The sequence below is a fragment of the Nostoc sp. DSM 114160 genome (genome assembly GCF_053470305.1).
Genome location: NZ_JBPFGO010000001.1, coordinates 2,853,716 through 2,969,058, shown reverse-complemented (window position 1 = coordinate 2,969,058; position 115,343 = coordinate 2,853,716). Strand labels below are relative to the sequence as shown.

General features: G+C 40.4%; 91 protein-coding genes, 2 tRNA genes and 6 pseudogenes (2 of these 99 running past the window's edge). 69 read left to right on the top strand and 30 right to left on the bottom strand.

What is annotated here, in order from left to right; all coding sequences use genetic code 11:
- From devC to NSTCB13_RS13165, 8 genes are all read left to right on the top strand, one after another.
- On the top strand, positions 1-1,054 hold the 3' portion of the coding sequence (devC, locus tag NSTCB13_RS13200; protein ID WP_445628155.1) for an ABC transporter permease DevC. It extends 125 nt beyond the left edge of the window; 1,054 of the gene's 1,179 nt are visible here — the last part of the coding sequence; the start codon falls outside the window, past its left edge; it ends in the stop codon at positions 1,052-1,054.
- A gap of 204 nt (positions 1,055-1,258) precedes the next feature.
- Positions 1,259-2,263, top strand: coding sequence for an NAD-dependent epimerase/dehydratase family protein (locus tag NSTCB13_RS13195; protein WP_448272641.1), 1,005 nt, complete (start codon positions 1,259-1,261; stop codon positions 2,261-2,263).
- Between the two features lie 245 nt (positions 2,264-2,508).
- Positions 2,509-3,492 carry a glycosyltransferase family 2 protein gene (locus NSTCB13_RS13190; RefSeq protein WP_448272640.1) on the top strand — a complete coding sequence of 328 codons (984 nt, stop codon included), beginning with the start codon at positions 2,509-2,511 and terminating at the stop codon, positions 3,490-3,492.
- A gap of 78 nt (positions 3,493-3,570) precedes the next feature.
- Complete coding sequence (locus NSTCB13_RS13185; protein WP_445628157.1) at positions 3,571-4,038, top strand: DUF2141 domain-containing protein; 468 nt, start codon at positions 3,571-3,573, stop codon at positions 4,036-4,038.
- A gap of 158 nt (positions 4,039-4,196) precedes the next feature.
- Positions 4,197-5,456 carry a glycosyltransferase gene (locus tag NSTCB13_RS13180; protein WP_448272639.1) on the top strand — a complete coding sequence of 420 codons (1,260 nt, stop codon included), beginning with the start codon at positions 4,197-4,199 and terminating at the stop codon, positions 5,454-5,456.
- Positions 5,457-5,965: 509 nt separating this feature from the next.
- Positions 5,966-7,249 carry a glycosyltransferase gene (locus tag NSTCB13_RS13175; protein WP_448272638.1) on the top strand — a complete coding sequence of 428 codons (1,284 nt, stop codon included), beginning with the start codon at positions 5,966-5,968 and terminating at the stop codon, positions 7,247-7,249.
- A 151-nt stretch (positions 7,250-7,400) separates the two neighbouring features.
- Complete coding sequence (locus tag NSTCB13_RS13170; protein WP_445628160.1) at positions 7,401-7,625, top strand: hypothetical protein; 225 nt, start codon at positions 7,401-7,403, stop codon at positions 7,623-7,625.
- A 171-nt stretch (positions 7,626-7,796) separates the two neighbouring features.
- A complete protein-coding gene (locus tag NSTCB13_RS13165; protein WP_445628161.1) occupies positions 7,797-8,429 on the top strand; it encodes a hypothetical protein in 633 nt (210 codons plus the stop codon).
- Between the two features lie 227 nt (positions 8,430-8,656).
- Here NSTCB13_RS13165 and NSTCB13_RS13160 read toward each other — a convergent pair whose 3' ends face one another.
- The 3 genes from NSTCB13_RS13160 to NSTCB13_RS13150 form a co-directional block, all read right to left on the bottom strand.
- Positions 8,657-9,172, bottom strand: coding sequence for a DUF2085 domain-containing protein (locus tag NSTCB13_RS13160; protein ID WP_448265118.1), 516 nt, complete (start codon positions 9,170-9,172; stop codon positions 8,657-8,659).
- A gap of 34 nt (positions 9,173-9,206) precedes the next feature.
- Complete coding sequence (gene argZ / locus NSTCB13_RS13155) at positions 9,207-11,318, bottom strand: bifunctional arginine dihydrolase/ornithine cyclodeaminase (RefSeq protein WP_448272637.1); 2,112 nt, start codon at positions 11,316-11,318, stop codon at positions 9,207-9,209.
- 772 nt (positions 11,319-12,090) lie between these two features.
- Positions 12,091-13,698 (bottom strand): DUF1565 domain-containing protein, encoded by a 1,608-nt coding sequence (locus NSTCB13_RS13150; protein ID WP_448272636.1) that lies wholly within the window; start codon positions 13,696-13,698, stop codon positions 12,091-12,093.
- Between the two features lie 165 nt (positions 13,699-13,863).
- Between NSTCB13_RS13150 and NSTCB13_RS13145 the strand changes: the two genes are divergently transcribed.
- Positions 13,864-16,368, top strand: coding sequence for a hypothetical protein (locus NSTCB13_RS13145; protein WP_448272635.1), 2,505 nt, complete (start codon positions 13,864-13,866; stop codon positions 16,366-16,368).
- 155 nt (positions 16,369-16,523) lie between these two features.
- On the opposite strand, the gene NSTCB13_RS13140 is transcribed toward NSTCB13_RS13145, so the two are convergent.
- From NSTCB13_RS13140 to NSTCB13_RS13125, 4 genes are all read right to left on the bottom strand, one after another.
- On the bottom strand, positions 16,524-18,905 hold the full coding sequence (locus tag NSTCB13_RS13140) for a phosphoketolase family protein (RefSeq protein ID WP_448272634.1): 2,382 nt from the start codon (positions 18,903-18,905) through the stop codon (positions 16,524-16,526).
- Between the two features lie 322 nt (positions 18,906-19,227).
- Entirely contained in the window at positions 19,228-19,365 is a 138-nt protein-coding gene (locus NSTCB13_RS13135; protein ID WP_448265111.1) for a hypothetical protein, read from the bottom strand.
- A 119-nt stretch (positions 19,366-19,484) separates the two neighbouring features.
- Positions 19,485-20,072: a ribosome maturation factor RimM gene (rimM, locus tag NSTCB13_RS13130; RefSeq protein ID WP_448272633.1), complete on the bottom strand. Its 588-nt coding sequence runs from the start codon at positions 20,070-20,072 to the stop codon at positions 19,485-19,487.
- Positions 20,073-20,155: 83 nt separating this feature from the next.
- Positions 20,156-21,439 (bottom strand): valine--pyruvate transaminase, encoded by a 1,284-nt coding sequence (locus NSTCB13_RS13125; RefSeq protein WP_448272632.1) that lies wholly within the window; start codon positions 21,437-21,439, stop codon positions 20,156-20,158.
- A gap of 367 nt (positions 21,440-21,806) precedes the next feature.
- Between NSTCB13_RS13125 and NSTCB13_RS13120 the strand changes: the two genes are divergently transcribed.
- The 5 genes from NSTCB13_RS13120 (at position 21,807) to NSTCB13_RS13100 (ending at position 27,932) form a co-directional block, all read left to right on the top strand.
- Complete coding sequence (locus tag NSTCB13_RS13120; protein WP_322670380.1) at positions 21,807-22,916, top strand: S-(hydroxymethyl)glutathione dehydrogenase/class III alcohol dehydrogenase; 1,110 nt, start codon at positions 21,807-21,809, stop codon at positions 22,914-22,916.
- A gap of 429 nt (positions 22,917-23,345) precedes the next feature.
- Positions 23,346-24,959, top strand: a complete 1,614-nt coding sequence (locus NSTCB13_RS13115; protein WP_445628170.1) for an NAD(P)H-quinone oxidoreductase subunit 4 — start codon at positions 23,346-23,348, stop codon at positions 24,957-24,959.
- A gap of 307 nt (positions 24,960-25,266) precedes the next feature.
- Entirely contained in the window at positions 25,267-25,872 is a 606-nt protein-coding gene (locus NSTCB13_RS13110) for a Uma2 family endonuclease (RefSeq protein ID WP_448272631.1), read from the top strand.
- 791 nt (positions 25,873-26,663) lie between these two features.
- Positions 26,664-27,257 (top strand): DUF4360 domain-containing protein, encoded by a 594-nt coding sequence (locus NSTCB13_RS13105; RefSeq protein ID WP_448272630.1) that lies wholly within the window; start codon positions 26,664-26,666, stop codon positions 27,255-27,257.
- Positions 27,258-27,368: 111 nt separating this feature from the next.
- Entirely contained in the window at positions 27,369-27,932 is a 564-nt protein-coding gene (locus tag NSTCB13_RS13100) for a hypothetical protein (RefSeq protein ID WP_448272629.1), read from the top strand.
- A 45-nt stretch (positions 27,933-27,977) separates the two neighbouring features.
- Here the strand turns inward: NSTCB13_RS13100 and NSTCB13_RS13095 are convergent, their stop codons facing one another.
- Positions 27,978-30,896 carry a COR domain-containing protein gene (locus tag NSTCB13_RS13095; RefSeq protein ID WP_448272628.1) on the bottom strand — a complete coding sequence of 973 codons (2,919 nt, stop codon included), beginning with the start codon at positions 30,894-30,896 and terminating at the stop codon, positions 27,978-27,980.
- Positions 30,897-31,009: 113 nt separating this feature from the next.
- Between NSTCB13_RS13095 and NSTCB13_RS13090 the strand changes: the two genes are divergently transcribed.
- A complete protein-coding gene (locus NSTCB13_RS13090; RefSeq protein WP_448272627.1) occupies positions 31,010-31,195 on the top strand; it encodes a hypothetical protein in 186 nt (61 codons plus the stop codon).
- An 88-nt stretch (positions 31,196-31,283) separates the two neighbouring features.
- Positions 31,284-31,538, top strand: a complete 255-nt coding sequence (locus tag NSTCB13_RS13085) for a hypothetical protein (protein WP_448272626.1) — start codon at positions 31,284-31,286, stop codon at positions 31,536-31,538.
- A gap of 7 nt (positions 31,539-31,545) precedes the next feature.
- Here the strand turns inward: NSTCB13_RS13085 and NSTCB13_RS13080 are convergent, their stop codons facing one another.
- The 4 genes from NSTCB13_RS13080 to NSTCB13_RS13065 all read right to left on the bottom strand — a co-directional run bounded on the left by NSTCB13_RS13080 (position 31,546) and on the right by NSTCB13_RS13065 (position 35,371).
- The gene (locus NSTCB13_RS13080) at positions 31,546-32,190 is read right to left on the bottom strand and encodes a Uma2 family endonuclease (protein ID WP_448272625.1); all 645 of its coding nucleotides are present in this window, start codon (positions 32,188-32,190) and stop codon (positions 31,546-31,548) included.
- Between the two features lie 219 nt (positions 32,191-32,409).
- On the bottom strand, positions 32,410-33,027 hold the full coding sequence (locus tag NSTCB13_RS13075; RefSeq protein WP_448272624.1) for a Uma2 family endonuclease: 618 nt from the start codon (positions 33,025-33,027) through the stop codon (positions 32,410-32,412).
- Positions 33,028-33,108: 81 nt separating this feature from the next.
- Positions 33,109-33,924, bottom strand: coding sequence for a type 1 glutamine amidotransferase (locus tag NSTCB13_RS13070; RefSeq protein WP_448273194.1), 816 nt, complete (start codon positions 33,922-33,924; stop codon positions 33,109-33,111).
- Between the two features lie 109 nt (positions 33,925-34,033).
- A complete protein-coding gene (locus tag NSTCB13_RS13065) occupies positions 34,034-35,371 on the bottom strand; it encodes a MurT ligase domain-containing protein (protein ID WP_448272623.1) in 1,338 nt (445 codons plus the stop codon).
- Positions 35,372-35,726: 355 nt separating this feature from the next.
- On the opposite strand from NSTCB13_RS13065, the gene NSTCB13_RS13060 reads away from it, so the two are divergent.
- From NSTCB13_RS13060 to NSTCB13_RS13045, 4 genes are all read left to right on the top strand, one after another.
- Entirely contained in the window at positions 35,727-36,314 is a 588-nt protein-coding gene (locus tag NSTCB13_RS13060) for a thylakoid membrane photosystem I accumulation factor (RefSeq protein WP_448265101.1), read from the top strand.
- A 177-nt stretch (positions 36,315-36,491) separates the two neighbouring features.
- On the top strand, positions 36,492-37,100 hold the full coding sequence (locus tag NSTCB13_RS13055; protein WP_445628178.1) for a hypothetical protein: 609 nt from the start codon (positions 36,492-36,494) through the stop codon (positions 37,098-37,100).
- Positions 37,101-37,198: 98 nt separating this feature from the next.
- A complete protein-coding gene (locus NSTCB13_RS13050) occupies positions 37,199-37,408 on the top strand; it encodes a type II toxin-antitoxin system HicA family toxin (protein WP_448273192.1) in 210 nt (69 codons plus the stop codon).
- Positions 37,409-37,419: 11 nt separating this feature from the next.
- Entirely contained in the window at positions 37,420-37,644 is a 225-nt protein-coding gene (locus NSTCB13_RS13045) for a type II toxin-antitoxin system HicB family antitoxin (RefSeq protein WP_448272622.1), read from the top strand.
- 139 nt (positions 37,645-37,783) lie between these two features.
- Here the strand turns inward: NSTCB13_RS13045 and murD are convergent.
- A pseudogene (murD, locus tag NSTCB13_RS13040) lies at positions 37,784-39,278 on the bottom strand (UDP-N-acetylmuramoyl-L-alanine--D-glutamate ligase).
- A gap of 84 nt (positions 39,279-39,362) precedes the next feature.
- Positions 39,363-41,513: a glycine--tRNA ligase subunit beta gene (gene glyS / locus NSTCB13_RS13035; protein WP_448272621.1), complete on the bottom strand. Its 2,151-nt coding sequence runs from the start codon at positions 41,511-41,513 to the stop codon at positions 39,363-39,365.
- Positions 41,514-42,230: 717 nt separating this feature from the next.
- On the opposite strand from glyS, the gene NSTCB13_RS13030 reads away from it, so the two are divergent.
- The 7 genes and pseudogenes from NSTCB13_RS13030 (at position 42,231) to NSTCB13_RS13000 (ending at position 52,640) form a co-directional block, all read left to right on the top strand.
- Positions 42,231-42,500: a hypothetical protein gene (locus tag NSTCB13_RS13030; protein ID WP_448272620.1), complete on the top strand. Its 270-nt coding sequence runs from the start codon at positions 42,231-42,233 to the stop codon at positions 42,498-42,500.
- Between the two features lie 166 nt (positions 42,501-42,666).
- The gene (locus NSTCB13_RS13025; protein WP_448272619.1) at positions 42,667-42,837 is read left to right on the top strand and encodes a PEP-CTERM sorting domain-containing protein; all 171 of its coding nucleotides are present in this window, start codon (positions 42,667-42,669) and stop codon (positions 42,835-42,837) included.
- A 743-nt stretch (positions 42,838-43,580) separates the two neighbouring features.
- Complete coding sequence (locus NSTCB13_RS13020) at positions 43,581-44,870, top strand: glycosyltransferase family 4 protein (protein ID WP_445628183.1); 1,290 nt, start codon at positions 43,581-43,583, stop codon at positions 44,868-44,870.
- Between the two features lie 479 nt (positions 44,871-45,349).
- Positions 45,350-45,469 (top strand): annotated as a pseudogene (locus tag NSTCB13_RS13015) (hypothetical protein); the annotation flags it as partial.
- 379 nt (positions 45,470-45,848) lie between these two features.
- Entirely contained in the window at positions 45,849-47,495 is a 1,647-nt protein-coding gene (locus NSTCB13_RS13010) for an efflux RND transporter periplasmic adaptor subunit (protein WP_448272618.1), read from the top strand.
- Positions 47,496-47,691: 196 nt separating this feature from the next.
- A pseudogene (locus NSTCB13_RS13005) lies at positions 47,692-50,884 on the top strand (efflux RND transporter permease subunit).
- Positions 50,885-51,257: 373 nt separating this feature from the next.
- Positions 51,258-52,640 (top strand): carotenoid oxygenase family protein, encoded by a 1,383-nt coding sequence (locus NSTCB13_RS13000; protein ID WP_445628186.1) that lies wholly within the window; start codon positions 51,258-51,260, stop codon positions 52,638-52,640.
- Positions 52,641-52,988: 348 nt separating this feature from the next.
- On the opposite strand, the gene NSTCB13_RS12995 is transcribed toward NSTCB13_RS13000, so the two are convergent.
- Both NSTCB13_RS12995 and NSTCB13_RS12990 read right to left on the bottom strand, forming a co-directional pair.
- Positions 52,989-53,693: a CAP domain-containing protein gene (locus tag NSTCB13_RS12995; protein WP_445628187.1), complete on the bottom strand. Its 705-nt coding sequence runs from the start codon at positions 53,691-53,693 to the stop codon at positions 52,989-52,991.
- A gap of 264 nt (positions 53,694-53,957) precedes the next feature.
- Positions 53,958-55,085, bottom strand: coding sequence for an acyltransferase family protein (locus tag NSTCB13_RS12990; protein ID WP_448272617.1), 1,128 nt, complete (start codon positions 55,083-55,085; stop codon positions 53,958-53,960).
- Between the two features lie 120 nt (positions 55,086-55,205).
- Between NSTCB13_RS12990 and NSTCB13_RS12985 the strand changes: the two genes are divergently transcribed.
- The 4 genes from NSTCB13_RS12985 to NSTCB13_RS12970 all read left to right on the top strand — a co-directional run bounded on the left by NSTCB13_RS12985 (position 55,206) and on the right by NSTCB13_RS12970 (position 61,823).
- The gene (locus tag NSTCB13_RS12985) at positions 55,206-55,376 is read left to right on the top strand and encodes a hypothetical protein (protein ID WP_448265090.1); all 171 of its coding nucleotides are present in this window, start codon (positions 55,206-55,208) and stop codon (positions 55,374-55,376) included.
- Positions 55,377-55,594: 218 nt separating this feature from the next.
- Positions 55,595-56,671: a DUF4347 domain-containing protein gene (locus tag NSTCB13_RS12980; RefSeq protein ID WP_448272616.1), complete on the top strand. Its 1,077-nt coding sequence runs from the start codon at positions 55,595-55,597 to the stop codon at positions 56,669-56,671.
- A gap of 277 nt (positions 56,672-56,948) precedes the next feature.
- Positions 56,949-61,067: a Calx-beta domain-containing protein gene (locus NSTCB13_RS12975; RefSeq protein WP_448272615.1), complete on the top strand. Its 4,119-nt coding sequence runs from the start codon at positions 56,949-56,951 to the stop codon at positions 61,065-61,067.
- A gap of 294 nt (positions 61,068-61,361) precedes the next feature.
- Complete coding sequence (locus NSTCB13_RS12970; RefSeq protein WP_448265088.1) at positions 61,362-61,823, top strand: helix-turn-helix domain-containing protein; 462 nt, start codon at positions 61,362-61,364, stop codon at positions 61,821-61,823.
- A gap of 172 nt (positions 61,824-61,995) precedes the next feature.
- Here NSTCB13_RS12970 and gatA read toward each other — a convergent pair.
- Positions 61,996-63,457, bottom strand: a pseudogene (gene gatA, locus NSTCB13_RS12965) (Asp-tRNA(Asn)/Glu-tRNA(Gln) amidotransferase subunit GatA).
- 503 nt (positions 63,458-63,960) lie between these two features.
- On the opposite strand from gatA, the gene NSTCB13_RS12960 reads away from it, so the two are divergent.
- Both NSTCB13_RS12960 and NSTCB13_RS12955 read left to right on the top strand, forming a co-directional pair.
- On the top strand, positions 63,961-65,313 hold the full coding sequence (locus tag NSTCB13_RS12960) for a helix-hairpin-helix domain-containing protein (protein WP_448272614.1): 1,353 nt from the start codon (positions 63,961-63,963) through the stop codon (positions 65,311-65,313).
- A gap of 202 nt (positions 65,314-65,515) precedes the next feature.
- On the top strand, positions 65,516-66,112 hold the full coding sequence (locus tag NSTCB13_RS12955) for a hypothetical protein (RefSeq protein WP_445628193.1): 597 nt from the start codon (positions 65,516-65,518) through the stop codon (positions 66,110-66,112).
- A 115-nt stretch (positions 66,113-66,227) separates the two neighbouring features.
- On the opposite strand, the gene NSTCB13_RS12950 is transcribed toward NSTCB13_RS12955, so the two are convergent.
- From NSTCB13_RS12950 to NSTCB13_RS12930, 5 genes and pseudogenes are all read right to left on the bottom strand, one after another.
- Positions 66,228-66,830 carry a cytochrome c oxidase subunit 3 gene (locus NSTCB13_RS12950; RefSeq protein ID WP_322681946.1) on the bottom strand — a complete coding sequence of 201 codons (603 nt, stop codon included), beginning with the start codon at positions 66,828-66,830 and terminating at the stop codon, positions 66,228-66,230.
- 95 nt (positions 66,831-66,925) lie between these two features.
- Positions 66,926-68,588: pseudogene (gene ctaD / locus NSTCB13_RS12945) on the bottom strand (cytochrome c oxidase subunit I).
- A gap of 13 nt (positions 68,589-68,601) precedes the next feature.
- A complete protein-coding gene (locus NSTCB13_RS12940; protein ID WP_445632212.1) occupies positions 68,602-69,516 on the bottom strand; it encodes a cytochrome c oxidase subunit II in 915 nt (304 codons plus the stop codon).
- A 118-nt stretch (positions 69,517-69,634) separates the two neighbouring features.
- Complete coding sequence (locus NSTCB13_RS12935) at positions 69,635-70,252, bottom strand: DUF2231 domain-containing protein (protein WP_445628196.1); 618 nt, start codon at positions 70,250-70,252, stop codon at positions 69,635-69,637.
- Positions 70,249-70,749, bottom strand: coding sequence for a DUF2231 domain-containing protein (locus NSTCB13_RS12930; RefSeq protein ID WP_322681949.1), 501 nt, complete (start codon positions 70,747-70,749; stop codon positions 70,249-70,251). Before NSTCB13_RS12930 ends, NSTCB13_RS12935 begins: the two co-directional genes overlap by 4 nt.
- Positions 70,750-71,567: 818 nt before the next feature.
- Between NSTCB13_RS12930 and NSTCB13_RS12925 the strand changes: the two genes are divergently transcribed.
- The 5 genes from NSTCB13_RS12925 to NSTCB13_RS12905 all read left to right on the top strand — a co-directional run bounded on the left by NSTCB13_RS12925 (position 71,568) and on the right by NSTCB13_RS12905 (position 77,173).
- A complete protein-coding gene (locus NSTCB13_RS12925) occupies positions 71,568-72,539 on the top strand; it encodes a metal ABC transporter substrate-binding protein (protein ID WP_448272613.1) in 972 nt (323 codons plus the stop codon).
- Positions 72,540-72,689: 150 nt separating this feature from the next.
- Positions 72,690-73,469 carry a metal ABC transporter ATP-binding protein gene (locus NSTCB13_RS12920; protein WP_445628198.1) on the top strand — a complete coding sequence of 260 codons (780 nt, stop codon included), beginning with the start codon at positions 72,690-72,692 and terminating at the stop codon, positions 73,467-73,469.
- Positions 73,470-73,514: 45 nt separating this feature from the next.
- Positions 73,515-74,378, top strand: a complete 864-nt coding sequence (locus tag NSTCB13_RS12915; protein WP_448265083.1) for a metal ABC transporter permease — start codon at positions 73,515-73,517, stop codon at positions 74,376-74,378.
- A gap of 64 nt (positions 74,379-74,442) precedes the next feature.
- The gene (locus tag NSTCB13_RS12910) at positions 74,443-75,015 is read left to right on the top strand and encodes a chemotaxis protein CheB (protein WP_322681953.1); all 573 of its coding nucleotides are present in this window, start codon (positions 74,443-74,445) and stop codon (positions 75,013-75,015) included.
- A 4-nt stretch (positions 75,016-75,019) separates the two neighbouring features.
- Complete coding sequence (locus NSTCB13_RS12905; protein ID WP_445628201.1) at positions 75,020-77,173, top strand: hybrid sensor histidine kinase/response regulator; 2,154 nt, start codon at positions 75,020-75,022, stop codon at positions 77,171-77,173.
- A gap of 106 nt (positions 77,174-77,279) precedes the next feature.
- On the opposite strand, the gene NSTCB13_RS12900 is transcribed toward NSTCB13_RS12905, so the two are convergent.
- Positions 77,280-77,651, bottom strand: a complete 372-nt coding sequence (locus NSTCB13_RS12900; protein WP_322666773.1) for a DUF2237 family protein — start codon at positions 77,649-77,651, stop codon at positions 77,280-77,282.
- A gap of 1,180 nt (positions 77,652-78,831) precedes the next feature.
- On the opposite strand from NSTCB13_RS12900, the gene psbA reads away from it, so the two are divergent.
- The 3 genes and pseudogenes from psbA to NSTCB13_RS12885 all read left to right on the top strand — a co-directional run bounded on the left by psbA (position 78,832) and on the right by NSTCB13_RS12885 (position 84,427).
- Entirely contained in the window at positions 78,832-79,914 is a 1,083-nt protein-coding gene (gene psbA / locus NSTCB13_RS12895; protein WP_448272612.1) for a photosystem II q(b) protein, read from the top strand.
- Positions 79,915-80,590: 676 nt separating this feature from the next.
- Positions 80,591-82,920, top strand: a pseudogene (locus NSTCB13_RS12890) (PAS domain S-box protein).
- A 7-nt stretch (positions 82,921-82,927) separates the two neighbouring features.
- A complete protein-coding gene (locus NSTCB13_RS12885) occupies positions 82,928-84,427 on the top strand; it encodes an ATP-binding protein (RefSeq protein ID WP_445628204.1) in 1,500 nt (499 codons plus the stop codon).
- Between the two features lie 15 nt (positions 84,428-84,442).
- On the opposite strand, the gene trhO is transcribed toward NSTCB13_RS12885, so the two are convergent.
- Positions 84,443-85,357 (bottom strand): oxygen-dependent tRNA uridine(34) hydroxylase TrhO, encoded by a 915-nt coding sequence (gene trhO, locus NSTCB13_RS12880; RefSeq protein WP_448272611.1) that lies wholly within the window; start codon positions 85,355-85,357, stop codon positions 84,443-84,445.
- A 68-nt stretch (positions 85,358-85,425) separates the two neighbouring features.
- On the opposite strand from trhO, the gene NSTCB13_RS12875 reads away from it, so the two are divergent.
- The 3 genes from NSTCB13_RS12875 (at position 85,426) to NSTCB13_RS12865 (ending at position 87,796) form a co-directional block, all read left to right on the top strand.
- Positions 85,426-85,498, top strand: a tRNA-Ala gene (locus tag NSTCB13_RS12875).
- A 277-nt stretch (positions 85,499-85,775) separates the two neighbouring features.
- Entirely contained in the window at positions 85,776-86,222 is a 447-nt protein-coding gene (locus NSTCB13_RS12870) for a DUF2127 domain-containing protein (RefSeq protein WP_448272610.1), read from the top strand.
- Positions 86,223-86,389: 167 nt separating this feature from the next.
- A complete protein-coding gene (locus tag NSTCB13_RS12865; RefSeq protein ID WP_448272609.1) occupies positions 86,390-87,796 on the top strand; it encodes a lysophospholipid acyltransferase family protein in 1,407 nt (468 codons plus the stop codon).
- Between the two features lie 286 nt (positions 87,797-88,082).
- Here the strand turns inward: NSTCB13_RS12865 and NSTCB13_RS12860 are convergent.
- Positions 88,083-88,168: transfer RNA gene (locus NSTCB13_RS12860), tRNA-Val, on the bottom strand.
- Between the two features lie 200 nt (positions 88,169-88,368).
- Here NSTCB13_RS12860 and NSTCB13_RS12855 point away from each other — a divergent pair.
- Both NSTCB13_RS12855 and NSTCB13_RS12850 read left to right on the top strand, forming a co-directional pair.
- Entirely contained in the window at positions 88,369-89,115 is a 747-nt protein-coding gene (locus NSTCB13_RS12855; protein WP_448272608.1) for a tyrosine-type recombinase/integrase, read from the top strand.
- Positions 89,116-89,324: 209 nt separating this feature from the next.
- A complete protein-coding gene (locus NSTCB13_RS12850) occupies positions 89,325-89,513 on the top strand; it encodes a hypothetical protein (RefSeq protein WP_448272607.1) in 189 nt (62 codons plus the stop codon).
- Between the two features lie 358 nt (positions 89,514-89,871).
- On the opposite strand, the gene NSTCB13_RS12845 is transcribed toward NSTCB13_RS12850, so the two are convergent.
- The 5 genes from NSTCB13_RS12845 to NSTCB13_RS12825 all read right to left on the bottom strand — a co-directional run bounded on the left by NSTCB13_RS12845 (position 89,872) and on the right by NSTCB13_RS12825 (position 95,726).
- Entirely contained in the window at positions 89,872-90,456 is a 585-nt protein-coding gene (locus NSTCB13_RS12845; protein WP_448272606.1) for a hypothetical protein, read from the bottom strand.
- A 799-nt stretch (positions 90,457-91,255) separates the two neighbouring features.
- Positions 91,256-91,402, bottom strand: a complete 147-nt coding sequence (locus NSTCB13_RS12840; protein WP_448272605.1) for a hypothetical protein — start codon at positions 91,400-91,402, stop codon at positions 91,256-91,258.
- Between the two features lie 861 nt (positions 91,403-92,263).
- A protein-coding gene (locus NSTCB13_RS12835; RefSeq protein WP_448270155.1) for an ISAzo13 family transposase occupies positions 92,264-93,486 on the bottom strand; the annotation gives its coding sequence in 2 pieces (ribosomal slippage) (positions 92,264-93,006 and positions 93,006-93,486; 1,224 coding nt in all).
- 168 nt (positions 93,487-93,654) lie between these two features.
- The gene (locus tag NSTCB13_RS12830) at positions 93,655-95,217 is read right to left on the bottom strand and encodes a hypothetical protein (RefSeq protein WP_448272604.1); all 1,563 of its coding nucleotides are present in this window, start codon (positions 95,215-95,217) and stop codon (positions 93,655-93,657) included.
- Positions 95,218-95,357: 140 nt separating this feature from the next.
- Entirely contained in the window at positions 95,358-95,726 is a 369-nt protein-coding gene (locus tag NSTCB13_RS12825; RefSeq protein ID WP_448272603.1) for a hypothetical protein, read from the bottom strand.
- A gap of 383 nt (positions 95,727-96,109) precedes the next feature.
- On the opposite strand from NSTCB13_RS12825, the gene NSTCB13_RS12820 reads away from it, so the two are divergent.
- From NSTCB13_RS12820 to NSTCB13_RS12710, 23 genes are all read left to right on the top strand, one after another.
- Positions 96,110-96,448: a hypothetical protein gene (locus NSTCB13_RS12820; RefSeq protein WP_448272602.1), complete on the top strand. Its 339-nt coding sequence runs from the start codon at positions 96,110-96,112 to the stop codon at positions 96,446-96,448.
- Positions 96,449-97,062: 614 nt separating this feature from the next.
- Positions 97,063-97,341: a hypothetical protein gene (locus tag NSTCB13_RS12815; protein WP_448272601.1), complete on the top strand. Its 279-nt coding sequence runs from the start codon at positions 97,063-97,065 to the stop codon at positions 97,339-97,341.
- 53 nt (positions 97,342-97,394) lie between these two features.
- Complete coding sequence (locus tag NSTCB13_RS12810) at positions 97,395-97,559, top strand: hypothetical protein (protein WP_448272600.1); 165 nt, start codon at positions 97,395-97,397, stop codon at positions 97,557-97,559.
- Positions 97,560-97,709: 150 nt separating this feature from the next.
- Complete coding sequence (locus NSTCB13_RS12805) at positions 97,710-98,816, top strand: hypothetical protein (RefSeq protein WP_448272599.1); 1,107 nt, start codon at positions 97,710-97,712, stop codon at positions 98,814-98,816.
- 322 nt (positions 98,817-99,138) lie between these two features.
- On the top strand, positions 99,139-99,531 hold the full coding sequence (locus NSTCB13_RS12800) for a hypothetical protein (protein WP_448272598.1): 393 nt from the start codon (positions 99,139-99,141) through the stop codon (positions 99,529-99,531).
- Between the two features lie 35 nt (positions 99,532-99,566).
- Positions 99,567-99,938 carry a hypothetical protein gene (locus tag NSTCB13_RS12795; protein WP_448272597.1) on the top strand — a complete coding sequence of 124 codons (372 nt, stop codon included), beginning with the start codon at positions 99,567-99,569 and terminating at the stop codon, positions 99,936-99,938.
- A 59-nt stretch (positions 99,939-99,997) separates the two neighbouring features.
- Complete coding sequence (locus NSTCB13_RS12790; protein ID WP_448272596.1) at positions 99,998-100,495, top strand: hypothetical protein; 498 nt, start codon at positions 99,998-100,000, stop codon at positions 100,493-100,495.
- 182 nt (positions 100,496-100,677) lie between these two features.
- Complete coding sequence (locus NSTCB13_RS12785; RefSeq protein WP_448272595.1) at positions 100,678-101,757, top strand: phage terminase large subunit family protein; 1,080 nt, start codon at positions 100,678-100,680, stop codon at positions 101,755-101,757.
- A gap of 7 nt (positions 101,758-101,764) precedes the next feature.
- Positions 101,765-103,258: a hypothetical protein gene (locus tag NSTCB13_RS12780; RefSeq protein WP_448272594.1), complete on the top strand. Its 1,494-nt coding sequence runs from the start codon at positions 101,765-101,767 to the stop codon at positions 103,256-103,258.
- Positions 103,259-103,402: 144 nt separating this feature from the next.
- Positions 103,403-103,975: a hypothetical protein gene (locus NSTCB13_RS12775; RefSeq protein ID WP_448272593.1), complete on the top strand. Its 573-nt coding sequence runs from the start codon at positions 103,403-103,405 to the stop codon at positions 103,973-103,975.
- Between the two features lie 27 nt (positions 103,976-104,002).
- On the top strand, positions 104,003-104,962 hold the full coding sequence (locus NSTCB13_RS12770; protein WP_448272592.1) for a phage major capsid protein: 960 nt from the start codon (positions 104,003-104,005) through the stop codon (positions 104,960-104,962).
- Between the two features lie 5 nt (positions 104,963-104,967).
- Positions 104,968-105,324: a hypothetical protein gene (locus NSTCB13_RS12765; RefSeq protein ID WP_448272591.1), complete on the top strand. Its 357-nt coding sequence runs from the start codon at positions 104,968-104,970 to the stop codon at positions 105,322-105,324.
- Between the two features lie 5 nt (positions 105,325-105,329).
- Entirely contained in the window at positions 105,330-105,644 is a 315-nt protein-coding gene (locus tag NSTCB13_RS12760; protein WP_448272590.1) for an HK97 gp10 family phage protein, read from the top strand.
- 606 nt (positions 105,645-106,250) lie between these two features.
- On the top strand, positions 106,251-106,865 hold the full coding sequence (locus tag NSTCB13_RS12755) for a hypothetical protein (RefSeq protein WP_448272589.1): 615 nt from the start codon (positions 106,251-106,253) through the stop codon (positions 106,863-106,865).
- Position 106,866: 1 nt separating this feature from the next.
- Complete coding sequence (locus NSTCB13_RS12750) at positions 106,867-108,336, top strand: hypothetical protein (protein WP_448272588.1); 1,470 nt, start codon at positions 106,867-106,869, stop codon at positions 108,334-108,336.
- Positions 108,337-108,402: 66 nt separating this feature from the next.
- Positions 108,403-108,861: a hypothetical protein gene (locus NSTCB13_RS12745; RefSeq protein ID WP_448272587.1), complete on the top strand. Its 459-nt coding sequence runs from the start codon at positions 108,403-108,405 to the stop codon at positions 108,859-108,861.
- 16 nt (positions 108,862-108,877) lie between these two features.
- Positions 108,878-109,285: a hypothetical protein gene (locus tag NSTCB13_RS12740; protein ID WP_448272586.1), complete on the top strand. Its 408-nt coding sequence runs from the start codon at positions 108,878-108,880 to the stop codon at positions 109,283-109,285.
- Between the two features lie 235 nt (positions 109,286-109,520).
- A complete protein-coding gene (locus NSTCB13_RS12735; RefSeq protein ID WP_448272585.1) occupies positions 109,521-111,590 on the top strand; it encodes a hypothetical protein in 2,070 nt (689 codons plus the stop codon).
- Between the two features lie 44 nt (positions 111,591-111,634).
- A complete protein-coding gene (locus tag NSTCB13_RS12730) occupies positions 111,635-112,417 on the top strand; it encodes a hypothetical protein (RefSeq protein WP_448272584.1) in 783 nt (260 codons plus the stop codon).
- A gap of 1 nt (position 112,418) precedes the next feature.
- Positions 112,419-112,907 carry a LysM peptidoglycan-binding domain-containing protein gene (locus NSTCB13_RS12725; RefSeq protein WP_448272583.1) on the top strand — a complete coding sequence of 163 codons (489 nt, stop codon included), beginning with the start codon at positions 112,419-112,421 and terminating at the stop codon, positions 112,905-112,907.
- 3 nt (positions 112,908-112,910) lie between these two features.
- Positions 112,911-113,915 (top strand): hypothetical protein, encoded by a 1,005-nt coding sequence (locus NSTCB13_RS12720; RefSeq protein WP_448272582.1) that lies wholly within the window; start codon positions 112,911-112,913, stop codon positions 113,913-113,915.
- A 217-nt stretch (positions 113,916-114,132) separates the two neighbouring features.
- Positions 114,133-114,864: a hypothetical protein gene (locus NSTCB13_RS12715; protein ID WP_448272581.1), complete on the top strand. Its 732-nt coding sequence runs from the start codon at positions 114,133-114,135 to the stop codon at positions 114,862-114,864.
- Positions 114,818-115,343, top strand: the 5' portion of a protein-coding gene (locus NSTCB13_RS12710) for a M23 family metallopeptidase (protein WP_448272580.1). The gene runs 296 nt beyond the window's last position; only the first 526 of its 822 coding nucleotides appear in the window; the start codon lies at positions 114,818-114,820; its stop codon lies off the right edge, out of view. The genes NSTCB13_RS12715 and NSTCB13_RS12710 overlap by 47 nt, the downstream gene beginning before the upstream one ends.

Here is a 115,343-nt window from a genome sequence, read left to right as displayed (position 1 = left end):
CTTATATTCCAGTGCAACCGCAGTCCATCAGAATCTCAAGGGAGATTTATTTTTAGTTAGTTCGCAATATAAATCTTTGACCTCAAATCAAAGCTTTTCGCGGACTCGTTTATATCAATCTCTGGGATTTGATGGCGTAGAGTCAGTTAGTCCCATGTATTTGCAATTTGCCAAACTGAAAAATCCGGCTACTAGTGAAAAATATTCAATATATGTTATTGGTTTCGATCCAGGTAGACCTGTGATGAATCTTCCAGAAGTTGAGAAAAATTTAGATAAACTCAAAATTCCCGATGTTGTGCTTTTTGACCGAGGTTCTCGCCCAGAGTTTGGCCCAATAGCTGAAAAATTTAATGCGGGAGAGACTGCACAGACAATTGAAATATTTCCCTTCAATTCATTAATTGGTTATCGAGTGAGAATTGGTGGCTTATTCACATTAGGGCCTTCGTTTGGGGTAGATGGAAATTTACTTGTTAGTGACTCAACTTTTTTGCGGATAAATCCTAATACTCGTCCGGCAGATATGATAGATATCGGTTTGATTTCACTAAAACCTGGTGCTAATGCCGAAAAAGTCCTGAAAAATTTACAGGCAAATTTGCCTAGTGATGTCCAAGTTTTTACCCGCCAAGGCTTCATTGATTTTGAAAAAAACTATTGGGCTGTTAGAACACCTATTGGTTTTATTCTTAATTTGATGTTGACAATGGCTGCGGTTGTTGGTGTGGTTATTGTTTATCAAATTCTTTACAGCAATATTGCTACCCAATTTGTTGCTTACGCCACTTTAAAAGCCATAGGTTATGCCAATAGCTATTTATTAAATGTGGTATTTCAGCAAGCTTTAATTTTGGCAATCTTAGGTTATATCCCAGGATTTCTTACTTCTGTATTGTTGTATAGTTTTGCAGCAGAAGCAACTAAACTACCAATAGTTATGACCACTAATAATGCAGTAATTGTCTTAACTTCAACAGTCTTAATGTGTATAACATCAGGAGCGCTTGCTATCAATAAACTTCGCTCCGCAGATCCGGGAGAGATTTTCTAGCTACTTGGTAGCAAAATAATTAAATTATTTTGCCACGATCTAAACTGATAGCTAAGTATTAGTGCAGCCTCTCCACAGAAAAATTCTTCTTATACCAAGTTTAGATTTTAGATGAAAAGTATTTACCAAGATTTAAATTTGGTATTACTTAAAGTCTTTTATCTAACAAATCAAATTCACCTATTTAACAATAATTTCGATTTTATGAACCTCAAAGACAAAACTCTCCTAATTACTGGGATTAATGAATTTGTCGGTTTGCGTACAGCCGAGTTAGCCATAGCGCAAGGGATGAAGGTTCGTGGACTACAAAGTTCTACAGAACAGAACAAACAATTACAGAATTTAGGTGTAGAGGTAATTATTGGTAGTATCACCGATTCTACTATTGCTCAAAAGGCTTGTCAGGGAGTAGATATCGTTTTACATACAGAGCAAATTGCTGAAGAAGCTGGTGCAATTAAGCATTTTCGTGATGTGAATGTTGGCGGTACTGTCAATATGGCTAAAGCTGCTAAACAAGCTGGTGTCAAAACATTTGTGCATTTATCTAGTGTGATGGTTTACGGTTTTAACTATCCTGATGGTGTTACAGAATCCGGCCCACTCTCTGGCGAAAATAATCCCTACTGTCAAACGAAAATCGAAGCCGAAACAGCACTTCTAGAACTGAATAATCCGTCAGATTTTGGCATCATCATTATTCGAGCCGGAGATGTTTATGGCCCTGGAAGTATTCCCTGGATAGTCAGACCAATTCTGATGATGCGCCAAAAATTATTTGCTTGCGCTAATGATGCTAAAGGAGTAATCAATCATGTATATATAGATAATCTGATTGATGGCATCTTTCTCGCGATAGAAAAAGAAATCTACGGTGAAATATTTAATATCACTGATGGACAAGAAACTTCCTGGAAAGAGTATTTTATGCGTTTAGCAGCAATGGAAGATTTGCAAGCACCTCTTTCATTATCAAAAGATGAAATCAAATTATTTCTAAAGCTACGCGTTCAAGGGCAAAAACTTTTTCGGAAAAAAGTTGATATCTTACCAGAATCCATAGATTTTATGACTCGTCCCTATGCTTGTTCCATTGCCAAAGCCCAAAATCTGTTAAATTACAAACCAGTAGTTGACCTAGAATTAGGAATGCAGCAAACACATGAATGGCTGCAAAAAACAGATATTCAAAGCTTGGTGAAATAGTTCACATATTTTTGAAAATTCAGGAGTCAGGAGCCATAATGGGCTAAACGCCCCGCTATCGCTAACAGAATGATTGCAAAATGAAGAAGCTAGAAGACTCTTGATTTACTTGAAATGATTTAGCTTGGTATTAAAGTATTCTAAATTCTGACTCCTGAATTCTGACTTCTGAATTCTTGTATTGCATCTACCTAACTACGATTAAGCAGAAAATAATCCACAGATTTTCCGAATACTTGTTTTCTATGAGTAGCAATCAGCCACGATTGAGCATCGGATTACCTGTATACAATGGTGAAAAATTTCTCAAAGAAGCCATAGATTCACTTTTGGCTCAGACCTTTGAAGATTTTGAACTTATTATTTCAGATAACGCATCGACAGATAAAACTGAGGAAATTTGTAGAGCTTATGCCGAGCAAGACCAACGTATTTGTTACTACCGCAATGACACGAATATCGGTTGTGCTGGTAACTTTAATCGCGTCTTGAAACTGTCTTCGGGTGAGTATTTTAAATGGGCAGCTCATGACGATCTACATTCTCCAGATTTTATCAAGAAGTGTGTCGAGGTGCTTGACCAAGATCCTACGATAATCTTGTGTCACTCCCAGGCATATTTCATTGATGAACAGGGGAATTTTATCCAAAATTACGATATCAAAGTCAAGGCCGATGCACTAAAACCGCAGGAGCGTTTTCACGAATTGCTGACCAAGCATTTATGCAATCAATGTTACGGGGTAATTCGCGCTAGTGCTTTGAAAAAGATACCGCCTATGGGTGGTTACGGTAATGCAGATGGAATTCTTTTGTTAAGACTTGGTATTCTTGGTAGGTTTTATGAAATCCCTGAATACCTGTTTTTCTTCAGAAGTCATCCGCAACAATCAATGAGTATGTTCTTTCCCCATTATTTGTTGTTAACAAATACAAATCAAAAATCATTCTTGAGTATGCTCCCGGATTTTTATGGGTATACAGTGTGGTTTGATTCAGCAAAGAAAGGACAAATTTTATTCCCACATTGGAGAATAATCTGGGAGTACATACTCTCTATATGGCGTAGTCCCCTGAGTTTGAATGAGCGGCTATGTTGTCATAGAAGTTTACAACAGCAGTTAAAAGGGACAGAATATCTTTTACTGAAAGATTTGCTAAGTGTGGTGCAAGTACTTTGGAAAGATTGGAAAACAGCATTCATTAAAGAAGAGCAAGTCATTCTTTGAAAGAATCAGTTCACAAATCAAAGCTGACTAACGCGGCTTTCTATCAGCCCCAAAATCACTTATCCTAATTACAAAATTATGCTGAAACGATCTCAACTATCTCATGTTTTGCTTGCTACTTTAGTGAGCATCAGCTTTGCTAAAACAGTGAACGCAGAGCCAACTGCAACACTTAATGTTGTAGTAAATGGAATACATCACCAAAAAGGTGAGATTTGCTTTCGAGTTTATGCAAGTGAAAAAGGATTTCCAATGAGTAGTGCTAGTGAAGCTCAAAGTGGCTGCGCTAAGATTACTGGCAGTTCTGTAACAAAAAAATTCTCCGGTTTGAAACCTGGAACTTATGCTGTCGCTGTGGTTGACGATCAAAATGGCGATCGCAAACTAAATAAAGACTTTTTCGGTATTCCCAAAGAAGGTTTTGGGATTTCCAAAAATCCAACTGTGTCCATACAAACAGGTACACCAAAGTTCCGTGATGCCAGTTTTGTTGTCAACAAAAATACAACAGTGACCATCATCATGAAATATTCACTGGATTCGTAAAGGGAATGGGGAGTGGGGAAGAAGCAGGGGAGCAGGGGGAGAATAAAAATTACCTCTTTCTCCTCTGCTCCCCGCTCCCTGCCCCTTGTCCTCTTTCCAATGCCCAATCCCCAATCCCCAATTTCCAATCCATTATTCTGTCGGAGATTAAAAATTTAATGGAAGATTTGGCAATATTTCTGTCTAAGTCTTTGATGGGTTGGCTGGTTATTCAGGTGTGTTTTACGCTTGTCTTTATATGGTATCTGCGCTCGTCTAAAAAAAACTTATTGCCAGACGATCAGCTACCCAAAACAGCAGTAATTCTTTGCTTACGCGGAGCCGATCCGTTTTTGCCTAGATGTTTGCGATCGCTCCTAAATCAAAACTATCCACAGTATGATTTAAAATTAATCGTTGATAGTCACGAAGATCCTGCTTGGAAAATTGCTAGTGAAACCATCACTGAGCAAGAAGCAACCAACGTTCAAATCAGCCCTTTGAGAATAGTACGCAACAGTTGTAGTCTCAAATGCAGTTCTTTAATCCAAGCTGTCCGAGAGTTGGACGACTCTTACAAGGTGGTTGCTTTAGTCGATGCTGATACTATAGTTCATCTGAATTGGCTTAGAGAATTAGTCAGTCCTCTAGGGGATGCGAAAGTAGGCGCAACAACCGGTAATCGGTGGTACGTACCAACAGGCAGATATTGGGGTTCTTTAGTGCGGTACGTCGGCAATGTCTCTACAGTAGTGCAAATGTTTATCTTCCAGATTCCTTGGGGTGGAACTTTGGCTGTGAAAACAGAAGTGCTTCGTCAAACAGAACTGCTAGATAAGTGGGGACAAGCTTTAGGCGAAGATTTTATGATGCATGACATCCTGAAAAAACATGGTTTTCAGGTAAAGTTTGTGCCTTCGCTGCTAATAGTCAATCGTGAAGAGACTGATTTATTCAATTTAATAGACTATCTCAAGCGCCTTATCCTTTTTTCTCGACTGTATCATCCTCGTTGGTTGGCTCTTGTAAGTGAAGCTGTTTCTAGCATTTTGTTTCCGACTCTACTAAGCGTCTTAGTTCTAGAGTCGTTGTTAGAGGCAAAATGGGAAGCTGCGGCTCTGTTGTTAGTCTGCTATGGAGTTTACACTGTCGGATTACTCTTGATAATGCTGGTGTTGGAATTAGAGATACAGCGAGTAGTTCGCTCTAACGATCAAGCGATCGCCAAATTATCAGCTACTACAATTATCAAAATGTTGATTGGGATTCCGTTGACACAGTGGGTTTATGGGTTAGCGATGCTATCATCCCTGTGGACATCAACAGTCACCTGGCGCGGTGTCAGCTATCGAGTTCAAGGGCCTTGGAATGTCCGCTTGGTGGAATATCGCCCTTATCAATGGTTGGATCAACCGATTAATAGCAAGGTTTCTCTTTGAATTAAATCGCTAAATATCAACTAGGGCATGAAAGTTATTACACTAAACATTCCCTAGTCTTCAAATTGTATTATCTTATATTTAGTAGAACTATATTAGCTATAACCCTTGTAAAAATATACGTTTTTACTTGTTGATTACCAAAACGTATTGACATTTTTGGCAAGGGTTTAGACAAATATATTAAGGGGAATTTTGACTTAGCAGTTTGGATGTTTTGATATAGCAGGAGACAGAAGGCAGTTCTTGCTGGAGGTAAAAGTATACTTTTCCTAGCATTCACGCTTGTCATTATGTCCTAAGCTATGTGATTACGGCTATAGTTTAAATCCAGATTGACAAACATCCACTTCAAAATCGAAAATTTCAGCTATTTAACAATGCGTAAATCCTTAGTCTAACTGTATTGACGGGAATTTCTGAGCTAAAGAATCAGGATGTTCATGAAACATTTGCTGCGTAAATCCTAAGTTAAAAACCAGCAATTTTGTGAAATATTCCCCTTTATTATGACTAAGCAAAAACTTCGCATTGCACTGTTTACAGGGTTGTATGCTCCTTTCTTAACTGGTGTTTCCGTTGCAGTACACCAACGAGTTCGTTGGTTGCTAGAGCAGGGACATGAGGTTTTTCTAATCCATCCGCAAATCAACGATCGCTACCCCAAAAATGTTGGCGATCGCCCCATGCCAGGTTTAGAAGAAATTCAATCTTTCCCCAATTTTTCTGCTTACGCATTTCCCACAGAACCACTGGTATTTTACAAGTCTCTTCCTCAACCGTTGAACTATCGGCATTGGAGCGATACCAAGTTGCTGGAAAAATTCCAGCCCGATATTATCGTGGTTGAAGAAGCAGCCCAAATGAGAGGTTTATACTCATTTTTCTTACAAGGTTATGGTCGCCCAATCGGCACTCAATACGCAAAACGAACAGGCACGCCAATAATATCACTGTTCCATACAGATATTGTTGCGTATATCAAATATTACTTTGGAGACAGATTCTTCAATTTGGTTCGTCCCATCGTTCCCATTTTAGTCAAGCAATTTAGTGAGTCTTATGACTTCAATTACTTCTCTTCTAAAGAACAACTGACTAAATACGAAGAACTGAAATGCCAACGCGCTGAATACGTCGCTTATCAAGGTATCGATTGCGAAAAATTTCACCCGCGAAACATTTGTTACGATCCAATTCCCAATGATAACCGACCAACTCTGTTGTTTGTTGGACGCATTACACCGGAAAAGAATGTCAACCAATTGCTTGATATCTTTCCAGTCATAGCTGCGAAAATTCCTGATGTCCATCTGGTAATTGTTGGTAGTGGCCCGCTAGATGAAGAGATCCGCGAGCGTGCTAAAAAGTTTGGATCGGGTGTTACTGTATGGGGTGAGTCTCACGGTACAGAACTTCTAGGTTGGTTTGCTAGAGCAGATGTTTTTGTCAATCCCTCCGTCACCGAGAACTTCTGCACGACAAATAACGAAGCGCTAGCGTCTGGAACTCCTCTGGTTGCTGTTGTTGCACCGTCAACCTCAGAACAGGTATTTCCTGGTCGTAACGGCTTCCTTGCCCAACCTAACAACCCTACAGACTTCGCCCAAAAGGTAATTGCAATTCTAGAAAATCCCGGTTTGAAAGCAGATATGACTAGACACGCTCGCCCTTCCATACTTGACTTTGATTGGTCAGCGTGTATGCAGAAATTTGAACACAAACTTTACCAAATCGTTGAAGGAGCGCAGAAGGTGGAGGTAGGTACGACTAATGTAAGACTACAGCGATAAAAAATATGGCGATCGCTAGTATTTACAGTATTAGCGATCGCTAATTAGTGACTTTGAGTTTGACTAAACCTGTTAGTTGATGGGTGCGTAGGCATAGCGCGTCGTAGACATCGCATTAAAATGAAACCAGAGTTTAATAGCTGGGATAATAATGGAAGTTTTTCAAATTACGACAATTGTTGATGCATCAGGGCATTTGCATCTTGATATCCCAACACCGCTAGCGCCTGGGGAGGTGAATGTCGTGGTTGTTCTGAATCCAGTTGCATCAAATAGCACACAAAAATCTGATTATGATTTTTCCGATCTTGCGGGTAAATTAGCCTGGGAGGGAGATGCATTAGCGATGCAAAGGGTGTTACGAGATGAGTGGTAATCGCTATTTGTTGGATACAAATGCGATCGTTTATTCTGAGCAGTACAATTTTTGTTAAAAATTCTGTAAAATTATCATAAATTTTCAGTGAAATTACTGCTATAACTTTTAACAAATATGTTACTTGCCGTATTATCTTGATGTCAGACTACGGTTAAAAAAGTAATTTTTATGACATACGCACAAAAGTTACCAGTGTCTCTGCTTGGAGCAGCTTTAATTGCCTTGGGCACAGGGCAAATAGCACAAGCAGTATTATTAGTTGAATCAGAGTCAGCAGTGGTAAATCTTGATGCTCAAGAAGTAACATTCACTGTAAATTTTAATAGAGTGCCAGATTTTTTCACAGTTGATGAATTTGATAGACAAGCCGATTCTTTTCAATACTATATCGATCCGAGTGGGGAATTGCCTATTTTTAGACCGCCCTCTGCCTATAGTAACCTTTCCTCAATTATTCGCGGAGAAGAAATTCACGTTGCAGGTGACGTTCGGATACGTGATGTATTCTCAGTTGGTCCATCGGAACCGAATTCAGGAGGTTGGGGTAACATCCGTGGTTCAGTACCATACAGCCTTGATGGCACTGTGCTGAAATTTTCAGCACCTCTGCAATTTATTGGTGATTCAGACGGTTTGTTTAGCTATCGGTTAGAGTTGTACGAGTTTGGCAGTTGGAATGGTCTTACAAACGAAAATAAGTCTACTATTGCTAGTGTTCCCGAACCTAATTTTGCATTAGGTGCATTAGCTTTTGCAGCCTTAAGTGTAGGTTTACGGCAAAAACGTAACGTAAAGATATAGCAGGGGACAGGAGACAGGGAACAGGGAACAGGATCGAAAGTCGCTTGGTGTCTGGGTTTTATATTAGGTTTATGTCCTAAACGACTTGGCGACAGCTATAAGTCAGCCCCCAGTCCCCCCCCTGTAAATCAATACGCTTGGTTAAGGCTTGATCCCCCTAACTCATTAAAAAAGGAGGGAACTATACTAATAATGTTCAGAGACGTTGTAATACAACGTCTCTACAATTAACGGAAGCTAGTTTTAGCACCATGCCACCCATGTAAGATCGGCATAGTAAACAATCCCCACGCCAAACCTGTAATTAACCCAAAAGGCGTAACCAAATAGTTATTAAAATTCCACAAACCAAAAATCTGTGCTGCCAATTCCAAAGGATAAGCCATCATCAGCACACTGGCTAACGCCACACCACTCCAGCCATATTGATTTAACCAGTAAAATCCTTTACCACCAGTCATCCCATACAGCAGGCGAGTAATCAGCAAACCCGTGACAGTGCCATAGCAGCGCATACACACAGCCATAATAAATGGTGGTGCTAAATCTAACCCCATATCTGGTTGCGGACAGACATGATTACCCATGAAATAAATGATGTCCGCAATTCCAGGAAGCAAAGACACTCCAGACGCAGCCAAAAAGGGAGCGATAGGCGGGCCAAAAACCATCCCTACCAACAAGAAATCAGCAATCAAACTGACCCAATTAACCTGCAATTCACTGAAAGCTACTCTTGTCATTTCCTTTTGTCTGCGCCTTTGCGTCTACCTTTTCTTAACGTACCTTATTTACATAAGGACTTGTTAACTTATCCAACTGCTGAATCAACAGACTGAGGAACAAACCTACATCTGTCACCACACCCACTGATTCTACAGAACCGCGATCGCTTAACTTAGTCACTACAGCTGGATTAATATCGACACATACCATTTTCACCCCTGCCGGAGTCATATTACCCACGCCAATGGAGTGCAGCATCGATGACAGCATCAAAATCATCTCTGCACCTTCTAGGTGTTTGGCATATTGCTCCTGTGCTTGAATCAAATCCATTACGGTATCAGGCAAAGGCCCGTCATCCCGAATGGAACCCGCAAGTACAAAAGGTACATGATTGTGAACGCACTCATACATGACGCCACTTTTAATTGCTCCCGCCTCCACAGCTTTGGGAATGCTGCCATAACGACGGATACTATTAATTACCTTGAGGTGATGGCGATGTCCTCCATGCACGGCGACACCCCGCTTCATATCTACACCCAAGGAAGTGCCCATGATGTTTTGCTCGATGTCGTGAACTGCGATCGCATTACCACCCAGCAGTGCTTGTACATATCCTTCCCGAATCAGTTGCGCCAGGTGTTCGCCGCCACCAGTGTGAATTACCACAGGGCCAGCCGTGACAACTACTTTACCACCAGCATCGCGGATTTTACGCAATTCCCAAGCCACTTGCTCAACGACTAATTCCACGCGCCGTTCGCTAGAAACCCCCGCCGACATAAAGCTGAATTCTTGGGTGCTGCGGAGTTCCCGCGATTCAGTTTTGCGGATGGTGCGGATACCTAAAACATCTACAATTACCTGTTCGCCAACTTTTAAATCGCGGAGTATTTTACACCGAGCTACAAAGCCATTGGCAGTTTGGGTAATGGCGATCGCGCCATCCATGCGTTGATTTTCTACCTTCACCCACTGACCATTAATTCGCACTTCGGTGGGATAAATTGTACTGACGTAAAAATCATCAGGCGCAACGCCATCTTGAATTACTGGCTCCAGTTTGGCATCTCGCTCATCATGGGGTAAATCTACAGCACCCAAATCAATCAATCGGGAGATGATTTCTTCCATCACTTCATGGGATGGTGCTGATACTCTCACCTCGGCGGCTGAAGTACTTTGCCGTTGTTCTCCCAAGTTGAAATTCAGGACTTTGAAACTTCCGCCGGCATCTATAATCAAATCCAAAGCGCGGTTAATTAAGCCAGCATCTAACAAATGTCCTTCCATGCGAATGACGCGGCTTTCTACCGAGACATTGGCATGAAGTTCATCTCTAACTGGTTCTGTCACCCGCAAAGTTAAGCACTTAGCCGCACCACCGGCTTTGAGAAATTCCGTAAGTGGTGTTTCCAGCACTTGGAAACCTGCATCCTGAAGGCGGGTTTTCAAAGCATCACTCGTCTTGTTCATGATGACGATGCTATCTACATTCACCGCATTACAAGCGAAGTTGACTGCATCAGCTTCTTCAATTGCGATGCGCTTTTCTGGTGCAACTCGCATTTCAATTAAGCGGTTGGAGTAAGAATCAAAAGCGCCGGGATAGTATAGCAAATAGCCATTTGTTAAAGGACAAAAACAGGTATCTAGGTGATAGAAACGTTCGTCTATTAATCGTAGGGATAGCACCTCAATATCCAGCCATTTAGCTAGATAAGGGTGAGAATCTAATTCCGAGCGGAAACCGTATCCCGCCCATAACCAGCGTCCTTCCCGATCTAGCAGTGCGTCTCCTGCTCCCTCAAAGGGCAAATCTTTGGGAAGTTCATTGACTGTATAACCATTTGCCTCAAACCATTGTTTGAAGAAAGGCTCCTCTCCCTGACGTTCTTTGTGCAAAAAGCGACTGAGGACGACATTATCGCCCAGAACCAAGCCAGCATTGGCGGTAAAAACCAAATCAGGCCAGCCCTTTTCAGGTGGTACTAAATCGACAATGGCGTGTTCTTTGAGGATTTGATGTAGTCCCTGCCACTGTTCCACGGCGCGATCGCGCGATGACTTGTGAATATTCCCTTCCATCCAAGGATTAATCACATAGTCCACGTCGTAGTGGTCAGGAGGGCACATTAAAAAGCGAATCCGAGAAGTCATAAAAATCTTACAAGCGTTTTATATGCTACAAGCTTACTTTGAATACAGACTTTTGTTTTTTTACAGGTAAAATCTGCTACTAAAGCATCTATCTTTTGATAGTTGAAGACTTGACCAAGCCTTCGCTCTCAATTCTATTACTGGAACATGGTAATAATACCAATTCAAAATTCAAAATTAACGTGAGTTCGACAGACCTCTCCCGGACAGCCTCCCTCTCCTAAAAGCCGAACGCGAGTGTGTCTTTGTAAGGAGAGGGAGGAGTAACGAGTAAGGAGGGTTTTTGCTCCCCTCTCCTGGTAGGAGAGGGGCTGGGGGAGAGGTCAAAATAGCACTCGTCGAACTCACGTAAAATTAAGAAACCCTGATTTAATTTAGGTTTCCAGCAAAGTGAGGCCACTGGGGGTGTATTAGAGGGCGAAGCAACTAGATCAAATTCATCGGCATTAGCAGCAAAATCTTTATCAAATGCTCTCAAATCCACAGTCTATAGTATGCTAATAACAAGCAACTAACCATTACGTTCGGCAAGTATAGTCAAGCGAACGTTTATTTTCCCAGCGTTCGCTTTTAACTTTTCACCAACACCCGTGGCTTGAATAGCACGCTTGTTAAGCTGAAGGGTAGGAGGGGTGTGCAGAGGGCATGGAGAAGAGACAAGGTAGACGAAGAAGAGGGGGGAGACAAGGGAGAGAGTTGTTCAATAATTCCCCCTTGTCCCCTTGTCCCCTTGTCTCCTCTGCTCCCCTGCTCCCCCGCTCCCCTGCCTCCCTCAAGCAGTCACTATATAAGACGAATCGATCGCTGCTACACGCCCTGCATCTACCAAAGCTTGATACACTATCGCTGCTACCTCACCGCGTGTAGCATCGCGGGTAGGATTGAGTTGTTTCAGGTTTGGGTAATTGACGATAATTTTCTTGTCTATAGCTTTTACTACCTCATCCTTGGCATATTCAGGAATCTTGGCTTGGTCATCGAAAACTTTGATAGTTGCCGTACCATCATTAGATAACCCCAATCCATTCACCAGAGAGACAATCACTTGCACGCGCTGGATATTTTTGTTGGGACTAAAGGTATTGTCGGGAAAACCAGAGAGAAATAAACCCTGATATGCCTGCTGAATTACCTTGGATGCCCAGAAGTCTGCTGGTACATCTTTGAATTTGATCGCTGCACGGCTTGGTGGTGGGTTGAAAGCTTTTACTACTATTGCCGCGAATTGTGCCCGTGTCATTGTCGCATCGGGTTTAAATGTGCGATCGGGAAAACCATTAACTATCCCCAATTTGACTAATTCCCGAATAAACCCACCTGCCCAATGATTCGCAATATCGGTTAATTCAATAGTAGGTGTTGAGGTTGGGGTTGGCGTTGGCGTTGGCGTTGGTGTTGGTGTTGGTGTTGGTGTTGGCGTGGGTGTTGGTGTCGGTGTTGGCGTGGGTGTTGGTGTTGGTGTCGGTGTTGGTGTTGGCGTTGGTGTCGGTGTCGGTGTCGGTGTTGGAACCGAACTATCTGCAAACTCTATGTTTCCGGCGACTTTAGACGCATCTATTTTATTTCCTAGAGAAATCAGCTTGTTGGAACTGACATTTTGCAAATCAAATTTACCGTTATTGCGTAGAGTATTTCCCCCCGGATTATTGATACTGCCGATATCCGGTAGAGCAGTTCCAATTACTGTGATCCCATCATCAGTATTATTTTCACAGACATTATTACGTAATACCGGGCGCGCACTACCAGAGATGACAATCCCAGAACGGTTTTCATAAATTCTGTTATCTCGAAGGATGGGTGATGCAGTATCACTAATGGCAATGCCAAAACCTGTTTTGAAGTAAGTATTATTTTCAATTTGACCTTTAGAATTTTTAGCGATCGCAATTCCATTAGCTGCATTCTCACTGAACACATTACCTAGAACAACTGGGTTCGCATCGCCTGTAGCAAATACTCCCTCTCGCTTATTGTTGATGAAGGTGCTATTAGCAACAGTAGGGGCAGTTGATTCAATCCAAACACCACTACCACGGCTAGCCAAATTTGTTACAGTTACTCCTCGGAGTTCCGCCTTATCCAGCAGCACAAATGTGACATTCTGCCCAGCAAAAGTACGGCTCAGATAGGTACCACTTCCTTCAATCAAAATGCCATTGCCTTTATTGGTTTCATTACCCACAACTGTTACGCCAGATGGAACCGTTAGCGGAAATACTTCACCGCTAGCAGCGTTGTAATTACCATTTGCTAGTTGAATCTTGGTATCAACAGTAGATACCTTAAGGGCTTGCGTAATAGTTTTGAAGGGGGCTTGTTGGCTACCTGGGTTGGTATTGCTACCTGATACTGGATTTACGTAAAAAGTTTGAGCCATATTTATACTTTAATAAAATACATAGCTATCCTAGCGCTAACCATGAAAATGAGTAGCGATCGATGCATTAAGTAACTGAAATTACTTCACAGTACAAACTTAAAAAATTATGCAAACACTTCTGGTGTTACAATACGTTCGATCTGAGTGACAAACAAGTCATAAATGAAATTTCAAAGACTCCACAAAGTTATCTTACAAAGTCACCAAAGACCCCAAGAAATATCCAACTTGACACCTCAAAACTTTCGTATCCAGAGTAAAGAGACATCAAAGAAGCCTCTCACCCAAGAACAAATAGATAATCAAGCCTTCCAAATTCAAAAAATGGAGGCTACAAAATTAGAGATCCAGGCAAAACATGGCACGATAACACCAGAAAGACAGGAACGCTTGGGTGTATTGCAAGCCAAGATGAATGACTTCTGGGTGCAGAGAAAAGAAAGTAGCAAGGGTCTGCCTAACCTGTTAGACATCCCTGATTTATTTACAAGGCGTGAAACACGTTTAGCACAACAAATTCAGCCACAACTTACAATTGGGCAACCTGGAGATAAGTATGAGCAGGAAGCAAATAGGGTAGCCACAGATGTCGTTAGCCAAATGCATCAACCGCAGACTAAAGATATTCCCATTCAGACGGCTTCTAAACTAAAGCATCAGGTTGGTGTAAGCGATAAGAGAACAGCTTCAAGTGAATCGGGTAATGTAGTGAATACAGGAAATGGGATACAGGGTAAGGTAACTCAGACAGATGGAGATGTTATCCAGCTTTTAGGCGTTCAAGATATCATTAAAAAGTTTGAACAGATAGCACAAGAAAATAAAGTTTCAACTGACTCACAACCGTGGCTAAGCGATCGGAGAAAACCAGCAACAGATCGGATAGCGAATAAGTCTATCAAAGCAGAGGAAGAGGCGCAACAGTTAGAATCCGAGTCTGGATCGAGCATTGATACAGATTCACAAGCCTCAGATTTTCGACCTCAGGAATCAAAGGAAGAGGTGAAATCAGAAGATAAAATACCAAGTACCTCCTCTGAATCAAAAACAATCTTATTTGATATCAATCAAGAGGTTGATAAAAATTTAAATAAAATAGCAGACTATCTTTTTTCTGAATATAAAGAAGAAAAAGAAGAGAATCCAGATAATTTCAAATTCAAACAAGATTTTCAAGTTGAGTACGACGATATAATGCAATTATCACGAAAAGCATTAACTGATTTACTGTCAATTAAAATCCAAGATGGACTCACAAAAATTACTCCTTTAAGCGATGAAAAAATCATAAAAATCGTAGAAGAAATTAAGTTAAAAAGAAAAGCTGAACAGTTAAGAAAAGACAAGGAAGAATTAATAAAAAGTATTAAATTCAAGACCAAAACACAATTTATAGTTTCTAACTATAAAACTCCTACTTCTTCCGCTCATAAAAAGCAACTAAGTCTAGAACAACATCTAAAAGAAACTCAAGATATTCTTAATGATGAAAGAAAAATTACAGAAGCACGAGAAAAATTACCTGATTTGCTGGTAAACCCTCGTTCGGTTGATGTCTCTCTCTTGAGTGATGAAGAGGTTCGAGGTCTCCTGCAAAAGTTTCTATCGCAGCATCTCAAGAAGTCAACGAACACAAACACACCAAAAAGCAAAGTAGAAGAGCAAACTAAACCAGAGATACCAGAAAGCAAAGTAGAAGAGCAAACTAAACCAAAGACAACCGGGAAGGAACGCTGGAATAAACTGAAGAAGATAGTAAGAACAGATTCATCTTTACCTCAGATAAAAGGTAAATCTAAAAGTTTAACTTTTGAGCATAACCGCGACAAAGCCAGAGAAAATTATTGGTTAGAGGCATGGGATGCACTGCATCGACCTGCTTTTAAATTAGGAGATGAACATTTTGTAAACTGGTTGGCTGGGACTAATATCATTAAATGGCTGAATGAGCAAGAAGCAAAAGACAAAAACATGAGAACGGCTTTTGAAGAGCAAAAACAACAAGAGGGTGGCGAAACAAATTTTTGGGAGTGGAAAGCAAAATCAGAGTATGCTGGGAAATCTTCACCACCTCCCACTACAGAATCTTTCTGGGATTACCTAGATAAAAACAAAATCGAGATTTCAGGAGTCAAATACCTGGAGTCGGAAGCAGAGCGCAGACCAAGAGGAGTCACGATTAGCGGAGGTACATGGACAGATGCCTTTGGAGATGACCTTAGCTCACAAGGTAAGATAGCTCTTGGTGCACCAAATGGTGGAGAAGATTGGATGATTTTTGTTCTTAGCCCTGATGGAAAGTTCTATGCTGATGCCCATAAGCAAGGGAAGTATCATCATTCAAGTGCTTTAGCTGGCATCCCAGTCAAAGGTGCTGGTGCCATTCAGGTTATAGATGGCGAACTAAAAGCGATCGCAGATAAAAGCGGTCACTATAAGCCTAACATGCATCAGATGTATACGACTTTAAGACACTTGGAAAAATTAGGTGTAAACCCTGAAACTTATATGGTATATATAAGAGATTTGGGGGGCATGCAAGGTAACGAATGGCTTGAAAAATATGAAAACAGTGATGAATTCAAAAAATACCGCCAACAGCAGCAAGAGAACCTAAAAACAATAGAGCAGAGAAGAAAGAGGGAAAAAGCCTCACGGGGAAAGTAGCAAAAGACTTTTAAGCCTGTTGCCTATTATTTGTTGCCTGCTATAGTTTTGAAAACTGTACCTAGTTCGCTGACGATAGACGAAAACTCCCTTTCCTACAAAGTCAGGGAGTTAGCATTGTATATTCTCTTCAACTGAAAAAGCCTGTCTTCCTATTAATACGGCCACTTCCAATCGCGAATTTCTGGCATATCGTCGCCGTACTTCTGGATGTATTGCTTGTGTTCGATCAGCTTATCTTGCAAATGCTGCTTGACATAAGCTGCCCTATATCCCAATTTTGGTACGCGCTCAATTACATCCATTACTAAATGAAAGCGATCGAGTTCGTTAAGAACAACCATATCAAAGGGGGTGGTGGTAGTTCCCTCTTCCTTGTAGCCGCGCACATGCATCTGATCGTGGTTAGTATGACGATAAGTTAAGCGATGAATCAACCAGGGATAGCCATGAAAGGCAAAGATAATGTGTTTATCTGTGGTGAAAATTGTGTCAAAGTCTTTTGCGCTCAAACCGTGGGGATGCTCGCTTTTTGGCTGTAGTGTCATTAAATCGACTACGTTTACCACCCGCACTTTTAAATCTGGAAAGTGCTGGCGCAGAATATCCACAGCCGCTAAAGTTTCTAAGGTGGGAATATCCCCAGCACAAGCCATTACTACATCTGGATCGCCGTCTTGGTCGTTGCTTGCCCATTCCCAAATACCGATGCCTTTGGTGCAGTGCTTGATGGCAGCATCCATATTTAGGTATTGCAATGCTGGTTGCTTTCCGGCAACGATAACATTGACATAGTTACGGCTTCTGAGACAGTGGTCGGTTACTGATAGCAAAGTGTTGGCATCGGGCGGCAAATACACCCGAACGATCTCTGCTTTTTTATTAACTACATGGTCAATAAAACCGGGGTCTTGGTGGGAAAAACCGTTATGGTCTTGCCGCCAAACGTGAGAAGTGAGTAGGTAATTGAGAGAAGCAATCGGTCTACGCCAAGGAATATGTCTGGTCGTTTTCAACCATTTGGCGTGCTGATTGAACATTGAGTCAATGATGTGGATGAACGCCTCATAGCAAGAGAAAAACCCGTGGCGTCCGGTGAGGAGGTAGCCTTCTAACCATCCTTGACAATTAGTTTCGCTGAGAATTTCCATCACCCGACCGTCGGGGGAAAGGTGGTCATCTTCCGGGAGGATCTGAGCTGCCCAATCCCGGTCTGTGACTTCTAGCACAGCGCCTAAGCGATTTGATACCGTTTCATCGGGGCCGACGATACGGAAATTGCGGCTTTCTTGGTTAAGTTGCATGATATCCCGGAGGAAAATTCCTGCAACTTGGGTAGCTTCAGCGATCGCTTGCCCTGGTTTGAGAACATCTACGGCATAGTCTCGAAAGTCGGGCATTTTCAGGTCACACAGCAAAAGACCGCCGTTAGCGTGGGGATTGTCACCCATGCGTCGATGACCTTTGGGAGCCAGTTCTGCTAGTTCGGGAATTAGTGTGCCGTTAGCGTCGAAGAGTTCTTCTGGTTTGTAACTCTTCATCCAATCTTCTAGGAGTTTCAGATGTTCTGGCTGTTTGGCTATGTTGCCAAAGGGAACTTGATGCGATCGCCAATAACCTTCAGTTTTTTTGCCATCAACTTCCTTTGGGCCTGTCCAACCTTTGGGGGTTCGCATGACAATCATCGGCCACTGGGGACGTTTGGTGAAACCATGTACGCGGGCTTCTCTTTGGATACTTTGAATTTCAGCGATCGCTATATCTAGAGTCGCCGCCATTTGCTGGTGGACATCTGCGGGATCGTCACCTTCGACAAAGTAGGGCTTGTAGCCGTAGCCTACAAATAAGCTTTCCAATTCCTCATGACCGATCCGTGCGAGTACCGTTGGATTAGCAATTTTATATCCATTCAGGTGCAGGATCGGCAGTACAGCCCCATCATGTACGGGGTTAAGAAACTTGTTGGAATGCCAGCTAGTTGCTAAAGCACCTGTTTCGGCTTCGCCGTCACCCACAACAGCCGCAACAATTAAGTCTGGGTTATCAAAAGCGGCACCAAAAGCGTGGACGAGGGCATAACCTAATTCCCCGCCTTCGTGGATCGAACCAGGAGTTTCCGGTGCAACGTGGCTAGGAATACCACCAGGGAAAGAGAATTGTTTGAAGAGTTTCTGAATTCCTTCAGCATCCTGGGAGATGTTGTGATAATACTTGGTGTAAGTGCCTTCTAGGTAGGTGTTGGCTACCAGTCCAGGGCCACCATGACCAGGCCCAGCAATGTAAATTGTGTTTAGGTCATATTTTTTGATGACCCGATTCAGGTGAGCATAGATTAAGTTCAGCCCTGGCGTTGTTCCCCAGTGCCCCAAGAGCCTGGGTTTGACGTGTTCCAGCTTTAACGGTTCTCTCAGTAGCGGATTGTCGAGTAGATATATCTGCCCAACCGAAAGATAGTTAGCTGCACGCCAGTAGGCATTTATCTTCTGTAATTCTTCATCTGTTAAAGGCTTTGTTTGTGGAGGACTGGCTAATGTCATTTCGACACTCCATTACAAAAGGATTTTGACGGATTCACCAGTATGTAATCTTACTTATTTTCAAGATGATGGCCATCTAACCCATGATGAATTTTGCTAGCCTTTGTGACTAAATTATTTTGCTTTGGGCAAAGGATAGAGAGCGATGTCTAGAATGAGCTACTCTTACGCTACTAATGAATAGTATCAATCAGCATTGTCTTCGTCATAATTATCTAGTTGTAAAGTGTAATCTAATGCCACTTTTAACAGTATTAAATATCAGATAAGCTCATACTTTGTAGTGAGCGATTTATCGCTCAAAGCAAGCATTATCAGGACTTTAGTCCTGACTACAAACTTGAAATTTATTGATGCCTAGATACTTAGCAAAATCTAATACTTCTTCTTGACTAGACTTGGGCAATTGGGACAATATTTCCAGTAGTTGCCTGTGAATAGTTGTTGGTTTTTCTGACATTGCCACATTTCCTAGATTAATAGATAGAGTATGTACTCAATTTTCTCATGCTTCAAGCTTTGCTTTCCCTGGAACTATCGAGTACAGCAAAACTAGCTAAAGGCAGATCGAGGAATAACCTAATTATTAATTTCCAACAAACCAGGCGGCGGCGTAATTTCAATGCGATTAGATTTCAAGTCTACAACTGGTGCGATCGCTTCTACAAATGGAATCAAAACAGTCTTTTGTCCTTTGTCATTTGTCATTTGTCCTTTGTCAGTGGTAAAAGATGGGTGTAATTTTACTTCTAACAAATCATTGCCAGCTGGGATGATGTCTACCACTGTACCCACGAGTTCGCCAGATGCTTGCATGAAGACTTCCAAGCCAATCAAATCGAGGACATGATATTCATCTTCGTTTAATTTGGGGCGATCGCTTGCTGGCACCATTAACTTACAACCGCGCAACGCCTCCGCGCGATCGCAATTTTCCACGCCAGCTAATTTGATTACATACAAGTTTTTATTACTGATATAACGTCCTGTTAATAATTCGATTGGTTGCGGTTGTGTGTCACCTGAACACAACAACCAACGTTTTCCCGGTACTTCAAATCTTTCGGGAAAGTCTGATACAGGATAAACCCGTAATTCTCCAGACAATCCTTGAGGGGCAACAATCTTACCAATTTCTAGCCAATTATCTAATTTGTCATTTGTCATTTGTCATTGGAGAAAAAATTCTTATAACTCTTGTACAGACGCGATTAATCGCGTCTCTACTCCTAACTCCTAACTTTCTCTAATCAGGCAGTCACAGCTGCACGCTGATAAGCTTCTTCGGCTACTTTTGCTAAACGTTGCATAGCAGTGGCTATCTCTTCATCGCTGCCTGTGAGGCTGATGCGGAAGCATTGGTGTTTGTGCGCCCACTCTTGCTCTAAACCGGGGAAGAAGGTACTTCCAGGGACAATAATCACACCTACTTGCTTAACTTGCTGGTAAAATTCCCAATCACTCATGGGTAAATCCTGTAACCACAACCAAGCAAAAATTGCTCCTTCACCGCGATGGAGATACCAAGGTAAATCCTTGGGCATCGCTTGTTCTAAGCTGTTTTCTAAAACGGCAAATTTGTTTTGATAAAAGGGACGGATAACAGTGTGAGAAATTTCCACTAAAGCACCAGAATTGATTGCATAAGCTGCGATCGCTTGGCCATAACGTGAAGAATGGAGGCTCATATTTGACTGAAAACACTCCAGCACTTCAATCGACTTTTCATCTCCAATGGCAATACCAATCCTTTCTCCTGGTAATCCGGCTTTCGATAAACTCATACAGTGGAGAATGTTATCACCAAACACTGGTGTCATTTCAGTAAAGTTTAATGCTGGAAAGGGAGGCGCATAAGCCGAGTCAATTAACACGGGTAGATTGTAAGGCGCAGCCAGGGCAGCAATCTTTTTCACCTCATCATCGCTGAGGACGTTACCAGTGGGATTACAGGGGCGAGAGAAGAGGATACAACCCGTATTTTCTGTAATCGTAAGTTGGCTGAAGTCAGGGCGATATTTAAATCGGTGGGCAGCTGCATCAATATCGAGAGTTGGTTTGTAAGCAGTTAAGGCTTTTGGAACTAAGCAAATGCCACCGTAACCTGTGTAGTCAGGGCTGAGGGGTAAAACGATTTGTTTTAACTCGCCGCTAGGGGTGTAGCCACCGAAGGTATTGGCAGCGTAGAAGTAGAGGGTTTGACTGCCGGGGGTGATGAGGATATTGCGATCGGTTAATTTTAACCCGTAGCGTTTGTTAAAGTCGTTGGCGATCGCTTCCACAAATGGTGCATAGCCCTGACTTGAACCGTAGCGGCAAACTACCTCACCATATTCTGGACTAGCCAAAAGCTGTGCAGTGCAATCCCGCCATAATTGTTCTACCTCTGGCAAAATCAACGGATTACCAGCACTCAAATTAATAAACTGCTGCCCTGCACCCGCTCGTAATGTTTCGATAATATCCTTCATGATTGCTCTGACGCCAGTCAGGTTGGACATTTGAGCGCCAATTTGAGTTAGGGCAGGGTTCATAAGCTGTAATAAAATATATTAATTGAGAGGTGGACAAATTATTTGGAGTTTGCTGCTGACATCCAGTTTACATCTTTGCCAAAACAGCTGTTGCCGCCTTTAACCAATCTAGCGAGAGAATGACATTTTAACAAAGGTAATAATATTTATCGTTATAGCCGCGATCGTGCTTAGTAAATACGATGAAGTAATACAAAAGTTTATCATGCGTTCAATGCCTGTGAGAAAACTAGGGAGTAAAGAAGAGAATAAATTACAGGGTACAAGGTACAGATTATTCCCTATCACCTGTCACCTCTTTCCTAATCCCAATGACAAATGACAAATAACCAATGACAAATGACAAAACTATACAGGAGCACTGACATTGGAAGTTAAAGCAGCAGTAGCTTACAGTGCAGGTAAGCCGTTGACGATTGAAACCGTTCAACTATCAGGGCCACAAGCCGGCGAAGTGTTAGTTGAAGTGAAAGCAAGTGGGGTTTGCCACACCGACGCTTTTACCTTATCTGGTGACGATCCCGAAGGTTTGTTTCCGGCTATTTTGGGACATGAAGGTGCTGGTGTGGTAGTGGAAGTAGGCGCTGGTGTTACCAGTCTCAAACCAGGCGATCGTGTGATTCCCCTCTATACTCCCGAATGTCGCCAATGCGAATATTGTTTGAGTTTCAAAACTAATCTCTGTCAAGCCATTCGCCTAACTCAAGGACGCGGTGTTATGCCCGATGGCACCAGTCGCTTTAGTATTGATGGGCAGATGATTCATCATTATATGGGTACATCAACTTTTGCTAACTATACAGTACTGCCAGAAATCGCCTTAGCAAAAATTCGTGAAGATGCCCCCTTTGATAAGGTTTGTTACATTGGCTGCGGTGTTACTACTGGTATTGGTGCAGTTATCAATACTGCCAAGGTGGAACCTGGAGCAAATGTTGTGGTTTTTGGTTTGGGTGGTATTGGCTTAAATGTCATCCAAGGGGCGCGGATGGTAGGGGCAAATATGATTGTCGGGGTAGATATTAATCCCAACAAACGCGCCTTGGCGGAAAAATTTGGTATGACACACTTTGTTAATCCTCAAGAAGTAGAGGGTGATTTAGTTCCCTATCTAGTTGATTTAACAAAAGGCGGTGCTGATTACAGCTTTGAATGTATTGGTAATGTCAAAATTATGCGTCAAGCATTAGAATGTTGCCACAAAGGTTGGGGTGTGAGCGTGATTATTGGTGTTGCTGGTGCTGGACAGGAAATCAGTACTCGTCCTTTTCAATTAGTAACTGGTCGCGTTTGGAAAGGTTCAGCATTCGGTGGCGCTAGAGGACGTACAGATGTGCCAAAAATTGTTGATTGGTATATGGAAGGTAAGATAAATATTGATGATTTAATTACCCATGTGATGCCCATTGAGCAAATTAATGATGCTTTTGAATTGATGCACAAAGGTGAATCAATTCGTAGTGTGGTGACTTTTTAGCTGTTAGAGGATGTTTGAAAAGGGTATTTTGCTCTCGTAGTTAGCACATTAAAGTATCTCAGTACATAGCTAAACCTTAAATTGGCTTTGCACTTAACCCAATACAGAGGGTTAGGTTTATGACTTAACTTAGATGCGTAGACTAAATAGTCCTGACAATTGGGCTGAACCAAAAAATGTAACTGTATTGTAACGGTGGCTTTAGCTACCGTTTTTTGTTGACGTTGCAAAAGTTTACATTTAGAATGGAATCGTCAAAACCCGATAAGTATTTATTCTTATTTATACTGAAAATTTGACATTTAATGAGTATATGTTCTTATCTTTGTCAAAAATTTAATCTTCTAGAGTTAAAGAATGTTTACAAAAATATTCATTCCTTAATATAATGAAATCAAAAGTGATAAGGCAAATTGATTGTCAGAATTAATGAATGCTATTGAATTTCCCTGGCTAACAGCCATAATCCTCTTACCCTTGGTGGCTACCTTAGCCATCCCCCTAATCCCAGACAAGGAAGGTAGAACTGTGCGGTGGTATGGTCTGGGAGTTGCGATCGCCGACTTTGCACTGATGATTTATGCCTTTTGGTATAAATACGACTTCCAGAGTTCAAGACTCCAACTTATAGAAAACTATCCTTGGATACCGCAGTTAGGTTTGCATTGGGCTGTGGGGGTTGATGGTTTATCGATGCCCTTAGTGCTTCTGACAGGCTTAATAAATACCCTCGCAATATTCGCGGCTTGGAAAGTTAACACCAAGCCGCGATTATTTTATGGTCTGATGTTAGCGATGTACAGCGCCCAGCTTGGCGTATTTGTTGCCCAAGATTTGCTGTTGTTCTTCCTGATGTGGGAAATCGAGTTAGTGCCAGTTTACCTGCTGATTTCCATTTGGGGAGGACAAAACCGCCGTTATGCCGCTACCAAATTCATTCTTTACACTGCTGCTGCATCAATATTTATCTTGATTGCCGGTTTTGCAATAGCATTCTCTGGAGATACCGTCACTTTCGATATGGCGACTCTAGGAATGAAAGAATACCCCAAAACCTTGGAATTGTTGGTTTATGCAGGTTTCTTAATTGCCTTCGGTGTGAAAATGCCGATTTTCCCTTTACACACTTGGCTACCTGATGCCCACGGTGAAGCATCAGCACCCGGTTCAATGATTTTGGCTGGTGTGTTGTTAAAAATGGGTGGTTATGCTCTTATCCGCTTCAATGTGGAAATGTTACCCAATGCCCATGTGACTTTTGCCCCAGTGTTAGCAGTTTTGGGTGTGGTTAACATTGTCTACGGTGCTTGCTGTGCCTTTGCTCAAACCAATCTCAAACGCCGCTTGGCTTACTCTTCAATTGCCCACATGGGGTTTGTGCTGATTGGGATTGCCTCTTATACAGAACTTGGTATCAGTGGTGCAGTATTACAGATGCTTTCCCACGGCTTGATTGCTGCTAGCTTGTTCTTCCTGTCTGGCGTGACTTACGATCGCACCCACACCTTGATGATGGATAAAATGGGCGGTATGGCTAAGGTAATGCCCAAAACCTTTGCTCTATTTACCATTGGTTCGATGGCTTCTCTCGCCTTACCCGGAATGAGTGGTTTTGTGGGTGAGTTGATGGTATTTCTGGGTATCGCCAGCAGTGATGTTTACAGTTCCAGCTTTAAAGTTGTAGTCGTGCTGTTGTCAGCAGTTGGCGTGATTTTGACACCGATTTATTTACTGTCAATGCTGCGTCAAGTGTTCTACGGCGAGCAAAATAAAGAGTTGCACTTGGATGCTGTAATCTCTGATGTTAAACCCCGCGAAATATTTATTACCGCTTGTTTGCTACTGCCAATCATCGGAATCGGGTTTTATCCCAAATTAGCAACGCAGACTTATGATGTCAAAGCAGTAGAATTAGTCGCCCATGCTCGTCAAGTTCTACCAGTTGTTGCTCATCAACAACCATCAAGCCTGTACTCGCGGATTTTCTCTGCACCAACATTGGCTACTTCTCAAGTTGAAAGTTCGATTAACATTTCTGAGTAAATTAACTTCCCATTCAGGGGTCTGCAAGTAAATTCTAAATATTAGGAGAATAAAGGGGTGGTTATGAAACCACCCCTAAAATTTTGGCATTATTGAGTTGAAAAAAATTTTTATACCAATTTGAAAAAAGAATACGACAAATAGATCATTTGTAGAGACGCGATGAATCGCGTCTTTACCCAAGTATGTGTTGCAATCATTAATTAAATTGGTATTAGGTAAGGGCAATTCATGTAGACGTATTAGCAAAGCGCCTAGAGCGTGAAGAGATTATAGTGAAAACAAGTGAAGTAGCCAAACAGCAATTATGACCACCAACTTACCTGTAGTCACAGAAATTATACCAATGGTCTTGCAATTGCAACCTGCGATCGCATTAACCGAAGATCAATTTTACGAGTTTTGTCAGTTAAACCCCGACTTTCGTATCGAACGTAATGCTGCTGGAGAATTAATGATTATGCCACCTACTGGTTCCGAAACCGATCAACATAACTTTGACATTATTGTTCAGTTGGGTATTTGGACAAAGCAAGATGGTACAGGTGTAGGTTTTGGTTCCAGTGGTGGGTTCACTTTGCCTAATGGTGCAGTGCGATCGCCCGATGCAGCATGGATAAAACGCGATCGCTGGGAAGCCATACCATTGGAACTGCGAAAAAAATTTGCACCAATTTGTCCTGAGTTTGTGATTGAATTGCGTTCTGAGAGCGACAACTTGCAAATTTTGCAAGACAAGATGCAAGAGTATATTGATAATGGCACACAACTTGGTTGGTTAATTGATAGAAAACAACGCCAAGTTTTTATTTATCGTCCTAATATTGCGGTTGAGAAATTAAATAACCCTAAGACACTTTATGGTGAATCGTTATTACCTGGGTTTGTTTTGGATTTAAATCAGATTTGGTAGGAAGTACAGCTAGTTTTACAGTACTGACAAAAACTGGCACAAGTACAATAACAGTCTTTAGCCCAAGGTTTTGTTAGTCCTTCAAGACGCAATAAATCGCGTCTCTGGATCTCATTGGCAAACTGTGATAGTTAACAACTGATATGGTCAGGATATCCCAGCAGACTCCAGTCTGAATCCTGACAAAATTTAAGTTTTAATAAGCACTATATTTCCTCACAAGTTCCTCACATTCTCTTTCATCAGATATTTAATATAAGGACAAACGACATATACATCTTTGTAGCTTTAATATTATTTTTATTGATATTCCAGTAAATTCCAATCTGAATACTGGCAAAATTTAAGTTTTAATAAGCACCGTATTCTCTCACAAGTTCCTCATATTCTTTTTGTAACTTCAGGATAGAGACACTTAACTATTGCATGAATTAGCGTGAGATACACCTTCTTGTGTTGGGGTATTTCGGCAAAAGCTTGACTGCCTCTTTTCTTAGCGAAGGTATTGAAGCTTAATTCTACTTTTGCATCTATAGGAGAGTTCTCTCATGGATTTTACAGAGAAAGTGCCATTTTTTAATCTCAAGACTTTAGGCTATTACAGGTGAGTCCTACGTAGGTGATGGTATACCTACACTAAGTTAATTCCTGCCACAGTTAAAAACGATTTAGTTTCTAAATAAAGTAAACCTTTTAGAGATTTATCCTGTACTAGTTAAATAGTTGGGGGAGATGCATTTTGACTGCATTTTCCATGAAAAAACAACTTTAACAACATAGGTACAATCAATATGAACTTTAAACAATTTGGTGTATTACTATCTCTATCTACAATTCTTGGAATGAATGCGATCGCGACCAAGGTTTTGGCTGACGAGCCTAGTATTACTTTTGGAGATGCACTCGGTTCTGGCGGATGTAGTGTTGCCGATCAGCTTCCTGGAGATGATGGTAGAAGCTTATCGATCATCTTGGATAACTTTAGTGCATTCAATGGTCAGCGTCAAAAATGTATTTTACGCGTTCAAACTTTTATTCCAAGTGGTTTCATCGTTCAAGATGTACAAGTACTGTATCAAGGAACTACTGATATTAATAGCAAGAGTAAAGGTACTAGCTTAAACAGAACTTATAGCTTTAGTGGTGGTGCTCTTGGTCAAGCTGTAGCTCCCCCTAAAACTAGCAAGTTTACATCTAGTAAGGCATTTGCGGAGCAAGATGAGATTACTGTTCTAGCTGCTACAGGTTTATGTAGTGGTGGTGGGCAAGGATTATTAGGTATTAATATGATTGCACAATCCTCAGCAGGAAGTTCTATTTTCGTTGATACAGCCGATCTCAATGCTGGGGATGTAAGGCTTTATTTTGACCTAAAGCGTTGCTAGTCCTCGCTTTTTGCTATTCTGCGCATAGATAGCGATCGCCGCACCAAATTCCATATTTAGTGGTCTTCAATGAGTGGTGAGTTTAAATCCCCCACTCATTGAATCTACCGAATGTATTCTTCTTTAAAATTACAAATTTCTGTTGATGGAGAGGAAGTTATGTTGAAATTAAGTGATGCACGTAATTTTTTCATATTAATGTGCTTGTTTTTTTTCTGTTATAATGCCAATTCATCTAGCACTGCTGTTGCAATAGATAACCAGCCAAACTTTTTGGTTAATCGGAGATGTAATATAAGTTTCGATCCGCAAATAAATCAGTTTACACTTGGCTCTCCTATAACTGTAAATGCACAATCGCCAAGGGCTAGATGTATCGTTAGAATTAATACTTCTAATACTCAAAAGCAATTTAGGCTCGTGCCTTTAGCTGTAAAAGGTGTAGTCAAAAACGCGCCAGCACAAATATCTATCTCATCATTTTTAATTGGCGATAAGCCAACTCCATATCAAATGATGTATGGAAGTGCGATGAATTTTGATTTGACTAATCAAATACCTCTAACTAACTATACAACTACAGGAAAAAGTGTTTTAGGCATTAATTTAGTATTAATGACGAACGGAGGAGAATTAGAGTTGACAGAGCTAAAGTTTGCACTTCAACAACAATAAAATGTGGTTTTAGCGCTCGCTTATTCAGGAAAAAGGTGAAGAACATTAAGATGTTGGGGTGGCGCGATCGCTATGTTGATTTATGCTAGCGATCGCCGTGATGGTTGTCTTCGCATCTGAAATAGGCTTGGGTTTATCTGAATTTTCGGATGCTGGGACTCCATAAAAGAATAGAAGTAATACAAGGACAAACGCCGCAAATGCCCCTGTAGCTTTAATATTAGTTTTACTCAAAGGTACGTGTGCTTCTAAACCAAGACTACCCGTCAATAAATAACCTGATATCCCAGCAAATGCAGCTGCTAAAAATCTAATTATTGCTAAAGTGCCACCTTCCATTGCTCGTGGGTTGAGTACAAGAACAATAAAGACCACTAAGACCGCCAGAGCCATAGCAAGGGCTATTCCACGTTCAGCAGGTGAAATTTGCGACGATGGTTTATGCACTTCTGGTTGAGAATTATCTTCCTGTTGAGATGGTTCTTTCATAAAATTATTCTCTTGCTTTGATGGCTGAATTACATTATTAATTGTTACAACGACATTTTCCTTTCTTGTCTCTGAGGAATTAGGTAGAAAATCGCTACTCATCTGTTGTTCTGCTTGAAGTAACTCCCTTCTGTCCATCACATCATCAATTAAGCCTAAAACATCTACCATTTGATAGCTTTTTTGACATTGAATACGTTCTTGTTTATCGGCTACAAACTGTCGCAGTATTTCAAATTGGTAAAAGTGTGGCTCTTGGCTATCTTTACAAGTGACACAATTACAGGGGATTAACTTGTTGTACTTCAGTCGCTTATACGACTCATGAATTTTATCGAGTTCATGTGTAACTATGGTCATCAAATCTCTTTTGTGACGACCTGAGACTCGAATCTTAATCTCCCGCTTGCCGTAATATTCAATCACCTCTATCTTCGTCTGGTCTTTGCTGAGAACAACGCCGCTTTTCCAGACACATTTTTGTTCATTTATCAACTCATGGATGGCAACTATGAACTGAGTGATGATCCCCTTGGGCATGAACTCGTAAGTGTAACGCAGAATCAGGTTGTTAGTTTCATCCCAGTTATAGGGGGGTTGATTAGCAGATAGCAATTGTGGAGCAATATACTTTCCTTGGCTTCTAGGAATTTCGTAGCACAGCTTGAAGTTGATCATCAGGCGCAAGAGTTCATCATGCATCGTGGCGTATTCGTCTTCACACCAGATGTTTGCCAAGTCAGACCGGGTGAAACTGCCCAGGTTGCGAATCACCCTTTCATTATCCAGCACTTTGTAAACTGCATCAGTTCCCCACTTGGGTTTGAGGATGACGGTTTTGTTCAAAAGTGGGTCTTCCTGGTAGTGCAAGCATACTCCCAAATCGTGCAGATAGCTGCTCAACTGCAACTTGTCATTTCTTTTGGTGAATCCATTTTGTTGGCAAATGTTCAGGTATTCATCCAAGTTGATGTAATTGTGTGCGTCACTTTCCAAAGCTTCCCGGACTCTAACCCAGGTTCTTGGGAGCGGACTGCCAATATGGGGTAGGGTTTCAACGTAATGCTTGATTTGTTCTAAAACTTGTTCTAAACCTCTATTGGTAGCAAGGTTTGTTGGTAAAGTCTCCTTCAAATTAGTAAACTGTCCCCGTAACTGGAGTTCATTAATTTCCCGGTGGCGGTTTTGCTTCTCATTTTTGATGATTAGCAGCGGACTGTTATCACTCAACAGTTCTACTACATTCAGCCAATAATAAAAATCTGTGTCTTCCTTGCGGGTATCTGCCACTAAAACGTAGAGGGAACGCTTGGTGAGGAAAAATTGGTGAGTCGCATGGTAAATCTCTTGCCCCCCAAAGTCCCAGATATTGACTCGAAATTCTCGTCCATTTTTCATTGGAAAACCCCACCGGAGCACCTCAATTCCCTTCGTAGTGTCTTCTTCTCGGAGTTGATAATTTTGGTCTTCAATTTTCTTGGCCAATGTTGTTTTCCCTACTCCTCCTTCACCGATAATTAGTAACTTTGCTTCATACAGATAATCTGTGCCTTCTGCTTTCAGTTGCCGGAAATAATCCTTAATCGCCTTAATACCTTTTGCAACAATTTCTGGTGGTGGCTTTTCGATGGGGTTGCCGCTTAAATCCAGGGATGTGAGTTGTTGTAGATCAGCGATCGCTTCTGGCAGTGTCGTTAATTGGTTGTGGCTTAAATCCAGAGTGGTGAGTTGTTGTAGATCAATGATCGCTTCTGGCAGTGTCGTTAATTGGTTGTGGCTTAAATCCAGGGATGTGAGTTGTTGTAGATCAACGATCGCTTCTGGCAGTGTCGTTAATTGGTTGTGGCTTAAATCCAGGGATGTGAGTTGTTGCAGATCAGCGATCGCTTCTGGCAGTGTCGTTAATTGGTTGTGGCTTAAATCCAGAGTGGTGAGTTGTTGCAGGTTGGCAATCGCTTCTGGCAATGTCGTTATTTTGTTGTGGCTTAAATTCAGGTAGGTGAGTTGTTGCAGGTCGGCGATTGCTTTTGGCAGTGTCGTTAATTGGTTGTCGTATAAATTCAGGGAAGTGAGTTGTTGCAGGTTGGCGATTGCTTCTGGCAGTGTCGTTAATTGGTTGTCGTATAAATTCAGGGAAGCGAGTTGTTGTAGATCAACGATCGCTTCTGGCAGTGTCGTTAATTGGTTGCCGCCTAAATACAGGTAGGTGAGTTGTTGCAGGTTGGCGATTGCTTCTGGCAGTGTCGTTAATTGGTTGTCGTATAAATTCAGGGAAGTGAGTTGTTGCAGGTTGGCGATTGCTTCTGGCAGTGTCGTTAATTTATTGCGGCTTAAATTCAAAACCTCCAACCACTTCAGTTCAAACACCTCAACAGGAATTTTGGTCAACAGTCCATGACTTAAATTTAATTGTTCAAACTGTTTCTGTTTCGCTTCTCGAATTTTTTCAAGGAAATGTTGAGGCGTGTTTGCCATATTGAGGTTCACCTGTCAATGAAAGTTATATGTAATGTCCCTGATTTGCTGTACAATCTCGCAACTATTAATATTTTGCATTAATTCCAACAACTGCCATAGGTTTATAACTTATGGCTGATAGCAAAAGTCTTCTCAAGAGGACTAAATTTTTTCCAGACTTAGGTTTTAGTCTACTTCAGTGGCTTTGGCTATTGGTTCCTGGAACTTCGAGTTTCAGGCGATCGCGCCTACTAATTGAGAATGCTGCAACATATCAAAGCAACCTACTATCCTGTGTAGCACTACATGAGCGCTAATGATTTTTACGGAATCTAAAAAGAATTTATCATTACCAATGGCTCAGATTTGCTTGTAAACGAGTCTTTAATACTCATTAATGGGGCTATGAACTCCGTTAATGAGTCTTTGATACTCGCCGATGAGTCTTTGATACTCGCAGACGAGTCTTTGATACTCGTGGACGAGTCTTTAATACTCGCGGACGAGTCTTTGATACTCGCCGATGAGTCTTTGATACTCGCCGATGAGTCTTTAATACTCGCGGATGAGTCTTTAATACTCGCGGACGAGTCTTTAATACTCGCCGATGAGTCTTTGATACTCGCGGACGAGTCTTTGATGGTTTTTTTACTTCTTTAGCTGTTTTTTACGCGACTTCTCCAGCTTGAAAAATCTGTTCAGCAGTTAAATTCAACTCTGGGAACGCTGGCGACTGAATGCGGTCATTTCCTCTAAATTGCCTAACCTGATACTCACCTTCGATTAGTTGGTAAATCGAGATAGTTGGTTGTTTAGGATTGCCAATAAAGCGCCTACCACCTAAACCTAAATAGTCTACGATCCAGTATTCAGGTATTCCAACTTCTTCTCTTCGAGACGCTGCGCGAACATATTTACCTGCTTTGGTAAAATAGTCGTCGCGCCAGTTGGTACTTACCACCTCAACTACTAAAGGAATTGATGCCGCTTGGCTTACAGTAGATTCTTTTTTCCACAGAGGTTCATTTACTAAATTAGAGTTATTCAACAACAGTACATCTGGTGAGTAAGCTGCTTCGCTCTGATTCGGTTTAATAAAAGCTGTTTTGGGGATGAAATAAGATAGTTTTAAACGTTTGTATTCTGTAACTATTTCCCCAACTAAAAATCCAACAATTTGTTCGTGTTCACCTGTGGGAGGAGCCATTTCGATAATTACTCCGTCATGCAGTTCATAGCGTCGTTGTGAGTTTTCTGGATACCAAGCGATAAATTCATCAAATGTTACTTGTTTGCGTAAGGTTTGAGTCATATTTTCCTCTTGCTTTAAAGTCAGATAAAAATTTCAACCTTAGCCACCTAAGAGGTTGTTTGAAAAGTGGTTGACCGTGATTTTAATCACCCCCCTTAATCCCCCCTTGTAAAGGGGGGAAACCAAAAAATCCAGTTCCCTCCCCTTGTAAAGGGGAGGGTTAGGGTGGGGTAAAAAATATTTGATAAATCAATCATGACTTTTCAAACATCCTCTAAATTACGCAACTTCTCCAGCTTGAAAAATCTGTTCAGCAGTTAAATTCAACTCTGGGAACGCTGGCGACTGAATGCGCTCATTTCCTCTAAATTGCCTAACCTGATACTCACCTTCAATCAATTGGTAAATCGAGATAGTTGGTTGTTTAGGATTGCCAATAAACCGCCTACCACCTAAACCTAGATAGTCTACAATCCAATATTCAGGAATACCCAAAGATTCGTAATCTTCTAGCTTCAAAGCATAATCATCACTCCAGTTGGTTGAAACAACTTCTACAACCAACTTGACTGAACTACCCCGCGTAATGATAGATTCTTTTTTCCAACGAGGTTCATCCATAACAGCTTGTCTATCAAGAACGATTACATCTGGTTCATAACCTGAATCAGTGTTAACTGACTTGATGACGCATTTAGGGATAAAACAAGGAATAGACAAACGAGTGATTTCAATAAACAAAGAACCATTGATGAACCCAGCTATCTCTGAGTGTTTCCCTGTTGGCTTCGGCATTTCAACAATTACCCCATCATGTAGTTCATAATGCCTGTCTGAATCGGGATACCAGGCGATAAATTCATCAAATGTTACTTGTCTGGCTAAGGCTTGAGTCATACTTTGCCCTCTTTATGTCAAATTTGACCCCTCTCCAAACCTCTCCCCGACACGGAGAGAGGCTTAATCAGCGAACTGAGGTTATTTCGCCGCAGCAGCACTTGGTAAACTCACTTTCAATCGCTTAAACATCGCTTCTCGTGCTTGTGCAGCGAGGCTGTCGTCAAAAGGTGTTAAGGTAATTTCCTGCTGATACTTTAGCCGCAGCGCTGTTTGAATTAACCAATCGGCGACAAAGGGATTTTTCGGTAACAATGGGCCGTGAGAATAAGTAGCGATCGCATTCTGATAAAATGCTCCTTCTGTCCCATCTTCACCATTATTTCCCAAACCGTACACCACTCGCCCCAAAGCTTCCACTTTTCCCAGTTTGGTGCGTCCGCCGTGATTTTCAAAGCCTACCAAATATGGTGTGCTACCTGTCATCTCTTTTAAATCTCGCGCTAGACGTGAGGCTGTCACTTCAATTACCAAGTTGCCAATACAGCGCTTAGTATTTTCACCAGGATGCACAGAAACTAAATCGAGTATTCCCAAACCATCAATTCGTTGTCCTAAGCCTGGTTCATAATAATGTCCCAGTAATTGAGGTGAACCACAAGTAAATACTCCTGGTGTGCCATTTTCGATTTTGTCGCGCATTGCATCAGCTTTTGCACCTTGCAAATCACGCATGACAATTTCTTGCTGACGATCTTGTGCGCCACCACCAACGATGACATCTACTGTTTTAATATCTGCGGCTGTAGAATCTCGATCTAAAGGTAATACTTTCACATCGTATCCCCGCCACTGGGCGCGACGTTCTATAGTAATTACATTACCGCGATCGCCATAAGTACTCATCAGCGTCGGATAAAGCCAACCAATTGTTAATTCTATATTTTGAGAACTCATATTCATAATTCGTAATTCGTAATTCGTAATTCGTAATTTGTAATTAGATTGGGTGTTGGGGAATGGGGAATGAGCAATGGGAAAATTTATCTAATCCCCACTCTCCAATTTAAAGAATTTTCCGACCAGTGAGTACTTCTCGCACTTCTAACATGGCTGAGTAGGTAGGTAGAATATGCAGAGTTTCATTTTCTGGTGTATGTTCTAATGCAGTAGCGATCGCTTGTCGCAAATCTTCTTCGACTATTAAATTTAAGTTACTCTCAGGGGACTTTTGGCTGTAACGTAGACGTAGTGCCATATCGTAGACGCGATCGCCACTCACTATTAAAGTTCCGCCGCGTTCGACTAGTTTTTCAGTATCCACGTCCCAAATCCAGGATACATCAGTGCCATCGGGTGTGCGATCGTTCAATACTAGCAGTGTGGTTTTATCTATGCTTTGAGTAACTACGCGAATGGTTTCATTCGTTCCCACTGGATTTTTTGATAACAATATCCGCACTCGTTTACCATTAATTACTAAATCTTCAGCCCGACCAAAAGCAGCTTGGAAGTTGTTAATAGTATCTCTGATTGTTGCTTCATCAATCCCTAACTCAATAGCCGCAGTTACAGCCGCCAAAGTATTATATTTGTTGTACAAACCAACCAGAATTTGCGACCATTCACTACTCTCCAAAGTCGGTTTACTTTTACTAAAACCACACTTAGGACAAGTAAAATCTCCCAAATGAGACAAATAAACACCCTTATAATCTAAAGAATGTCCACATTTAGGACAATAAATAGAATCAACAGCGTGAGGAATTGCTTCTAGATAATGTTCTGGTTCATTCAAGCCAAAGAATAACACTCTTTGAGGTAGTTGTTGACCGAGGTTAGATAAAGTTGGGTCATCAGCATTGGGAATTACTACCGTTTCTGGTGGTAGGGTAGAAATAACTTTTGTCCAACGCTTACTAATTGTGTCTACCTCCCCGTACCTATCAAGTTGGTCGCGGAACAAGTTTAAACAGAGAATGATTCGCGGCTGGAGTGGCGCTAATACTTTCGGTACAATATTTTCGTCAACTTCTAAAATGGCGTAATCAGTATTTAGCGTACCTAGTAAGTTGGTGCTTTCTAACAGCGCCGTCATCAAGCCATTTTCTAGATTTGCACCTGTAGAATTATGAGTGACACGAAAACCTTTGCGTTCTAGTATTGTGCATAAAAGCAGCGCTGTAGTAGTTTTGCCGTTAGTACCAGCAATTAAAATCACCCCGTTTTTAACTTGCTGACTCAATAATTGTAAAAGTCTGGGTTCAATGCGACGAGCGATCGAGCCTGGTAATACACTAGCAGCACCCAGACGGAGCGATCGCACTATAAAGGTCACACTCTTTGCCACTGACACCGCGAAACCCAATCGCAGTCTATCTATGAATTGTATTTTGTTTCCCACATCTATACCCTAGTTTTCTGGCGGTTGTTAATTAAAGTGCAAATTTAATCTTGTGAGTTTAGCGAATCTTGGCTGAAAAAGCCAGTATTCGCAATTTTGAATTTTAGACTTTTCTGCCGAATGCTACGCGTTGCTTCCCCGGAAGGGTACAGCTACCCTCAGTCGAATGATTTTGGATTGTTGCGCTACTTTACCTCTGTTTTGAATTCTGCGTAGCAATACCAGCCACTTGCGAGAGATAATCTCAGTAGGCGTTATCTTAAAAAATAGTGCGTGGGCGTAATTACATATCCAGCCCAGTTGGCCGAATTCAGCACAAACTCACAACAAGTAGTAGCTTGCAAGGTTCCTTTTGATGAATAGCACAAAGTTTCTTTTTTTACATAAACAAATTACTAGCTGGCAAAGGTGGTTGTCTAAATGCCTGTTGTTGCTTGTAAGTCTTTTCATTATAAGTATGCAACCTGCATCTGCTGGTCTGAATAATGATTTATATGATGGCAACATCTTTGTTGTTTATGCTGGCAATGGTTCATTAGTTCCTCCCAGACAGACACTCGCACAGACTTTAGCGGAACATAAACCCGTATTTTTGGCTTTTTATCTAGATGATAGTAGCGATTCCAAAAGATATGCCATTTCCATTTCACGGGTACAGGAATTCTACGGTCGGGTAGCAGAGATTATGCCGATTAATGTAGATACTATCCCGCCTAAAGAGACCTACGACCCAACTGAACCAGGATATTACTTTACTGGGAGTGTTCCTCAAGTCGTGGTGTTAAATAAATCAGGTGAAGTAGTTTTGAATAAAAAGGGTCAAGTACCTTTTGAAGATATAGACGATCAATTTCGTAAAATCTTTGATTTATTACCACGCACTGAAACAGCACAGCTAAAGCGGCGAGCTTTTAACGAGTTTAGTAGTGAGTTAGCTAAGTAACCTATGGGGTAGACCAAATTGGTCTGCCCTAATTTTTAGTTATATCTGTTACTACATCGCCGCCGATGTCAAAGCATAATGATTAGAAAGTTAATCTATAGTCTACAAGTCCGTAACAACTGACTAATGACTAATGACCAATGACCAATGACCAATGACTAAATAGAGTGTATTCTGATGTCAAAGGTTTACACCACCCAGGAACTAATTCAAATTTTGGCAGCCGAACGCCAAGCTTGCCTGAAAGGAAAACGCTTAAAGTTAGAAATAAAAGTCTCTGGCAACCCTGTAATTGACCAGTTTATCAGAACTGATGGGTTGCAACAGTTTACTGCCTATCAAGATTTCAAAACTGCAATTCACGAGTATCAGAGAGAAAATCGAGTTTCTGGTATTATTTGGCGTGAAATGACAGTTAAAGGAAAAAACTTGCATTATCCCGAAATAGATACTGAGTTAATTGCCCTCAATGGTGACTTAGAAATATTAAAAGCCGCTAAAAATTCCATCGTAGAATTTTGGTATGAAGTCACTATAGGCATGGATTTATACTTAAGTTTTAATAATAGTAAACAATACCAACAAATTGTCACATCTGATGTAGAGAGAATTGTTCAAAGAACAGAGTGGGCAAGTTTGTGCAAGTGGGAAAATTCTAGCTTTTTGGAAATGATTTTGCAGCTAGGATGGGGTAAACCAGAAGAAGCTTATTATAAACGAGGAAGACCGCGATCGGGTAGTGAATATATTCATGCAGTCAATCCCGGAAATCGCCCCATTGGTTGATTGATGTGTTGGGTAGCAATGCTGAAAAGCACGACAAAATGACGGATAAAATTACGTTTACTTTGCTTTCTTAATAAGGCACTCTATCTGTAACAGAAATTTCAACTGTAGAGATAAGTAGTAACATAAAAGTACGTGATGTAATCAAGCGACTGGAAGCTGATGGTTGGTATCTTGATAGAACTAAAGGTAGTCATCGACAGTTCAAACATCCTGATAAACCCGGTGTGATTACAGTTCCAGGTAAATTGTCTGATTACTTAGCTCCTGGCACTCTCAGTAGTATTTGGAGGCAAGCACAGTTATAAGGAGAACCGCAATGCAGTATGTAGTGGTGATTGAAAAGGCTGAAGGTAATTACTCTGCTTATGTCCCTGATTTACCAGGTTGTGTCGCTGTGGGTGAAACTTTAGAAGAAGTTAAGCAGATGATTGCAGAAGCTATTGAATTTCATATTGAAGAAATGCTAGAAGATGGTTTACCTATTCCTAAACCTACAAGCATTGCTCATAAAGTTGAAGTTGCAAACTACAGTAAAATCTAATTATAGAAAACTACTAAATTAGTACCAAATAATCCTTCAAGTATTTTATCAAGTTGGTTTTGAAAGTTTGTAGTAAGCACTTTAGTGCTGAGAAAATAAGGACTAAAGTCCTGACTACAAACTTGTAGACAAACAATACTTATCGACTTTGAACTATGGACTCTTGACTAGAGTTTTCAAGTTCTGGAAGTTCTACTCTAGCGGGTTTCCAACCACCTGCCCAAGCAAGACATAGATGACGGAAGCGATCGCCCCGCACCTCAAAATTTGGGTACTGGTCAAAACTCGCACAAGCCGGAGATAGCAATACCACAGGCGCTTGATACTGCTTGGCTAATTCTGCCGACTTGGGAATTGCCCTTTCCATAGTTTCCACAATATGGTATGTATGATACCCCACCTCTCGCAGACGTTTGGCAAATGCGGGTGCAGCAGAACCAATCAATAACACAGCAGCAGCTTTGGTTTGAATTTGTGCTAGCCAAGCAGTATCATCACCTGCTTTAGCTTCTCCACCAGCAATTAAAATCGCTGGGACTGTTAACAGATGCTAAACCTACTTCAGCCGCATCGTAGTTAGTAGCTTTGCTGTCGTTAATGAAATCAATCCCTTCCCAAGTGCAGATATGCTCCAAACGATGGGCAACACCAGGAAATTCCCGAACTGCAAGTGCGATCGCATCACGATTAATTCCCGCTAATCTTGCTGTTGCTACTGCCATCAACAGATTTTGCTGGTTATGTTCTCCCACCATTCGCAAACTAGATACTTTCACAATCGGTTCTGGTGCCGAGGTTGCAGTCAATTTTTCCACAACCCAGCCATCTTCAATGTAAAAGCCTTTTTCGCTAATCAGGAAATCTTTTCCTCTCACACTTGTCCAATAGGCATCAGGCCAAGCACTTAAACCTAGCTGGCTCAAGTAGGCATCATCGCCATTGAACACTTGCAACTCGGACTGACGCAGTAGCTTGGCTTTGATATTGTAATAGTTCTCTAAAGTCTTATGGCGACTGAGATGATCCGGTGTAAAAGTCGTCCAAACACCGATACGTGGTGCAAGAGAGACGGAAGATTCTATTTGATAGCTGCTAATTTCCGCAATCACCCAATCAACCGAGGAGTTATCAAACTTTTCTCCTGCTCCCCCTGCTCCCTGCTCCCTTCTCCCTGCTCCCTGGGATAGGGCAACTTCACAAGCGGCGTAGCCAATATTACCGCAGGCGGGTGCATTTAATTCTGCTGCTTGGAAAATGGCAGCAATTAAAGCTGTGGTAGTAGTTTTGCCATTAGTGCCGGTAATTCCTACCCAAGGTATCGATTGCAAATTTCGCCAGGCGAGTTCCATTTCGCCAATGGTTTCAATACCTAATTGGCGTGCCTCAACTAATACGGGAATATCCCAAGGCACGCCAGGACTAACGACTATTAATTGGGGTAAATTAGCACCATTCAATTCTAGGGATTGTCCTAGTTTTACGGTTATTTGCTCGGCAGCGAGTTCTTGTTGTTGTTTTAGGAGGGTTTCGGAGGTGTTGCGATCGCTCAGCTCTACCTCCCAACCTTCCCGTTTCAACAATCTCGCCGCAGCAACACCGGACTTTCCCAATCCAACAACATGAGCTTTGGACATAGATTGCAGCAGAGTGTCCCTGGTTAAGCACTCCCTATAGTAGCCTTTCTTGGCAAAAATTACACAAGTTTTTGTTGACCTACGCTACAGATTTTTGACGATCGCACCGAAGTCAGCTAAAACACGGGCATGATTGCGAACTAATCCCAGCAGATGTAACCGATTACGCTTGACTTCTGGATCGGAGTCCATAACTAAAACGCTATCCGGGCCATCAAAGAAGTTACTAACTGCTGGAGCAAGTTTTGCTAGTGCTGCTACTAACAGTTGATAATTTCTTGTTTGCTGTGCTGCTTGAGTTTGTGGTACTGATTCGATTAAGGCTTTATACAAAGCGTCTTCAGAGGGCTTTTGGAATAATTCTTGACGAACTACGGTTGTTGGTTCTAGCTGTTTTGTATCCAAATCACCTTGAGCGGCTAATCGTGTGGAACGGTTAACGGTCTCATAGATGTTATCTAAGGTACTGTCGTTACGGATTTGTTGTAAGTACAAAGCGCGATCGCGGACATCCAATAAATTTTTTAACGTCCGTTCTGTGTATTCTGGATCGTTTTCTCCTAAAACTGCATTTACTAAGTCGTAATCAATCTGCTTTTCTTCTTGTAGTAAAGTGCGGATGCGTTGCAAGAAAAACTCTTGTAATGCTGTGGTTAATAATGCCCGATCTTTATGATATTTTGCTGCAAAGTCCGTGGCTATTTGTGCCAATAAATTATCTAAATTTATCGGTAAATTATCAAACCAAACAATTTTAACTACAGCATTAGCCGCCCGACGTAAAGCAAAGGGATCGGATGAACCGGAAGGAATTAAACCTAAACCAAAGATACTCACCAAAGTATCTAATCTATCTGCCAAACCTACGATTTTACCTGTGAGTGTTTCTGGTAACACATCACCGGCTCCCTTTGGCAAATAATGTTGAGAAATTGCTTTTGCTACTTCGGCATCTTCACCGCTGGCTAAGGCATATTTTTCTCCCATAATGCCTTGTAATTCAGGAAATTCATAGACCATTTGTGTCACCAAATCTGCTTTACATAATAAAGCGGCACGTTGGATTCTTTGGCTTTGGTCTTCTGTTAATTCTAATTGACTGCTAATTTGCTCGGCAATTTTAACTATTCTATCTACCTTGGCACGCACCGAACCCAATTCTTCTTGAAAAGTGACCTTTTCTAACTGTGGTAAAAAGCTATCTATTGGCTTAGTTAAATCAGCTTCATAGAAAAATCTGCCATCAGCTAATCTGGCACGAATTACTCTTTCATTGCCGACGGCAACAATATCTGATTTTTTCGGATCGCCGTTAGAAATGGTGATGAAATTGGGCAATAATTCTTGCTCAAAACTTCCTGGTTTGAATACAGGAAAATAACGTTGATGAGTAACCATCACTTCAGTAATTACCTCAGTTGGTAATTCCAAAAATTCTGGTTCAAATTTACCAACAACTGCGGAAGGATATTCTACAAGGTTGGTTACTTCCGCTAACAAATCGGGGTAAATTACTGTATACCCGCTTAAATTCTCTGCGACTGCATTTACTTGTTCTTTAATCAGATTTACCCGTTCTTCTGGATCAACGGTGACAGATGCAGACTTGAGGGCGGTAACATAATCAGTAGCTTGAGCGATTGTCACAGGTTCAGGATGCAAAACCCGATGACCTTGGGAAAGGCGATCGCTCTGAATCGTTTTAGAACCATTGACTAATTCTAAAGGCAATACCGTCTCATCTAACAAAGCTACTAGCCAACGAATTGGTCGAGAAAACCTGGCATCCCCATTCCCCCAACGCATCAACCGCTTACCTTCTAAACCCCAAATCCACTGGGGAACAAGTTCTGTCAAAATTTCTGCTACAGGACGGCCGGGAATTCTTTTTTGCACAAAAACAAATTCCCCTTTGTCAGTGGGGCGAACTGACAGCGCATCCAGTTCCACACCTTGCTTTTTGGCAAAACCTGCGGCTGCTGCTGTCGGCTGACCATCTTTAAAGGCGGCTTGGGCGGGGGGCCCTTTTATTTCTTCTTCTCGGTCTGGTTGCTGCGATGGTAGACCTGTAATCAATACCGCCAGCCGCCGGGGAGTACCGTACACCTGGACATCGCCCTTGAGGCTGTTTGCTTCCAGGCTTTGGGGAATGCGTTCCTGCCATTGCACTAAAGCATCACTGAGAAAACTTGCAGGTAGTTCTTCTGTACCAACTTCTAATAGAAACCCAGGCATATAACACTGTTTTCAACTTTGCGTAGCTCAACTTTATCAGTTATTCTCAGGCGATCGCTCGTGATTTTTAGCTGAATCGATCGTCGAAGAGAATAAAGGGAAAACCCCATAGTTAACAATTCAAAATTTAAAACTTGTACTGAGTTTCGGCTGCGCGGTAATCGAGCGACTTGTACTGAGCGTAGTCGTTGGCGCAGCCTCTCCGACAGGAGAAGTAAGTCGAGATTCAACTACCGCGTAGCCGAAGTATTCACGCATTCAAACATTTTAGACATTTTCAGACGGTTACTGAGCGTTGGTCATTGAGTTTCGACTGCGCGGTAATCGAGCGACTTGTACTGAGCGTAGTCGTTGGCGCAGCCTCTCCGACAGGAGAAGTAAGTCGAGATTCAACTACCGCGTAGCCGAAATGAGCCGAAGTACGGGGATTCAAACCCCTACTGTTGCAAGATCCCCCAGAGGAACTGGGCTACGTGAAAATGCAGGGATCTTAAACCCTTTAATTTACGAGCGATGAAAATGGAAGTTAAGCCAGGTAGATTGCCTATGCGGCTTGTCGTCAGACATCGCTATAGACTTGACATTTTATGCAAAATTTATAAAACAAGTGCTTCTCTTCATAGATTCATTACATTACATCCTGTATTTTATGCGGTATTTACGGATATATATTTCTATCGTAAGCTTAGTGTTGATTGATGCATTGATATATGCATCATGACAATCAACTTTAGAGTTATGACCATGAAAAATATTTTCGCCAAAATCACCGCGATCGCAGCAACTAGTGTTGCGATCGCTACTGGTGCTAACAACCCAGCCCAAGCTATTGAATTAAACTTTAATTGGCAAGGTAATGGTGGTTACTCAGCAACAGGTTCATTTAGCTACGACGAAACTACAGCACCAACAATCATTTCAGAACTTGGTAGTGGAGCCACCAACTTTTTACAATCCTTGAATGTCTCTTTCTTAGACCCCATCTAAAAATCTTCTGGGAACCTATAACACCGTTAGTGGTGGAGTATCAGAATCTAATTTCTTCGCTTTCAATTTTAATACTTCCACTCAGACATTATTTGGGCCTTTTGATGTCGCTGGAGGAACGGGTGTAATTGGAGAATATTTCTTCCAGGGAACGGTTGGCGACTCTTTGTTCTTACGTCAGGATGTCGATCAACAGGGAACGTCAACAATACTAGATCAAAATTCTGGCTCTATTCAAGTATCCAAAGTCCCAGAGCCTGCTTCTTTGTTGGGTTTGCTAGCTTTTGCTGGTTTGGGTATAGCTTCAACTTTAAAGAAAAAGCAAGCCTTTTACTAGAAATTAGGGCTTTCTAGTCAGAGCTTGCCAAATTTACTGAATCTCTATTCTAGCCCTACTAGTTCAGTTAACTAGTAGGGTTATCATATAACCTCATTAAAAATATGAGTGAAATTAATTTTACTTTTACCTCAGCATTTATTACTCAGCACTCAACACTGTTTTAGTCAGCGCCTTTGAACTACTCAAAAAGTGAGATTCTCCTCAATGAATACAATACTGATGACTTGGTTAAAAATACTCATGTGCCAGTTGAAAAGGCGGAATGAGGGTTATATGCATAACACTGAATATAATGTTACAATTTCCCAAGTGTAAATTTAGGCATTAGTTCGGAAATAAAAAGACCAACTCTTTCATAATCATCAAAAAATAAACTCCATATTTATCAATAATCTCACCTGTTTATACAAAGTCATATTTTTATTTTTAAGTGTTTTATGTTGGAAAAAATTATCTTTTGAAAACTATAAATAAAATTTATAAGCAATGTTTAACACATTTTTTTTAATTAAACAATTTAACCAGTCAAAATACAGCATTTGTAAATAAATGAGGTAATAAAATGCAGAGATACAAATCAGATATAAACAGTTTATACCTCTGCTTCCTGCCTCGAAACCTATAGCTTTATGCTTTATGCAAAACAAAACGCTGTAAGCAATAAAAATAGCAGCCCCTACTGGCTATTAATAAGTAATTCGATCGTCTCATGCTATCTTCACAAAATTCACAAATAATTCATGCATATTCTGATTTATTCCTACAACTATCATCCAGAGCCAATTGGAATTGCTCCGTTAATGACTGAATTGGCAGAAGGGTTAGTAAAGCGAGGTCATAAAGTGCGAGTGATTACGGGAATGCCGAACTATCCTCAGCGCGAAATTTATGATGGGTATGAGAATAAATGGTATCTTACTGAACAAAAAAATGGCGTCACAATTGCGCGAAGTTACGTCCGTATTAAGTCTAAACCTAACCTAGTGGATCGGCTGTTACTGGAGTTGAGCTTTGTTTTCACGAGCTTACCCCAAGCTTTTAAAGGTGGGCGACCAGATGTGATTATCTTAACAGTTCCGCCGCTACTTGGTACGTTGCCAGCAACAACATTAGGCTGGTTATACAACTGCCCAGTAGTTCTAAATGTGCAAGATATTTTACCAGAAGCTGCTGTGCGTATCGGGTTGTTAAAAAACAAGTGGATGATCCGAATTCTTGCTGCTTTAGAGAAATTTGCATATCGGACTGCACACACTATTAGTGTGATCGCTGATGGATTTCGTGAGAATTTAGTAAATAAGGGAGTACCTGTTAATAAAATCGTTTGTATTCCCAATTGGGTAAATGTAAATTTCATTCGCCCGTTACCGAAACAGAGTAACTCTTGGATATCTAACCATCAACTAGATGGAAAATTTGTAGTACTTTATTCAGGCAACATTGCTCTAACGCAAGGTTTAGAGACAGTAATCGAAGCAGCCGTTTGTTTACGTCATATCAAAGATATTGTCTTTGTCATTGTTGGCGAATCAAGAGCATTGCAAAGATTGCAAGAATATTGTTTATCAAATGGAGCAGATAATGTTTTGCTACTACCGTTACAGCCGCGAGAAAAACTACCTGAAATGCTAGCAGCTTCTGATGTTGGGCTGATTGTGCAAAAGCATAATGTGATTTCGTTCAATATGCCTTCAAAAATACCACTTTTGTTGGCGAGTGGTCGCCCAATTGTGGGTTCAGTTCCCGCTACTGGTACTGCTGCTAAAGCCATCGAACTCAGCGGTGGTGGGATAGTTGTTGAACCAGAATCACCCCAAGCAATGGCTGCTGCGGTGCGTAATTTATATGCTAATCCGGCTCTAGTGACGAAGCTAGGTAACACAGGAAGACAATTTGCCGAAGAAAACTATTCCTTAGAGCAAGCGCTCGATCGGTATGAGTGGCTTTTTTCTCATATTGTTACCAACCGAAAATCAACTGTGGGTATCTTACCAAAATTCGATTCTAAGAAATCAGTTGTCGATGGTTGAAGGGGATTGAGGATTTCTCGCTCGTTAGCTACACAAACAAAACCCCGATTGGAATAAATTAACTCACCCGAATGGGTGATTTAAATATCAACCGATCGGGTGAACTAACTGTAGGAAGTTGAGACTGCTCAAAAATAGGAATCTAGAGAATACTGATTGATTGCACGTCGTTCTTGCTAAGGATAACTTGATGATTAATAAAGCTGAATTAATCGCCGCTTAACTCGCCGTACCCATACGGGGAAGCAAGCTACGCGTTGGCAAAGCCTCTCGTAGAGAAAGCATTGCTCCAGACTTTTTTCTTCCTTAAGATCAGTATTCAGTACTACTCAAGAGGGATAAACTCATCTGTAAATAATACCAATCTCGTTTGCTATGTGGTTATAATGCAAGCAAGTGCTTGCAAACACTCGTAGAAAACATTACCATCAAGTACGGCACAAACTTATGCACTCTTGATCTAATCAGCAACTAATGTATTTGCAACAACAGGTTTAATTACAGCGACAACGCGAGAAATTACTCGTGTTGCTGCGGTCAATGAGGTAACTTTATTTCGTCATTTCCATAACTCAAAAGCAACTACTAACTTGCTCTAATTACCAAAACGATGCCTTCTCTACGAGAGGCTGCGCCAACGGCGGGCTACGCCTACGCTTTACAAACAGAAGCTTTAGCTGCACCAACATGAACCGTGCTTTAGCTTAGAGAGAAAGCACTGTGTTTATACTGGCTAACGAAAAACTATAAATTACACTTTAAGAAATTGAACGGAGTTAAGTAATGTACAAATCAACCATAATGTGCTGAACAAAATTGGTTCATTTTAGGTGCTAGACATCGTGAGCGCTCGCCCAAATACCGAAACATATTTTTCACCAACATAGAGAAAAAAGGGCTAAAAAACTATTCCAAATAATGCATTTTTAGCGAAGAGTAGATTGCCCAAGTCTAAATCCACAAGACGAGAAAACGAAGATGTCCCATTCTGAGTTCCCTGACTCTCCCTTACCCATTGAAATAGAACAGCCTGCTGTTACTGATTCTAGTCAAGAGTCACAAGAATTGCCACAGCGATCGCCTAAGCCACCTCAAAAACGGCGTTGGCCCCTACTATTAGGAATCGTCTTATTAATTGCAGGTGTAGGTTTTGGTTGGCGCTGGTGGCAAACTAGTAATGCTAGCAATGCACCTGCGGCTGGGGCAAATGCCGGTCAACCTAGAGCAGTTCCGGTCAAGCTAGCGACAGTAAAAACTGAAACCGTTCAAGAAAGTTCGGAGTTTATTGGCTCCTTAGAGGCTCCACGTTCAGTAATCATCAAGCCACAGGTTGAAGGACGAATTACCGAGATTTTCGTCCAAGAGGGCAACCGCGTTCAACAAGGACAAGTCATTATCAGTCTGCAAAGTGATAATGTCCAAGCTCAATTGTTACAAGCTAGAGGCTCACTGCAACAAGCCCAGGCACGTCTTGCTGAACTTCAAGCGGGTACGCGACAAGAAGAAATTGCTCAAGCTAGAGCGCAGTTAGCCCAAGCCCAAGCTCGCTTTAGAGATGCTCAATCGGGATCGCAACCAGAAGAAATTGCTCAGGCTGAAGCTCAAATTCAGTCAGCTAAATCCGATGTGGAACTAGCACAGTCACGCGCCAAACGATACGCACAATTGAGAAAAGAGGGCGCAGTTTCCCAAGATACCTTAGAAGGATATGTCAAAGAACAGCAAAGTGCTGAAGCTGCTCTGGTTGTAGCCCAGAAACGTCTAGATCAACTCCGCCAAAGCAGAAGATCGAGTATTAATGAGCTAGGTGGTGCTTTGGAACAACAAAAACAAAACTTAAGGCAACTAGAAAATGGTTCCCGCCCAGAAGAAATTGCCCAAGCGCGATCGCAAGTAACTCAAGCAGCTGCCCAAGTCCAAGCGGCCCAAGTTCAATTGCAATACACAAAAGTTCTAGCACCTTTCACTGGCATTGTTGGTGATATTCCAGCAAAAGTGGGAGATTATGTGGAAAAAGCCGATCAGCTCACTACACTAACTAGAAACGACTCTTTAGAACTGAATATTTCCGTTCCCGTAGCCGAAGCCAGAAAGTTGCGCTTGGGCTTACCTGTGCAAATGCTGGATGTCCAAGACAAACCCATAGCAAGGGGTAAGGTGAGTTTTATCTCCCCAAATGCTAGTTCCGATTCGCAGACAGTTTTGGTAAAAGCCAACTTTGGCAATTCGAGAAATCGACTGCTTAATCTTCAATCAGTGCAAACTAAAGTAATCTGGAATGAACGTCCGGGAATCTTAATTCCAGTTACAGCAGTATCTCGCCTGGGTGGGGAGACATTTGTATTTGTAGCTGAAGCGCCAACAGAAAAGAACGCTGAACCAACAGAAAAGAACGCTGAACCAACAGAAAAAAAAGCTGAAGCACCAGCAGAAAAGAAAGCTGGAGCGCCAGCTTTAGTAGCTCAACAAAAACCGGTGAAATTGGGAGTTATTGAGGGGAATAATTATCAAGTTATCGAAGGACTAAAAGCTGGAGACAAAATTGTTGTTTCCGGTATTCTCAACTTAACTAATGGCGCTCCCATTACTCCTGAAAAAGAAGAAGTTGGTAGCCAGAAGCCTTAGCTGAAAAGGGACAGGGGGCAGGGGACAGAGAGGCAAGGGAGACAAGGGGACAAGGGGACAAGGGGACAAGGGGGAATTATTGAACAAGTCTCTCCCTTGCCTTTCCCCTCTTCCTTATCTACCTTGTCTTTTCTCCATACTCAATTCCCAATGTCCCATGCCAAATACCAAATACCCAAAGCCCAATTTTTAAACTATGTTTGTTGACTTCTTTATTAAGCGGCCAATTTTTGCGTCGGTATGTGCGATCGTCATCCTTTTAATCGGATTAATTAGTATTCCCACTCTGCCGATCGCCAGATTCCCAGAAATTAGTCCCACCCAAATCACTGTAACTTCCAACTATAGCGGAGCTAGTGCAGAAGTCGTAGAAAGCGGAGTGACAAATATCTTAGAAAGGCAAATCAACGGGGTTGAGGGACTAAGATATCTCACTTCTAGCAGCAGTAACGATGGTACTAGTACCATTACAGCCACCTTCGATTCATCACGGGATAAAGATATTGCGGCTGTGGATGTGCAAAATCGTGTTTCTGTTGCCCAGCCACAACTACCAGACTCTGTGCAACGCACGGGAGTGCGAGTATCGAAAGAATCTAGTAACATCCTCTTAGCGATTGGTTTATTCGCTGAAAATAAAGAGTACGACAATACATTCTTAAGTAACTATGCCGACCCTTTACTTAGCAGATGCCTTAAAAAGAGTCAAAGGTGTGAGCAACGTTCAAATTTTTGGCGAACGCCGCTATGCAATGCGCCTGTGGTTAGATCCAACTCGCCTTGCCAATCGGGGGCTAACAACTCAGGATGTAGCGAATGCTTTATCTGAACAAAACTTGCAAGTTGGTGCAGGGAGAATTGGACAAGAACCTGCTCCTAAAGGACAAAGGTATCAACTTGATGTGCGTGCTGCTAGCCGATTAGCAGAACCATCAGAATTTGAAGAAATTGTCCTCAAAACTGGAGATGATAACACATTAGTCAAGCTCAAAGATGTCGGTAGAGCAGAACTGGGTGCAGAAAACTACAGTTCATTTCTACGATTTCGTGGTAACGATGCTGTCGGTTTAGGGATTTATCAGGTTCCTGGTAGTAATGCCTTGGATGTAGCCAAGGGAGTCAAAGCTGAACTGGCGCTATTGGCTCCGAGTTTTCCCCCAGGGATGAAATATCAAGTAGCTTTTGACACAACATCCTTTGTCGAAGAGTCTTTGGCAGAAGTAGTCAAGACTCTAATTGAAGCGGTGGTGCTGGTTGTAATTGTAATTTTTGTGTTTTTACAAGACTGGCGAACCACTTTAATTCCTGCACTTACCATTCCGCTTTCCTTAATTGGAACATTTGCCTTCGTTAAAGTTTTTAACTTTTCCATCAATAGTTTGACTTTGTTTGGTCTAACTTTAGCATCGGGGATGGTGGTAGACGATGCGATCGTGGTGGTAGAGCAAATTAGCCGTTTTATTCAGGATAAAGGAATTAATCCTCGCCGAGCCGCTAGTGAATCAATGGCGGAGCTGTTTGGCGCAGTTATTGCCACATCACTAGTATTGATGGCGGTGTTTGTGCCAGTGGCATTTTTTCCCGGAACTACAGGCGCACTTTATCGGCAATTTGCGCTGACAATCGCTTTTTCCATTGCGATTTCGACATTTCTAGCTTTGACGCTGACACCTTCTTTATGTGCGCTGCTGCTGCGTCAAGGACAAAAACCTTCAGGCTTACTGGGTTGGATTTTTGACCGGATTAATAGATTCTTGGAATGGGTAAGGTCAAGTTACGAGCGATCGCTTACCTGGATGGTACGATTCAAAAGCATCGTCATTGGGTTGTTTATCGTCTCCTTAGGAATGACTGCTTGGCTGTACACCACAGTACCAACAGCCTTTCTACCCGATGAAGATGAAGGCTACTTCATCACAATTATCCAAGGACCGCAAGGGGTTTCACTGCAATATACTAGCGATGTGATTGCAAAGGTAGAAAAAGAAATTCTGCAAATTCCAGAAGTACTGGGGACTTTTGCGATCGGTGGATTTGGTTTTAGTGGTAGCACCGCCAATAGCGGCGTCATCTTTACAACTTTAAAATCTTGGGACGAGCGCTCAAAACCCGATCAATCAGTACAGGCGATTATTGGCAGCTTGCAAGGAAAGTTATTGGCAATTCCAGAGGCCAGGGTTTTTCCTGTGAATCCGCCACCAATTCAGGGTTTAGGCAACTTTGGCGGCTTCGTCTTTCAACTGCAAGACCGCAGAGGTAACAGTAGCTTAGAAAATTTGGTGCAATCGATGGGTAAGTTGCTAGGTAAAGCTAATCAAACACCAGGATTACAAGCTGTATTTAGTACCTTTGCCGCAGATACACCACAATTGCTTGTGGAAGTAGACCGCAATAAAGCCAAATCATTGCAAGTTTCCATAGATGATGTCTTCAGTACTTTACAAACTGCTTTGGGATCGCAATATGTAAACGATTTCAATCTCCAGCAGCGCAATTATCGGGTGTATCTCCAGGCAGATCAACAGTATCGTTCCAACCCAAAAGATATTGGCAAACTATACGTTCGTTCTCAAAAGAATCAAATGATTCCTTTGAGTAACTTAGTTACAGTTACTCCGACGGTGGGAGCGCAAACGATAAATCACTACAATCTGTTCCGCTCAATTGAAATTAATGGTGCCGCCGCCCCTGGCTCTAGCTCTGGAGACGCAATTAAAGCAATGGAAAAAGTTGCTAAAGAAGTTTTACCAGCAGGTTATGGTTATGAATGGTCAGGGACTGCGTTAGAAGAAATTGATTCTGGTGGTTTAGCACCCCTGATCTTTGGATTAGGATTGGTATTTGTGTTTTTGGTATTAGCTGCTCAATATGAAAACTACGTTGACCCGTTTATCATTCTGTTATCAGTTCCCTTAGCAATCTTTGGAGCGCTGATAGCTCAATCAATACGGGGTTTTGCGAATGATGTTTATTGTCAAATTGGTCTAGTAATGTTGATCGGTTTAGCTAGTAAGAATGCAATTTTAATTGTAGAATTTACTAACCAATTACGAGACCAAGGGCTTTCGATGACCAAAGCAGTAATTGAGGCTTCACAAGAGCGGTTACGCCCAATTTTGATGACTGCTTTTTCTACACTATTGGGGATTTTCCCCTTAGCTACTGCCACGGGTGCCGGCGCAGGTAGTCGCCAATCTTTGGGAACAGCAGTTTTTGGTGGGATGTTAATCGCTACTTTCTTGAGTTTGTTTGTCGTCCCAATTTTGTATATCGTAATAAAAACGATAACAGAGCGATTTATCAAACCAAATCGGCATCAAGAAATACCAGCAGAAGCAGTGTCGTTGAATGGTAACACTGCTATATATTCAACAAAAGCTGAGGATTGAGTATTTATCGTTATCGATTGAAGCAAATCAATTTAGGGACTTGCAAAAAATAAATGATCCCATCATAAACCTTGCTTTTTATGATGGGATATTTTTTAACTGCAAGTACCTTAAATGCTGCTGGACTCAATGCTCAAGACATCGCCGTTTTATTCCTATCGAGATATAGACTAAATCTTTACTTTGATATCTGCTATAGCACACCTTATTCTGAAGATGAATGAAACCTCCTACAAATCAAACGAATTAAACAGCAAAAAAAAAGTTTAATTTGTAGACCGATTGCAAAAATTCCACAACGCCCTCAAAATTTCCATGTGGGCATAATGACAAACCAGAATGTACAGTACAAATGTACGCTTAAATCAAGACAATGGTAACAATAGCAGTCAATCCCTATCTCGATGGCAATTTTGCTCCAGTCCATGAAGAAATCACCACCGACAAATTGGCAGTCATCGGTGAATTACCCCCTGACTTATCAGGGATGTTTGTGCGGAATGGCCCTAACCCTCAATGGACGCCTATCGGTCAATATCATTGGTTTGATGGAGATGGGATGTTGCATGGTGTGCAAATTAGCAACGGCATAGCCACTTATCGTAACCGCTACGTCCAGACTTTCGGATGGAAAAAAGAACGAGAAGCGGGTAAAGCTATCTGGAGTGGATTGTTAGAACCACCACAGATGGATAATCCCCACGGCCGCTACAAAAATACTGCCAATACTGCCTTAGTGTGGCACGCTGGTCAAATGTTGGCGCTGAATGAAGGGGGTAAACCTCACGCCATCAAGCTGCCTGAATTAGAAACCATTGGCGAGTACACCTACAATGGTAAACTGGTTTCTGCCTTCACAGCCCATCCCAAGGTAGACCCCGTTACAGGGGAAATGATCTTCTTTGGCTATTCTCTGTTTGCGCCACCATACCTGCAATATAGTGTGGTCTCAGCAGAAGGCGAACTGTTGCGGACAGTGCCAATTGAACTGCCAATAGGCGTGATGATGCACGATTTTGCCATCACGGAAAACTACACAATTTTCATGGATTTGCCGCTGACTTTTAACCCTGAAAGAGCGCAACGGGGAGAACCTGTAATGATGTTTGAGCGCGATCGCCCCAGTCGTTTTGGCATTTTACCACGTCACGGTGACAACAGTAATATCCGCTGGTTTGAAAGTCCCTCTTGCTACGTCTTCCATACCCTCAACGCTTACGAAGAGGGAGACGAAGTAGTGCTAATCGCCTGTCGCATGAGTTCTACAACTGTTTTGAGTTCTGATGATTCGCAACCCGATCCAAACGCAAATATTCCTCGTTTGCATCGCTGGCGATTTAACCTTAACACTGGTTCAGTGCGTGAAGAGATGTTGGATGATGTAGCTTCGGAATTTCCCCGCGTCAACGAAAACCAATTGGGGCGACAAAATCGATATGGCTACACTAACAAAGCGGTAAACAGTCCCGTACCTTTATTTGACGGTATCATCAAATACGACTTCAATAGTGGAAAATCCCAAATACATGAATTTGGGCAGGGGCGCTATAACGGTGAAACTGTGTTTGCACCGCGTCCTGGTGCAACGGCTGAGGATGATGGTTGGCTGATGACTTTCGTCCATGATGAGGGTTCAGATACTTCAGAATTAGTAGTAGTGAATGCCCAAGATATAACAGCTGAACCTGTAGCGCGGGTGATAATTCCTCAGAGAGTGCCTTATGGCTTTCATGGTGCTTGGTTTGCTGCAAAATAGCTAAATGGGCAGTTAGAAACCTTGTTTACACAGACAAAACCCGCTTAGGCGGGTTTCAAATTCTTTGAGTCAGCGCAGGCGGACTTGGCTTGTGTAAACATGATTTCTAATCGCCAGGTTATCCCCAATACAATACTTCTCACTTTGTGCATTTTTAACTCGGAATCTAGTTTGGGGTAAAGGGTAAGGGTTAAAGGTTTTTTCTTTCCCTTTTCCCCAAAACCCAAGAAGTATTAATTCCCAATACGCTTGGGTTAAGGGTTATTAGTGTAAATAATTGGTCTTTCAAGACGCGATTGATCGCGTCTCTACACTAGGATTCTGGGCTTATATGAACTCCCCCGCAAATTATTTTTCCCTATATCCGCCAGCGTAGTCAATCACGCAGATTGTTCTATATAATTTGTGAGTTCCATAAGCAACACCAGAGACCTTAAAAGCACCATTAAAAATGTTTTTTCGATGGCCGCGATCGCTCACACCATCATCGATAATTAACTGCATGACGATATCTTGAGCGCTGTTTGGCCCATAACTGATATTTTCACCTGCGGTTGTTTGCCATTTCCCATAGCGGTTAATGCGAGTAAAAGGGTTGCTACCATCGCTACCATCATGACCTAAAGCACCTTTTGGGCCTTGGTCTTTTACGTGATCTTTTGCTCCTAAAGACATACCCTTAGATACACTCAAGGTTCCTACAGGACGTGCTGATTTGAGAAATGCGATCGCTTCGTCAACTGCTTTGACTCCTTCTTGAGTTCGTAGATAAGTATTATTAGAAATTTTGACTCGGTTCCCCTCAAAGCGCTTTCTATAGTTTTCCAAAATCGGGAGGTATGCTTTAGGATTTGTTCTTACCTTATTGGTTTCAACAATTACCTGTTGTTCCAAGGGTGAAAGGTAACTCGCCTTTGCTAATAAAGTTGGACTACTTTGTTTAACTACTGCTGGGTTAGGCTTGGCTATAGACGGGTTAGATTGAAGCAGTTGATTTGAGCAGCCCAATACCAAGGTAATTGGCAAAAATACCCAAAAATTCATGCGACGCATCGATTACCTCACAATTTTTCTATGGATTAATTTAGTGAATTAGAAGAAATATGAATTTTCAACGCACAGATAAGTCTGTATACGCTTCTGCCGTGAGAAACGATATCAGGGCTTAAGTAAGTTTGCTAAAGAAAGCGCAGATTAACGCGCCAATAATATTGATAAAGTTACGATTGCCTTTGTTCCTAAAGTGTTACAATCCATCACTTAACACCTGTTGTAACATTGAAAACACTAAAACGTAAATAATAACAAAAATCTTTTTTACACTTTCAGAAACCAGCGTTGCCGATACATCAGAAAACCAACAGCCCACCACAACAACACGGTGACTAAAGCAAAGAACAAGGAACCATTCAGCACACCCGCCCAAGATGCGAAAAAATTCTGGTAAATCCAATTGTAGGTACTAGGAGCGTCTTTGCCAGTGCCAACAGTGGTTTTGACTAAAATTTTAATTAACAAAACCGATGCAACGAAAAGAGCGATTGCATTTAAGCCCATAATTTCAAAAGGTTTACTCCAGCGACGCATCAGCCGTACTTCGATAAGTTCATAACAAGCTGCTAGTAATAGTAACGCCCAACCTGTTGTAAATACTACATAAGAACTTGTCCACAGCTTTTTGTTAATTGGAAATGTCCACCCCCATATCCAACCGATAATTAAGCAACCGACTCCAAATAATCCTAAACCGATACTTGTGCGTGACTGTACAGGTTGACTGCGTATCCATTGACCTGTGAAGTAGCCAGCAAGGACACTTACTATCGCGGGAATAGTACTGAAAAGTCCTTCTGGATCTCCCATAAAGTTGAAACCATCACCCTTATATAAATGTGCTTTAGGAATAATCAGGCGGTCAATATAAGCGCCAAAATTACCCTCTCGCGTCAAAACTCCTGCACCAAATTCTGGCACTGCTGTATACATCATCGTTAGCCAGTAGCCAATGAGTAGCACTGCTGCTAGTATCCATTGACCTTTGCGTGGAAGGTTGAGAACAGCTAGGGAAGCCAGCAGATAGGTAAGGCTGATGCGCTGCAATACTCCCATAATGCGGATACTACTGAAATCAAAAGTCCAAATACCTTGATTCCAAAAGCCATTTAGTAGTAATCCCAAGGCAAAGAGAATAGCGGCGCGGCGCAATATCCGCCAGTAAACAGCTGAGGTTGGTTTATTGTTTTCGCTGTATTTTGACAGCGAGAAAGTCATTGCTACACCGACAATGAAGAGAAAGAAAGGAAATACCAAGTCCGTTGGTGTGCAGCCGTGCCAATCGGCGTGGGCTAAGGGAGGATATACGTCATCTGCGACACCCGCCATATTAACGAGAATCATTCCAGCGATGGTAATGCCGCGAAAAACATCCAGTGAAGTCAGGCGCATAAGCGGAATTTTATGTTACATGAGTATCTAAAGTACTCCGCTTGATGCAGGTAAGCAAGCAAAATTTATAGGTTTACTTACCAAATATAGTTTTTCATCAAGGTTCCTGCCCATACTATCTTGTATGAAACTAGAAGTACGCGATCGCACCTAGACCACAGTTTTAGTTTAGCTATTCAAAAAGGATTGGTAGTACCAGAACTGTTAATAAAGCTAGATATACTCAAATTTCAATCAATCAATCGTTATTTAAGTGAAAATGCAGTTGTATTGTCACTAGACTTAGTATAAATTGCTATAAACAAAAGCTGTGACGAAAAAACAGCTAACTTTATTCAAGGCGTGCTTATATAACAACTAAAAATATTGCGGTTTTGTCTCATTAAATAAAAGTAATTACCGATTTCATTTGGAAATGAAAGCGAATGCAGAGTCATTCACTTTCTATTTTGTTATGCACGCTAAATCTTACTAAGCTAAAGCTAATAAATTATATTTAAGGAATAATTATGATAAAAGTGCCAGAAAATCATCACCCTAAAACTAGAAATAAGTCTACGATCAAATTAATAGATGCAAGCACAAATATTGTCTTTATAGATCCAAAAGTTATAGATTACCAAAGCTTGGTGGCTGGTATTACACTTGGCAGTGAAGTTGTTATTCTTGATGCCAATAGAGACGGTTTAGCACAAATTACCGAGTTTCTAGCAAAACGTGAATCCAATTCAGTTCAATCAATTCACATTGTTTCCCACGGAAGTGTGGGGAGTTTGCAGCTAGGATCGATTAACTTCAACCTTAGCAATCTGGATAGCTACAAAAATCAGTTACAAAAGTGGGCAACTGCTTTAACTGATAAAGCTGACATCCTAATTTATGGCTGTGATGTAGCCAGTGGTGAAGGCACAAAATTTGTACAGCAGATTAGCCAAATTACTGGAGCAGACGTTGCCGCTTCTACTAACAAAACCGGAAGTGCAGCTTTAGGTGGCGACTGGGATTTAGAAGTGAAAACAGGGAAAATTGAAGCTTCCCTGGCATTTAAACCTGAAGTAATACAGGCTTACCAATCGATTTTGCCGGCTAGTTTTACTGGCACATACTCTCAAAACTTCAACACATTAGCTGCTTCTGGAACATCTATTGCTTGGACTAATGATTCAACTATTTCAGGATGGTATTCCACAAGAACAAATTACATCACTGGTACTGGCAGTAATAACACAGGTGGATTGTACAGTTTTGGTAGTGCTAATAATGCAGACCGGGCACTTGGTTCTGTAGCTTCTGGTACTACAGGGACTATTTATTATGGGTTGCGCCTCCAAAACAACACAGGTTCAACAATTACTAACTTGCAAGTAGGTTACACGGGTGAGCAATGGCGTAATGGTGGTAATACATCGCCGCAACAGCTGAAATTTAGTTATCAAACTGGGTCAACTCTCACAAGTTTGACAACAGGAACATGGACCCCCTGTCACATCGCTAGATTTCACCGGGCCAATTGCAACTGCAACCACAGGTGCCATAGATGGCAATCAAAGTGTCAATCGAATTGTCATAGCACCTGTAATATTTAACCTACCTACCCCAATCGCTAACGGTGAAGAGATTATATTACGTTGGGAAGACATAGATGATGGAAGCAACGATCATGGTTTAGCGATTGACGATGTATCTGTCAAACTAAATAACACTACTTATGTAGTAACTAACATCAATGATAGCGGTGCTGGCTCGTTAAGGCAAGCTATTATCAATGCCAATAACGATCCAGGGATTGAGACAATCGTCTTTGATACGACTGGGATATTTGGTGATGCGACCCCCGACACTATTACCCTCACTTCTGGGGAATTGAATATTACCGAAGGAGTCATAATTCAAGGAACTGGGGCTAATAAACTCGTCATTAGTGGTAACAATGCTTCCCGTATTTTTAATGCCAGTGCATCCCTCTTAATTGATGGGTTACATATAACTGGGGGAAATGCAGGCAATAACAATGGTGGCGGCATTTACAGTACCAATACTGTTACAGTCAGCAATAGTATCATTTCTGGCAACACCGCCAACAGTAGCGGCGGTGGCATTTACAGTACCAATACCACTATTAGCAATAGTATCATTTCTGGCAACACCGCCAACAGTAACGGTGGTGGTATCTACAGTACCACTAGTGCGACAGTCAGCAATAGTACTCTTTCTGGCAACACCGCGAGCAACAGGGGCGGCGGCATCTACAGTAGCAATACCACTATTAGCAATAGTACTTTTTCCGGCAACACTGCCAACGATAACGGCGGTGGTATTTTCAACAGTACTCTTCTCACCATAAGCAATAGCACTATTTCTAGCAATACAGCAAAAAATTCTGGTGGTGGCATCTACACCAGCAATGCCACGGTGAGTAATAGCACTATTTTTGAGAACACTGCTGATAGTGATAACAATGGCACAGGTAATGGTGGCGGCATTTTTAGGTCTGGCGGTACGGTAAGCATCAGCAATAGCATCATTGCTGGCAATATTGACCGAGGTAATCAAGCGCCAGATATCTCTGGGATCAACTTCAATGGTAATGCTTACAACTTGATTGGCAATCTTGCTGGTAAATCATCCGGGACTCTGGGCACGGGTACAGATATTATTAACCCCAATCCCGGACTCAAACCGCTAGGAGATTACGGTGGTTCTACACAAACTCATGCTTTATACTTTAGCAGCCCTGCCAGGAATGCTGGCGATCCCGCTTACAATGGTGGCTTAACTACGGATCAGCGTGGCACGGATTTTAACCGTATTGAAAGCGGGAGAATTGATATTGGAGCATTTGAATATGTACTTCCAAAAGTCAACTTTGGTGCTGCTACGTACAATACAACAGAAGATAGTACCGCCACTACAGTAACTATTTCTGTTACCTTAGATGCCTCTCCTGAAACCGCTGTCACAGTTCCTATTGTCGTTAAAAACAATAGCACGGCTACTAATGGCAACGATTACACTTTCTCCCCCGCTACCATCTCCTTTACTGCTGGGGCAACAGGCGCAAATTTAACACAGCTAATTACTTTTACTATAAACCCAGACGATTTACCTGAGAATGCAGAAACAGTTGTACTCAACTTCGGCACGCTAACAGGAGCTGATTTGGGGACAATAACTGAAACTACTCTAACTATTGCTGCTAATGATGCGATTCAATACGCAATTTCTACTCCCACCTCAACTTTAACTGAAGGTAATAGCGGTACTCAAGCTGTTACCTTCACAGTTACTCGCAGTGGTGGTATTGGCGTGGCTAGTACTGTAAATTATGCTTTTAACGGTGCGGCAACTTTTGGCAGTGACTATAACAATATTCAAGTTACGGGTGGAGGAACTGCTACATCTGGAACTTTAAGCTTCGCTGTTGGGGAAACCACAAAGACAATTACAGCCGATGTTTTGGGTGACAACACATTTGAACTCAATGAAGACATTACTGTTATTCTGAGTAACCCCAGTCTCATAACTGGAGCGCCAAATTCCACAATTACTAACAGTTCGGCTACAGAAAACATCATCAACGATGATAGCCAACCAACTATCAGCATCTCGGATATCTCTGTTGCTGAAGGCAACACAGGTGCAACAACTAATGCCAATTTTATTGTCAGTCTTTCTAATCCTAGTTATCAGCAGATTACTGTAAATTACAACACCACTGATGGCACTGCTCAAGTTGCTGACTCTGATTACAACTCTGCTTCTGGAACTATTACTTTCAATCCTGGCGAAACCAGCAAAACCCTTAGCGTTGGTGTTGTAGGCGATAACAAATTTGAAACCGACGAGACATTTTCTGTCAATCTTTTGGGTGCGACAAATGCCGCAATTACTGATAGCTTGGGAGTTGGTACTATTATCAACGATGATAACCAACCAACTATCAGCATCTCAGATGTCTCAGTTTCTGAAGGCAATATAGGCACAACAACTAATGCCAACTTTATTGTCACTCTCTCCAATGCCAGTTATCAGCAAATTACTGTAAATTACAACACCACTGATGGCACTGCTCAAGTTGCTGACTCTGATTACAACTCTGCTTCTGGAACTATTACTTTCAATCCTGGGGAAACGAGCAAAGTTATTAGCATTGGTGTCATCGGTGATAACAAAGCTGAAACCAACGAGACATTTTCTGTTAATCTTTTGGGTGCAACAAATGCCGCGATCGTAGATAGTTTAGGAGTGGCTAACATCATTGATGATGACAACCAACCGACTATCAGTATCTCAGATGTCTCAGTTACTGAAGGCAATACAGGCACAACAAGTAATGCTAACTTTACTATCAGTCTTTCTAATCCTAGTTCTCAACAGATTACTGTAAATTACAACACCACTGATGGTACTGCTCAAGTTGCTGACTCTGATTACAACTCTGCTTCTGGAACTATTACTTTCAATCCTGGGGAAACGAGCAAAGTTATTAGTATTGGCGTCATCGGCGATAACCAAACTGAAACTGACGAGACATTCTCTGTTAATCTTTCGGCTGCAACAAATGCCGCGATCGCAGATAGTTTAGGAGTTGGTACTATTATCAACGATGATAACCAACCAACTATCAACATTTCGGATGTTTCAGTTTCTGAAGGCAACACAGGCACAACAAGTAATGCTAACTTTATTATCAGTCTTTCTAATCCTAGTTCTCAACAGATTACTGTAAATTACAATACCACTGATGGCACTGCTCAAGTTGCTGACTCTGATTACAACTCTGCTTCTGGAACTATTACTTTCAATCCTGGCGAAACCAGTAAAACCCTTAGCGTTGGTGTTGTAGGCGATAACAAATTTGAAACTGCCGAGACATTTTCTGTCAATCTTTTGGGTGCGATAAATGCCGCAATTACTGATAGCTTGGGAGTTGGTACTATTATCAACGATGATAACCAACCAACTATCAGCATTTCGGATGTCTCAGTTTCTGAAGGCAATACAGGCACAACAAGTAATGCTAACTTTACTATCAGTCTTTCTAATCCTAGTTATCAGCAGGTTACTGTAAATTACAACACCACTGATGGCACTGCTCAAGTTTCTAACTCTGATTACAATTATGATTCAGGAACAATTATTTTCGCTCCTGGTGAAACTAGCAAAACTCTTAGCATTGGTGTTTTAGGCGATAACCAAACTGAAGCCAACGAAACATTTTCTGTCAATCTTTCAGGCGCGACAAATGGCACGATCGCAGATAATTTAGGAGTGGCTACCATCATTGATGATGACAACCCAACAACTGTCAGTATCTCCGATGTCTCAATTGCTGAAGGTAACACAGGCACAACAACTAATGCTAACTTTATCGTCACTCTCTCCGCAGCGAGTTTACAGCAGGTTACTGTAAATTACAACACTAGTGATGGCACTGCTAAAGTTTCTGACTCTGATTACAACCCTGCTTCCGGGACAATCGTTTTCAATCCTGGCGAAACCACCAAAACTATTGCTATTGGTGTCATAGGTGATAACAAAGCTGAAACCAACGAGACATTTTCTGTCAATCTTTTCGGTGCTACAAACACCACGATTACTGATAGCTTGGGAGTGGCTACTATCATAAATGACGATCAACCCCCAGCCATCAGCATTGCAGATGTATCAGTCAAAGAAGGCACAACAGGAATGACAACTAATGCTAATTTTGTCGTCACTCTCTCAAATGAATTCTATCAACCGATAGCCGTAAATTACAGTACGAGTGATGGTACCGCTAAAGAATCTGACTCGGATTATAATTTTGGTTTAGGGACAATTGTTTTCAACCCTGGCGAAACTAGCAAAGTTATTAGTATTGGCGTCAGAGGTGATAATAAAGTTGAATCCAATGAAACATTTTTTGTCAATATCTATGGTGCAGCAAATGCCACATTTAATAATAACCAAGGAGTTGGCACAATCAAGAATGATGACTAATCGTTATTGAACAGAACATTAGCGATCGCTGCAATTATCCCAGCCCAGAGTAGCCGTGGGTAAATACTTGTGCTATAAATTACATTTTTTTGATTTATCCGCCCAAATTTTTATAGATTAAAGTATTAAATATAACTAAAAATATACGTAGTTAAAGTTCGACTAGCATTTTAAAATCCAGGATTAAGCCATTATCAAAAAAATTTATCCGAAAATCAAATATTCAGTAAAATTACGTATGCGGATCGAAGTCTTCTCAATGAATAGTAGAATTAGCCCATACAGGAGAAGACTGTGACGCTCTTAAATGAAGCTCAAGTAGAGCAACTAAAGGAAATAACCACACGCTTGCGACAAGTAAGACAAGAAAAATCTATCCGCATAGAAGAAATAGCCTCTCAGACAATGCTTCGAGTAGGTATTTTGCAAGCGTTAGAAGAAGATCGATTTGAAGAATTGCCTGAGCCGATTTTTCTCCAAGGATTCATCCGTCGTTATGGAGATGCTTTAGGGCTAGATGGAAATGCTTTATCGTACAGCCTTATAACCAATGTTGTCTGTAAAGATTCTAAAAATGCTCACCACTCAGACAATAAACAAAATACATACATACCTCTTGTTCTGACCTATATTTTATTATTGGTTGGTGCATCTGCTGGTCTTCTTCATATACTAAATCCACAACTGACAGCTGAATCCCTGACTTCAGAAAATAATAATCAACAGTCAATAGTCAGTAATCAGACTAACAAATGACCAAAAACATAGAGGGAGCGGAAAGACGCGATTAATCGCGTCTGTACCGAGTCAAAAAAAAGAATTAATAACCAATGACAAATGACCAATACTTCTCTACGAGAGGCTGCGCCAAAGACTACGCGGTAGTTGAGCGCAGTCGAAACTCAGTACAAGCGACAAATGACAATTTTCAAGATATTTGAGGTTTACGCAGATGCCAAGCGGTAGATTGTTCATAAGCGTAAGCTACCTGAAACAGTTGGTCTTCTCGTAGCACATTGCCAATTAGCTGTAATCCTATCGGTAGCCCTTGCTCGTCAAAACCACATGGCAAACTCAAACTAGGTAAACCAGCAAGATTTACAGGAATAGTCATTAAGTCATTTAAATACATACTCAAGGGGTCAGTAGTTTTTTCCCCTGCTTTAAATGCTGTAGTGGGAGATGTGGGACAAACTAACACATCAACCGCGCCAAAAGCCTTTTCAAAGTCTTGCTTAATTAAAGTACGGACTTTTTGCGCTTTCAGATAGTAAGCGTCATAATAGCCAGCCGAAAGAGCGTAAGTGCCAATCATAATCCGGCGTTTGACTTCTGTGCCAAAACCAGCGGCACGGGTACGAGTATACATTGATAACAGATTATCTGCATCAGGAGCGCGATACCCATATTTAACGCCATCGTAACGAGCCAGGTTTGCTGATGCTTCTGATGGGGCGATGATGTAGTAGGTGGGTAAGCCATAGCGAAAGCGGGGACAGGAAATTATATGAATTTCGGCTCCCAAACTTTGTAGTTGATCTACTGCTTTGGTAACAGCTTGTTCCACAACAGAGTCTAAACCTTCACCAAAAGTTTCTTTAATGATACCAATTCTTAGCTGACCTCTGGGTTTGAAGTTTGGTTTTAAGCTAGCAGCATAGTTGGGAATGGGAACTTTCAGGCTGGTAGAGTCTTTGGGATCGTAACCTGCGATCGCACCTAATAATATTGCCGCATCTTCTACCGTATTTCCAAATGGCCCAATTTGATCCAAAGACGAAGCGTAAGCTACCAAGCCATAACGGGAAACCAAACCATAAGTTGGTTTCATTCCCACCACACCGCAGAAAGACGCAGGTTGGCGAATCGAACCGCCAGTATCAGAACCGAGAGCAACTACACATTCTTGAGCCGCCACCGCCGCCGCCGACCCCCCCAGAAGAACCACCTGGAACTCGTGACAAATCCCAAGGATTAGCCGTGACTTGATAAGCAGAGTTTTCAGTGGAACTACCCATTGCAAACTCATCCAAGTTGGTTTTACCTACCATTACCGCCCCAGCATCTGCCAATTTTTGCGTCGCTGTTGATTCATAAGGCGGTACAAAATTTTCTAAAATCCGAGAGGCGCAGGTGGTAGGAATCCCCTTGGTACACATATTGTCCTTTATACCCACAGGAATGCCCGCTAGCAGCCCAATTTCTTCTCCTGCGGCAATTTTTGCATCCACAGCACCCGCCTGCTCTAATGCCCGATTTGCCGTGACACATAAAAAGCTGTGCAATTTCGGCTCTAACGCTTGAATGCGCTCTAAAGCTTCTTGGGTAATTTCAACGGCAGAACGTTCTTTTTTAACTAGCTGTTGGTGCAACTCGCGGATGGATGCCATGATTGCTCTCTTTGTGACTCAAGTCATTGATTCTAGTACATATTGGTCAAAATTGGGTATTGGTTATTGGGCATTAGACTTCTTGCAGAAGTTGGGTAAAGGGAAAGGGGTAAAGGGTAAACAGGAAAGGGATAGAATTAACATTTCCCTTTAACCTTTCCCCCTTTCCCTACCTTTAACCTTTCCCCCTTTCCCTACAAGAGTGCAAAAGGTACAAATGCCAAGAGGTCTATTGCTTATTCTCCTCTGCTTGCCATTCCCCATTCATCTGACTAAGCGGATTAATATGTATTGAAATGGGTTTAATATGTTTTTAAAAACAGCAAATACATGGCTATCAACCATCTCTTGAATAGTTTGCCAAAGTTTTCATATATATTGGCTGCTTTTGTGTAAGAGTATAGCAGTGTTTTCTAATGATATAATTTTGTATTACAACCTTATTAATACTACAAACTTCATAATTTTATTTAACTCCACAAAATTTTTCGAGGTAAGGTAGGATGATAAAAATAGCCACACGTAAATATTTAGGCAAACAAAATGTTTATGACATTGGGGTGGAGCGTGACCATAATTTTACAATAAAAAATGGCTTAATAGCTGCTAATTGTTTCAATAAATCCCATTCGACAGCCTATGGTTATGTAACATATCAAACAGCATATTTAAAAGCTAATTACCCATTGGAATATATGGCGGCGCTGTTAACAGCTAACAGTGGTGATACCGATAAGGTACAGAGATACATTACTAACTGTACAAATATGGGGATATCCATAGATCCACCAGATATTAATCGTTCTGGTGTTGATTTTACGCCAACGGCAGGAAAGATTCTGTTTGGATTTTCGGCAGTGCGTAACGTGGGACAAAATGCGATCGCTTCTATTTTGTCAGCGAGAAATGAGACAGGAGAGTTTAAATCACTTGCAGATTTTTGCGATCGCGTTGATTTGCGTGCTGTTAACCGCCGAACTCTGGAGTCGTTAATTTACTGTGGAGCCTTTGACAAAATTGAATCCAACCGCCAACAGTTAATTAACGACTCAGAATTAGTGTATGATTGGGCACAATCTCGTGCGAAAGATAGAGCTAGTGGTCAAGGGAATCTATTTGATTTATTGGGCGACGGCTTTTCTTCGACTCAGAATCAAAGAGCAAATAATGCCTTTGAAACTGCTCCCAAATCTAAACCTGTGACAGATTTACCCCCACAGAAAAAGTTGCAGATGGAGAAAGAATTATTAGGCTTTTATGTATCAGATCATCCACTGAAATCCTTACGGCAAATAGCACCACTTTTGACACCAATTAACCTTTCGCAACTAGGAGAACAAAGAGAAGATACACGGCTTTGTGCAGTTGTGATGTTAAATAACGTCAAAAAAGTGGTGACTAAAAAAGGCGATCAGATGGCGATCTTGCAAGTAGAAGACCTAACTACACAATTAGAAGCTATAGTTTTTCCGAAAACTTATGAACGCATAAGTTCCCTACTCCAAGTTGATACTAGATTGATTATTTGGGGAAAAGTAGACCGACGTGACGAGCAAACTCAATTTATTCTTGAAGATGCAGAACCAGTGGAAACAGTACAAATGGTAATGGTGGAATTAAATCCCCAGCAAGCAGGTAATATGGAAGATTTACATCGCTTGAAAACGATTTTACAAGACCATTCAGTAGACAAAGAAAAGGCAAAAATGCCAGTGATTGGAATTATTCAAACTGAAACTTCTCGTAAACTTGTTCGCTTAGGTTGGCAATTTTGCGTACAAGATTCTCGAATAACTGTTCAAGCTTTGCAAAATGCCAGTTTTCCTGCTCATATAAAATCGCTGACTGGTAGCTGAGGCCAGGTGTGAAAAATCCACCAATACTAAAAAGCAACTTAAAAATTCGTTTTATTGAACTGTCAACAGTAAATTGCCTTAAGTATCTAGGATTTTCATCGTTTTTTTAGTTACTTATGCGGATGATAATTTCCTTGAGAGAATGGTATCTTTTGATGCTAATACCCTTAAGGCTGCGACCGGGGGAAGGAGTTAAAACTTGATGATTGTCAATGAGCTACATAGATTTGTTTCATACTGTAAAAAAATTCAACCCCAAACTCACGATGACATTCAAAAATTTTTTGAAGGAGTAATCTTGTTTCCTTATGATAAGGAACTTCTATTGCAAGCTTATTTATTTCTAAATATTAAAGAATTGTTTCCCTCGTGCGCTGAATTGCTATTGTTTGAAAAATCTCCAATTTCAGATTATACAGATTTAGGAAAGTGTGATTTTGTCTTCCTGACCTTTAAAGGTAGTCTGTTTTTAATTGAAACTAAGTTTATTGATACAGAAGCAACTGGAGCAACAGAACGAAAAAGGAGAAATAAGCATAGAAACAAGGTATTTGAGCAAGTCATTACTTTAAAAGGTCGATTTAGCGAATATTGGAATATGAGGCTAGACCAATTAGAGTGCGGGGTTTTCACAACAGATTCAGAAGTTGCTTGGCGAGGAAATGGTGTGAATGTTACATCTAAATCAATATCTATAGATAAGCTCGAACAATGGCGAAGAAGTTATCACAGTAGTCAAAAATTTTTATCTCATCAAGATGGCTCAAAATTTGAAGAGAAGGTTAATTTGAAAGGTTGAACTAAGATCCAAATTATAGTTATTACAGTGAATGGTGTATGGGGCATAAAAGTAATTAACAATGCCACATACACCAACCCAGAGAGTTTATCTGGGTTTTCCTTCCCAGCAATCTTTACTGCCAAACATAGATAAGGACAAACAAAATAATCCAGATAACATCGACGAAATGCCAAAACAATGAAGTTGCATTGACGCCGAAGTGACCTGTATCGTAGTTGCCAGGTAGAAAAGAACGTACCAAAATTATCAACTGCAACAGAATACCAGTGAAAACGTGCAAACCGTGGAAGCCTGTAAGTAGATAGAAGGTTCCACCAAATACCCCGGAGGTGAAACCAAAGGCGAGGCCGTTCCATTCAATCGCCTGTCCAACTAAAAAGTAAGTTCCCATTGCCATTGTTGCTAAGAGAAACAGGCGAAATTTCACTAAGTCATGGCGTTGAAGGGCGCGTTCTGCTAAGTAAATTACAAAGCTACTAGCGACAAGAATTACTGTGTTGATTGCCGGTTCTTTTACTTCTAGTCCAGAAACACCTGCTGGTAGCCAGTTAGGGGTTGTTGTTTTGTAGATGGCATATCCGGCGAAAAAACTCAAGAAAATGACGCTTTCTGAGAGGAGGAAGACAATGAAGCCAAACATTTTGTTGCCTTCTTCGTCGTGACTGTGTTCTGCGCTTGTATGGGGCAATTCGTGGGAATTGATATAGCTGTCCATGTTGGTTTTTGAGAGGGGGAGTTTGAAACGCAAAGGTACGCGGAGGGAAGCGCAGAGGTACGCGGAGGGTTTTTGCGTCTTCCCGATGGTTGGCGTTATTCTGGGAGGTTGGCTGTTAGGGGTTCTGATTTGCCGTAGCCGTAGGGTTCGGAGATGATGATGGGAGTTTCTTCAAAGTTTTCTACTGGGGGGGGTGAAGATACTAACCACTCTAGTCCGATCGCTCTCCAAGGGTTAGCGGGTGCTTTCTCGCCTTGCATCCAAGAAATCACCATGTTGAAGATGAAGGGCAAGGTAGACATTCCTAAGAGAAATCCGCCGAGGCTAGCGATGATATTCCAGAATTGATACTCTGGGGCGTAGGAAGCAACTCGGCGTAACATTCCTTGCAATCCTAAAGGGTGCATAGGCAAAAAGTTGAGGTTGGTGCCGATGAAGGCTAACCAGAAGTGGATTTTACCCCAGCTTTCGGAGTACATCCGCCCAGTCATTTTGGGGAACCAGTGATAGATGGCTGCAAATAAGCCCATCGTCACCGTGCCGTAGAGGACGTAGTGGAAGTGTCCGACTACAAAGTAGGTATTGTTAACGTGGACATCAACGGGCACGGAAGAAAGCATGATGCCTGTGATGCCGGCGAACACAAACATGATTAATCCACCCAGAGCAAATAACATGGGGGTATTTAGCCGCAGTTTACCGCCCCAAATAGTTGCTACCCAAGCAAATACTTTAATTCCTGTAGGTACAGACACACACATTGTCGTCAGCATGAAAATCAACCGCATCCAGCCTGATGTACCACTGACATACATGTGGTGTACCCAAACAATGCCGCTTACTCCTGCAATCAAGATGGATGAAATAGCAACTACTTTGTAACCAAATAGAGGTTTACGTGAATAAACTGGGAAGATTTCTGAGAAAATCGCAAAGACGGGCAAAATAATCACGTAAACGGCGGGGTGGGAGTAGAACCAGAAGTAGTGCTGGAACATAACTGGATTCCCACCTTTGCTAGGGTCAAAAAAGCTAGTACCAACCGTGAGGGTCGAGTAGCAGCATCACCGCGCCTGCTGTCAGCGCAGGTAATCCGAATAGTTGGATAATCTGGGCGCTAAATACTCCCCAGACAAACAAGGGCATCCGAAAGAAGCCCATTCCTGGGGCCCGCATCTTCACGATTGTAGTGACAAAGTTCACTGCCCCCATAATTGAGGATACGCCGGATATTGCCACCGCTAAGAGCCAGAGAACTTGACCATTAATCAAGTTACCTGTGGGATTCTGGAGACTGACTGGTGGGTAAGACCACCAACCGGCTTGAGCTGGGCCACCAGGTACAAAGAAACTACCCATCATCAAAATCCCAACTACTGGCACCATCCAAAAGGCGACGGCGTTGAGGCGGGGAAATGCCATATCTCGCGCCCCAATCATCAGGGGTACTAGATAGTTGGCAAAGCCAACCAGTGAGGGAAATGTCCACAAGAACAGCATCACAGTGCCGTGCATGGTGAACATACCGTTGTAGACGGTGCGATCGACTAAATCTGATTCGGGTGTCATCAGTTCTCCCCGCATCACCATCGCAAAGATACCGCCGACGAGAAAGAAGAAGAATGAGGTAACGAGATACTGGATACCAATTACCTTGTGGTCGGTACTAAAGCTGAAGTATTCTTTCCAGCTACTTGGAGATTCGTGGTTATGCTTCTCATTAGGGAGAAGAATACCTTCAATAGGAACATTAGTCATGATTACTTTCCTTTCAACCAGGTGAATTGACTAGAGGAGGTGCAGCAGGTGGAACTGTAACCCAACCAGTTTGGACTGATTGATTGGATGTTTGGGCATACTCAGAAGCTGCCTGATTATTTGCTAGGGATGGCTTTTGGGTTGCAGCTTGTGCCAGCCAATGCTGATAATCTTCAGGAGATTCGACGACTACATTTGCCTGCATCGTCGCAAAGTATGTGCCGCTATATTGGGAATCGGTTAATCGGTATTGTCCGGGGCGGATGGGAGTAAATTCAAAGTCGATCGCGTGGTTAGGAATAATATCCTGCTTGAGGCGGAACGCAGGTATATAGAAGCCGTGCAAAACATCCTGCGATCGCAGTGCTAAACGTATCCGGCGATCGCTTGGTAAATGCAATTCGGTACTGGTAATATCTCTCTCTGGGTAATGAAAAACCCATGCCCACTGTTTAGCTAGGACATCGATTTTTTCTACAGGTTCTGCTAAGTCCTTAGCTGGTGCTGCATAAGCTGATTCCATTGCCAGGGGATTATGCAGATGAACTAGTTCTGATGGGCCTTGAATCCCCATTTGTTCGTAAACTTGGTAGCTGTAGCCTGCAATCCAAAATACCAAAAGAATTGGAATTGCTGTCCAGACAATTTCTAGGGTGATATTACCTTCAATCGCAGGGCCGTCAGTGAAGTCATCTTTGACTACCCGATGGAAGATTACAGAATACATCAGAGTACTTGTTACTCCCAAGAAGATGAAGGCACCGAGGGTTACTAAGAAGCTAATCAAATCATCAATGAGTAGGGATTCGGCTGCTGCTTGCGGAGGAAGCCAGGAGTAAGCCTGCTTGCCGATCCAGAGACTCGTAACAGTCACTGCGATCGCGCCTGTAAGCAGCGTCAAAATATTTAAAATCTTCTGGATTTTCATCATTGGTTATTGGTCATTGGTTATTGGTCATTGGTCGATCGTTAGTAACTTTAAACAAATGACATAGACGCTTCTGCGGCTTCCCGCAGGGTAGGACAAAGGACAAATGACAAATGACTTACTTGAGTGTTGTGTTGAGGTCTTGGCCTAATCGCAGCAAATTATCTGCTGTATTGTGTACGCCAAACTCGGCGGCTAGTTGCGCTCCTAGTGTGCCGTGGATGTACATAACGAACATGATTGCAATGCCTGCGAACAGATAGATCCATTGCACTTCTCTATCTGTCTGTTTATATTCTTGTTTGCCCCAAACGAAGCGCTGCCATGCTCTCCAGACGGTCATGCTAACAATCAGTGCTAATAAGAACACACCACCCACACCATGCCAAAGCATAGTTTCCATTGCCTGCAATCCCCAGGCACTCTTTATATCTGCTGGTGGTGTTGCCAACAGCATTTCGTAAAAGCCTGCTCCCACTGTGAAAAATGTGATGATGCTGGCAGCTAACATGTTGTACCAGCCAACAGTAAATAAGTTGTCACGTTCGACAGTAATTGCCAAAAATTTGAAGACCCATTTTTCAAAGGGGAACAAAACACCAACAATATCAAAGGTCATCGCAATGATGAACAAACCTATTGTCAGATGGACTAAGTTGGGATGGATGGGAATTGTGTAAGGTAATCCGTTTGCACCTAAAGAGCCGTTCAATTGGTCAATTAATTCTGAGTTCATCGCAACACACCATCCTTTACTGCTTCCACAACTGGCACGGTATGCAATCCATACACCCAAACAAGTTCATCTCCGAGATATACCTGCAAGCCAACTATTAAGGTTAAAATTAGTCCGGCTCCCAAATAATAAATCGATACTTTTTGCGGATTGCGGGCACGAATTACATAGCGCCAAGCTGTAATCGCTGTGATAATTCCTGAAAGCGACCAGCCAATTAGCGTATGCAAATTCAGCACCGATTTCGCTAAACTGTAAGGCTGTGCTAATCCCGCTTCAAACTGACCAAAAATAATCGCGACGAAGATGGCGATCGTGGCAACTAACATATTCCACCAACTCACCTCAAAAAGACCGGATTTACCAGTAAAATAGCCGATTACATCGCAGAAGAAGGAAAACAACACCATCGCAATTACGAAGTGGACAACGATGGGATGAATCGTATCTGGATAGGGCAAATTGTGGTCGTTCAAAGATGTCAAATACTCAAGCATCGTCTTCTCCTGGACATATCTACCGTACTTTGGTCAATAAATTTTGGATTTTTGAATTGGCGATCGCGCAGTCTTAGCGAGCGTCTTTTAGATTTATTCCGTCCCAGACGAGATATAAACTAGAAGACTCTAATCAAAAATCTAAAATCGCTAGTCAAGCTTCAATAATTGATGGACACTCACTAACATCACCACAAGTATCCATCCATAATTGCTCGGATTCTGTTCAATATCTGCGCGGTACAATACGCTTAATCATGTCTTAGCTTTTTGTAGCCAAATTTGATTAAATTGCCTACATGGAATAATTTTTGTTTTGATTCATTTCCTTATGCCAATAGTCTGCAACAGCAATTTTTGATGTAGCTAAATCAAATCGCTGTCGTTTGTTGATTTGCTTAACCTATCCTTTAGCTTAAGTAAATTTTTATGAATTGTCAAAACAATAAATATTAAACTTTTAAAAGTTAGTGTTTTAACAAAAAAATATTTTTACAATGTATTTATTTTTGCAATTTATAAAATATAAAAACGTGGAAATATTATATTTGTCTGTAAGGTATTTCACAATAGTAAAATATGTGTTTGTGATGTAAATAACAAAAATATTTGAATCACTCAAAAAAACCTTTAAAAAGATAAAAGTAAGGAATCATGGTTAAGCCAGAACTCAGAAATACACTTTATTGCAACAGGTTCGCTTTTTTACTCTAATATTATTTTCATAATTCTTTCATTTTTCTCTTACTTCTGCTAAAGTGAAACAAAAGTGAGAAGATTATGAAATTGCTATAATGAGATTTAATGTCAATAACCAGATGCAACTACCGCAGCACGGGCAAAAATTGGCTTTAGCGTCTGGGCTGCTATTGTGGCTATGTTTGAGTGGGTGTAGCCCGTCAATTTCCAATTCTCAACCACAGTTAAGTCCAAACCCAGGCACAACTAACACCAACCTAGATAAAAAAGGTAAAAAAGTAGTTCTTACCACCTTTACAGTCATTGCAGATATGGCGCAAAACGTCGCAGGAGACAAGGCGATTGTTGAATCTTTGACCAAACCGGGGGCAGAAATTCATGGTTATGAACCAACTCCTAGCGATTTGGTGAGGGCGCAAAAAGCAGACCTAATTTTGAATAATGGTCTGAATTTAGAGCGTTGGGCACAGAAATTGTATAACAGCGTTCCTAATGTACCTCACGTTACCCTAAGTGAGGGAATTAAGCCTGTCGAAATTGCTGAGGATGCCTACAAAGGGAAACCTAATCCCCATGCTTGGATGTCACCAGAAAACGCCTTGATTTACGTAGAGAATATTCGTAAGGCATTGGTTAATTTGGACTCAGCGAATGCAGAGACTTATAACACCAATGCCAAAGCATACAGCCAAAAGATTAAGGAAGTTGATGAGAAACTGCGAAAAGCCGTGTCGGTAGTTCCAGCAGACAAGCGTTACATGGTAAGCTGTGAAGGCGCTTTCTCATACGTCACCCGCGATTATGGCTTAAAAGAAGCTTATCTCTGGGCGGTTAACTCTGAACAACAAGCTACTCCCAAACAGCTAGAAAAAGTCATTGATATAGTTAAAAAAAATAAAATACCTGTAGTTTTCTGTGAAAGTACAGTTAACGATGGAGCGCAACGTCAGGTAGCGAGAGAATCGGGAGCAAGGTTTGGTGGAGTATTTTACGTTGATTCCCTATCTCCAGCAAACGGGCCAGCACCAACTTATCTCAAGTTGCTAGAAGGTAATATTAATACTCTAACTCAGGGATTAGAGGAAAAGTGAGCAAGTATGCAAGAATAAATCTAACTATTGAAAATAAGCTGGTATTAAGGGCTTTAGTCCTGCTTTGTTCTCTGGAAAACGTTACGTGTTTGCAAAGAGAGCTAAAGCCGCTCACTACAAACTACTAATTAATTTTAGAGGTTATTTTTTGTGAAATCTATTAGTATTGATGTCGAAAATTTGACAGTTGCTTACCACGGCAAAGTTGCTTTACATGGTGCTTCTTTGCAAATTCAAGCAGGTTCAATCAGTGGTTTAGTAGGGATGAATGGTAGTGGTAAATCAACCCTATTTAAGGCAATTATGGGTTTTTTGAAGCCAGTGACAGGAAGGGTTTTGATTAATGGTTTACCGATAAAAACTGTACAGAAAAAAAGCTTGGTTGCTTATGTACCACAGTCAGAAGAGGTGGACTGGAATTTTCCAGTAAGTGTCCATGATGTGGTGATGATGGGGCGCTACGGATACATGAATATACTGCGAATTCCGTCGGCGAACGATCGAAGAGTGGTGAGGGAGAGTTTGGAAAGGATGCAAATGTGGTCGATGCGCGATCGCCAAATTGGAGAACTCTCTGGCGGACAGAAAAAACGTGCCTTTCTCGCCCGTGCTTTAGCACAACAGGGAACAGTTTTACTATTAGATGAACCTTTCACCGGGGTAGATATCAAAACAGAAAAAGCGATGATTGACTTATTGCTGGAATTGCGAGAAGAAGGTCATACAATTTTGATTTCTACTCATGACTTAGCGTCTATCACTACTTTCTGCGACCAAGTAGTACTCATTAATCGTACTATTTTAGCTTATGGTGATACATCCGAAGTTTTCACAGAAGAGAATCTTTCACGGACTTTTGGTGGTTCTCTTGGAGATTTATCTCTCAACAAAAGTCAGATAATCCGTGGAAATCAAGGTGAATCTGATTGATTGAGAATTTTTAGTTGATATTGCTTGGATTAAAGTTATACAAATATGAATACTCTTGCATTCTTAGACTGGTTCACTACACCCCTACAGCATGAATTCATGGTGAAGGCAATTTGTGTAAGTGCCTTAGTTGGTGTGGTTTGTTCTGTTTTATCTTGTTTTATGACCCTCAAAGGTTGGGCATTAATGGGAGATGCTGTTTCCCATGCAGTAATGCCTGGGGTTGTAATTGCTTATGTTTTAAATATCCCTTTTGCTGTGGGTGCTTTTGTTTTTGGAGTAGGTTCAGTTATTGCGATCGGTTATATCAAAGCGAAAACGAGAATTAAAGAAGATACTGTCATTGGACTTGTATTTACAGGATTTTTTGCTCTGGGTTTGGTACTAGTTTCCAAAACTCCCAGCAGCGTAGACTTGACGCACATCTTGTTTGGAAATGTCTTGGGTATTTCTAATGAAGATATTATCCAAACGGTGATTATTAGCGTAATTACTTTAGTAACAATAGCTGTTTTACGCAAAGACTTACTATTATTTTGTTTTGACCCCACTCATGCACGTTCTATCGGTTTAAATACAGCAGCGCTACACTATATTTTACTATCATTACTCTCGCTAACTGCTGTCGCCGGACTCCAGACAGTGGGAATTATTCTGGTTGTAGCGATGTTGGTTACTCCGGGAGCAACAGCTTATTTATTAACAGACCGTTTCGACCACATGATACTAATTGCAATGGCATCGGGCGTATTTTCTAGTGTCATGGGGACTTACATCAGCTATCATATCGATGGTGCAACGGGGGGTTGCATAGTTGTGTTGCAAACCTTGTTGTTTATCGTAGCAATGATTTTTGCACCTAAGCATGGGTTACTGGGAAGAGCAAAGAAGCAAGAAAACACTGACTGATTCAGTATGAAATACTCTTTGCTATTTACCTAATTCGCATTCTGTAGGTGTGAGGGCGAAATAAGTGTCGTTTAAAATTGTGGTAATTGGTACTTCTTTAGGCGGATTATCAGCACTGAAAATCGTCTTGGGTAATTTACCAGCGGACTTCCCTGTAGCGATCGCGATCGTACAACACCGTCATAAAGAATCTAGCAACACACTCCAGAATTTATTACAAGAATCCACTTTGTTGAAAATTCGCGAAGTGGAAGACAAGGACGAAATACTACCGGGATATATCTACATCGCCCCAGCAGATTATCATTTACTGGTTGAACCAGGTCACTTTGCTCTTTCGACTGATGAGCCTGTTTCTTATGCGAGACCATCTATTGATGTGCTGTTTGAGTCGGCAGCTGATGTCTACACAGAAGAAGTTATTGGTGTAATATTGACAGGAGCAAACCAAGATGGTATGCAAGGTCTTAAGAAAATAAAAGCGCGGGGAGGAATTACTATTGTACAAGAACCTGCCACAGCTGAAAGCGACATTATGCCAGAGGCAGCAATTTCAGCTATTGAAGTAGACTGGATTTTGACACTCTCAAACATTGCTTCCCAGATGGTCAAGCTTTGTCAATCATCACCGAAATAAACCGATGCAGATGGAATCCAAAGTCAACATCCTCCTAGTAGATGATAAACTAGAAAATTTGCTGGCACTAGAAGCAATCCTAGAAAAACTAGGGGAGAATCTCGTGAGAGCTACTTCCGGGGAAGAAGCTTTGAGGTGTCTGCTGCATCAAGACTTTGCAGTGATTTTGCTGGATGTGCAAATGCCAGGGATGGACGGTTTTGAAACTGCTACCTTAATTCGCAATCGGGGGCGATCGCGTCACACTCCAATAATCTTTCTTACCGCCTTTAGCACCAGCGACCAAATGCTGTTTAAAGGCTATGCCTTGGGTGCTGTTGATTATCTGCTCAAACCACTAGACCCCAATATTTTGACTTCTAAAGTCACAGTATTTGTAGAACTATTTAAGAAAACAGAAGCTATCAAGCAACAAACAGCGCAACTGGTAGCTGTGAATACCGAACTCAGGCAAAGTGAAGAACGATTCCGATCGCTAAGTACCTGCTCACCCGTTGGCATTTTTGAAACTGATACTGAAGGTAACTGTAAATATACTAATCCCCGATATCAGATAATTTGTGGCTTGAAAGCGGCAGAGAGTTTAGAGAAGAGATGGCTGGAATCTGTTCATCCAGAAGATAGAGAACGAGCGATCGCTAGTTGGTCTGCTTACATTTGTGAAGGTCGGGAATACTCAGAAGAATTTCGCTTTCAAGCTGCTCACGGTAATATTCGTTGGGTTCAAGTCCGCTCATCACCGATGCTTTCCAGTCAAGGAGACTTGTTGGGTTATGTAGGCACTCTTGAAGACATTACCGAACGCAAGCAAGCAGAAGAAGTCCGCGCTCAAGTGATTCGCGAACAAACGGCAAGACACGAAGCAGAAGCTGCGAATCGGATGAAAGATGAGTTTCTAGCAGTTCTCTCCCACGAACTGCGCACGCCTCTAACCTCAATGCTAGGCTGGTCAAAAATCCTCCGCACCAAGAAACTTGACGAAAAAGCCACTTCTCGCGCCTTGGAAGCGATCGAACGCAACGCCATATCTCAGATGCAACTAATTGAGGATATTTTGGATGTATCCCGGATTATCCGCGGTCAGTTGCGGTTAAACGTATCGGCAGTCAATCTAATCTCGGTGATGGAGGCAGCTTTAGAGGCAGTGCGTCCTCTAGCAGAGCCAAAAGAGATTCAATTAAATACTCTGCTGGATACTTCCATAGGATCGGTCTATGGCGATCCAGCCCGTTTACAGCAAATTGTCTGGAACCTACTAACTAATGCAATAAAATTTACCCCTAAAGGTGGCAGGGTAGAGGTTAGGCTATCAAAGCATTTTGGATTTTCGATTTCAGACTTCAGCGTGAGCGCTCAGTCGAAGGATTTTGGATTGGGATCTGATGGGAATTTAGCCTCTTCAAACACTGATGAAAGCAGTAATATACAATCCAAAATTCAAAATTTAGAATCTCAGTACGCCCAAATTGAAGTTATCGATACAGGCGTTGGTATTAGTTCCGAGTTTTTACCCAAAGTATTTGAGCGTTTTCGCCAAGCAGACAGTACCACAACGCGATCGCACAATGGATTAGGACTAGGATTAGCGATCGTCCGTCATCTAGTGGAACTGCACAAAGGTGCAATCTTTGCCGAAAGTTTAGGTACTGGACAAGGAGCAACCTTTACTGTAAGACTACCACTTCTACAAGACAATAAGGGTAGTAGGGTGAGTAGAGAAGCTACAGGAGAAATTTCTTCCCCTGTGGCATCGACACCCCTTGCTGGATTAAGAGTTTTAGTTGTAGATGATGAAGCAGATACCCGTAACTTTCTCAGTTTTATGTTTGAGGAGTATGGGGCTTTTGCCAGTGCGGTAGCATCAGTTGATGAAGCGCTAGTAGTAGTTGAACAAGCAAAACCAGATATCCTGATTAGCGACATCGGTATGTCAGAGCAAGATGGTTATACACTGATTAGGAAACTGCGCTCTTTAGAACCAGAAAAAGGTGGACGCATCCCCGCGATCGCTTTAACAGCATACACGCGAGAGGAAGACCGCTTAAAAGCCCTAAAAGCTGGGTTTCAGCAGCATTTATCTAAGCCAATTGACCCCAATAAGTTGATTTCTGCGGTTGCCAATATCTTAGAACTGCCTATTGAAGTTCGAGTGAGTTGATTTGGAATTGGGAAGAGGGGAGCAGGGGAGCAGGGGAGCAAGAAAGAAGTTGCAGTAAGTCTTTCCCCTCTGCCCCTCTGCCCAATGCTCAATGCCCAATGCCCAATCAAGACGAACTTAGAGCATGTTTTTTCAGTTCGTCTAGAGAAACCACTTCTAAAGCTCTAGCATGGGTTGCTGAAAGTATTACGGGTGGAGCAACGCCAGCTTCTAGAGCTTCTTGCCAGCGAGAAGCACACAAACACCAGCGATCGCCAGGTTTCAATCCAGGAAAATTAAAGTCAGGAACAGGTGTGCTGAGATCGTTCCCTTGTGATTTGGTAAACTCTAGGAATTCTGATGTCACTTGGGCACATACAACGTGCGATCCGAAATCTTGACCACCTGTACGACAAAAGCCGTCGCGGTAAAACCCAGTCACGGGAGAAGTACAGCAAACCTCTAGGTTTCCATCGATTACATTTTTAGCGTCTGTCATCGTTAATTCGTTGTACTTGATTTTTCCACTTAATATAAGCTTATATTTATTGTCAATTTCCTGGTTCAAGAAAAATCGCGATCGCTAATTAATTCCCAAAAGCCAGGGAATGCTAAAATTATTTACTCAAAATCGTTAAAAATAAATTTTTCAGCAGAATATCTAAGAGCAATCGCTCTCATTTTAAATAGAAATAAAAACCCCTGGCTAATTAACCAGGGGTAATGCAAGTCAGTACTTTTCGCATGGAATGTATCCTACTCAAATACCATAGCAACCTTCTATTTTACAGATATGCCATTTTGCCAAACAAAAAAAGCCCTCAGTGGTAAGCTGAGGGTTAATTTTTTAGAATAGCGGTAATATACAAACTTATTATTCCCAAAGAAGTAAGCAAATAATACTTGTAGTCATTTTTCATTGGGAAACTCCAAATAAAAAAATACTCAACTACTTTTTGTGGGGTGAGCGTCTCGCCATTGGTGTCAACTTAAGCTGAAACTTCTTTAGAACCTCGTTTCCAGCCAGAGGCTAGGAAATGCACTTCAATTGGGCTGCTGCCGCCAGCAAGAGAGGCAAAGCCTCCTTGACAGCACTCCCAGTCGGAGCAGAAAAACGAGACAATATCTCAAAGCTTGCTCTAGGCTGGCTCTCACGTTAAGTTGACACCAATGGCGACACGAGCGCTCTAAGCCTTGGGCGGACAAGATGTCCACCCTACAAGATTGGATAATTTATTTGTTAGAAGTCTCTTAGTGTAATAGAGGAGCCAGTCTTTACAAATCAAAGTGCTTCTGACCATCAGAATTTTTTGTTCCCTTTTCTACGAAAGGCTATGCGAACAGAGGGTTACTTCCGTTGAGCAATCGTAAACATAGAGCCATATAACCAGATATGTAATGTCATATAGCGGTTATTGATTGAATGAGAACACCAAAGTTCTTACTGTCAAATCATTTCAGCAAAGTTTTTGTATCTCACTCAACTGCGCACTGCTATATATAAAGATGACTTTGGCGTATTCTTGCCTCATTGTTTGGTTTTAAATAAGCAAACCTGATAACTCATATCAGATTTACTGTAGTAATAAAACTTGATTAAATTTTGTAAAGCAGTGTAAAGTAATTTCACAGGCAAAGACAAAGTTGCCTGATTCATAAACAACCGCAATCATAAAACCATGACAGCAACCTTACAACAGCGCTCAAGCGCCAATGTATGGGATCGATTCTGCGAATGGATCACCAGCACCAACAATCGGATCTACATCGGTTGGTTCGGCGTATTGATGATACCGACCTTGCTAGCCGCCACCGCGTGCTTCATCATCGCCTTCATCGCCGCACCTCCAGTAGACATCGATGGAATCCGCGAACCAGTAGCAGGTTCCTTGATTTACGGAAACAACATCATCTCTGGTGCAGTAGTACCTTCCTCCAACGCCATCGGTTTGCACTTCTACCCAATTTGGGAAGCAGCATCCCTTGATGAGTGGTTGTACAACGGCGGTCCCTACCAGTTGGTAATCTTCCACTTCCTGATTGGCGTATTCTGCTACATGGGTCGTGAATGGGAACTATCCTACCGCTTAGGAATGCGTCCTTGGATTGCGATCGCCTACTCAGCACCAGTAGCAGCAGCAAGTGCAGTATTCTTGGTATACCCGATCGGACAAGGTTCATTCAGTGATGGTATGCCCTTGGGTATAAGTGGAACCTTCAACTTCATGATCGTCTTCCAAGCAGAACACAACATCTTGATGCACCCCTTCCACCAGTTAGGTGTAGCAGGTGTATTCGGCGGCAGCTTGTTCTCTGCGATGCACGGTTCTCTTGTAACTTCCTCCTTGGTTCGTGAAACAACCGAAACCGAATCTCAAAACTACGGTTACAAGTTCGGTCAAGAAGAAGAAACTTACAACATCGTTGCGGCTCACGGCTACTTCGGTCGGTTAATCTTCCAATACGCTTCCTTCAACAACAGCCGTTCACTGCACTTCTTCTTAGCAGCATGGCCTGTAATCGGCATCTGGTTCACCGCCTTGGGTGTAAGCACAATGGCGTTCAACTTGAACGGTTTCAACTTCAACCAGTCAATCATTGATTCTGAAGGTCGTGTTATTTCAACTTGGGCTGATGTAATCAACCGCGCTAACCTGGGTATGGAAGTTATGCACGAGCGTAACGCTCACAACTTCCCTCTGGATTTGGCTGCTGGTGATTCCGCTCCTGTTGCTCTGACTGCTCCTGCGATCAACGGTTAATTCTGAAGTTTAGCTAAATCAAAAAGCGCTCTCCTTTTACGGAGGGCGCTTTTTGTTTTAATGTATATGAATTACAAATTGCTTTAACCCACTTTTCCTAACAATTTATAAATATATGGGAATAGACATCACTTATCAATAATAAATTGACGCATCCTTAATTAGTTCTTTTATAGATTGTAATAAATTACTCAGGATTTTTAGTATTAAATATTCCGCAAGTCCAAGTTCCTGTTTCAGGTGTTTTTCGTAGAATTCAAGCAACTTTATCATTAAATCATGCTTATTGAGAATGAATGCTATTTGTTGTTTTATCATAAATTGCCACATTCTTTAGTATGTAGGCATTTCAGGCTATTTTATCTTCCTCCTAACTGGGCAAGTGATATTTTCTTATGTGCAAGTGATATTTTCTTAGTGTAAACTATCAGACATATTTTACACTGCAAGATTTGCATAAATATTGAACCGACATATACCTCTGTAGGAAGTCTTTTTGAGTACAGACCAATTTTTTATCCCTAAATATTAAAGAGCTTATACATCAAATTCTGAATCACTAAAAGATTGGATCGGAAAAAAACAAATTTTGCAAAAAAAATTAATAATCATTTTAGATTCAAAATAAATAATTAAATTTTAGTACATAATAAAAACTTTTATCACAAAACCACTAATGCTATTTTCTGAAAATGAAAGCCAAAGGAGTTTTAATTTCCTTTTCTCTAAAAATCCCAATCCTATGTGGGTATATAACCAGAATAATCTGCAATTCTTAGATGTAAATGAAGCTGCTGTTGTTCACTACGGCTACTCACGAGAAGAGTTCTTGCAAATGCGAATAACTGACGTTCGCCCTTCAGAAGATGTGCCTCTTTTACTTGAATATTTACGACAAAAGCATTCTAGCTTGGACTTTACTGGACGATGGCGACATCAGCGAAAAGACGGACAGATTATTGATGTTGAAATTTTCACACAGACAATAGACTATGGCAATTATAAGGCTCGCTTAGTTCATATACGAGACATCACAGAACACAAACAAATAGAAAAAACTCTTCAACAAAGTGAAGCTAGATTTCGAGTTATTTCTGAAGCTATTCCTGTTCCATTCATTATTTCGCGTGTGTCTGATGGGTTGGTTTTATACGCTAATACAGAATTGCTTCAAACATTTCAGTTTTCTCCAGAGTATTTAGTTAATCGCAAAACAATTGTAGATTTATATCATAATTTAACAGATTTAGAGGAGTTGTTAGCAAATCTTAATCAACAAGGGTTTATTCATAATTATGAACTGCAATTACAAAAAGCAGATGGAACTCGTTTTTGGGCGATCGCTTCTTTACAATATTTAGTTTTTAATAATGAATTAGCCATTTTAACAGTATTTAATGATATTAATGACCGCAAAAATGCCGAAACCAAACTTCAAGAACAAAATGAGTTTTTGCGGATAATTTTTGAAAGCATACCATTAATGATTGCCCTGATCGATACCAATGGTGAACTCCAGTGGGTGAACCAAGAATGGGAAAATATTCTCGGTTGGAAATTTCAAGATTTCCAAACTCGTGATGTCTTGGAAGTGCTATATCCTAATCCTGAATATCGACAGGATGTAATTAATTTTATTCAGTCTGCACAACGCATTTGGGGTGACTTTAAAACTCAGGTGCGCGATGGTCGTTTACTGGATACCTCTTGGACTAATGTTTACCTTTCAAATGGTCAAATTATTGGTATTGGGCAAGATATCACAGAACGTAAGCAAACTGAACTAGCTCTAAAAGCTCAAGCCGAGCGGGAGCAATTGATGCGAACTGTTGCTCAACGGATTCGTCAATCTTTAAATCTTCAAGATATTCTAAATGCAACAGTTCAAGAAGTGCGAGATTTACTTGGGGTCGATCGAGTAATAGTCTATCAGTTTGACTCAGAAATGATCGGCACAATTATGGCAGAATCAGTGGAACCTGGATGGACGGTTTCTTTGGGTGTAGAAATTCATGATACGTGTTTTCAAACAGGCTCAGGAGTAGAATATTATCAGGGACGCAAACGAGCGATCGCTAATATTTACGAAGCGGGACTAACTGATTGCCATATTCGCCTGTTAGAACAGTTTGAGGTGAAGGCAAATTTAGTTGTGCCGATTTTACTAGAAGTAAGCTCTCAAAACCCTGGCTCTCACATTTGGGGTTTACTGATTGCTCACCAATGCTCTAGTTTTCGGGAGTGGGAAGAAAATCAATTAGATTTGCTCGATCAACTGACAGTTCAATTAGCGATCGCAATTCAACAATCCAGCATCTTAGCGCAAGCTCAAACGGAACTTGTTCAAAGACAAAAAGCGCAAATAAAGTTAAAAACAGCCTTAGCTGAAAAAGAAGTTCTTTTAAAAGAAGTTCATCATCGCGTTAAAAACAATTTGCAAATTGTCTCCAGTTTATTACAACTTCAGTCTCAAACACTCAAAGATCCAGAAATAATCAAAGTTCTTCGAGAAAGTCAAAATCGAATTGAGTCAATATCTCTAATTCACAAAAATTTATATACTTCCGCTAATATCGGACAAATTGATGTTGCTGACTATATCAATAATTTAGCAGCTAGCTTACTAATTTCCTATCAAATATCCCCTGGTAAAATTTCTCTAGAAACTGATATAGATTCAGTAAGCTTGAATGTCGATCAAGCTATTGCCTGTGGATTGGTGATTAACGAATTAATCTCCAATGCCCTCAAACACGCTTTTCCCAATCAACAAGTAGGCACAATCAGTATTGCTTTACACAATATTGACAACAGTATCGAGATGATTATCCGAGATAATGGGATTGGTTTACCAGATAATTTAGATTGGAGAAATACTGATTCTTTGGGGGTCTGTCGTTAGTACATGACTTGGTTACAGAACAACTCGAAGGCGATATTACTCTAGAGAGCGATCGTGGAACAGTATTCAAAATAAAATTTACGCAGTTAACTTTGCATCAGTAAATATCAAATGGGTCAAGCTAAGATTTTAGTCGTTGAAGATGAAGTGATTGTGGCTAGAACTATTGCTAGTCAACTCAGTCAACTAGGATACATTGTTACGGGTACAGCTTCATCTGGAAAAGTTGCCATTGCCAAGGCATCGGAAACTCAACCAGAACTAGTATTAATGGATATTATTCTTAAAGGTGAGATGGACGGTATTGCTACCGCTATTCAGATTCGCGAACAGTTAGATGTACCTGTAATTTATTTAACCGCTTATGGGGACGATCATACTTTAGAAAGAGCCAAAATTACCCAACCTTTCGGATACATCGTTAAACCATTTACTACAAAAGATTTAAAAATCGCGATCGAGATTGGTTTGTTAAAACATCGGTTAGAACGCGAACTGCGGGAGAATCGAGATCAGTTAGCAACCCTTTTAAACTCAATGAGTGATGCTGTAATCGCTACTAATGAACAGGGAAAGATGACATTCATGAATCCCGCAGCTGAAGCACTGACCGGGTGGCAACAAAAAGATGCTTTAGGAAATGAAGCAGCAAAAATTTTTCATATTGTCGATGAAGTGACAGAAACAACATTAGAAAACCCTGTGACAAAAGTGCTGCGCGAGCAACAGGCTGTTTATTTAGGGGAATTCACATCTCTGATTACAAAAAATGGCAAAAGAGTTCCCATTGGCGATAGTGCTTCTCCACTGAAGCGAGGAACTGGCCAGATAAATGGTGTAGTAGTTGTTTTTTGGGATCTTAGCGAACGACATCAAACAAAATTGCTAGAGCAAGCATTAGAGAAGGAGCAAGAACTTAACCGTCTCAAATCCCTATTTATCTCTACTGTATCTCATGAGTTCCGTAATCCCCTAACTGTTGTTCAAACCGCAGTAGAACTCATGGAAATGCAAGGAGCAAATTTGACAGATACAAAAAGAGGCATCTATTTAAAGCGAATTCAAGGTGCTGTCCAATCTATGGAAAAACTCATGGAAGAAGTGCTGTTTATGGGTCGAGCAGAAGCAGAAAAACTCATATTCAACCCTGCTCCCCTTAACCTAGAGCAATTTTGTCAAGAGTTAATCGAAGATTTTTTGATTGTTAAAAGCAGCGCTTGTGAAATTGTTTTTACGTGTCATAGTGAGAATACGTCCGCTGTCATGGATGAAGGACTCTTACATTACCTATTTGCAAATCTTCTCTCAAATGCGGTTAAATATTCTCCCCAAGGTGGCAAGATTAAGTTTGATTTAATATGCGACCCAGTTGAGAAAGTAGCAACTTTTTACATTCAAGATCGAGGTATGGGTATTCCCGAACCAGACCAGGCTCGACTGTTTGAATCATTCTACCGAGCTTCAAATGTTAAATCAATTCAGGGTACTGGATTGGGGTTAGTAATTGTTAAAAGATGCGTTGATGCTCATCAGGGTCAAATCAGTGTCACAAGTGAAGTTGGAATTGGTACTAAATTTACAGTAATTTTGCCATTAAATTCTGAATCATGAGTTATAAATTATTCTTCAACTCACATCCTGATTTTTGTTGCCAACTTGGGTTCGGTAGTGGCGCCATTTTTCTTGCTGACGCGCTCTTTTCTGCTCCGTGAGGCTATCAAAACAATAGGGACAAGAGATACCTTGCTCATATTTGGGAGACAGTTTATCTTCTTCTGAAATCGGGCGCCCACAACAGAGGCACAACTCATAACTTCCTTTCTCCAATTTATGACTAACGGCTACCCGCTCATCAAAAACAAAACATTCTCCTTCCCATAAACTTTCTTGTGCTGGAACTTCTTGCAAATACTTAAGAATGCCGCCCTTGAGATGATAGACTTCTGCAAAGCCTTGTGCAAGCATGAAGGATGAAGCTTTTTCACAGCGAATACCGCCTGTACAAAAAAGAGCAACCTTTTTGTGTTTAATTGGGTCAAGATGGTGGCGCACATAATCGGGAAATTCGCGGAATGATTCAGTTTGGGGATTTTCTGCCCCTTGGAAAGTACCGATATTCACCTCATAATCATTGCGGGTGTCAATCACGGTTACTTCTGGATTGGAAATTAAATCATTCCATTCTTCAGGATTGACATAGATACCAACTTGTTCGTTTGGGTCAATTTCTGGCAACCCCAAAGTGACAATTTCTTGCTTTAACCGCACCTTCATCCGCTCAAAAGGTGGGGTTTCGGTATAGGACTCTTTGGATTCTAAGTCTGCTAGACGGGGGTCAGAACGCAGAAACCAGAGAACTGAGTCAATCGCCTGACGCGAACCAGCAATTGTACCGTTAATCCCTTCAAGTGCCAGCAAAATAGTCCCCTTGACACCTTGCGTTTGGCAGTAAGACAGTAGAGGCTCTCGTTTCTCGGTAAAATCTGGCAGCTTAACAAATTTATACAATGTTGCGACAACTTGGATATTTTCTGGCTTCATCCCTTTGGTAATAGAACGATATAAGTTACAATAACAACGGTAATCAAAGTTATCTACTATTTTAGTATGGGGGTTTAGCTCAGTTGGTAGAGCGCCTGCTTTGCAAGCAGGATGTCAGCGGTTCGAGTCCGCTAACCTCCATTGAAAATTTTTGATTGAAATGCGTGATGCCCGTTGTTTTTGCTAGTCTACGCACATTCAAATCAATTAAAACCCCATTCATTTTCAAAAAATGGGATTATTTTTCCTTGTTAGGCAGGGGGTACGGGGAGAGGAAATTATAGTATTGCATTCATTGCACCGATTCAAAGCCGGACTTAGTTAGAAGAATCTCTGGATCGGGAGGTGAACTCTAACTTGACAGCACTCAGGTAATTTTGACGTTCAAAAGTTGACTTATCTATACTTAGGGGGTTCTTTGAAAAAGCGTCCATTGGGGTTAGTGGCAATTGTTCTCTACAAAACATTTACCGCCTTGCTGCTTATGGTTACTTCGATCGCTTTATTATTGACATTAAAAAATTATCAAACTCTAGAGGCGCTTTCAGAAAATTATGTTTTAGAAGGGAAATCGATCGTTATTGATTGGCTTTTAAAGAAAGTTATTAACTTAAATCCTAGAACTCTAGCATTTAGCGGCATCGGAACCGGAATATATGCTATTGTTACCACAATTGAAGCCGTTGGTTTATGGTACGAAAAGCGTTGGGCACATGTCTTAGTATTGGGGCTTGTCGGTATCAGTATTCCACCAGAGATTTATGAATTGATTCGAGGAATATCTCCGATTAAAACATTAGTTTTTGTGTTAAATTTAGCTGTGTTTGGCTATTTACTCCGAAATTTTCCTAAACATCCCAACTAATTTTTGATTCGATACTTAGGGTCTATGGTTGAAAAGTTTAGGAGTGCTGAGTAACCAAAAGAGCCAAAGGTAGTGATTAAAAAGCTTGACCGTCAAAAGCTCAAGGTTTACGCAAAACCAAGACCCCCACGTTGTACAATCGCTAGAAATATAATCTGGAGAGCGACTTGCCTAGATCGATTCAGTCTACTCAACCACCACTGAAATTTATTCCCCAACGGCTGAATCCGCTGGTACTTCATATTTTTCGGTGGTTACTGCCGATCGCACTACGATTTCGCACTCGTCCTTGGCTACCAGCTGGGATTGTCAAAATTGAAGCCACAAATGTTGAAGTATTAGCTGAACTCTATCAACAATTTCAGGCTGGAAAAATTCGCTTTTTGTTGGCATTTCGCCATCCAGAGGTGGAAGATCCGCTCTGTATGCTGTATTTGCTTTCTCGGATTGTGCCACAAGTTGCTCGTCAAAAAGGTATTACATTAAAATCCCTGGTTCACAGCTATTTTCTTTATGATCGAGGTATGACAGTTTGGGCTGGAAAGTGGCTAGGTTGGCTGTTCTCTCTGCTGGGGGGTGTACCGGTTCGGCGTGGTAGGCGACTAGATCGGCAAGCTATCCAAAATGCACGGGAGTTGTTTGCTAATGGCGCGCTACCGATCGCAGTAGCGCCGGAAGGCGGCACTAATGGTCATAGTGGCATTGTTAGCCCCTTAGAACCTGGTGTTGCTCAAATGGCGTTCTGGTGTGTAGAAGACTTAGAAAAAGCTAACCGTTCTGAGACTGCGATCGTTGTACCGATCGCTATCCAATATAGTTACGTTGAGCCACCTTGGTCTAAACTCGATTGGTTATTGAGTAAGTTAGAAGCTGATAGTGGCTTGAAAGTTTTGGAAATTGATTCAGGTAATCGCGAAGAGATTTACTATCAACGCCTCTGTCGATTGGCTGAATATCTGATTACCGAAATGGAAGAGTTTTATCGTCGCTTCTATCATCAAGATATCCCCAAAACCATCTCAACTGATGAATTGAAGAGTGTTAATCAGGTATTAATTGCCCGACTCCATCGCCTACTAGATAAGGCGTTACAAGTTGCCGAGCAATATTTTGGAGTTCAAGCGCAGGGTAATTTTATTGACCGTTGTCGCCGCTTGGAAGAAGCTGGCTGGAGTTACATTTACCGAGACGATTTGCCAGATATTAATGCTTTAGCACCTTTCAAACGCGGTTTGGCAGACTGGGTTGCAGAAGAAGCCGACTTGCGAATGCGGCACATGCGGATAGTGGAAAGTTTTGTTGCAGTCACAGCTACTTATATTCAGGAACAACCTACAGCGGATCGGTTTGCAGAAACAGCTTTGCTTGTATTCGATATGCTTTCTCGAATTCAGGATACAACACTTCCGGGGCGACCTCGGTTAGGTTTGCGACAGACACAAATCACTGTGGGGGAGCCAATTTCAGTTACAGAACGCTTCAAAAATTGTCAAGGCGATCGCCAAGCGTCTAGACAAGCTGTGAGCGATTTGACAAAAGATTTGCAAATCGCTTTAGAAAAGATGATTAGATAATAGAAATTCTCAGATTTTTTCGCTTGAATTTTGTCCAAGATTGCACTTTCATCAAAGATTTTTTTCTGAATTTCGTCCCATCCTCCTAAATTTTGAGCTTTGAAGCTCCTTTTAATTTTAGGAAATTTGCCTTCCATTTCTTTTGTAACAGTCAAGTCAAAAGGAGAAAATCCTAATTTGGTAAACTCTCGTTGCGACTCTGGGGTGTAAAGATAATTCTGCTTTCGGGCGACACTAATTTGCGAATGTACATTTGACAAATAATTTGTCGTTCTACAGTATTAAGTGGGCGATACTGGATTTGAACCAGTGACCCCATCCGTGTGAAGGATGTGCCAAAAGCTACAGTGTGCTTTACTACGTTAACTAATCCATCTCCTATTTGTTCAAATGGCATAATTTGGCATATAGGTTATGAAAGCTATAACAGTTAGAAACAACTCAGGGGACGCTGCTTTATCAGGTGGGTATATCAAGATAAGCGATACTCATTAACCTGGGGGATGTGGGCTGACAAAGTAGAAAAAGCTAGATTAGAGTACTGCGCTCAAATAATCTACAAGGATTGTCTGGTGGGGGAACTTGATACTACACTTACTAAGTACAGGTATTGGCTAGAAGGTATTGTAAGCTCCTCTAATGGCCCTGCAAATGGTAATGGTAACTCTACACCTAAACAAACCTATCCTGCCCTTATTGAGCTACTGGAGCAACGACTAGTTGATTACTATAATGTTGCAGATGAAAATTTACTGCGACATCTTAGGAATTATAAAAAGGTAATCGATACTACTGCAAAAGCTAAAGATTTCATTACTTGGCTAAAGAACAAAGGTAATAAATCTTCTACCCAAAAAAGATATCTAACCATTCTTAAAATACTTAGGAAAGATTTATTTGGTGACATTGAAATTAAGGTGGCTGAAAAACCTAAACCTAAACCTTTCACTACTGATGAAGTTGACAGGATTTTAAATTCCTTACAAACTGACCAATACTACTCACATTATTATGGGTTCATTTTAACTCTGCTTAACACAGGGTTACGGATCAGTGAAGGAATAGGTCTGAGATGGCAGGATGTTGACCTACAGAAGCGTGAAATTCACATGTATGAATCTCTGGGTAGAACTAGAGGTAACACCAGCCATAGAGAGCGACGGACTACTAAAACTGCTAAATACCGAATTATTCCTGTGAATAATAAATTGTATGATTTATTACAGGATTTATATAAAGGGCAAAGTAAGGAGCAATTAATATTTACTAGCCCCACAGGTAAAGTTTTAGATGACCATTTAATCAGTCAACGCTGCTGAAAGAAAACTTTAGAAAGGTTGGGTATAGAGCATAGACCTTTATATACTTGTAGGTCTACTTTTATCAGCCATTGCATTAGTAGTGGTATCCCTCCTCATGATGTAGCCGCTATCGTTGGCAATAGTGCTGATGTAATTTTTAAGCATTATCTAGGCTCAGTTAGAAAGCCTACGCTACCTGAACTTTAAACCAAACAAAAGGAGTCATTATGGAAGTGAACCTTCCTGCTTTAATAAAATATTTTGAGATGCTGTGCTCACTAGAAGATGGACAACAAATTACGGTTGGTGAAGTGCTTATCAAGCGTGAAGGAAACAGAATTTGGGAAAGCGTATTTATTATTGAGGAAGAAGAGTATATTGATGAAGAGACTATAGAAGATGAAGAGGAAACTTAGGGGTTTACAATGTGATACTGAAACCTAGTTTTTCTTTAGTAACTCCCTATATGAAATCTAGGGTCTATTGGATTTACTTTTAATTGATGTAACAGCCTCTAGAAAGCTTTCTAGGGGCTGCTAATAAGTTACTTCAAGACTTAATTAAGTAAGTGCCTGAACGTTTAGGTTTAGTTATAAAACTAACCTTACCTTACCGTACCATAACAGACCCAACCTAATCTCAACTTAACGTACCATATATGTTGTTTTACTCTAGATTGAAGGAGTTTGCAAATAGTATATCTACTGAAGGGGTTTGAAGCACCCTAAAATCAAGCTTGTTTAATCTAATTTATTAAATCAACTAATCTGTAGTTTATTTAACTTGAATACTGGACATAATCAAGTCAACAGTAGATTTATAAATTTCAGGAATCTCAGTTGACCCAGTACCATCATCATTAGAATTCACTGGAATCTCAATTGAAACTACTTTACCATTCTTCACAAATAACACAATAGCACTCGCTGCTTCTGGACCTGCCATTACAAACATCTTGGCTGTGGTTCCAGGGTAAGCAGTCTCTACAGTCTGAGGATCTATTTGATATATACGTTTGACAAGTTCAGTAGCCTGTTCTGGAATCATAAGATTTACTACAATTCCATTTTCTACATATCCTGAGCCGTATTTAGAATTCAATTGGCATGTATAAACTTCATAGCTCCAGGGAGAATGAATCATTAACCCTTGCATAGTCCACAGTATTCTGTAGTTAGCAGGAATTTGAAGGATAAGTTCTTTGTTCTCAAACTTTCTAATTTCTTGACTAGACTCTCTAGTGGCTATAGAAGAACAAGGATCATTAGCTAGGGCTGCTTGGGGAACTGCTACACAAGCTAGAAGAGTAAGTAATATAAATTTATTAAGTCTCATTTTTATCACCAATGGGATGTCCATACTTAGATTACCCAAATACCAAGGTGCTGTATCAGTTGCCTGGGAATCCAACCAAAATGAGAGTAAAATAATTAGCCTCTTAATCCACCACATACGGCAATGAAGATGCTGCAGGGGAATAATATAGGTTAATTGTCTAGTTCTGCTGAATTTAAGTGGTTCTAAAATTAAAGAAGCAGAACTCTACAAGACCCTCTAGCAGCCTGTATTCCCTAGCTCACAAATATACCTGAAGTGTAGCAGCAGTACTATGTTGACCCTTGTGGTGGCCTGTAGGAAGATGGCTGATTTAGTAGCCAGATTAGTATACAAATTAAGTTTGCTTCCAGATGACTTCACAATAGACTTATATTGTTAGAGGGACTAATAGTTAGTTTATCTAACAGTTAGCATACAAAGTAATATTAAATAGGAATCTGAGACTGAAGCGATCTGAGGCTGTGTTTTCTTCAGGGTTCAGAGGTAGGGAGATAACTATTCAAATTACCTAATCAGATTTCTTCACTCAACTACACCTGTTGAGATTCCTGTTGTGTCTATCCCTCTCTGTTGTCTCTCTCTTCTCTCTATAATAGAGTCGCCCAAAGTTCAGTAGTATTTATACTCAGGTAAACTGTATTTGCAGCGATCGCACAGTAAAGATGGCTTGCCCTTGGTAACTCACAGAGCAATTAAGTTAAGAAAGATTAAGAGGTTAACCTAGCTGGGGCTGAATATTCATAAATTAGCCACACTAAAGTTAACGTTCAACCACTTATAAAGTGGGCCGTACCCTTTAGTGTATTTACCAACTTAACGTTCAACCATCTGCAGATGGGCCGTACTGTTGGTGACTAGTGTGGTGTCCAGTATAGCCTTCAAAAATAGGAATGACTAGAGTGACAAAGCTAAATTTGTCACCTATACTGGAGCCAGCACGTGCTTGCTTAACCATTAGGTCAAACATTCAGTAAATGTATTTGCGAAAGGCTCTTAAGGGTACAACTAGCAGATACATTCAATAAGTCAAACTCAGATGAAAGGCTCTTAAGAGTACTGCTAGTCTGAGAGGTAGGCTATTGGTCACTGAAGAGGATTAGCCTGATGGTGAGGTACCCCCTAAGTTTAATAATCTAGTTTCTTAATAAATTCTTACTAGCCCCACACTAGTAGTAAGGATTCTATTAGGCTGCTGTGCATTGGTGGGACTGAACCAAAGTCTGCTGATTTAAGAATTCTTAGGTGCGATCGCTTATGAAGAGTGGGCTAAATTGAGGGTGATTTATTGAGTCATACTCGTCCATTTTATAAGCTGAAACCTTTGCTGGGTATACATTACACTTACTTTAGTGGGGAAACTATCTAGCCTAAGATTTCTTCTTTTCTCTTTCCTTTCCTCCCCTTTTCCTTTCCCTCCCTTATTTTTGCGATTTTCTTAACTTTGTTTTCTTAACTTTTAACTTAATAAGATTTCTTAACAATTTTCTTAATAGTTTTCTATACTAAATTTATCTTAATGGTTTTTTTTACTTTGGGCGGAAATTTGTGTCCATTATAAAAAGGATGGCGAAGCTTAAGTTCATCCATCCCCCTTGTTGCCCTGAAAGGGCTGTTAAGGGACTTCCAAAGAATAAATTGTCCCAAAAATTAATCTTTTGGCAGTTACTCAATAATGATAATCATTATTAAGGGGAAGAGAGCGGCAGCCGTCGGCTGCCGCTCTCTTCCCCCCTTTGTAAGCATGAAAAAATCTACACTCGCACGAGCAAGCCGCAAAGTGAAGTTATGTTTATTTAAGACTATAAAGCTGTAAATTACTATTTATAACTTACGTTTTGGCAAAATTAATATCAATAAACCAATTACCCAGATTGGGAAAAAATTCGTTTTGAGAATGAGTCAAACGCTCAATTTGTTTCTCAATTTCCGACATAGCTTTTTTTGTGAGTTTCACTCCGGTGGCGTAAGTTTGAGTAACTAACTTAACAATTGGATGTTTACCCTTCCATGTCATACTAGCAGCCAAGTTTAAAGCCGTTTCTATTTCATCTAAGATGCTGCCGTTCCAATGATTTTCTAATACTGCCCATGTTCTTTCTATGGGATTATATTTGCTATGGTAAGGCGGATAGTAAGCTAAACGTATATTCAATGAGTATTTCTGGGCAAACTCTACTATACGTTTCATAAACTGGGTGCGTCGAGAACTATTCTCTGGCCCATTATCTTGATTGAGCAGTAATGTTTCAACGTGAGAAAAACGATGTTTCTCACTCATCCAAAAATCCTCTAAAATATCAACTATAAAATCGCTTGTAACTTTCGATTCCGTAAAATATAAAAAAAGTTCATCAAGCTCTGGAAGGAATATCCCATAAGGAGTTACGGTTGTTTTAGGATGATAATCATGGTCATCAGCTTCGACCTTAGCCCGGCTTTTACCTCCTCGGTCAAATGAGCCAATTTTGACGCGAGCTTTTCCATCCAGCGACAGACGCAAGACACTTCCGTCAGAAGATGCATTTTGATTTACTATATCTAGTTGCTCAAAGATTGCGTCGGTTTGGGGAATTTTTTTTGAGGTTGAACTTTAGCTACTCGTCTCAAGTTATAGCCTAAGAGGTTCAGTTTCAGACGAATCGTTTCTGACGTAGGTAAATCTTCATTCCTATAATCATACTTTTCTATTAATTGCTTTCTCACTTCGGTAGCACAGAGACGAGTATATAGTCTTTGACTTTTAAAAGTTGGGTCTGTCTGGCTTTGGGAATCTACTAAATTTTTGATATCTTCTAGGAGATTTGGTAAATGTAATTCTGCTTTATAGCGACCTTTTGCGCTCATATTGTCAATACAGGTAACACCACTAGTTAATTCTTTCATCCCTTTACGGATAGTACCTCGATTCCATCCTAATTCCGATTCTGCAAGTCTCTGTCCACCTACACCCAAACCTTGGACTGTTGACGCTATAAACTTACGTTTTGCAGCACCTTTTAATTGAGATGCTGTTTGTTTTAATAGTTGTTTCAGTGAAGAAGTTAATACTATAGACACCTCTGCTGCACCCAAAAATTCATCATTACTGAATTTACTACAAAAAGGAGGGGAGAAAGCGGCAGCCATCGGCTGCCGCTTTCTCCCCCCTAAAATGATTATCATTATCTTAAATGGGATGTTTTATTTTTTGGAAGTCCCTAAGACTAGTTCAGTGTCAGATTACATAAACCCTTTCTCTTCTAAATGAGCATGAGTTAAACCTGAGGCAGCTTTAGCTAATTGCATTGCCTCAACGGGAATCTCCCCCAGAACCACTAAACCGTCAAACTGATTACTTAACACTTCAAAACCAAACTGACTTGACAGACAGGTTAGGTGGTGGATGTAACTGGCTTCAACACCCTGCAAAATGAAAGCTGAAACTTTTCTTAGAAGTTCATTTTTATTTATAAACTTACCAGCTTTCATATAGTCTGAGATACTGAAAGTCTGACCTGTAGGATTCTTGATAACCACCTTACCTTGAGTATTATGTAGGTTTTTCTTATCAGTTAAGTAATCTGTCACCAACCACTTCTGCCAAGCCTTTATAGAGGTCAATAGAGGCTCAACAACTTGATAGTACTTAATATAGTAATCCATAGCTACAGAAGGCACCTCATTAGCTTCCTCATAGAGAGCCTTGATAACAGCGTTAGTGAAAGGAACTTTGACTTCTACTAACTCACCCTTTATTTTCTTAATAAAGTATTTAGGTTCAAAATCTTCAATAGACACCTTTGATTTTAAATGAGCACCCATTATTGTTGCACACAGGATTTGCTTCCATCTGTCCTTTGAGATTCCTACTCGGTCAGCGAACTCTTGCTTGTCTACTTTCAGGTAGCCATGTAACCAAGAGGTATCAACATCAGCTTTCTCAAATTGTTGAATCAAACCAAAAACTTGACTACTTTTTAAATCATAATTTCTTAAACCTGGGACGTTAGAGAAAGCAATATGCTTCATCAACCTTGAGCTTGTTTGTAGACCACCCCCAGTCTCACTAATTCTACCTGGGTACTGAGGGGTATTAAAGAGAGGTGTAAACTCAGCTAACCCATTTTCTAATTTAATAAGGTTAGCCCCTACAGAACAGATAGCATCAAAGCAATTCTTATCATTTAGATAACGCCTATAAGCTGCTTCAGTCCCAATAAGTTTAGCTTCAGCTTCTTGAATAGATATATAAGATTTTATTGCATCATAATTAATAATACATCTTTTAATATTATCCATTGAATCCCTAAGTAACTGAGGGATATAGTTATTATTTTCATCCTTCTTCTTATATTTAATCACCGAGTTAGATGTAGTACCATCTACTAAATTATAAAAGTTGGGAGGATTGAAAGGGTCAATAGTAGAAAGTTCAGCTATCTTAATTAAGATATCCTGGTTAATTCTGTAAGAGCGACATAAGTTATCACGTTTAGAATAAGTTTTAGCTTTTCTCTCCCCCTCTTCAGTTTCAATAACATCTAGGGTAAATACTTCAATGAATCCAGCTTCTTCAAGTTGAGGCCATTGAATTTCAGTTCTCTTACCCCATTCCTTTTCCATAGTCTTAGAAGGAACGGGAACCCAGCCATCTTCTTCCTTAGAAAAAGAAATCAAAGTACCACAGAGGACATGAACAAACCAATGATAAGTAGCCTTACTAAAATCTGTAAGAAGAGTATCTAAATAATTCTTAACTGCTTCAGGTTTTCTAAATTGAGAGATGATATAAGAAGTAGACATATAGTTTAAAATATAAAAGTTTAGTTTATTTAGGAAGAGAGGAAGGAAAGTAACTAACTCTCTTTTCAGCCTTGCAAAGCTTATCCTCTATACCTATAATTATAGCAATTTATTGTATAATCGGCCACTGTAATAGTGTATTATTTAGGCAGTAACTCAGCAAGGTTTACTTCAGGTACAAATGTGGCATAGTCAACATTTCCTAAGTCTGCAAATGCAAGAACCTTAATAGTAAAATCCCATTGTTTAATGCCTTCTTCATCAGGCATTCTTACATAATATACTGACCCTATAAAAAGCCATACCCCACGTACTTCCACTTGAGTAGCTACTTCATCAAAGTAACTATATAAACAGTCATACTCTACTTGCTGGAGTGTGTAGGTGTAGAGACTATCATCTATTGAATTGTCTTCAAGTAGTCTAATATTTACAGCTTCCCCATCTTCCCACTTTAATAAACCTTTGAAGAGTACTGTTTTGTTGAGGTCTTCTGCTGTTAATTTCATTTTAGAATCTTATTAATTTCACTTTTCTTATAATATAATTATAGTCCAAATATCCTTGAGAAAAGTGGGATATTAAAGTCCATACTCGCTGACTTCAAAACACTGTAAGCTTGATTCAGTATATTATTCAGCCATTATTAAAGTACTAAATGGGGAAACTATGTAACCTAAGATGTCTACGTTTCCTTCCTTCTTCTTTCTTTCCTACCTATTTTGCTTCCCAAACTTAACGTTTAAGATTTATTAACAATTTTCTTTTAATAAGTTTACTTAAGCAAAAACCTCAACTCTGCCGCCCTTATATTTTAGTACTTGTACTGAATGAATTTCTTTTAGTAGAGGTTAAAATTGTGTGCAGATTCAATTGATTACTGAGGGAGTTTATGTTTAGACATTTACTAAAAAATATCGGTTTAGGTATCGTTATAGCTTCTACTACTATTTCCAGCCCTGGTTTAACACAGACCCAATCCAATTTAAGTTCTCCACCAAAGCTAAATTGTGCTCCTAAGAGTAATCAATCGCATATTCTTTCTGCTCCTAATCCAAAGAAGATTCATCCTAATTGGAAGAATGGTATTGGTGATTCTTGGAGTTTACTAGGTAAAAAAATAATTAAAAATAATACAGGGATTTATATTAAGGGTAATTTATATTCACCAAGAGGAGGGCTTGTAAATAAGAATGTATTTATTATACAAAAGGAATGGAACTGCTCTTAAACTTCTATATTGGGGTTTGATAGTTCATCTATCTCCTCATGCGCCGCAGGCTATAAGTTAACACAGTATCAGTTCACTTCAGCTTTAGATTCTTGCGCCTTATTTACCCTCAGCAGCCCTATTCAGCCACCTTCAGGGATCTCCTGAGTGCAGATATATACATACTACAAAACCCCTGGAGTGAACTGTTACCAGTTATCGCAGGGGTAGTGTTTGACTATCAAATATTAAGAGAGTGGATAATAATTCTCTGGCAGTAGCGTACACTGCTAAACGCCTGTTTTACTTAACGTGGTGTACAGGAAATTGACGGAGTGGACTTGTTTAAACTGAACCCTCATTAGCAGTATAAGGTTGATATGTTGTGACCTCATCGTTGCTAGATCATTTTGAGGCGCATCTAGCTGGAGTTTATGTATTCCCTCCCTCACTTTTATATATATAGTATAGCAAATATTTACCCAATTGTCAATAGTTTTATAGGTAAAATATGGGCATTTATAAATTATTTTAAAACTATTTTTATAGATATTTATTAACAGAATACTGCCTACATTGTTCGCATACCTAACAGGTAATATATTCATATAAGATTAAATAAGGAATTTAAATTTATGTCTAACTTAACTGACCGCTCTCTAATTACAGGCTACGGAGGTGAAGAAGTCACAGCCTTCTGGTTAACTGTAGATTCCACTCACAGAATGATGGTAGCTAGTCGTGAGGGTTTAGTAGAGCTGCTGAATGACATTCTGTTCAATAAGTTAATTATTAAGTCATTAAGGACTTCACAGAACACTAAGTATCCAGGTAACTTTGCTGTATATCAATTAGGTCTGGTAGCTGCCATTATTGGATTGCTTATAGATGATATTAGAAACCCACTAAAGTAGATTGAATAAATGGGAAGCCTAAAAACTTCCCACCACATAATAAGGATATTAAAATGATAGAAATTATTACGCTGATTATTTTTACTTTGATTTCGTTTAGCTTTGTGCTTGGGGTACTGGTAGGTAAATTACTTTTACAGCCCCAGCTAACAGAAGATAACTTGGCTGCTTACACTGACTTTCAACGTGACTTTGTTGATTTCTCTGAGCGTAACTAACATCAACATACAGGTTTCTAATTAACAGCCTCCTACTTTACTAGGAGGCGTTTTTGTTGCCTACCTTCTACCTACGTGCATTGAGTATCATATTTATAGAAGGTTGAAAGAGACCTGAAACGATACTACTGAATAAACAGATAAGAAAAAATGACCGCTATTACAACGACTGCTCAACTTAAGGAATCTATTCTTGCTAGTAAACCTACATTAGACTCTACAATTCTTGAAGATATTTGTAGATTGACCATAGTGCATCAGCTTAAGTGGGTTCCTAATAAAGATGGTAAAAACCCACATTGTATTATGTCTCAGCTTTCTGTAGCTAAGGGTCTAGGAGCTGAAGATTACAAAAAGAATTGGGCTAATTCAACGGGGTCTCTAGAAAAGACCTCGTTGGAATCCTTACCAGGTAAGGCTATTAAATTAGAGGGTGATCAGTTAGCTATTTTTAAGAAAGTATATCAAGATATCCATAATGAAAGTTTAGGTAAAATAAACCAGCTTTGGGTTGGTAATTGGGAACATGCGTATGCTTATTTAACCCAAGGAAAAACTTCAGTAGCTAAATCTTTCCAATCACTCGGAGCTAAAGCAATTCAACTTAAATCAGAAGAAGAGCTAGCTCAACAGCCTATTGAAGTTGTTACCAAACACTTCGTTTATAACAGTGGTTGGCGAAAAGAAGAATATTTACAAAGAGACTTATGTTATTTAGCTTCCATGACCCCTTACAAGTTATCTGCTGAAGTTGCAGTAGAGGATTATCCAGGAAGTAAAACAGAGACAAGAAGATTTGATTTAGTTCATATCCAACCACATAAAACCAAAGGTAAGATTATCACCTGCTATGAGCTTAAAAAAGACATAATAACCCTTGAAGATTTAATAATGACTGTTCATGCTAAACGCTACTTACAGCTCCTTAAGGACCGCTATAACACCAACCATGTAAGCCTCATATTGGTGGCTCCCTTTGGTGGCAGCGCTGAAGCTTTAGAAAAGTGTCAAGGGATTGATTATGAGGGAGTTGAGATTTGGACAGTTAGAAAGTTTACTCAACTCTTATTGGAGAAAGCAAAGGCTTACCACACTAAAGATCCTTACTTTATTACTAGCATTCTGTTGAAAGAAAATGAAACTGTGCAGAAACTTCTAGAGGCACCACAACCACCAAAGGAAATTGAAGCACCTAAGTTAGTTAAATCATTATCAAGTAGTGTTATACAGATGCCAGTTAAAAAGAAAATAGCTTAAACCAAATAGTTAACTAGTTCCGTTAAACAGAACGCTACTAAGCCTCCATTAAAGGGAGGTTTTTTAATGTCAACTTATTCTAATTTGACAGCCGCTATTTAACAGCGAGTGTTGGATACTCCTTATTAACGACCTCCATTAAAGGGAGGTATGACTGAGGAGTGGTATCTGAAACAACCCGTTAAATTTAAGCCCACCACTAATTCATTCATCCCTCTCTAATGCCTCGCAGAGGCTATTAAGTAAACACAGCTTTGCTCACCTTTTACTAACACCATTAAATTATTATTTAAAACATAGGAAACATTATAAAACACCTAAAATGAGTACTGTAATTGGTCGAGCTTATAAATTATTTTTAAAAGGTTATTCACTGCGATCGCTAGCAAAGATATTCAAGATTCCTAAAAGCACTTTATCTTACAAATTCAGAAAAACTTATGGAGTTGATTATGCAGAACAAAGGAATCACTGGGGCTTATTACCAATAATTCAAGAGTATGTAAATGATAAATCTTTAGCTGATAAAGATAAGCGAGAAATCAGAGATTGGATGAACAGAAACTTTGACAGGATTATTGAAAGTGAGAAAGCTAATTTAGATAAACCTTTGTATACAAATCGTAAACTTGATCAGCTAACTCAACTGGAGTGTAGCTGGAGAAAAGGAGATTGGCGATCGCTATTTGAGAACACATTAACTTCCACTTATTAATACTAATTTTACTAAATAAATAAAGGATACAAATTATGACTACTCAAATCACCAGCTATATTGACACCAACAACCTTGAAGAATGTTTAGAGTTATATTTTGAAGGGGAGCTTGACAATATTGACCAATATTTACCTCGCATCTACAAAGACCTAAGTGAATTGAAGCCTGGGAATAGTTTATATGGTCAAATTGATTCTGATGAACTTTCTAAAGCTATCTGGAGTTTAGGTAAATTACACCGAGCCATCCTTGAATACCATTTCTTAGCAAGTGAGAAATCTTGGTTAATAGTCAGACATGAGTACTTCCAGGATATGCAGCAGACCAGCTTAGATTCCTGGTTAAGCACAACATACCTTGAGGCGTTAGACTTACTCTCTTGTGAGATTCGAGAATTACTATAGGACAGATTTTATATATAGATAACTAAATATTACTAGGTGCTTTAAGGGGCACCTTTTTTATGACTAAAGCATTCATGCTGACACAAGTTCAGCGAGATTTTTTAATATTACTTCTAAGTATTAAACCTCATTTAAGTAAACCTCAAATGAGAGCACTGTTTTTGAATAAATTTGAAGTTGAATTATCAGAGCAACAACTAAAAACATTAATAGCCAAATCAAAGAAGAGAGTTGAGGAACTTCAGAAGAGTGAAGCTTTGACTTTGGAATTAGCTATCAAAGTTGGGTTAGTTAATTTGCACTCTAAAATCAACCGCACTTTAGCTTTAGAAGAAATTGTACGAATGGGTAAGGATGGTTACTCAGCTCAGACCCAATCTTCTAGAGGTGAAGTAGTCTCCTATGTAAAACATGATTTAAAAGTTGCATGTGAGGCCCTTAAAGCTATTAAAGCTGAGTGGGCTGAAGAGGTACGGGAGCAGCCTAACTACACAATCATTGTAGGGGATTCCCAGGTACCACAAGTAGAGGAGTTTGAGGGGGATGATGAGTTGTGACCTTTCAGATTAACCTGCACCCCAAGCAGAAGGAGATATTTTTAGACCCGCACAGGTTCAAGTTATTAGTTTGTGGTAGAAGGTTTGGTAAGTCGCACCTACTTAGAACAAAAATTATTATAGCAGCCTTAAGTTGTAATCTTCCCTATGACCCTAACTTTCCCACTGTTGTAGCTCTAATAATGCCAACATTAAAGCAAGCTAAAGCAGTGCATTGGAAGAGTTTAGTTTCCTTATTAAGAGATGCTCCATTTGTAGAAAGTATTAATAATTCTGAATACAGGATAGTTCTAAAAGGTGATCGGCCTGACCTTATTTTACGAGGAGCAAATGATGATGGAGGGGATGGATTACGTGGACTTAAATTTTTTCACGCTGCAATAGATGAAGTTCAAGATGTTAAACCTATAGTTTGGGAGGATGTAATTCTTCCTGCCCTTTCAGACACAGAAGGTTCTACAGCCATGTTAGTAGGAACCCCAAAAGGTAAAAACCACCATCTATATAAGTTCTATCAGAAGATTAAAGATTTACCTGAGTGGAGTTATTACCATTTTAAAACTCGTGATAACCCTCACTTTCCTATACAAAGACTTAGGTTAGCTAAAGCTCAAATGCCTCCCAAAACATATAGGCAAGAGTTTCAAGCTAGCTTTGAGGATTTTGATGGACAATTGTTTGACCAAATAGATTCTACTAAACATTACGTAAAGGATATACCTAATAACCTCTCATATTATATTGGGGCAGATTGGGGCGATCGCAACCCAAGTTTAGTTGTAGTTGGATTAGGTCAAGATAGAAATAAATTTTACATAGCCGACTATTGGTTAAATAAAACTGGAGAGACTGCACCAGAAGAAGTTTTCTTAAAGGAGATGGCTAGACTTTGCACTAAATATAATGTGTACAGATGCTACCTTCCAGATGACCGTGGTGGTTCAGTTAAGTCAGCAAGAATATTAGGTAAGCGTGAGAATATACCTGGCATGAGCAGGGCTGTAGAGGTCAGTAGAACTAAGTTAGGACTAATGCCAAGTATAGACATTATGAATAACCTATTCTATCAGGATAACCTTTTTATTAAAGCTAATTTAACTGAATTGATATCTCAATTTGAAGATTACCATAGGGCAACAGACGGAGAAGGTCAACTAATAAATAAACCAGCAGATCATCAAGAAGATCATACGGTTGATGCTGCCAGATATTGCATTGGCTCCTTATATAACACTCTTCAAAACAAACAACTTAGAAATTAAATAATATATGTACCCCAATCAATTAAATCTAGAAATCCTAGAGTCACAACATTGTGAATATGTTCAACTTTTACCAGCACTTCAAGAAATTGACCTTTTAGTAAGTGGTGGCTTTAAGCTTAAGAATGCTATTAGACATTTTCTCCCTCAAAGGCCAGGGGAGGATAATGAAATTTATGAAACTAGACTTAAAAAATTTACCTATTTAAATATCCTTTCCTGCAACATCAATGAGCAGGTCAGCAAGCTTGCTAATGCCCCTATGACAGTTGAGGGGTTAGATGTTAATCCTAAGTTTTGGTCAGCCTTTCGGGAGGATACAGACTTAGCTGGACGTTCAGAGAAGAATTTAATTACCTTAATATTTAGAGAACTTTTAAAGTTCAAAACGGTATTTGTTCATGTAGACGCGCCTGAGTCAGAAGTTGCACCCGTTAACAAACTACAAGAGGAAGCACTAGGTTTACGCCCCTATATTGTGACCTATAGCCCACTACAAGTTATTAACTGGAGTGAGAGTAAAGGTAAGCTTAATTGGCTAAAGATTAGACAGATATCAGAAGATAACTCTAACCCTATTACTGCCCCTAGAAAGGTCTGTACCTGGACAATTATTGACTCTAAATACATTGCTAAGTATTCAGCATTTGTAGAGCTTGATGGTAAGGGCAACATCACTAAAGTCAATAGTGAGATGATTAATAATGAAACCACTATTAGTTTATTATCGCCCCCTATAGAGCATGGATTTGGTACAGTACCAGTTTTCAGAATAGAGTTACCTGATCAGCTTTGGGTTGCTGACCAAGCAGCCTCTAAAGCATTAGAACATTTGAGAATAGATTGCTCACGATATGATCTGCTGACTCTGGCTTATTTTCAGCGCACCTTCAAAAGAGTTCAAACACCAGACTCAGACCTTGAGCAAACTTACACAAATGAAGAACCTATACCAACAGGTTTAGCTCATGTAATTGAGTTAGAGAAGTTTGAGTGGAGTGAACCTCATGGGTACATGATTGAACACATGGCTAAGTCTTTAGAGGCCATAGCAACACAAGTACGAGATTTGGTAGCTGCTGGTGGGGTATCCTCCTCTAATGCTGCTTTATCTCAATCTGGTATATCCAAGCAGATGGATTTTGTTAAGCAGGAAACTATGTTGAAATCTTATGGAGAAATCATCACTGACTTCTACCAAGACTTACTACAACTGGTTGCTAAAGCACAAGGTATAGATGGAAGTAAAATCTCTGTCACTGGTCTGAATAGCTTTGAAAATGACACCTTAGATTCTGTACTAATGAAGCTAGATTCTGTCAGCAAACTTAATATAGAGAGCCTGAAAGCTAACCTACCTCCTTCTGCCTTGAAGGTAATTTATGAACAGATGGTGGCACTACTAACAGGCAACCTATCTGCTGCTCAGAAAGAGGAAGTTAACAAAGAAATAGAGGTATTACTAACCACTATTAAGACTTTGGACACTTCTATAGAATAGAGACCCTCAACCTCCTTAAGACATAACAGGTAGTTTAATACTGTAGAGTTTTGGACTGAGGGTAAAGACCAACTGGCTAAGGTTAACCAGATAAGTTTACTATTAACTATAAAAATAGACACCTATAATACAGGATTATTTAAAATGACAGAACAAGAAATTCAAGCCTTGATTGACGCTTCATTAAATTCTTTTAAGACTGAAATCAAAACAGAGTTTACTCAAGCTAACCAAGGACTTGCTTCAAGCCTCACTAAAGAGATTAAGAAACTTCAAGTAGCTCAACCCACAGTTACAGAACCTACTGAATCCACTCAAGAGAAGCTAACCCTTAAGGCTTTAGAACAACAGTTAACAGACCTTAAGACTCAATTAGCTGATAAAGATAAAGAGACTGCTGCAGCTAAACGTAGTAGTGCAGTTTCTCAAGTAATTGCTAACAGCAAGGCATTAAGCCCCGGTACATTACAGAAAGTATTCTTACTTGATTATGCAGATCAACTCAAGGAAGAAGGTGGTAAGTGGTATTTGGCTCAAGGTGATAGTGTTTCAACTTTAGAAGACGCATTGAATTCTTATTTGTTAAGTGAAGATGGGAAGGCATTTGCGCCAGCTTCAGGAGTTAGAGGTTCAAGTGCTCAGGAAACAAAGGTAACTCCAATCGACCCTAATCAAAAACTTAAGGCAGAGGATGCCTTATTTGAAAGCTTCCAATAATTAATATAAATTAAAATAATAAATTAAATGGCTAATATTATTTCTCCCGTTAATTCCTTACAGTTACTTGTACAGGAAGAAGTAGCTTCTCTTCAATTGACTAGCTACCCAATGGTTAACCGTTTGGCTAAGAAAGTTACAAGCCAACAAGCTATCAAGTGGAATGCAAATGTTGGTGGAGCAGGTGCTACTGGTGAACTTACCACAGCTTCAGTTTCTACTTTCTCTGATGATGACTACGTAGCAGCTATCCTACCTATTGGTGGTGCTAGAACCCGCAATGCTTTCCAACTACAAAAAGAAGACATTGCCCAAGCTAAAGTAGCTGGTAAAGGTGCTTTACGTGACTTGTTTGCTAGCGATATCAACTCCGCTATCCGCACCATTATGGAAGCTCTAAGTACTAAAGTTTACACAGGTACAGGTATTGCTGCTGATGGTGGCGTAATTGGTTTGGTAACGGCTGCTGCGGCTGCTGGAATTTATGCAAACATTGACCCAGCTACCTACCCTCTGTGGGCATCTTATGTAAACACTAATGGCACCAACCGCGCTTTGACGGCTGCTTTACTGTATGCAACAGAAGTTGGTCTTGCCCGTAAAGGTGGAAACTATACAGCTATCTATACAACTCCTGAAATTGCAGTTAAGTACAAGGAATTGTTTGCTGCTCAACTTAGCATCACAAATCAACTTCCTGCTGGTCAAGCTGATCTTGCTTACACAGGTTTGACTTTCTCAGGTCGTCCTATCATCCAAGATATCTACTGTCCAGCTAACACTTTATACTTTGTTGATGAGAATGAAGTAGCTCTTTATAGCTTTGGTCAGAACAACAGTCAAGACCGTCAAGGTCTTCAATTTAGTATTGGTGAATTGCCTTCTGACAACCCTGATGCAGAGAAATATGTTGTATACACCAAGGCTCAACTTCAACTGAAGAACCGCGCTAAGGGTGTAGCTGTATTGGATAAAATCACTAGCTAGTAATTATGACACAATTCACCATTCCTCAGATTGAAGAGTTTGAGAGAATATTAGGGTTCTTTGTATTTGATACCACAGTTAGAAACAGCCTAACTTCTCAATATTCTGACACTGTAATAGACAGAGCTTTAATTATTCTTGATGAGTTGGTGAGTATTGATAATTTACTAAAAGAATCCCTTGAGACTAGTTTTGTAAGAGAGTCGAGGGGTTCTAAATTATCATATAGCAGTCATGTAGCTCACCTGAAATCAGAAGGTACTAGGTTACTAACTGAGTTAGGGCGGTTGCTGAGGGTAGGGGTTAATTACAACAAATACTTACCTAATAGTAAATGTACTTCTACAGTAGCCTACTGGTAAGTGAAATGTTTAACTATAGTATCAAGGCTTCTGGTCCATTATTTGATGGTAAAGTCACTACTAAAAAAATATTAGAGACTGCTTTAAAAGAGACAGCAGATTTTGCAAAGAATACAGTTAAGAACGTAACTCCTGTAAAAACAGGGACACTAAAATCAGGTTGGCTTACAACTGTAAACAGGAAATCAGTAACACTCTCAAACTCTGTAATTTATGCGCCTTATGCTGAAAAGAAAGTGCGAATGGTAAATAGGTCACTACCTGTTATTAATGAGAACTTAGAACAGAATATATCTAAAGGAATCAATAAACTCAAATGAACCTATATGAAAAGCTAGCTAAGAGCTAATTTGTAAACTCAAGTAAAGTACTTGTCTTGCAAGGATTTCAGGAATTTGAGTCAAAAAAATACTTATTCGCTGAAACTCAGACCTAGTAACGACTTGAGTATCCTTCAGATTTTCTTTACGAATCAGCTCTAAGATTGAAAATAAGCTAGCGACTGTAGAAGAAAAATTAGGGGTTCCCCAGCGTAGATATCTGTTAGTTAGACATACAATAACAGACCCTAATACTCGCACTCCTATTATAGAAGATACTCTAATAAATCCTAAAGCTTATGTAACTTCAGTCTCCCCTAGATTTGTCAATCTGCAGATAGCAATTCCTGGGGCTGATTCAATTTATGTAACAGTCAATGACCTTGAAGCAGAGATTCCAAAAGTCTACCCTATTACATTATTTAAACCAGAGGGTAAGACTAGGGCAATGTTTATTTTAGATCCTCCAGTAACTTATGGAACTATTGTTTATTCTAACCCTAGTACTAAATCTTTTAATAACCCTAAGACTTATAGCCTAGTTTATATAGATGATACACAATCTACTGTTTACAAACTAATTTTAACTGGGCAGAGAGATAACAAATGAATATACAGTTAGTTCATCAGAAAGTTAAAGAATTTTTGGCTATTAGGGTGAAGATTGACGCTTGGGATTTAGATGTACCAGAAGGGGTATATAGCCTCACTTCAAATAATTATCAACCAAGTAGTAGTGCTATAGCTCTCCCAATACAAAATCTAGTTCATAAAAGAGCAGATTTGAAATTAATAGAAACTTCAGTCAGGTTGCCTTACAGGATTACATACAGATTTCCTTTTGATTTAGCTTACCATGCACTACCCTTTAGAGGTTTAGAAGGAATACTGAGCACTGTACACTTACTATCCTTAATTCAATCACCTGATGGAAATATTAAATCATTTCAACCTGCTGAAGTAGAAGATTCAATAACAGTAGAGAGAATAGCTCAACAGGATGGGGATTGGTTAGTAAACCTTAACTTTGCTTTCGATGTAGTCTTCAACACAACTGACTTTCCTGATATCTCAGATATTCAGCCTCCTGATTATTACAACATTAACAACCCACCTCCTTTATCTGAAATAACTATTAGGGTTAATAGAGCTAAACCTGAATTTATAAAAAGTAGAAGTACTACTTATACAGAAGATTCAACAATTAATATTATTAAATAATATGACCTCACTTTTCACAAATTTTAAATCTCCAGGTGTAAGGATAGTTGAGACAACCCAAGGGTATAGAGCGCTTGAAATTGCTAGTTTTGAGACTCACTACATTGTAGGCTCCTCAGCAACTGGAGCCTACCTTTACCCAACTCAAGTAAGCAGTCTAGCTGACTTTACAAATCAGTTTGGCGCATCTCCTAGTGAAGCTGCAATCAGGCTTTTGTTCAGAAATGATCGCAGAGCTATTGTATTTTTCATACGCACCCCTATAGCTGTTAGACGTACAGTGACAGTATCCACGGCAGCAGCAGGTACATATACAGTCACTATTGCAGGTACAGCAGTAAATTATGTAGCTACAGGTACCCCTACAAAAGCAGATATTGTTTCTGGTTTAATTGCTGCTGTTAACGCTTCAGTAGTAGCTAACTCAGTAACAGCAGGTGTAGGTTTGACTACTGATGCTTTTATAATCCGCAATGATGACCCTATTGCTGCTAGCCCAACTTTGACAGTAGGTACTAATCTAGCTTTAACAGTTACCACCCCTACAACACCTGCTGCAACTGATTATGTCTACGCAGTTGAAAATAGCTTTGACGCTGAAGATGCTTATACACAAGGTTTTATCTATGCTCCTGAAGCATTCCAACTATTAAGTCTGCAATCTGACCGTCAAGCAGTTGGTTTAGCTTTAGAAGCCCAAGCATCTGATCCTGCTTTTGATTGGGTTGCTTTGGTTGACCCAGGTGTAGGGTTAACACCAGCTCAAGCTCAAACTGAAGCATTACTATACAACAGCCCCCAAGGTCACTCTGCGTTCTTCTACCCCTACCTAACAGACCTTGAGAGTACTGTAGTCCCTCCTTCTGCTGCTGTAGCTGGTCTACACACAAGACGCTTTAGAGAGGAAGGTTTACAACAACCTGGTGCTGGTGCCAAATTCCCAGTTCTAGGGGTACTTGATGTAGTAACCCAAGTTAATACTCAGCAGCAAGAAATCCTCAATCCAGTTGGGGTTAATGTTATTAGAAATCTGAGAAACAAGGGAATTGTAATTTGGGGTATGAGAACTCGCTCTACTAGTGAATTCTATACTTTCCTCCCTACTAGAGTCATTATGAATGTTCTGAATGGAACACTCAGATCAGGTTTTGATAATGATCTTTTTTCTAGCATTGATGGATTTGGTTTACTGCTAAATGCAATCTCTCAAACAGCTTTCTCAGTATGTAATAGATTGTGGAGAGGTAGATTACTTTTTGGAGCTACTGAAGCGGCTGCTTTTGAAGTTGTCTGTGGCTTCACTAATAACACTCAAGAAGAACTTGAGCGTGGAAATGTAGTTTTAGAAGTATATGCAGTTCCTGCGCCTGCTTTAGAGAAGTTATTAGTTAATACGATCAGAGTGAGTATTGGTACATTGCCATTAAATCAGTCTCAGACTGTTGCTACTCAATTACCTACTGCTGCCTAATCTAATACATTGTAGGCTAAAGTTTATCTTTAGCCTACTTAAACTATTAATAAAATAAATAAAAATATGGCAATTTTATCAACGATTAATCCTATTGCTAACTCTGATTTTACTATCACATTAACTTTGCTTCCTAATGTTTATTGGACAACGTTTAGTGGTATTAAGACTACTTATAAACGCCCCACATATAATGATGGTCTAGCACAAGTTGAGAGAACTGGTTCAGGTGGTACAAAAGCCAATACTAATATTACCATCTCAAAACCTTACGATCCTGAGTCTGATGATGCTATCAATAGCTTTCTTGCAGATCATGGAGAAGGGGATGTATTTGATATGAGTATTACCCCTATTAAACGTTCTTCAACTGGTGAAGTACAAGGTCGCGGAACTAAGTCTTGGAAGCTCACTGGCTGTAGAATTGCTAGTTCTGAATTGATGGCTTCTGTGGACACTGGAGATGGTTCCAAGACTGTTGTAACTACTCTTGAGTTCTCTTATGAATCCGCTACATTTGCATAATAAATAAACTAAGACAATGGCTAAAAAATTAGTAATTGAAGAAGTAAAAGAATTAGATAAAGTAGAAGTAATGCAACCAATAGAAGAAGAGTCTAATAAATTTGAAGCTGTCTATAACCAAGATGAGCAGACAGTTGACTTTGAATTAACTGATGGTACCCCAGTACAAGTTAAATCCCCTAAAGCTAAACAGTTTTTACTACTTGAAGGGTTTATTAAATCATCTCCTGAAGAATATAAAACTGATAGCTTTGCCATTCTAAAGTTAGCATCTCTTTGTATTACCAAGCTGGGTAAGAAGTCTAAGGTATCTTTTGAGGAATTATTAGAGATCCTTGAGTTAGAAGATATTGAGAGGGTGGCTGCTGCTATTGGCCACTTTCGAGATAAACTTGCTTATTTGGGAAGGAACCCTAAGGATTAGTGTCCAAGGGCAACCTTACTTTACAGTTAAAGAACTTTATAAATTACTAATGATAGCCTGTGGGGGGCACATTAGTACCTCCTACTTAATGATGGAAGAGATGGAAATATCTGACTGTCTCTTTCATCTTTATCTCTATATTGATCAACAAAATGAGAAGGCTAATAAGCAACAAGAAAGAAAGTTGGCTGAATGGGGATTCTCTGAGGACCAAATGGAAATGGTTTAATAATAAATGGCAACAAATGGTAATAATGTAAATATAACCCTTACTGCCAAAGATAATGCATCTGGGGTATTTAAGAATTTAACAGGACTTATTGAGGGAGCTACCCTTAGAGCAAATCTCTTATCAGATGTTTTATCAGCAGGTTTATCAAAAGGGGTATCAGCTCTAACTAGTAAGCTTAAAGAAGCGGCTGATATTCAGTTAAATAATATCTCAGCAGCCTCCACTTATGCTGCTTTAACAGGGCGTAACTTTGCAGATGCTGAAAAGGTATTTAGTAATCTAGATAAACGTATTAATGAAATAGCCTCCTCTCTACCTGGAAGCACAGAAGAATATAAGAACTTGGCCTTGGGTATTCAGGATAATCTGATACCAGCATTTGTAGATGCTAATGGGGTATTTAATGAAGGGGCTTTCCTTAATGGGTTAACTAACATCACCAGAGGCTTAGGATTCTTAGGGGCAGCATCTAACGTTGCCTCAAAAGATGTCTCCAAGTTCACTGCAAAGTTCCTTGGTGGTAGCTCAATATCTGAGTTAGGACAACTACTATTTGCTGAGGCTAACCCAGCCTTTTTAAGTTTAGTAGAAAAGAAACTAGCTGAGTCTGGTAAAAAATTAGAAAACTTAACTGTTAAAGAGAGAAAGCAAATACTTGAGGCAGTCTCAGGTCAACTGGTAACTGATGACACTATTAAAGCTGCTGGTAATTCAGTCAGTGGATTAATAGAATCTCTTAAAGATAAATTATTTAATCCCTCTCAAGGTATCTTTGGTTTACTTAAGGATTTAGATGAAAAGACTGAAGGAAACCAATCTGTATTAAGTGCCTTCAATGATACCTTAAAAGCCCTATTAGGGGACAACGGTTTATTTGAAACAGTAGGTAAAGTATTAGATAAATTAGGTATTGATCCTGATGGGTTTCTTAAGTCCCTTAGAGGCGGTATACAGAATGTCACTAAATGGGTTGAAAGTCTAAATGCCACGCTAAGTTTTACTAATTCCTCCAGTAGTGATGCAGAGCAATTAAAATCAAAATTTAGCTTATTCATTTCTAATCTATTTGATTTCAGAGGATTAGGTAAAAACTTAGGCAGTATACTTAATAATGGGGTAAGCACTCTTAGGGGTTTAGATTGGGCATCAATATTTAGTGGAGTCAGTAATCAGCTAACTTCTAAATTTAATGAGCTTGTAATCTTCTTTGAAACTATAGATTTTAATAATCTTGGTAAGTTACTCGGTGATTCTCTAAGTGAATTATTTAAAGGGATAGGTAATTTTCTCATCTCTACTGACTGGGGGAGTAGATTATCTGAAATAGTTAATAAAGCTTTCAAAGCATTAGGTAGTTTAGATTGGGGTAATATTTTTAGTGGCTTAGGGGTAGTCCTAGCTAATGTATTAAACACTGTATTGAAGTTTCTAGAAAAGTTAGATACAGGAGCAATATTTGATACTGTAATTAGTATTATTGGTGGAATGTTCACAGGTCTAGGAGTCTTCTTAGCCAACATAGATTGGACTTCTGTTATAGAAGTATTTAAGAAAGCATTCACTGCTCCTCTGGATATCTTAGGTAAAAAGATAGGTAGTGTTATTGAAGAGATAACATATTTCTTAGATAACTTTATTAATAAACTAACTGGAAGGGATAACCAATCTACTAAAGATCAAAGGGTGGCTGCTATCCAATCTGATCCAACGTTAAATAACTTAGAGAAAGCGAGGAAAATAAGAGAAATAGATCACCCTACTGTTGCATCAAAGCTTAATAATTATGCTAATGGGCTTAATGTAGGTTCTCTAATGTCAGCTATCAGTAGAGAGCAAAAAGCTGCTCCTACTGGTTCCAGTATTGTGATAGCCAACTCCACTGAGGCTATACTTAACAGACAGCAACAGTCTCAATTAGCTTCTTCTATAGGTAGAGGTGGTGGGTTAAATATTGGTTCAATAGTGATTCATACAGCCGCTACTAATCCTGATGAAATTTACAGAATATTCTCGCAAAGAATTAATGATGAATTTAATAGATATAGTCAAAATAATTTAGCTACCGCTATATAATTCTTCCCTCCTTTAACAAAGGGAGGGTTTATTTTTTTAAATATATGTCAATTAATACTAAAGTACTTGATGGTCTACCTAATGCTGAGAGAATCACAGATGTTTATGCCTATTTGATTGATGAATTAGGGCAAGTTGTATATTCATTTTTGTACAATCCAGAAGAGAAATCATTCACCAGAAGCGCTAAGTATAACCAAAGTGTTACTGCATTAACTTCCACTCCCTCTCAACAATATGGGTACACTTCTGGATTGACTTTACAACTTAATAACCTACTACTAGAAAGTCATAGTGAAGGTAGAAGTTGTAAACTTCTGCTACAGAAACTTCAAGCCTTAATGGTGGCAGATCCAGCTAAAGGTAAATATGCTCCCTCTCCTGTGACTTTTAAATGGGGTAAAGATAGCTTTGGACCAGCAGTTATAACTGACATCAAATGGACTGAGACAGCTTGGTTAGGTGGTGAAGTAGCAGAAGCTAGAGTAGATTTTACACTACTAGAAATTCCCTCAAAGCAACTACCTACAGGAGCCAAATCAGAATCTCCTGGAGACCGTCTACAAAGCGCTTTAAGCACTACTTCTCTTCTAACTGATAGACAAGTCAAAGAGGGTAATACAAAGGCTGTAGCTTGGCTTAAAACTAACGTTAAGAAGCTTCCTGAATATTTATCCACTTTGGTTAAATCTAATAAGTATAAAATCTCTGTAGCCAAGAATGGGACAGTTTCAATGTTTGATAGCAAAAGTAAATCTTTAGGAACTATTGGATTATATAAAAATGACAAGTTGGATGTATCTACGGGGAATTTAATTAAAAAATAATATGAGTACTCTACCTATAAGTAACCCTTTAAATGCTCCTAAGAATGTATCATTCAATGTTGGGGATTCTCTAACTAAAATTGCTAATGAAGTATTAGGTGATTCAACAGCTTGGCGTGAGTTAGCTACTATGAATGACCTTGATATTTTCAAAGTAATTAAAGTCGGGCAAACTTTAACTATTCCTACCCCACAAGCGGCTGAACGTAAATTTAGATTAGCTGCCTCTACTGAGATATCAAATATAAACGATCAAGTTCAAGCCACTATTACTGAAATTACTCAATCAAGAGAAGCTCAAACTATATTAAATCTATTAGGTACCAGTCAAGAAAATATTCTCAGAGATGTAAATTTATCTCTTGCTGGATTAGCTAAAGGTATTGCTCCTACATCAAAAGATGAACTGTTATCTAAATTAAAAAGCTCTAAAGAAGGTACTGCTGACAATCAAAATGTATGGCAATTAATCTCATGGGTGCTGCCTTAAATTATGTCTTATATTAATAATCAAAATCCTAATTCAGGTCAATATTTGCTTGACCCATACTTAAAAATTACTATAGGTTCTAAAGGTAGTACTGAAGCAGAAACATTCACAATTGGGGATGGGAAGCTCATTAAAGCATCTGTAACATTAGGGGAAGGTAAAGCTCAATCAAGTTGTAATTTCACTGTCCATGACCCACAGAAGATCCTTGTGGATAAGTTCTTTACATACGTTGAAAGTGTGGGTGGGTTAGACCCAGTAGAAGCGTCTAAATCAGTAGCCCCCACTCCTTCTGTAACCTCAATTACTAACTCAGTAATTCCTGACGCTAATTCAGGAGTAGGTGTCACTGGTAAAGTTTTATTTGAGAACACTACTGCTAGTATTTTCAATGACACCACAGGGTCTAGAGATAACACTCTTTACCCTGACAGAGACTTTGGATGTGCAATGAGATATAACAACCCTGCTGCTGCTAAACAGTTTGGGTCTCAAGGTATGTTTACTGACCTCAAGTTTGGAGATAAAGTAAAAGTCACTAATCTTGACAATGGTAAATCTGTAATTTGTGATATCCAAGATTGGGGACCTCATACTACTTTAGGTGATAGAGGGATTGATTTATTTACTAGAGCATTTAATGAGTTAACAGGTACTAAGGGATTTCAAGCTGCCAATGCTATTGGGTTACTGCACAATATTAAAGTTGAACTGGTAGAAAATTCCACAACTACTTCTGCTTCATCAACTAGTAATCAAACTAAAGAACAGATAGCAACTAAACAAAGTACCCAGGCTAAAACTTCTCAGTTATCTAATTCTTCAGCTCCAGACTATGCAGTAGATTCCACTCTCTCTGTTAATATGAGAGCCACTTTAGATACTATCGCCTTTGCTGAAGGTGCTAAGTATAATATGATTTTTGGTGGCAGCACTTTTAGTAGTTATGTTAAGCACCCAAATAAATTAATTAAATTAAGCGGCTATTCTTTCTACTGCTGCTGGTAGATATCAATTTTTAAACACAACTTGGGCTAGTTTACAAAACAGTTTAGGTTTACCTGACTTCTCCCCTATATCCCAGGATAAAGGAGCAGTAGAGTTAATTAGACAAAAGAGCGCTGTAAGTGATGTAGAACAAGGTAATTTTGAGTCTTCTATCACTAAGGTAAACACTGTTTGGGCATCCCTTCCTGGATCTCCTTATGGTCAACCTACGAAGACTATGAGTGAATTAAAAACTTACTACTCAAGTAGAATTAAGTTCTACAAAGAAGGTGGTATTCCCCTTACAAATGCAGCGACTTCAGTAGCAGCTTCTCAATCGCCTACTACTCAAGTTACGCCAATTGTTAAAACTCTAGCAGGTGCCCAAATTACAGTTGAGATGGGTTATGGTGGTAAGGCGATCGCAGCCTATAGCTTCATACATACTGGACTCAAGTTTTCTCTATTTGAGCCTGATGCCCTTGAGTTTTCTGGAACTGCTGCTACTGTTGTTTTAACTCAAACAGTTAGGAATACTGTTTACACCAATTTAACTTTTAAAAAGATAGCTCAAAAGATTACTGCCAATTATGGTATGAAACTTGAGATGCCTGAAGATGGCCCCTTATATACTAGATTCCCTCAAAGGGGCATCACAGATTATGAGGCGCTACTAATTGAAGCTAGAAGAATTGGTTATAGGATTCACTGCGTTGGGCCAACATTATATATAGGACCTCGTAAAGGTTTAAAAGCTGACCAGAACGTATTTGTATGTGAATATGGCACAAATACGGGGGGTGTATTTACTGTCTCCCATCAAGCTCAAACTTCCAGTTCAGGAGGTGCTAGATCGTCTAAACCTGGGGAAACTACTTCAGTTGGTGAAAGGAAGTTTGAAATTGACCCCCGACTCTGGAGTAATGGTTCAGAAGAAAAAGGAAAGTGTCGTTGGTACAGGTGGAGATAACTTACCTTCTACTACAGGAGCTATAAACCCTATTCCTACCCCTAAAACTACAGGGGCTACTGATACTGCTGATAGTCAGCGAGTAAGTGATGAAAACAGAATTAAGGGTATCATAGCTCAAACTGAATTCCCTACTACTCCTGAAGTTTTGACACTTGACCCTGACACCCTATTTCAAACTAAAGGAGTTAGTAAATTTCTTGATAGAATGTGGGTAATCGATACCATTACTCATACATACTCTGGTGGAAGTTTTGTTAGCAGAGCTACTTGCTATTCTCCTTTGAAAAACAAATCTGCTAGTAGTGATATTCCTTCAGTTAAATCAATAGAAAATCCGGTTATTAATAGTGGTACAAATTCAGGATCTAATAATTATATTATTCCTGCACATGGTACATTTACTTCCCCTTATGGTATGAGAACTCTAAAGGGGGTTACTAAACTTCATAAAGGAATTGATATTGCTAATAATGCTG

Excerpts from the sequence above, each read along its gene's own strand:
- NSTCB13_RS13140 (WP_448272634.1), bottom strand. The coding sequence starts at position 18,905 with ATGACATTAGCCAGTCCTCCACAAACAAAGCCTTTAACAGATGAAGAA.
- NSTCB13_RS13110 (WP_448272631.1), top strand. The coding sequence starts at position 25,267 with ATGACCACCAACTTACCTGTAGTCACAGAAATTATACCAATGGTCTTG.
- NSTCB13_RS13185 (WP_445628157.1), top strand. The coding sequence starts at position 3,571 with ATGCTGAAACGATCTCAACTATCTCATGTTTTGCTTGCTACTTTAGTG.
- NSTCB13_RS12960 (WP_448272614.1), top strand. The coding sequence starts at position 63,961 with ATGATAAAAATAGCCACACGTAAATATTTAGGCAAACAAAATGTTTAT.
- NSTCB13_RS12810 (WP_448272600.1), top strand. The coding sequence starts at position 97,395 with ATGATAGAAATTATTACGCTGATTATTTTTACTTTGATTTCGTTTAGC.
- NSTCB13_RS12900 (WP_322666773.1), bottom strand. The coding sequence starts at position 77,651 with ATGACAGACGCTAAAAATGTAATCGATGGAAACCTAGAGGTTTGCTGT.
- NSTCB13_RS13070 (WP_448273194.1), bottom strand. The coding sequence starts at position 33,924 with ATGAGTTCTCAAAATATAGAATTAACAATTGGTTGGCTTTATCCGACG.
- NSTCB13_RS13100 (WP_448272629.1), top strand. The coding sequence starts at position 27,369 with ATGTATTCTTCTTTAAAATTACAAATTTCTGTTGATGGAGAGGAAGTT.
- NSTCB13_RS12820 (WP_448272602.1), top strand. The coding sequence starts at position 96,110 with ATGTTTAGACATTTACTAAAAAATATCGGTTTAGGTATCGTTATAGCT.
- NSTCB13_RS12830 (WP_448272604.1), bottom strand. The coding sequence starts at position 95,217 with ATGTCTACTTCTTATATCATCTCTCAATTTAGAAAACCTGAAGCAGTT.
- NSTCB13_RS13010 (WP_448272618.1), top strand. The coding sequence starts at position 45,849 with ATGTCCCATTCTGAGTTCCCTGACTCTCCCTTACCCATTGAAATAGAA.
- NSTCB13_RS13170 (WP_445628160.1), top strand. The coding sequence starts at position 7,401 with ATGGAAGTTTTTCAAATTACGACAATTGTTGATGCATCAGGGCATTTG.
- NSTCB13_RS12760 (WP_448272590.1), top strand. The coding sequence starts at position 105,330 with ATGTTTAACTATAGTATCAAGGCTTCTGGTCCATTATTTGATGGTAAA.
- NSTCB13_RS12755 (WP_448272589.1), top strand. The coding sequence starts at position 106,251 with ATGAATATACAGTTAGTTCATCAGAAAGTTAAAGAATTTTTGGCTATT.
- NSTCB13_RS13160 (WP_448265118.1), bottom strand. The coding sequence starts at position 9,172 with ATGACAAGAGTAGCTTTCAGTGAATTGCAGGTTAATTGGGTCAGTTTG.
- NSTCB13_RS12775 (WP_448272593.1), top strand. The coding sequence starts at position 103,403 with ATGACAGAACAAGAAATTCAAGCCTTGATTGACGCTTCATTAAATTCT.
- NSTCB13_RS13045 (WP_448272622.1), top strand. The coding sequence starts at position 37,420 with ATGCAGTATGTAGTGGTGATTGAAAAGGCTGAAGGTAATTACTCTGCT.
- NSTCB13_RS12825 (WP_448272603.1), bottom strand. The coding sequence starts at position 95,726 with ATGAAATTAACAGCAGAAGACCTCAACAAAACAGTACTCTTCAAAGGT.
- NSTCB13_RS13125 (WP_448272632.1), bottom strand. The coding sequence starts at position 21,439 with ATGAACCCTGCCCTAACTCAAATTGGCGCTCAAATGTCCAACCTGACT.
- NSTCB13_RS12815 (WP_448272601.1), top strand. The coding sequence starts at position 97,063 with ATGTCTAACTTAACTGACCGCTCTCTAATTACAGGCTACGGAGGTGAA.
- NSTCB13_RS12785 (WP_448272595.1), top strand. The coding sequence starts at position 100,678 with ATGCCAACATTAAAGCAAGCTAAAGCAGTGCATTGGAAGAGTTTAGTT.
- NSTCB13_RS12770 (WP_448272592.1), top strand. The coding sequence starts at position 104,003 with ATGGCTAATATTATTTCTCCCGTTAATTCCTTACAGTTACTTGTACAG.
- NSTCB13_RS13055 (WP_445628178.1), top strand. The coding sequence starts at position 36,492 with ATGTCAAAGGTTTACACCACCCAGGAACTAATTCAAATTTTGGCAGCC.
- NSTCB13_RS12720 (WP_448272582.1), top strand. The coding sequence starts at position 112,911 with ATGTCTTATATTAATAATCAAAATCCTAATTCAGGTCAATATTTGCTT.
- NSTCB13_RS12750 (WP_448272588.1), top strand. The coding sequence starts at position 106,867 with ATGACCTCACTTTTCACAAATTTTAAATCTCCAGGTGTAAGGATAGTT.
- NSTCB13_RS12800 (WP_448272598.1), top strand. The coding sequence starts at position 99,139 with ATGAGTACTGTAATTGGTCGAGCTTATAAATTATTTTTAAAAGGTTAT.
- NSTCB13_RS12735 (WP_448272585.1), top strand. The coding sequence starts at position 109,521 with ATGGCAACAAATGGTAATAATGTAAATATAACCCTTACTGCCAAAGAT.
- NSTCB13_RS12715 (WP_448272581.1), top strand. The coding sequence starts at position 114,133 with ATGAGTGAATTAAAAACTTACTACTCAAGTAGAATTAAGTTCTACAAA.
- NSTCB13_RS12905 (WP_445628201.1), top strand. The coding sequence starts at position 75,020 with ATGCAGATGGAATCCAAAGTCAACATCCTCCTAGTAGATGATAAACTA.
- NSTCB13_RS12795 (WP_448272597.1), top strand. The coding sequence starts at position 99,567 with ATGACTACTCAAATCACCAGCTATATTGACACCAACAACCTTGAAGAA.
- NSTCB13_RS12915 (WP_448265083.1), top strand. The coding sequence starts at position 73,515 with ATGAATACTCTTGCATTCTTAGACTGGTTCACTACACCCCTACAGCAT.
- NSTCB13_RS13145 (WP_448272635.1), top strand. The coding sequence starts at position 13,864 with ATGAAATTTCAAAGACTCCACAAAGTTATCTTACAAAGTCACCAAAGA.
- NSTCB13_RS12935 (WP_445628196.1), bottom strand. The coding sequence starts at position 70,252 with ATGAACTCAGAATTAATTGACCAATTGAACGGCTCTTTAGGTGCAAAC.
- NSTCB13_RS12950 (WP_322681946.1), bottom strand. The coding sequence starts at position 66,830 with ATGGACAGCTATATCAATTCCCACGAATTGCCCCATACAAGCGCAGAA.
- NSTCB13_RS13190 (WP_448272640.1), top strand. The coding sequence starts at position 2,509 with ATGAGTAGCAATCAGCCACGATTGAGCATCGGATTACCTGTATACAAT.
- NSTCB13_RS12980 (WP_448272616.1), top strand. The coding sequence starts at position 55,595 with ATGATAAAAGTGCCAGAAAATCATCACCCTAAAACTAGAAATAAGTCT.
- NSTCB13_RS12765 (WP_448272591.1), top strand. The coding sequence starts at position 104,968 with ATGACACAATTCACCATTCCTCAGATTGAAGAGTTTGAGAGAATATTA.
- psbA (WP_448272612.1), top strand. The coding sequence starts at position 78,832 with ATGACAGCAACCTTACAACAGCGCTCAAGCGCCAATGTATGGGATCGA.
- NSTCB13_RS12925 (WP_448272613.1), top strand. The coding sequence starts at position 71,568 with ATGCAACTACCGCAGCACGGGCAAAAATTGGCTTTAGCGTCTGGGCTG.
- NSTCB13_RS13165 (WP_445628161.1), top strand. The coding sequence starts at position 7,797 with ATGACATACGCACAAAAGTTACCAGTGTCTCTGCTTGGAGCAGCTTTA.
- NSTCB13_RS12940 (WP_445632212.1), bottom strand. The coding sequence starts at position 69,516 with ATGAAAATCCAGAAGATTTTAAATATTTTGACGCTGCTTACAGGCGCG.
- NSTCB13_RS13115 (WP_445628170.1), top strand. The coding sequence starts at position 23,346 with ATGAATGCTATTGAATTTCCCTGGCTAACAGCCATAATCCTCTTACCC.
- NSTCB13_RS12990 (WP_448272617.1), bottom strand. The coding sequence starts at position 55,085 with ATGCGCCTGACTTCACTGGATGTTTTTCGCGGCATTACCATCGCTGGA.
- NSTCB13_RS13175 (WP_448272638.1), top strand. The coding sequence starts at position 5,966 with ATGACTAAGCAAAAACTTCGCATTGCACTGTTTACAGGGTTGTATGCT.
- NSTCB13_RS12885 (WP_445628204.1), top strand. The coding sequence starts at position 82,928 with ATGGGTCAAGCTAAGATTTTAGTCGTTGAAGATGAAGTGATTGTGGCT.
- argZ (WP_448272637.1), bottom strand. The coding sequence starts at position 11,318 with ATGACTTCTCGGATTCGCTTTTTAATGTGCCCTCCTGACCACTACGAC.
- NSTCB13_RS13060 (WP_448265101.1), top strand. The coding sequence starts at position 35,727 with ATGAATAGCACAAAGTTTCTTTTTTTACATAAACAAATTACTAGCTGG.
- NSTCB13_RS13030 (WP_448272620.1), top strand. The coding sequence starts at position 42,231 with ATGACAATCAACTTTAGAGTTATGACCATGAAAAATATTTTCGCCAAA.
- NSTCB13_RS13195 (WP_448272641.1), top strand. The coding sequence starts at position 1,259 with ATGAACCTCAAAGACAAAACTCTCCTAATTACTGGGATTAATGAATTT.
- NSTCB13_RS12845 (WP_448272606.1), bottom strand. The coding sequence starts at position 90,456 with ATGGACATCCCATTGGTGATAAAAATGAGACTTAATAAATTTATATTA.
- NSTCB13_RS13075 (WP_448272624.1), bottom strand. The coding sequence starts at position 33,027 with ATGACTCAAGCCTTAGCCAGACAAGTAACATTTGATGAATTTATCGCC.
- NSTCB13_RS13105 (WP_448272630.1), top strand. The coding sequence starts at position 26,664 with ATGAACTTTAAACAATTTGGTGTATTACTATCTCTATCTACAATTCTT.
- NSTCB13_RS12930 (WP_322681949.1), bottom strand. The coding sequence starts at position 70,749 with ATGCTTGAGTATTTGACATCTTTGAACGACCACAATTTGCCCTATCCA.
- rimM (WP_448272633.1), bottom strand. The coding sequence starts at position 20,072 with ATGACAAATGACAAATTAGATAATTGGCTAGAAATTGGTAAGATTGTT.
- NSTCB13_RS12995 (WP_445628187.1), bottom strand. The coding sequence starts at position 53,693 with ATGCGTCGCATGAATTTTTGGGTATTTTTGCCAATTACCTTGGTATTG.
- NSTCB13_RS12745 (WP_448272587.1), top strand. The coding sequence starts at position 108,403 with ATGGCAATTTTATCAACGATTAATCCTATTGCTAACTCTGATTTTACT.
- NSTCB13_RS13020 (WP_445628183.1), top strand. The coding sequence starts at position 43,581 with ATGCATATTCTGATTTATTCCTACAACTATCATCCAGAGCCAATTGGA.
- NSTCB13_RS12740 (WP_448272586.1), top strand. The coding sequence starts at position 108,878 with ATGGCTAAAAAATTAGTAATTGAAGAAGTAAAAGAATTAGATAAAGTA.
- NSTCB13_RS13135 (WP_448265111.1), bottom strand. The coding sequence starts at position 19,365 with ATGTCAGAAAAACCAACAACTATTCACAGGCAACTACTGGAAATATTG.
- NSTCB13_RS13080 (WP_448272625.1), bottom strand. The coding sequence starts at position 32,190 with ATGACTCAAACCTTACGCAAACAAGTAACATTTGATGAATTTATCGCT.
- NSTCB13_RS13150 (WP_448272636.1), bottom strand. The coding sequence starts at position 13,698 with ATGGCTCAAACTTTTTACGTAAATCCAGTATCAGGTAGCAATACCAAC.
- NSTCB13_RS12780 (WP_448272594.1), top strand. The coding sequence starts at position 101,765 with ATGTACCCCAATCAATTAAATCTAGAAATCCTAGAGTCACAACATTGT.
- NSTCB13_RS12840 (WP_448272605.1), bottom strand. The coding sequence starts at position 91,402 with ATGTTTGACCTAATGGTTAAGCAAGCACGTGCTGGCTCCAGTATAGGT.
- NSTCB13_RS12790 (WP_448272596.1), top strand. The coding sequence starts at position 99,998 with ATGACTAAAGCATTCATGCTGACACAAGTTCAGCGAGATTTTTTAATA.
- NSTCB13_RS12725 (WP_448272583.1), top strand. The coding sequence starts at position 112,419 with ATGAGTACTCTACCTATAAGTAACCCTTTAAATGCTCCTAAGAATGTA.
- glyS (WP_448272621.1), bottom strand. The coding sequence starts at position 41,513 with ATGCCTGGGTTTCTATTAGAAGTTGGTACAGAAGAACTACCTGCAAGT.
- NSTCB13_RS12850 (WP_448272607.1), top strand. The coding sequence starts at position 89,325 with ATGGAAGTGAACCTTCCTGCTTTAATAAAATATTTTGAGATGCTGTGC.
- NSTCB13_RS13000 (WP_445628186.1), top strand. The coding sequence starts at position 51,258 with ATGGTAACAATAGCAGTCAATCCCTATCTCGATGGCAATTTTGCTCCA.
- NSTCB13_RS13090 (WP_448272627.1), top strand. The coding sequence starts at position 31,010 with ATGGCTGATAGCAAAAGTCTTCTCAAGAGGACTAAATTTTTTCCAGAC.
- NSTCB13_RS13180 (WP_448272639.1), top strand. The coding sequence starts at position 4,197 with ATGGAAGATTTGGCAATATTTCTGTCTAAGTCTTTGATGGGTTGGCTG.
- NSTCB13_RS12805 (WP_448272599.1), top strand. The coding sequence starts at position 97,710 with ATGACCGCTATTACAACGACTGCTCAACTTAAGGAATCTATTCTTGCT.
- NSTCB13_RS12730 (WP_448272584.1), top strand. The coding sequence starts at position 111,635 with ATGTCAATTAATACTAAAGTACTTGATGGTCTACCTAATGCTGAGAGA.
- NSTCB13_RS13095 (WP_448272628.1), bottom strand. The coding sequence starts at position 30,896 with ATGGCAAACACGCCTCAACATTTCCTTGAAAAAATTCGAGAAGCGAAA.
- NSTCB13_RS12955 (WP_445628193.1), top strand. The coding sequence starts at position 65,516 with ATGATTGTCAATGAGCTACATAGATTTGTTTCATACTGTAAAAAAATT.
- NSTCB13_RS13085 (WP_448272626.1), top strand. The coding sequence starts at position 31,284 with ATGAACTCCGTTAATGAGTCTTTGATACTCGCCGATGAGTCTTTGATA.
- trhO (WP_448272611.1), bottom strand. The coding sequence starts at position 85,357 with ATGAAGCCAGAAAATATCCAAGTTGTCGCAACATTGTATAAATTTGTT.